At 65.2% G+C, this 111,445-nt stretch carries 107 protein-coding genes, 2 tRNA genes and 3 pseudogenes (2 of these 112 running past the window's edge); 78 read left to right on the forward strand and 34 right to left on the reverse strand.

What is annotated here, in order from left to right:
- Positions 1-866, reverse strand: partial view of a LysR family transcriptional regulator gene (locus ACZ5R1_RS07540; RefSeq protein WP_027598001.1) — the 5' portion only. The gene continues 55 nt to the left of window position 1, outside the view; the window shows 866 of its 921 coding nt (coding positions 1-866); its start codon is at positions 864-866; its stop codon lies beyond the left edge, outside the window.
- 62 nt (positions 867-928) lie between these two features.
- Positions 929-1,927 carry an acyltransferase family protein gene (locus ACZ5R1_RS07545; RefSeq protein ID WP_044340917.1) on the reverse strand — a complete coding sequence of 333 codons (999 nt, stop codon included), beginning with the start codon at positions 1,925-1,927 and terminating at the stop codon, positions 929-931.
- A 479-nt stretch (positions 1,928-2,406) separates the two neighbouring features.
- Here ACZ5R1_RS07545 and aptA point away from each other — a divergent pair, with 479 nt between their 5' ends.
- From aptA to ACZ5R1_RS07560, 3 genes are all read left to right on the forward strand, one after another.
- On the forward strand, positions 2,407-3,753 hold the full coding sequence (aptA, locus tag ACZ5R1_RS07550) for an omega-aminotransferase AptA (RefSeq protein WP_426944865.1): 1,347 nt from the start codon (positions 2,407-2,409) through the stop codon (positions 3,751-3,753).
- 57 nt (positions 3,754-3,810) lie between these two features.
- Positions 3,811-5,304 (forward strand): CoA-acylating methylmalonate-semialdehyde dehydrogenase, encoded by a 1,494-nt coding sequence (locus ACZ5R1_RS07555; protein ID WP_027601673.1) that lies wholly within the window; start codon positions 3,811-3,813, stop codon positions 5,302-5,304.
- 91 nt (positions 5,305-5,395) lie between these two features.
- On the forward strand, positions 5,396-6,133 hold the full coding sequence (locus ACZ5R1_RS07560) for a hypothetical protein (protein WP_464712986.1): 738 nt from the start codon (positions 5,396-5,398) through the stop codon (positions 6,131-6,133).
- A gap of 98 nt (positions 6,134-6,231) precedes the next feature.
- Here ACZ5R1_RS07560 and ACZ5R1_RS07565 read toward each other — a convergent pair whose 3' ends face one another.
- The 3 genes from ACZ5R1_RS07565 to ACZ5R1_RS07575 form a co-directional block, all read right to left on the reverse strand.
- A complete protein-coding gene (locus ACZ5R1_RS07565) occupies positions 6,232-6,774 on the reverse strand; it encodes an invasion associated locus B family protein (RefSeq protein ID WP_007160408.1) in 543 nt (180 codons plus the stop codon).
- Positions 6,775-6,849: 75 nt separating this feature from the next.
- Positions 6,850-7,188, reverse strand: a complete 339-nt coding sequence (locus ACZ5R1_RS07570) for a zinc ribbon domain-containing protein YjdM (protein WP_464712987.1) — start codon at positions 7,186-7,188, stop codon at positions 6,850-6,852.
- 78 nt (positions 7,189-7,266) lie between these two features.
- Positions 7,267-8,280 (reverse strand): sensor histidine kinase, encoded by a 1,014-nt coding sequence (locus tag ACZ5R1_RS07575; protein ID WP_027597995.1) that lies wholly within the window; start codon positions 8,278-8,280, stop codon positions 7,267-7,269.
- A 264-nt stretch (positions 8,281-8,544) separates the two neighbouring features.
- On the opposite strand from ACZ5R1_RS07575, the gene ACZ5R1_RS07580 reads away from it, so the two are divergent.
- Positions 8,545-8,919: a response regulator gene (locus tag ACZ5R1_RS07580; protein WP_027597994.1), complete on the forward strand. Its 375-nt coding sequence runs from the start codon at positions 8,545-8,547 to the stop codon at positions 8,917-8,919.
- 81 nt (positions 8,920-9,000) lie between these two features.
- On the opposite strand, the gene ACZ5R1_RS07585 is transcribed toward ACZ5R1_RS07580, so the two are convergent.
- Both ACZ5R1_RS07585 and ACZ5R1_RS07590 read right to left on the reverse strand, forming a co-directional pair.
- Positions 9,001-9,076, reverse strand: a tRNA-Asn gene (locus ACZ5R1_RS07585).
- An 82-nt stretch (positions 9,077-9,158) separates the two neighbouring features.
- Positions 9,159-10,361: an amino acid aminotransferase gene (locus ACZ5R1_RS07590; RefSeq protein WP_464712988.1), complete on the reverse strand. Its 1,203-nt coding sequence runs from the start codon at positions 10,359-10,361 to the stop codon at positions 9,159-9,161.
- A gap of 247 nt (positions 10,362-10,608) precedes the next feature.
- Here ACZ5R1_RS07590 and uvrB point away from each other — a divergent pair, with 247 nt between their 5' ends.
- The 33 genes and pseudogenes from uvrB to flhB all read left to right on the forward strand — a co-directional run bounded on the left by uvrB (position 10,609) and on the right by flhB (position 42,079).
- The gene (gene uvrB, locus ACZ5R1_RS07595; RefSeq protein WP_027597992.1) at positions 10,609-12,618 is read left to right on the forward strand and encodes an excinuclease ABC subunit UvrB; all 2,010 of its coding nucleotides are present in this window, start codon (positions 10,609-10,611) and stop codon (positions 12,616-12,618) included.
- A gap of 78 nt (positions 12,619-12,696) precedes the next feature.
- The gene (gene gltX / locus ACZ5R1_RS07600) at positions 12,697-14,178 is read left to right on the forward strand and encodes a glutamate--tRNA ligase (protein ID WP_464712989.1); all 1,482 of its coding nucleotides are present in this window, start codon (positions 12,697-12,699) and stop codon (positions 14,176-14,178) included.
- A gap of 60 nt (positions 14,179-14,238) precedes the next feature.
- Positions 14,239-14,850 (forward strand): YitT family protein, encoded by a 612-nt coding sequence (locus ACZ5R1_RS07605; RefSeq protein WP_007160401.1) that lies wholly within the window; start codon positions 14,239-14,241, stop codon positions 14,848-14,850.
- Positions 14,851-14,963: 113 nt separating this feature from the next.
- Entirely contained in the window at positions 14,964-16,076 is a 1,113-nt protein-coding gene (gene hisC / locus ACZ5R1_RS07610; RefSeq protein ID WP_077172420.1) for a histidinol-phosphate transaminase, read from the forward strand.
- Positions 16,069-16,992 (forward strand): annotated as a pseudogene (locus ACZ5R1_RS07615) (prephenate dehydrogenase/arogenate dehydrogenase family protein); the annotation flags it as partial. The gene hisC and the pseudogene ACZ5R1_RS07615, both read left to right, overlap by 8 nt.
- A gap of 20 nt (positions 16,993-17,012) precedes the next feature.
- Positions 17,013-17,699 carry a (d)CMP kinase gene (cmk, locus tag ACZ5R1_RS07620; protein WP_007160398.1) on the forward strand — a complete coding sequence of 229 codons (687 nt, stop codon included), beginning with the start codon at positions 17,013-17,015 and terminating at the stop codon, positions 17,697-17,699.
- A 140-nt stretch (positions 17,700-17,839) separates the two neighbouring features.
- Positions 17,840-19,519, forward strand: a complete 1,680-nt coding sequence (gene rpsA / locus ACZ5R1_RS07625) for a 30S ribosomal protein S1 (RefSeq protein WP_007160397.1) — start codon at positions 17,840-17,842, stop codon at positions 19,517-19,519.
- A 186-nt stretch (positions 19,520-19,705) separates the two neighbouring features.
- Positions 19,706-19,993 carry an integration host factor subunit beta gene (gene ihfB / locus ACZ5R1_RS07630; protein WP_007160396.1) on the forward strand — a complete coding sequence of 96 codons (288 nt, stop codon included), beginning with the start codon at positions 19,706-19,708 and terminating at the stop codon, positions 19,991-19,993.
- A gap of 244 nt (positions 19,994-20,237) precedes the next feature.
- Positions 20,238-20,459, forward strand: a complete 222-nt coding sequence (locus ACZ5R1_RS07635; RefSeq protein ID WP_007160395.1) for a hypothetical protein — start codon at positions 20,238-20,240, stop codon at positions 20,457-20,459.
- Between the two features lie 140 nt (positions 20,460-20,599).
- The gene (locus ACZ5R1_RS07640; protein WP_464712990.1) at positions 20,600-21,574 is read left to right on the forward strand and encodes an NAD-dependent epimerase/dehydratase family protein; all 975 of its coding nucleotides are present in this window, start codon (positions 20,600-20,602) and stop codon (positions 21,572-21,574) included.
- Entirely contained in the window at positions 21,574-22,620 is a 1,047-nt protein-coding gene (locus tag ACZ5R1_RS07645) for an MraY family glycosyltransferase (protein ID WP_284671336.1), read from the forward strand. Before ACZ5R1_RS07640 ends, ACZ5R1_RS07645 begins: the two co-directional genes overlap by 1 nt.
- Before the next feature lie 10 nt (positions 22,621-22,630).
- Positions 22,631-24,613 (forward strand): polysaccharide biosynthesis protein, encoded by a 1,983-nt coding sequence (locus tag ACZ5R1_RS07650; protein ID WP_037006952.1) that lies wholly within the window; start codon positions 22,631-22,633, stop codon positions 24,611-24,613.
- Between the two features lie 221 nt (positions 24,614-24,834).
- The gene (rfbB, locus tag ACZ5R1_RS07655) at positions 24,835-25,899 is read left to right on the forward strand and encodes a dTDP-glucose 4,6-dehydratase (protein ID WP_027597984.1); all 1,065 of its coding nucleotides are present in this window, start codon (positions 24,835-24,837) and stop codon (positions 25,897-25,899) included.
- 72 nt (positions 25,900-25,971) lie between these two features.
- Positions 25,972-26,853 carry a glucose-1-phosphate thymidylyltransferase RfbA gene (gene rfbA / locus ACZ5R1_RS07660; protein WP_007160390.1) on the forward strand — a complete coding sequence of 294 codons (882 nt, stop codon included), beginning with the start codon at positions 25,972-25,974 and terminating at the stop codon, positions 26,851-26,853.
- Complete coding sequence (gene rfbC, locus ACZ5R1_RS07665) at positions 26,853-27,389, forward strand: dTDP-4-dehydrorhamnose 3,5-epimerase (RefSeq protein WP_007160389.1); 537 nt, start codon at positions 26,853-26,855, stop codon at positions 27,387-27,389. The genes rfbA and rfbC overlap by 1 nt, the downstream gene beginning before the upstream one ends.
- Positions 27,386-28,300 carry a dTDP-4-dehydrorhamnose reductase gene (gene rfbD / locus ACZ5R1_RS07670; protein WP_464712991.1) on the forward strand — a complete coding sequence of 305 codons (915 nt, stop codon included), beginning with the start codon at positions 27,386-27,388 and terminating at the stop codon, positions 28,298-28,300. Before rfbC ends, rfbD begins: the two co-directional genes overlap by 4 nt.
- 59 nt (positions 28,301-28,359) lie before the next feature.
- Entirely contained in the window at positions 28,360-28,662 is a 303-nt protein-coding gene (locus ACZ5R1_RS07675) for a ComEA family DNA-binding protein (protein WP_042132997.1), read from the forward strand.
- A gap of 144 nt (positions 28,663-28,806) precedes the next feature.
- A complete protein-coding gene (gene fliE, locus ACZ5R1_RS07680; protein ID WP_007160386.1) occupies positions 28,807-29,148 on the forward strand; it encodes a flagellar hook-basal body complex protein FliE in 342 nt (113 codons plus the stop codon).
- Positions 29,149-29,162: 14 nt separating this feature from the next.
- The gene (gene fliF / locus ACZ5R1_RS07685; protein ID WP_027601686.1) at positions 29,163-30,971 is read left to right on the forward strand and encodes a flagellar basal-body MS-ring/collar protein FliF; all 1,809 of its coding nucleotides are present in this window, start codon (positions 29,163-29,165) and stop codon (positions 30,969-30,971) included.
- Positions 30,958-31,968, forward strand: a complete 1,011-nt coding sequence (gene fliG / locus ACZ5R1_RS07690) for a flagellar motor switch protein FliG (protein ID WP_007160384.1) — start codon at positions 30,958-30,960, stop codon at positions 31,966-31,968. The genes fliF and fliG overlap by 14 nt, the downstream gene beginning before the upstream one ends.
- A gap of 67 nt (positions 31,969-32,035) precedes the next feature.
- Positions 32,036-32,815, forward strand: a complete 780-nt coding sequence (fliH, locus tag ACZ5R1_RS07695; protein ID WP_115946550.1) for a flagellar assembly protein FliH — start codon at positions 32,036-32,038, stop codon at positions 32,813-32,815.
- Positions 32,805-34,151 (forward strand): flagellar protein export ATPase FliI, encoded by a 1,347-nt coding sequence (fliI, locus tag ACZ5R1_RS07700; protein WP_007160382.1) that lies wholly within the window; start codon positions 32,805-32,807, stop codon positions 34,149-34,151. The genes fliH and fliI overlap by 11 nt, the downstream gene beginning before the upstream one ends.
- Before the next feature lie 6 nt (positions 34,152-34,157).
- The gene (gene fliJ, locus ACZ5R1_RS07705; RefSeq protein WP_027597978.1) at positions 34,158-34,601 is read left to right on the forward strand and encodes a flagellar export protein FliJ; all 444 of its coding nucleotides are present in this window, start codon (positions 34,158-34,160) and stop codon (positions 34,599-34,601) included.
- A 46-nt stretch (positions 34,602-34,647) separates the two neighbouring features.
- Entirely contained in the window at positions 34,648-35,004 is a 357-nt protein-coding gene (locus tag ACZ5R1_RS07710; protein ID WP_007160380.1) for an Hpt domain-containing protein, read from the forward strand.
- 88 nt (positions 35,005-35,092) lie between these two features.
- Entirely contained in the window at positions 35,093-36,496 is a 1,404-nt protein-coding gene (locus ACZ5R1_RS07715; RefSeq protein ID WP_464712992.1) for a flagellar hook-length control protein FliK, read from the forward strand.
- Between the two features lie 119 nt (positions 36,497-36,615).
- Positions 36,616-37,137, forward strand: a complete 522-nt coding sequence (fliL, locus tag ACZ5R1_RS07720; RefSeq protein WP_027597975.1) for a flagellar basal body-associated protein FliL — start codon at positions 36,616-36,618, stop codon at positions 37,135-37,137.
- A gap of 8 nt (positions 37,138-37,145) precedes the next feature.
- Entirely contained in the window at positions 37,146-38,117 is a 972-nt protein-coding gene (gene fliM / locus ACZ5R1_RS07725; protein WP_007160377.1) for a flagellar motor switch protein FliM, read from the forward strand.
- Between the two features lie 56 nt (positions 38,118-38,173).
- On the forward strand, positions 38,174-38,629 hold the full coding sequence (gene fliN, locus ACZ5R1_RS07730; protein ID WP_007160376.1) for a flagellar motor switch protein FliN: 456 nt from the start codon (positions 38,174-38,176) through the stop codon (positions 38,627-38,629).
- A gap of 3 nt (positions 38,630-38,632) precedes the next feature.
- Positions 38,633-39,046 (forward strand): flagellar biosynthetic protein FliO, encoded by a 414-nt coding sequence (fliO, locus tag ACZ5R1_RS07735; RefSeq protein WP_027597974.1) that lies wholly within the window; start codon positions 38,633-38,635, stop codon positions 39,044-39,046.
- The gene (gene fliP, locus ACZ5R1_RS07740; RefSeq protein WP_464712993.1) at positions 39,043-39,840 is read left to right on the forward strand and encodes a flagellar type III secretion system pore protein FliP; all 798 of its coding nucleotides are present in this window, start codon (positions 39,043-39,045) and stop codon (positions 39,838-39,840) included. The genes fliO and fliP overlap by 4 nt, the downstream gene beginning before the upstream one ends.
- 28 nt (positions 39,841-39,868) lie before the next feature.
- A complete protein-coding gene (fliQ, locus tag ACZ5R1_RS07745; RefSeq protein WP_027597972.1) occupies positions 39,869-40,138 on the forward strand; it encodes a flagellar biosynthesis protein FliQ in 270 nt (89 codons plus the stop codon).
- Between the two features lie 3 nt (positions 40,139-40,141).
- Complete coding sequence (gene fliR, locus ACZ5R1_RS07750; RefSeq protein ID WP_027597971.1) at positions 40,142-40,918, forward strand: flagellar biosynthetic protein FliR; 777 nt, start codon at positions 40,142-40,144, stop codon at positions 40,916-40,918.
- A 12-nt stretch (positions 40,919-40,930) separates the two neighbouring features.
- The gene (flhB, locus tag ACZ5R1_RS07755; RefSeq protein ID WP_007160371.1) at positions 40,931-42,079 is read left to right on the forward strand and encodes a flagellar biosynthesis protein FlhB; all 1,149 of its coding nucleotides are present in this window, start codon (positions 40,931-40,933) and stop codon (positions 42,077-42,079) included.
- Here the strand turns inward: flhB and sodC are convergent.
- The gene (gene sodC, locus ACZ5R1_RS07760; RefSeq protein ID WP_007160370.1) at positions 42,072-42,599 is read right to left on the reverse strand and encodes a superoxide dismutase family protein; all 528 of its coding nucleotides are present in this window, start codon (positions 42,597-42,599) and stop codon (positions 42,072-42,074) included. The two genes, flhB and sodC, sit on opposite strands and share 8 nt — an antisense overlap.
- Before the next feature lie 225 nt (positions 42,600-42,824).
- Here sodC and flhA point away from each other — a divergent pair, with 225 nt between their 5' ends.
- The 14 genes from flhA to ACZ5R1_RS07830 all read left to right on the forward strand — a co-directional run bounded on the left by flhA (position 42,825) and on the right by ACZ5R1_RS07830 (position 57,112).
- Positions 42,825-44,951, forward strand: coding sequence for a flagellar biosynthesis protein FlhA (flhA, locus tag ACZ5R1_RS07765; protein WP_027601690.1), 2,127 nt, complete (start codon positions 42,825-42,827; stop codon positions 44,949-44,951).
- Between the two features lie 10 nt (positions 44,952-44,961).
- On the forward strand, positions 44,962-46,290 hold the full coding sequence (gene flhF, locus ACZ5R1_RS07770; protein ID WP_027597969.1) for a flagellar biosynthesis protein FlhF: 1,329 nt from the start codon (positions 44,962-44,964) through the stop codon (positions 46,288-46,290).
- 92 nt (positions 46,291-46,382) lie between these two features.
- Entirely contained in the window at positions 46,383-47,213 is an 831-nt protein-coding gene (gene fleN, locus ACZ5R1_RS07775) for a flagellar synthesis regulator FleN (protein WP_017642087.1), read from the forward strand.
- Positions 47,210-47,950 (forward strand): RNA polymerase sigma factor FliA, encoded by a 741-nt coding sequence (gene fliA, locus ACZ5R1_RS07780; RefSeq protein WP_027597968.1) that lies wholly within the window; start codon positions 47,210-47,212, stop codon positions 47,948-47,950. Before fleN ends, fliA begins: the two co-directional genes overlap by 4 nt.
- Positions 47,951-48,037: 87 nt before the next feature.
- Positions 48,038-48,412: a chemotaxis response regulator CheY gene (locus ACZ5R1_RS07785; RefSeq protein ID WP_169853335.1), complete on the forward strand. Its 375-nt coding sequence runs from the start codon at positions 48,038-48,040 to the stop codon at positions 48,410-48,412.
- A 19-nt stretch (positions 48,413-48,431) separates the two neighbouring features.
- Entirely contained in the window at positions 48,432-49,220 is a 789-nt protein-coding gene (locus ACZ5R1_RS07790; protein WP_007160364.1) for a protein phosphatase CheZ, read from the forward strand.
- Positions 49,221-49,246: 26 nt separating this feature from the next.
- On the forward strand, positions 49,247-51,490 hold the full coding sequence (locus ACZ5R1_RS07795) for a chemotaxis protein CheA (RefSeq protein WP_464712994.1): 2,244 nt from the start codon (positions 49,247-49,249) through the stop codon (positions 51,488-51,490).
- Positions 51,491-51,572: 82 nt separating this feature from the next.
- The gene (locus ACZ5R1_RS07800) at positions 51,573-52,691 is read left to right on the forward strand and encodes a protein-glutamate methylesterase/protein-glutamine glutaminase (RefSeq protein WP_027597966.1); all 1,119 of its coding nucleotides are present in this window, start codon (positions 51,573-51,575) and stop codon (positions 52,689-52,691) included.
- A 34-nt stretch (positions 52,692-52,725) separates the two neighbouring features.
- A complete protein-coding gene (locus ACZ5R1_RS07805) occupies positions 52,726-53,466 on the forward strand; it encodes a flagellar motor protein (RefSeq protein WP_044340993.1) in 741 nt (246 codons plus the stop codon).
- 11 nt (positions 53,467-53,477) lie between these two features.
- Complete coding sequence (motD, locus tag ACZ5R1_RS07810; protein WP_464712995.1) at positions 53,478-54,341, forward strand: flagellar motor protein MotD; 864 nt, start codon at positions 53,478-53,480, stop codon at positions 54,339-54,341.
- Between the two features lie 35 nt (positions 54,342-54,376).
- Positions 54,377-55,165 carry a ParA family protein gene (locus ACZ5R1_RS07815; RefSeq protein WP_027597964.1) on the forward strand — a complete coding sequence of 263 codons (789 nt, stop codon included), beginning with the start codon at positions 54,377-54,379 and terminating at the stop codon, positions 55,163-55,165.
- A 57-nt stretch (positions 55,166-55,222) separates the two neighbouring features.
- Positions 55,223-56,143, forward strand: a complete 921-nt coding sequence (locus tag ACZ5R1_RS07820) for a chemotaxis protein CheW (RefSeq protein WP_027597963.1) — start codon at positions 55,223-55,225, stop codon at positions 56,141-56,143.
- Between the two features lie 73 nt (positions 56,144-56,216).
- The gene (locus ACZ5R1_RS07825) at positions 56,217-56,696 is read left to right on the forward strand and encodes a chemotaxis protein CheW (protein WP_007160357.1); all 480 of its coding nucleotides are present in this window, start codon (positions 56,217-56,219) and stop codon (positions 56,694-56,696) included.
- Positions 56,696-57,112, forward strand: coding sequence for a DUF2802 domain-containing protein (locus ACZ5R1_RS07830; protein ID WP_007160356.1), 417 nt, complete (start codon positions 56,696-56,698; stop codon positions 57,110-57,112). Before ACZ5R1_RS07825 ends, ACZ5R1_RS07830 begins: the two co-directional genes overlap by 1 nt.
- 34 nt (positions 57,113-57,146) lie before the next feature.
- On the opposite strand, the gene ACZ5R1_RS07835 is transcribed toward ACZ5R1_RS07830, so the two are convergent.
- Positions 57,147-58,070, reverse strand: coding sequence for an aspartyl/asparaginyl beta-hydroxylase domain-containing protein (locus ACZ5R1_RS07835; RefSeq protein ID WP_464712996.1), 924 nt, complete (start codon positions 58,068-58,070; stop codon positions 57,147-57,149).
- A 170-nt stretch (positions 58,071-58,240) separates the two neighbouring features.
- Here ACZ5R1_RS07835 and ACZ5R1_RS07840 point away from each other — a divergent pair, with 170 nt between their 5' ends.
- A complete protein-coding gene (locus tag ACZ5R1_RS07840) occupies positions 58,241-58,780 on the forward strand; it encodes a DUF2058 domain-containing protein (RefSeq protein ID WP_464712997.1) in 540 nt (179 codons plus the stop codon).
- A 9-nt stretch (positions 58,781-58,789) separates the two neighbouring features.
- Here ACZ5R1_RS07840 and ACZ5R1_RS07845 read toward each other — a convergent pair whose 3' ends face one another.
- Positions 58,790-59,434, reverse strand: coding sequence for a YciC family protein (locus tag ACZ5R1_RS07845; protein ID WP_464712998.1), 645 nt, complete (start codon positions 59,432-59,434; stop codon positions 58,790-58,792).
- Between the two features lie 30 nt (positions 59,435-59,464).
- Positions 59,465-60,031, reverse strand: coding sequence for a cysteine hydrolase family protein (locus ACZ5R1_RS07850; protein WP_464712999.1), 567 nt, complete (start codon positions 60,029-60,031; stop codon positions 59,465-59,467).
- A 274-nt stretch (positions 60,032-60,305) separates the two neighbouring features.
- On the opposite strand from ACZ5R1_RS07850, the gene ACZ5R1_RS07855 reads away from it, so the two are divergent.
- Positions 60,306-61,091: a DUF2076 domain-containing protein gene (locus ACZ5R1_RS07855; protein ID WP_027597958.1), complete on the forward strand. Its 786-nt coding sequence runs from the start codon at positions 60,306-60,308 to the stop codon at positions 61,089-61,091.
- A gap of 60 nt (positions 61,092-61,151) precedes the next feature.
- Here ACZ5R1_RS07855 and ACZ5R1_RS07860 read toward each other — a convergent pair whose 3' ends face one another.
- A complete protein-coding gene (locus ACZ5R1_RS07860; RefSeq protein ID WP_027597957.1) occupies positions 61,152-61,589 on the reverse strand; it encodes an Lrp/AsnC family transcriptional regulator in 438 nt (145 codons plus the stop codon).
- 149 nt (positions 61,590-61,738) lie between these two features.
- On the opposite strand from ACZ5R1_RS07860, the gene yedA reads away from it, so the two are divergent.
- Both yedA and ACZ5R1_RS07870 read left to right on the forward strand, forming a co-directional pair.
- The gene (gene yedA, locus ACZ5R1_RS07865; RefSeq protein WP_464713000.1) at positions 61,739-62,644 is read left to right on the forward strand and encodes a drug/metabolite exporter YedA; all 906 of its coding nucleotides are present in this window, start codon (positions 61,739-61,741) and stop codon (positions 62,642-62,644) included.
- A gap of 199 nt (positions 62,645-62,843) precedes the next feature.
- Positions 62,844-63,509: a YceH family protein gene (locus ACZ5R1_RS07870; RefSeq protein ID WP_058791644.1), complete on the forward strand. Its 666-nt coding sequence runs from the start codon at positions 62,844-62,846 to the stop codon at positions 63,507-63,509.
- Here the strand turns inward: ACZ5R1_RS07870 and ACZ5R1_RS07875 are convergent.
- From ACZ5R1_RS07875 to ACZ5R1_RS07900, 6 genes are read right to left on the reverse strand one after another with little or no spacing between them, the layout of a single operon-like run.
- Positions 63,497-65,077: a BatD family protein gene (locus ACZ5R1_RS07875; protein WP_464713001.1), complete on the reverse strand. Its 1,581-nt coding sequence runs from the start codon at positions 65,075-65,077 to the stop codon at positions 63,497-63,499. The genes ACZ5R1_RS07870 and ACZ5R1_RS07875 overlap by 13 nt on opposite strands.
- Positions 65,074-66,747, reverse strand: coding sequence for a tetratricopeptide repeat protein (locus tag ACZ5R1_RS07880; protein WP_464713002.1), 1,674 nt, complete (start codon positions 66,745-66,747; stop codon positions 65,074-65,076). The genes ACZ5R1_RS07875 and ACZ5R1_RS07880 overlap by 4 nt, the downstream gene beginning before the upstream one ends.
- Positions 66,744-67,742, reverse strand: coding sequence for a VWA domain-containing protein (locus ACZ5R1_RS07885; RefSeq protein ID WP_144953005.1), 999 nt, complete (start codon positions 67,740-67,742; stop codon positions 66,744-66,746). The genes ACZ5R1_RS07880 and ACZ5R1_RS07885 overlap by 4 nt, the downstream gene beginning before the upstream one ends.
- A complete protein-coding gene (locus ACZ5R1_RS07890; RefSeq protein ID WP_007160344.1) occupies positions 67,735-68,229 on the reverse strand; it encodes a DUF4381 domain-containing protein in 495 nt (164 codons plus the stop codon). The genes ACZ5R1_RS07885 and ACZ5R1_RS07890 overlap by 8 nt, the downstream gene beginning before the upstream one ends.
- Complete coding sequence (locus ACZ5R1_RS07895; RefSeq protein ID WP_464713003.1) at positions 68,226-69,164, reverse strand: DUF58 domain-containing protein; 939 nt, start codon at positions 69,162-69,164, stop codon at positions 68,226-68,228. The genes ACZ5R1_RS07890 and ACZ5R1_RS07895 overlap by 4 nt, the downstream gene beginning before the upstream one ends.
- A 1-nt stretch (position 69,165) precedes the next feature.
- Positions 69,166-70,125 (reverse strand): AAA family ATPase, encoded by a 960-nt coding sequence (locus ACZ5R1_RS07900; RefSeq protein ID WP_007160342.1) that lies wholly within the window; start codon positions 70,123-70,125, stop codon positions 69,166-69,168.
- A gap of 317 nt (positions 70,126-70,442) precedes the next feature.
- Between ACZ5R1_RS07900 and ACZ5R1_RS07905 the strand changes: the two genes are divergently transcribed.
- Positions 70,443-72,533 carry an LTA synthase family protein gene (locus tag ACZ5R1_RS07905; protein WP_464713004.1) on the forward strand — a complete coding sequence of 697 codons (2,091 nt, stop codon included), beginning with the start codon at positions 70,443-70,445 and terminating at the stop codon, positions 72,531-72,533.
- Positions 72,534-72,591: 58 nt separating this feature from the next.
- Here the strand turns inward: ACZ5R1_RS07905 and ACZ5R1_RS07910 are convergent, their stop codons facing one another.
- From ACZ5R1_RS07910 to ACZ5R1_RS07920, 3 genes and pseudogenes are all read right to left on the reverse strand, one after another.
- Positions 72,592-72,807 carry a cold shock domain-containing protein gene (locus tag ACZ5R1_RS07910; RefSeq protein ID WP_160923550.1) on the reverse strand — a complete coding sequence of 72 codons (216 nt, stop codon included), beginning with the start codon at positions 72,805-72,807 and terminating at the stop codon, positions 72,592-72,594.
- Positions 72,808-72,975: 168 nt separating this feature from the next.
- Positions 72,976-73,209 (reverse strand): annotated as a pseudogene (locus tag ACZ5R1_RS07915) (cold shock domain-containing protein membrane protein); the annotation flags it as partial.
- A gap of 193 nt (positions 73,210-73,402) precedes the next feature.
- Complete coding sequence (locus tag ACZ5R1_RS07920; RefSeq protein WP_007160339.1) at positions 73,403-73,873, reverse strand: Dps family protein; 471 nt, start codon at positions 73,871-73,873, stop codon at positions 73,403-73,405.
- A 211-nt stretch (positions 73,874-74,084) separates the two neighbouring features.
- Here ACZ5R1_RS07920 and aspS point away from each other — a divergent pair, with 211 nt between their 5' ends.
- From aspS to ACZ5R1_RS07995, 15 genes are all read left to right on the forward strand, one after another.
- Complete coding sequence (gene aspS / locus ACZ5R1_RS07925; RefSeq protein ID WP_144948955.1) at positions 74,085-75,860, forward strand: aspartate--tRNA ligase; 1,776 nt, start codon at positions 74,085-74,087, stop codon at positions 75,858-75,860.
- 104 nt (positions 75,861-75,964) lie between these two features.
- Positions 75,965-76,711, forward strand: coding sequence for a YebC/PmpR family DNA-binding transcriptional regulator (locus ACZ5R1_RS07930; protein ID WP_464713005.1), 747 nt, complete (start codon positions 75,965-75,967; stop codon positions 76,709-76,711).
- The gene (gene ruvC / locus ACZ5R1_RS07935) at positions 76,711-77,271 is read left to right on the forward strand and encodes a crossover junction endodeoxyribonuclease RuvC (protein ID WP_007160336.1); all 561 of its coding nucleotides are present in this window, start codon (positions 76,711-76,713) and stop codon (positions 77,269-77,271) included. The genes ACZ5R1_RS07930 and ruvC overlap by 1 nt, the downstream gene beginning before the upstream one ends.
- A gap of 46 nt (positions 77,272-77,317) precedes the next feature.
- Positions 77,318-77,920 (forward strand): Holliday junction branch migration protein RuvA, encoded by a 603-nt coding sequence (gene ruvA, locus ACZ5R1_RS07940; RefSeq protein WP_007160335.1) that lies wholly within the window; start codon positions 77,318-77,320, stop codon positions 77,918-77,920.
- A gap of 4 nt (positions 77,921-77,924) precedes the next feature.
- Complete coding sequence (gene ruvB, locus ACZ5R1_RS07945) at positions 77,925-78,977, forward strand: Holliday junction branch migration DNA helicase RuvB (protein ID WP_007160334.1); 1,053 nt, start codon at positions 77,925-77,927, stop codon at positions 78,975-78,977.
- Between the two features lie 51 nt (positions 78,978-79,028).
- Positions 79,029-79,478 (forward strand): tol-pal system-associated acyl-CoA thioesterase, encoded by a 450-nt coding sequence (gene ybgC / locus ACZ5R1_RS07950; RefSeq protein ID WP_027601708.1) that lies wholly within the window; start codon positions 79,029-79,031, stop codon positions 79,476-79,478.
- Positions 79,479-79,480: 2 nt separating this feature from the next.
- Positions 79,481-80,173 carry a protein TolQ gene (tolQ, locus tag ACZ5R1_RS07955; RefSeq protein WP_007160332.1) on the forward strand — a complete coding sequence of 231 codons (693 nt, stop codon included), beginning with the start codon at positions 79,481-79,483 and terminating at the stop codon, positions 80,171-80,173.
- An 11-nt stretch (positions 80,174-80,184) separates the two neighbouring features.
- Positions 80,185-80,631: a protein TolR gene (gene tolR / locus ACZ5R1_RS07960; RefSeq protein ID WP_007160331.1), complete on the forward strand. Its 447-nt coding sequence runs from the start codon at positions 80,185-80,187 to the stop codon at positions 80,629-80,631.
- Positions 80,631-81,734, forward strand: coding sequence for a cell envelope integrity protein TolA (gene tolA / locus ACZ5R1_RS07965; protein ID WP_464713270.1), 1,104 nt, complete (start codon positions 80,631-80,633; stop codon positions 81,732-81,734). The genes tolR and tolA overlap by 1 nt, the downstream gene beginning before the upstream one ends.
- Positions 81,731-83,029, forward strand: coding sequence for a Tol-Pal system beta propeller repeat protein TolB (gene tolB, locus ACZ5R1_RS07970; RefSeq protein WP_027597944.1), 1,299 nt, complete (start codon positions 81,731-81,733; stop codon positions 83,027-83,029). The genes tolA and tolB overlap by 4 nt, the downstream gene beginning before the upstream one ends.
- Positions 83,030-83,088: 59 nt before the next feature.
- A complete protein-coding gene (gene pal / locus ACZ5R1_RS07975; protein WP_007160328.1) occupies positions 83,089-83,610 on the forward strand; it encodes a peptidoglycan-associated lipoprotein Pal in 522 nt (173 codons plus the stop codon).
- A gap of 6 nt (positions 83,611-83,616) precedes the next feature.
- Positions 83,617-84,444 carry a tol-pal system protein YbgF gene (gene ybgF, locus ACZ5R1_RS07980; protein WP_042133036.1) on the forward strand — a complete coding sequence of 276 codons (828 nt, stop codon included), beginning with the start codon at positions 83,617-83,619 and terminating at the stop codon, positions 84,442-84,444.
- Between the two features lie 71 nt (positions 84,445-84,515).
- Entirely contained in the window at positions 84,516-85,166 is a 651-nt protein-coding gene (queE, locus tag ACZ5R1_RS07985; protein WP_039975761.1) for a 7-carboxy-7-deazaguanine synthase QueE, read from the forward strand.
- 2 nt (positions 85,167-85,168) lie between these two features.
- Entirely contained in the window at positions 85,169-85,843 is a 675-nt protein-coding gene (queC, locus tag ACZ5R1_RS07990) for a 7-cyano-7-deazaguanine synthase QueC (RefSeq protein ID WP_042133038.1), read from the forward strand.
- A 59-nt stretch (positions 85,844-85,902) separates the two neighbouring features.
- Positions 85,903-85,978 (forward strand) — tRNA-Lys (locus ACZ5R1_RS07995).
- A gap of 565 nt (positions 85,979-86,543) precedes the next feature.
- On the opposite strand, the gene ACZ5R1_RS08000 is transcribed toward ACZ5R1_RS07995, so the two are convergent.
- The 4 genes from ACZ5R1_RS08000 to ACZ5R1_RS08015 all read right to left on the reverse strand — a co-directional run bounded on the left by ACZ5R1_RS08000 (position 86,544) and on the right by ACZ5R1_RS08015 (position 92,147).
- The gene (locus tag ACZ5R1_RS08000; RefSeq protein ID WP_051399114.1) at positions 86,544-87,857 is read right to left on the reverse strand and encodes a methyl-accepting chemotaxis protein; all 1,314 of its coding nucleotides are present in this window, start codon (positions 87,855-87,857) and stop codon (positions 86,544-86,546) included.
- A gap of 719 nt (positions 87,858-88,576) precedes the next feature.
- On the reverse strand, positions 88,577-89,245 hold the full coding sequence (gene leuD, locus ACZ5R1_RS08005; RefSeq protein WP_077172438.1) for a 3-isopropylmalate dehydratase small subunit: 669 nt from the start codon (positions 89,243-89,245) through the stop codon (positions 88,577-88,579).
- Positions 89,246-89,256: 11 nt separating this feature from the next.
- Positions 89,257-90,675, reverse strand: a complete 1,419-nt coding sequence (gene leuC, locus ACZ5R1_RS08010) for a 3-isopropylmalate dehydratase large subunit (RefSeq protein WP_464713006.1) — start codon at positions 90,673-90,675, stop codon at positions 89,257-89,259.
- A gap of 110 nt (positions 90,676-90,785) precedes the next feature.
- A complete protein-coding gene (locus ACZ5R1_RS08015) occupies positions 90,786-92,147 on the reverse strand; it encodes a dicarboxylate/amino acid:cation symporter (RefSeq protein ID WP_464713007.1) in 1,362 nt (453 codons plus the stop codon).
- 485 nt (positions 92,148-92,632) lie between these two features.
- On the opposite strand from ACZ5R1_RS08015, the gene ACZ5R1_RS08020 reads away from it, so the two are divergent.
- Positions 92,633-93,556 (forward strand): LysR family transcriptional regulator, encoded by a 924-nt coding sequence (locus tag ACZ5R1_RS08020; RefSeq protein ID WP_027599942.1) that lies wholly within the window; start codon positions 92,633-92,635, stop codon positions 93,554-93,556.
- 315 nt (positions 93,557-93,871) lie between these two features.
- Here ACZ5R1_RS08020 and mqo read toward each other — a convergent pair whose 3' ends face one another.
- From mqo to ACZ5R1_RS08040, 4 genes are all read right to left on the reverse strand, one after another.
- Complete coding sequence (gene mqo / locus ACZ5R1_RS08025; RefSeq protein ID WP_464713008.1) at positions 93,872-95,383, reverse strand: malate dehydrogenase (quinone); 1,512 nt, start codon at positions 95,381-95,383, stop codon at positions 93,872-93,874.
- 16 nt (positions 95,384-95,399) lie between these two features.
- Positions 95,400-95,795 (reverse strand): cupin domain-containing protein, encoded by a 396-nt coding sequence (locus ACZ5R1_RS08030; RefSeq protein ID WP_044340800.1) that lies wholly within the window; start codon positions 95,793-95,795, stop codon positions 95,400-95,402.
- A 96-nt stretch (positions 95,796-95,891) separates the two neighbouring features.
- Positions 95,892-96,800: an AEC family transporter gene (locus tag ACZ5R1_RS08035; RefSeq protein WP_027599939.1), complete on the reverse strand. Its 909-nt coding sequence runs from the start codon at positions 96,798-96,800 to the stop codon at positions 95,892-95,894.
- A gap of 620 nt (positions 96,801-97,420) precedes the next feature.
- On the reverse strand, positions 97,421-99,046 hold the full coding sequence (locus tag ACZ5R1_RS08040) for a methyl-accepting chemotaxis protein (RefSeq protein ID WP_464713009.1): 1,626 nt from the start codon (positions 99,044-99,046) through the stop codon (positions 97,421-97,423).
- Positions 99,047-99,359: 313 nt separating this feature from the next.
- On the opposite strand from ACZ5R1_RS08040, the gene ACZ5R1_RS08045 reads away from it, so the two are divergent.
- The 3 genes from ACZ5R1_RS08045 (at position 99,360) to ACZ5R1_RS08055 (ending at position 101,114) form a co-directional block, all read left to right on the forward strand.
- Complete coding sequence (locus tag ACZ5R1_RS08045; protein WP_042133280.1) at positions 99,360-99,752, forward strand: RidA family protein; 393 nt, start codon at positions 99,360-99,362, stop codon at positions 99,750-99,752.
- A 289-nt stretch (positions 99,753-100,041) separates the two neighbouring features.
- Positions 100,042-100,491 (forward strand): hypothetical protein, encoded by a 450-nt coding sequence (locus tag ACZ5R1_RS08050; protein WP_464713010.1) that lies wholly within the window; start codon positions 100,042-100,044, stop codon positions 100,489-100,491.
- 224 nt (positions 100,492-100,715) lie between these two features.
- Complete coding sequence (locus tag ACZ5R1_RS08055) at positions 100,716-101,114, forward strand: hypothetical protein (RefSeq protein WP_027599935.1); 399 nt, start codon at positions 100,716-100,718, stop codon at positions 101,112-101,114.
- 54 nt (positions 101,115-101,168) lie between these two features.
- Here the strand turns inward: ACZ5R1_RS08055 and ACZ5R1_RS08060 are convergent, their stop codons facing one another.
- From ACZ5R1_RS08060 to ACZ5R1_RS08070, 3 genes and pseudogenes are all read right to left on the reverse strand, one after another.
- A complete protein-coding gene (locus ACZ5R1_RS08060) occupies positions 101,169-103,160 on the reverse strand; it encodes a putative bifunctional diguanylate cyclase/phosphodiesterase (RefSeq protein ID WP_464713011.1) in 1,992 nt (663 codons plus the stop codon).
- Between the two features lie 183 nt (positions 103,161-103,343).
- Positions 103,344-104,216 carry a methyl-accepting chemotaxis protein gene (locus ACZ5R1_RS08065; RefSeq protein ID WP_414704449.1) on the reverse strand — a complete coding sequence of 291 codons (873 nt, stop codon included), beginning with the start codon at positions 104,214-104,216 and terminating at the stop codon, positions 103,344-103,346.
- Positions 104,217-104,249: 33 nt separating this feature from the next.
- A pseudogene (locus tag ACZ5R1_RS08070) lies at positions 104,250-105,308 on the reverse strand (methyl-accepting chemotaxis protein); the annotation flags it as partial.
- A 399-nt stretch (positions 105,309-105,707) separates the two neighbouring features.
- Between ACZ5R1_RS08070 and ACZ5R1_RS08075 the strand changes: the two are divergent.
- The 3 genes from ACZ5R1_RS08075 (at position 105,708) to ACZ5R1_RS08085 (ending at position 109,808) form a co-directional block, all read left to right on the forward strand.
- Positions 105,708-105,950: a DUF1654 domain-containing protein gene (locus tag ACZ5R1_RS08075; protein ID WP_100168972.1), complete on the forward strand. Its 243-nt coding sequence runs from the start codon at positions 105,708-105,710 to the stop codon at positions 105,948-105,950.
- Between the two features lie 76 nt (positions 105,951-106,026).
- Positions 106,027-106,551 carry a GNAT family N-acetyltransferase gene (locus tag ACZ5R1_RS08080; RefSeq protein ID WP_037007895.1) on the forward strand — a complete coding sequence of 175 codons (525 nt, stop codon included), beginning with the start codon at positions 106,027-106,029 and terminating at the stop codon, positions 106,549-106,551.
- 212 nt (positions 106,552-106,763) lie between these two features.
- Positions 106,764-109,808: an autotransporter domain-containing protein gene (locus ACZ5R1_RS08085; protein WP_464713271.1), complete on the forward strand. Its 3,045-nt coding sequence runs from the start codon at positions 106,764-106,766 to the stop codon at positions 109,806-109,808.
- A gap of 100 nt (positions 109,809-109,908) precedes the next feature.
- Here the strand turns inward: ACZ5R1_RS08085 and ACZ5R1_RS08090 are convergent, their stop codons facing one another.
- On the reverse strand, positions 109,909-110,829 hold the full coding sequence (locus ACZ5R1_RS08090; protein WP_115946605.1) for a substrate-binding domain-containing protein: 921 nt from the start codon (positions 110,827-110,829) through the stop codon (positions 109,909-109,911).
- A 14-nt stretch (positions 110,830-110,843) separates the two neighbouring features.
- On the reverse strand, positions 110,844-111,445 hold the 3' portion of the coding sequence (locus tag ACZ5R1_RS08095) for a methyl-accepting chemotaxis protein (RefSeq protein WP_464713272.1). 112 nt of this gene lie beyond the right edge of the window; 602 of the gene's 714 nt are visible here — the last part of the coding sequence; its start codon lies beyond the right edge, outside the window; the stop codon is at positions 110,844-110,846.

Below are 111,445 nucleotides of genomic sequence, written 5' to 3' on the forward strand. Positions count from 1 at the left end.
CGACCCTTGCGGGTGACGGCGGCCAGGGTGGTGTCGAAATGGAAGCGTTCGGGGTTGAGGGCGCGTAGCTGGCCTTGCACCACCCAGGGCTGGGCGACGTGGTCGGGCAGGTAGCCGATGTAGCAGCCGGTGAGGATAAGGAAGGCTACGCCTTCGCGATCCGAGGCCCGCGCCGTGCAATTCAGCGCGGCATGGCGCTCGTGGCCGTCCTGGTTGAGCAGATGGTTGGGGCCGACCGCGTCCTGGGCGGCCAGGACGCTCTCGTCCAGCGCCGCATCGGCCACCGCGAACAGTGGATGGGCCCGGCTGCAATAGAGCAGGGCGCGCTCTTCGTAGAGCGGCAGGTAGTCCAGCCCGGCCAGGGCGTTGATCAGCGGCAGCACGCCCAGGTGCAGATGGCCGTCGAGCACGCCGGTCTCGATCTCGCCGGGCAGGGTCATGCCGATGTTGACCACCACCCCCGGCGCGGCGCGCTTGAGCGCGGCCAGGGCATGGGTGATGCGCATGCGCGGCTGGGTCACCAGGTTGTTGATGATGCCCAGGTTCAGCTCGCCGCGCAGGTGCTGGTGCAGCTGGTTGACCTCGCTGCGAAAGCCTTCCAGGGCGGCGAACAGCGACTGGCTCGCCTTGAGCACCTCGCGGCCTTCGTCGGTCAGGGAGAAACCGGCGCGCCCGCGCTGGCAGAGGCGCATGCCCAGGCGTTTTTCCAGATCGTTCATGTGCAGGCTGATGGCCGAGCGGGTGATGCCCAGCCGGCCTTCGGCAGCGGTGAAGCTGCCGCATTCCACCACGGTCTTGAACAGTCGCAGCAGGCGGATCTCGAAATCGCCGACCTGGGCGAGCAGGGCCTTGCGCGTCGTCTTCATGGCTGCCACCGCAAATGCGGGACAGCATAAGGCGCCGTTGGGAGCGGCGCCAGCGACCGGCTTCAGGCGCCGATCAGCACCCGGCTGCGCTGCTGGGTGACCTGCTTGACCACCCAGACCGCGGCGATGCAGCAGAGCAGGGTGATCAGCGTCAGGCACAGGCGGGTCCCCAGGTACTGGGCGAAATTCTGCTCACCCAGCAGGCGCCCCAACACCCGGTAGGCGCCAGCCAGGTAGCCGTGCAGGAAGTAGATGGCGAAGCTGTAGGCGCCGAGCAGGGCCATGCCCTTGGCCAGGCGGCTGTCGGCACGTTCCGGCGTCTTGACCCGCTGGCTGAAGACGGCGAACAGCAGCAGGCACAGCGCCAGTTTCTGCAGGCCGTAGAAGGCGCTGTCGAGCACCGCCGCGCCACTCAGCAGTACCAGGGCCGCCAGCAGCCAGTAGCGCGCCTGGGGTCGTTGCAGGCGCTCGCGCTGTTCGCAGGCCAGCATGCCGCAGAGGTAGATCGGCAGGAAATGCAGCGCCGCCAGCAGCGGATCGGCATCGTTGGCCGGACGGTCGGACACCAGGAAATACAGCAGGCCGATCATGGTCGCGGCCGGCAGCAGGCCGCGCTTGACGATCCACTCCAGGACCGGCGCGAGCAGGAAGATCAGCGTCAGCGCGGGAATGAACCACAACGGACCGAGGTGGGCGCCGGTGGCCAGCAGCAGGGCGGTCTGGGCGAAGGGTGGCCAGTCATGGAAGGCGTTCATGTCGATCCATTCGTGTTCCTGCTTGAGTCCGGAGACATAGAGCAGCACGGCGGGGATCGAGATCAGCAGGTAGGGCAGGATGACGTTCTGCAGCTTCTTGCTCAGGTAGACCTGGTAGCTGTATTTGCCGAGGTTGTAGCGAAAGAAGAAGCCGGACAGGGTGACGAAGATGCAGGTGGTTTCCAGCGACAGCAGATTCAGGGCGATCTGCTGGTGTTCGGTGGTCTGGTAGCTGCCCACGGTCATGTGGTGGAAAACGATGAGAACGGCCGCCAGGCCGCGGATCCAGTTGAGCTGAATCAGCATGGAGAGGTTTCCTTGGGGAATAGGTAAACCACGCGCTCTGCCTCGGGAGAGGGGCACGGGTTGGCGAAAGCGGAAGATTGAATGCGCGGTAGAGACGGCGGACAGGCTACCGCGCCCGGCAGGACTACGCGCCGGGAAAAGAGGTGAGGCGAGGGGGCCTCTGCGCCACGGGACTACGGTGGCAGGCGGCCAGCTTAAAGTGTTTCAGGCAAGTCACTGATTACTAATCAATTTCCTTGGTTTCAAGATGTTTCGGCGGTGCAGAGTTGGCACGGATGATCGCCTCTGGAAAGGGGGTTTCATCCATTCCAGTATCCGACTAATGAGAGACGTTTTCCCCTGCAAGAAAGTCTCGATTGGTTGAGGACTCTCGCCAATAAGGTGAGTTTCAAGATATCCAAGCGCGAGAAAAAAACCCTTTAACTCACGCAAAACCGGGCGCACTCTGCAGACTCGACTTCACCGCCCGAGACCCTGTCATGAACCAGCCGCTGACCGTTTCCCCGCCCGTCGCTGCCTCGCTCAACCTGCGCGCCCACTGGATGCCCTTCACCGCCAATCGCGCCTTCCAGAAGGACCCGCGCATCGTGGTGGCCGCCGAAGGCAGCTGGCTGACGGATGACCAGGGACGACGCATCTATGACAGTCTCTCCGGCCTCTGGACCTGCGGCGCCGGTCACTCGCGCAAGGAGATCCAGGAGGCCGTGGCACGGCAGCTGGGCACCCTCGACTATTCGCCGGGCTTCCAGTACGGCCATCCGCTGTCCTTCCAACTGGCCGAGAAGATGGCCGAACTGACTCCGGCCGGTCTCGATCATGTCTTCTTCACCGGTTCGGGCTCCGAGAGCGCTGATACCTCGGTCAAGCTGGCCCGCGCCTACTGGCGCATCAAGGGCCAGCCGGCCAAGACCAAGCTGATCGGCCGGGCCCGCGGTTATCACGGCGTCAACATCGCCGGCACCAGCCTGGGTGGCATCGGCGGCAACCGGAAGCTGTACGGCTCCTTCATGGACGTCGACCACCTGCCGCACACCCTGCAACCGGGCCTGGCGTTTACCAGGGGCATGGCCGAGACCGGCGGCGTCGAGCTGGCCAACGAACTGCTCAAGCTGATCGAGCTGCACGATGCCTCCAACATCGCCGCCGTCATCGTCGAGCCCATGTCCGGTTCGGCCGGGGTGATCGTGCCGCCGGTGGGCTATCTGCAGCGCTTGCGCGAGATCTGCACCCAGCACGACATCCTGCTGATCTTCGACGAGGTCATCACCGCCTTTGGTCGCATGGGCCGCCACACCGGCGCCGAATTCTTCGGCGTGACGCCGGACCTCATGAACGTGGCCAAGCAGGTCACCAACGGCGCCGTGCCCCTGGGCGCGGTGATCGCCAGCAGCGCCATCTACGACACCTTCATGAACCAGGCCACGCCCGAACACATGGTGGAATTCCCCCATGGCTACACCTACTCGGCCCATCCGGTGGCCTGCGCCGCCGGCCTGGCCGCGCTGGAGCTCTTGGAGCGGGAGAACCTGGTGCAACAGGCGGCCGAGCTGGCGCCCAAGTTCGAAGCTTCGCTGCATGGCCTCAAGGGCGCCAAGCACGTGGTGGACATTCGCAACTGCGGCCTGGCCGGTGCCCTGCAACTCGCCCCGCGCGACGGCGATGCGGTGATCCGCCCCTTCGAGGCCGGCATCGCCCTGTGGAAGGCCGGCTTCTATGTCCGCTTCGGAGGCGACACCCTGCAATTCGGACCCACCTTCAACGCCAAGATCGAAGACCTGGATCGGGTCTTCGCCGCGGTCGGCGACGTCCTCAATCGCCTCGACTGATCCCCTTTCCGGCGCCTCCCACAGGAGGCGCCCATCCCTCGTACAAGGAGTCCCTTCATGAGCCTCAAGCATCTCATCGGCGGCCAGCTGGTCGACGGTGGCAGCCGTCGCGCCCCGGTCTACAACCCGTCCACCGGCGCGGTGATCCGCGAAGTGCCTCTGGCCGATGCCGCCACCCTGCAACAGGCCATCGATGCCGCCCAGGCCGCCTTTCCGGCCTGGCGCAACACCCCGCCGGCCAAGCGTGCCCAGGTGCTGTTCCGCTTCAAGCAACTGCTGGAAAGCAACGAAGCGCGCCTGGTGCAGCTGATCAGCGAAGAGCACGGCAAGACCCTGGAAGACGCCGCCGGCGAATTGCGCCGTGGCATCGAGAACGTCGAATACGCCACCGCCGCGCCCGAATTGCTCAAGGGCGAATACAACCGCAATGCCGGTCCGAGCATCGACACCTGGTCCGACTTCCAGCCCCTGGGCGTGGTGGCCGGCATCACCCCCTTCAACTTCCCGGCCATGGTGCCGCTGTGGATGTATCCGCTGGCCATCGCCTGCGGCAACACCTTCATCCTGAAGCCCAGCGAGCGCGATCCCAGCTCCACCCTGGCCATTGCCCAGCTGTTCGAGGAAGCCGGTCTGCCCAAGGGCGTGCTCAACGTGGTGCATGGCGACAAGGAAGCCGTGGACGGCCTGATCGACGCCCCCGAGGTCAAGGCGCTGAGCTTTGTCGGCTCCACCCCCATCGCCGAATACATCTATGCCCGCGGCACCGCCAAGGGCAAGCGCGTCCAGGCGCTGGGCGGCGCCAAGAACCATGCGGTGGTCATGCCGGACGCCGACCTCGGCAACACCGTCAATGCGCTGATGGGCGCCGCCTACGGCTCCTGCGGCGAACGCTGCATGGCCATCTCGGTGGCGGTCTGCGTCGGTGACCAGGTCGCCGATGCCCTGATCGCCCGGCTGGTGCCGGAGATCGAAAAGCTCAAGGTCGGCCCGGGCACCCAGTGCGGCCTGGACATGGGGCCGCTGGTCACCGGCGCGCACCTGGACAAGGTCACCGGCTATGTCGTCGACGGCGTCGCCGCGGGCGCCAAGCTGGTAGTGGACGGCCGCAGCCTCAAGGTCGCCGACCATGAAGACGGCTTCTTCCTCGGCGGCTGCCTGTTCGATCAGGTCACCCCGGAGATGCGCATCTACAAGGAAGAGATCTTTGGCCCGGTGCTCTGCGTGGTGCGGGTCAAGAGCCTTGCAGAGGGCATCGCCCTGATCAACGCCCACGAATACGGCAACGGCACCTGCATCTTCACCCGCGACGGCGAAGCGGCACGGCTGTTCGCCGATCAGATCGAAGTGGGCATGGTCGGCATCAACGTACCCCTGCCGGTACCGGTGGCCTATCACAGCTTCGGCGGCTGGAAACGCTCGCTGTTCGGCGACCTCCACGCCTACGGCCCCGACGGCGTGCGCTTCTACACCCGTCGCAAGACCATCACCCAGCGCTGGCCGCAGCGCGAGGCCCAGGAGGCTTCGCAATTCGCCTTTCCCAGCAACGGCTGACCGCTAGAAAAGCCCATTCCTTGGCCTGCCGCACAGCAGGCCGGCCAGGGAAGGCTTTACCCTTCGGCTGCCCCCAGCCGCCGAAGTCCCCATGTCTGCCACCCCCTTCACAGCCGTCGCCCGTCTCGGGTGTGTGATTGGCCTGCTGCTCGCGAGCCTGACCGGTTGCACCAGTCAGTCCGCCCAGGACATCGCCCGGCAATTCGGCAAGACCCGCCCCAGCGAATTCCTGCAGACCAGCTCCGACCGCATGGCCACTCTCGCCATGCAGGCCAATCTGCAGAGCCTCTATCTGCTGATGAACAAGCTCTATCTGCGCAATCCGGCCGAATGGAAAAAGACCGGGCTGCCCGATGCGGCCAGTGCCGAGCGCGAAATCCGTATGGCCATCGAACAGCGGCGCAGCCTGCCGGCGCTGGACGGACGCAAGGACGTGGCGGCCCTGAGCTACGTGCTGGGTGATGACTACTGCGGCGATCGCGTCGGCGCCTTCATCTATGCCATCGGCAGCATGATCATCGCCGCCCACGGCAATCGCACCGAGTTCTATATCACCGACGTGGTGGATGCGCGCTTCGTCAACAACGCCGCGCGCAACATCGAGAAGGCCACCTGGCTGCTCGGCCAGCGCAAGAACGCCGCGGGCGAACCCCTGCTGTTCGCCAACGAGATCTCGGAGGAGGGCAGCAACCTCAGCTTCGCCACCGAATTCGGCAAGATCGTCGCTCGCCTGGACCTGCTCGCCCAGTTGCTGGACGAGCGCTATCGGCGCATCGGCGTCAACTACGCCCAGAGTCTGCTGTTCATCAATTTCCTGCCGGTGCAGTAGCGCCTTCGACCAGGCGTCTCCTAGAGTCGAGAGTGGAGCGCGCCGCCGCCAGCGGCACGGCGCAGCAGCCGGCAGCGCCCTGAGCGGGCGAGCGGGCCTTACAGCGGCTTGGTCAGTTCCTTGGCGCGGTCGTAGGCCTTGGAGAAGCCCTTGAGCGACAGGCTTTCGCTGGCGGTCTCGCCATTGGCGACCGGGGTGGTCACGGTCAGGCGACCGCCGCGCTGCAGCTGCTTGAAGACGTCACCGACGAATTCCACCGGCACCACGCAGCCCTGGGGGATGCAGGTGTGGAAGGGCCGATTCTCCAGGCTGCGCTTGTCGATCTGCAGCGAGATCGGCTTGGTCACCGCCACGCCGAAGGGCAGCACGAGGATGCCGTCCACGCCTTCACGATTGGGACGCAGCTCGGTGACCAGCATGCGCTGACCCTTGGCGCTGTCCTTCTGCTGGGTGATGGCGCACAGCTGCACGGAACGGTCCGCGTTGCGGGCGATGCGGCAGATCACCTGCCAGTCGCCATACTTCTCCGTGACCGACGGCTGGGGTTCCTGGGCGTTGTTGGGCGCGGACTGGGCGAAGGCCTGGCCGGCGAGCAGCAGGGGCGCGAGGAACAGGGCCGGGCGGAGGAAGCGCTGAGACATGGAGAGTCCTTGGCAGGAAAAAAAGAGCCTCAAGGGTAGGGCATCGCTCCGCCAGGGAACACCCCGGCACGACGATCAGACCTTTTTGACGAACTCGGATTTGAGCTTCATCGCACCTATGCCATCGATCTTGCAGTCGATGTCGTGGTCGCCGTCGACCAGGCAGATGTTCTTGACCTTGGTGCCGACCTTGACCACCAGCGACGAGCCCTTGACCTTGAGGTCCTTGATCACGCTGACGGTATCGCCGTCCTGCAGGGTATTGCCGACCGCATCGCGGATCACCTTGGCCTCGTCCGCGGCGCCGGCGTTGCCGGGCGTCCATTCATGGGCGCATTCCGGGCAGATCAGCTGGTCGCCGTCGGCGTAGGTGTATTCGGAAGCGCAGCGGGGGCAGGGCGGCAAAGCGGTCATGACGGAAGCACCTGGCTGGAAAAGCCGCGCATTGTATAGGGTTTTAGGCGCGTCCGGGTGGACTCGATCCCCCTGGGCCTAGGCGGCCAGCTGTACCTCGACCACGGTGCCGTTGTCGTTGCGGTAGCGGGCCTCGCCGCCGAGTTGTTCGGCCAGGCTGTTGATGATCTTGAAGCCCAGGCGCTGGCTGGTGCGCGGATTGAACTGCTGCGGCATGCCGCGGCCGTTGTCGGCGATACGCAACAGCAGCTGCTGATCGTCGCCGCGCTGCAGGCTGATGCTGATGAGGCCGCGCTGGCTGGCGTCGAAGGCGTGCTTGAGGGAGTTGGTCACCACCTCGGCCACCAGCATCGACAGGGTGGTCAAGCGGGGCAGGTCGAAATTGAGCGGTTCGGCGGTGATGGCGCAGGAGACGTTGGCCTGTCCCGCGGCGGCCAGCAGATCGCTGGTCAGCAGCTGCAGGTGGTGGGCCACCGGCTGATCCGCATCGGCGGGATCGTGCAGGCGCCGGTGGATACGCGAAATGCTCTCCAGTCGCGAGCGGGCCTCTTCCAGGGCCTGGGACGCCTGGCTGTCGCCGGGCAACTTGAGTTGCTGCAGCATGAGCAGCGAGGCGATGAACTGGATGTTGTTGGCGACCCGGTGCTGCAACTCCTGGAACATCGTGGTCTGGACGTTGTAGAGGTCGCGGATTACCTGCTGCTCGGCGCGCAGCCGGGCGCTGGCCGTGTGCATGTAATGGATCAGCACGATGTCGACGCTGACGATGACCACATAGAAGGCCAGCGCCAGGGCGCCCTGGGGACCGACGACGAAGGTCCAGCCCGGCGGGATGAAGAAGTACCAGGCGGCCAGGCCGGACAGCACGGCGCACAGGGTACCGGCGCCGCTGCCGCAGAAGAAGGCGGTCAGGATGACGGCGGGAAAGAAGGTCAGGTAGGGAAAGCCCTGCAGCAGGACGTCCACCAGGGCGAAGCGTGCCGCCAGGGCCAGGCCGAACGCCAGCAGCGCGAGGCTGTAGGCCAATGCCGGGCGAGCGCGGATCCTGCTGCTGAGATCGCTGATCCAATGACGACGAGACGACGGATCCAAAGCTCTGACCTGCGGAGTAGACGGCGGCGGCGCCAGCTTAACGCAAAGCCGTCTCGCTTGGGGGTACGACAGGCCCAAAGGTGGCTCTGCCCAGCCCGACGGCGGCTTCCTGTACAAGACTTACACCGGCATGGCTGGAACTGCCGGCAACGCGCCTTTCGCGGCGTATTTTCTTGTACAGGCTTTCCCTTGGTCGTACAGGGCAGGACGGCAACGAAACGCTATGGTCGAACGATTGCGTCTCAACCATCACAGGATCCGCTCATGAACCGCCAGCGCGTATTGGTCGCCGAAGATGAGCCTGTCCTGCTCGATCTGCTGCAGGAATTGTTCGAGAGCTGGGGTTATCAGGTGCATGCCTTCGGCAGCGCCGACGCCGCCTGTGCCTTTCTGCAAGACGAGCAGCCGCAGCTGGATCTGCTCTTCACCGATGTGCGCATGCCGGGAATCCTGAGCGGCGTCGACTTGGCGCTGCAGGCGCGAGGACGGCAGGCCAATCTGCCCATCGTCATCACCTCGGGTTATTGCGACGACAATCCCGCCCGCGCGGCACGGGCGACCTTTTTGCCCAAGCCCTGGGATCTGGAGGCATTGCACCGCAGTTGCCCCACGCCCGGGGCCCAAGTGAATCTCGTCTAGGCGGTCGTCAGCGTTGTGGCGAGTGAATCGCAGCCATGAAAAAAGCCCGTAGCGGTTACCCGCTACGGGCTTTTCAGATTTTGGCTCCGCGACCTGGACTCGAACCAGGGACCCAATGATTAACAGTCATTTGCTCTACCGACTGAGCTATCGCGGAACAACGGAGCGTATCTTACTGATAGATAACGGGAAGTCAAGCCTCGGCGACACCGGAAAACGGCGCCGCCAAAGCGGCTGCCTTAGCCCTGCAGCACCGCGGCGATGGCCTGGATGGTCGGGGGCAGATTGCGCTCGTTCAGCGCTGCCACGCAGATGCGTCCGGTGCTGACCGCATAGATGCCGAATTCGCTCTTCAGCCGCTCGACCTGCTCGGCGGTGAGGCCGGAGTAGGAGAACATGCCGCGCTGGGCGTTCACGAAGGCAAAGTCGCGATTGGCGCCAGCGGCGGCCAGGCCTTCCACCAGGGCGTTGCGCATGCTGCGGATGCGCTGGCGCATCTCGCCCAGCTCGGCTTCCCACAGCGCGCGCAGCTCGGGATTGCTCAGCACCGTGGCGACGATGGTGGCGCCATGGGTCGGCGGGTTGGAATAGTTGGTGCGGATCACGCGCTTGACCTGGGACAGCACCCGGGCGCTTTCCTCGCGGCTCTCGCTGACCAGGGACAGGGCGCCTACCCGCTCGCCATACAGCGAGAAGGACTTGGAGAAGGAGCTGGAGACCAGGAAGGTCAGGCCGGAGTCGGCGAACAGGCGCACGGCCTGGGCGTCTTCCTCGATGCCGTCGCCAAAGCCCTGGTAGGCGATGTCGAGGAAGGGCACCAGGTTGCGCGCCTTGACCACGTCCAGCACCGCCTGCCAGTCGGCCGGCTGCAGATCGACGCCGGTGGGGTTGTGGCAGCAGGCGTGCAGCACCACCACCGAGCGCTCCGGCAAGGCCTGGAGATCGGCCAGGAAGCCTTCGCGATTCAGGCCGTTGCTGGCCGCGTCGTAGTAACGATAGTTCTGCACGGGGAAGCCGGCGCTTTCGAACAGCGCACGGTGGTTTTCCCAGCTCGGGTCGCTGATGGCGACCACGGCATCCGGCAGCAGCCGCTTGAGGAAGTCGGCGCCGATCTTCAACGCGCCGGTGCCACCGACGGCCTGGACCGTGATGGCGCGGCCGTCGCGGACCAGGCTCGACTCGGCACCGAACAGCAGGTGCTGCACGGCCTGGTCATAGGCGGCGATGCCCTCGATGGGTAGGTAGCCACGCGGCGCCTGGGCGGCCACGCGCTGCTTCTCGGCCTCGGCCACGGCGCGCAGCAGCGGGATGCGGCCCTGCTCGTCGTAGTAGACCCCCACGCCCAGATTGACCTTGTGCGGACGGGCATCGGCGTTATAGGCCTCGTTCAGGCCAAGGATGGGGTCACGGGGTGCCATTTCGACGGCGGAGAACAAACTCATGGGGCAGCGGCTCGAATGAGGGGTGAAGGGAAGGGCGGAACGCTCGGGAAGCGGAAGTATAGCCCCCTGCAGTCGCCATCGCGACCCGACCTCCGTCGGAGTTTTCCTGACGTGCGGCGACGCGGGCAGATTGCAAAAGGGTGCTGGCGACCTCATCTGGGTGGTTCCAGTCCTTTCCTCGTCCGCATCGCTCCGGCCTCCGGTCGGCGCGCTGTCGTCCGTGCATTTTCGCGCTATTGAGGCAGCCATGTCCGCATTCCAGCTCTCCACCCGCTACACCCCGGCCGGCGACCAGCCCGAAGCCATTCGCCAGATGGTGGAAGGCCTGGAGGCAGGTCTGTCGCACCAGACCCTGCTCGGCGTGACCGGCTCGGGCAAGACCTTCAGCATCGCCAACGTCATCGCCCAGGTGCAGCGCCCGACCATGGTGCTGGCGCCTAACAAGACCCTGGCCGCCCAGCTCTATGGCGAATTCAAGGCCTTCTTCCCGAACAACTCGGTGGAATACTTCGTCTCCTACTACGACTACTACCAGCCGGAAGCCTATGTGCCCTCGTCGGACACCTTCATCGAGAAGGATTCGTCCATCAACGACCACATCGAGCAGATGCGCCTGTCCGCCACCAAGGCGCTGCTGGAGCGCAAGGACGCCATCATCGTCGCCTCGGTGTCCTCCATCTATGGCCTGGGCAGTCCCGAGGCCTACCTGAAGATGGTGCTGCACCTGGATCGCGGTGATCGCATCGACCAGCGCACCATCCTGCGCCGGCTGGCCGAGCTGCAATACAGCCGCAACGACATGGAATTCGCCCGCGCCACCTTCCGGGTACGCGGCGACGTCATCGACATCTTCCCGGCGGAATCCGACCTGGAAGCCGTGCGCGTCGAGTTGTTCGACGACGAGGTGGAAAGCCTGTCGGCCTTCGATCCCCTGACCGGCGAGGTGATCCGCAAGCTGCCGCGCTTCACCTTCTATCCCAAGACCCACTACGCCACACCGCGCGAGACCCTGCTGGGCGCCATCGAGAACATCAAGCTGGAACTGGCCGATCGCCTGGAATGGCTGCGCGGCCAGAATCGTCTGCTCGAGGCCCAGCGCCTGGAACAGCGCACCCGCTTCGACCTGGAGATGATCCTCGAACTGGGCTACTGCAACGGCATCGAGAACTACAGTCGCTATCTGTCGGGCCGTGGTCCGGGCGAGCCGCCACCCACCCTCTACGACTATCTCCCGAGCAACGCCCTGCTGGTGATCGACGAATCCCACGTCACCGTTCCGCAGATCGGCGCCATGTTCAAGGGCGACCGCTCGCGCAAGGAAACCCTCGTGGAATACGGCTTCCGCCTACCCTCGGCGCTGGACAACCGGCCGCTGAAGTTCGAGGAGTGGGAAGCCGGTGCGCCCCAGACCATCTTTGTTTCGGCGACCCCGGGGCCCTATGAGGAAGAACACGCCGGGCGCGTGGTCGAGCAGGTGGTACGACCCACCGGCCTGGTCGATCCGGTGATCGAGATCCGCCCGGCCACCACCCAGGTGGACGACCTGCTCTCCGAGATCCGCCTGCGGGTGGCCCAGGAGGAGCGGGTACTCTGCACCACCCTGACCAAGCGCATGGCCGAGGACCTCACCGACTACCTGGCCGACCACGACGTGCGGGTGCGCTATCTGCACTCGGACATCGATACCGTGGAGCGGGTGGAGATCATCCGCGACCTGCGCCTGGGCACCTTCGACGTCCTGGTGGGCATCAACCTCCTGCGCGAAGGTCTGGACATGCCCGAGGTCTCCCTGGTGGCGGTGCTCGACGCCGACAAGGAGGGCTTCCTGCGTTCCGAGCGCTCGCTGATCCAGACCATCGGCCGGGCGGCGCGCAACCTCAACGGCAAGGCCATCCTCTACGCCGACAGCATCACCGGCTCCATGCAGCGTGCCATCGACGAGACCGAGCGCCGCCGTAACAAGCAGCTGGCCTTCAACGAAGAACACGGCATCGTGCCCCAGGGCATCAAGAAGGACATCCGCGACATCATGGAAGGCGCCGCGGCCCCGGGTGCCAAGGGCAAGCGGCGGGTGGCCAAGGCGGCCGAGGACAAGGGCGAATACGCCGCCGAACTGCGTTCGCCCAGCGAGATCGGCAAGCGTATCCGCCAGCTCGAAGAGAAGATGCTGCAACTGGCGCGCGACCTGCAGTTCGAGTCCGCCGCCCAGCTGCGCGACGAGATCCAGGCCCTGCGCGAGCGCCTGGTCCAGGTCTGAACCCGCTCCAACTGGCAGCGCCAGGGCTGGCGCTGCTACCATTCCGCCTTTGTCCCTTCGCGTTTCTCGAGAAAGCCGATGACCACCGTTCGCACGCGCATCGCGCCGTCGCCCACTGGCGACCCGCATGTCGGTACCGCCTATATCGCCCTGTTCAACCTCTGCTTCGCCCGTCAGCACGGCGGTCAGTTCATCCTGCGCATTGAGGATACCGACCAGGTCCGCTCGACCCGCGAATCCGAACAGCAGATCTACGACGCCCTGCGCTGGCTGGGCATCGAGTGGGACGAGGGCCCGGACGTCGGTGGCCCCCATGGTCCCTATCGGCAGAGCGAACGCGGCGAGATCTACTGGAAATACGCCCGGGAGCTGGTGGAGAAGGGCCATGCCTTCTACTGCTTCGCCACGCCCGAAGAGCTCGACCAGATGCGTGCCGAACAGCAGGCGCGCGGCGAGACCCCGCGCTATGACGGTCGCGGTCTGCGCCTGACCCAAGAGGAGGTGCAGCAGCGCCTGGACGCCGGTCAGCCCTATGTGATCCGCATGAAGGTGCCGGAGGAGGGTGTCTGCGTCGTCCCCGACCTGCTGCGCGGCGATGTCGAGATCCCTTGGGATCGCATGGACATGCAGGTGCTGATGAAGGCCGACGGCCTGCCCACCTACTTCCTCGCCAACGTGGTCGACGACCACCTGATGGGCATCACCCACGTCCTGCGTGGCGAAGAGTGGCTGCCCTCGGCGCCCAAGCTGATCAAGCTCTACGAATACTTCGGCTGGGAGCAGCCGCAGCTGTGCTACATGCCGTTGCTGCGCAACCCGGACAAGAGCAAGCTCTCCAAGCGCAAGAATCCCACCTCGGTGACCTTCTATCAGCGCATGGGCTACCTGCCCGAAGCCATGCTCAACTACCTCGGCCGCATGGGCTGGTCCATGCCGGACGAGCGCGAGAAATTCACCCTGGACGAGATGGTCGAGCACTTCGACCTCCAGCGCGTCTCCCTGGGCGGCCCCATCTTCGACGTCGAGAAGCTCTCCTGGCTCAACGGCCAGTGGCTGCGCGAGCTGAGCCCCGAGCGCTTCGCCGCCGAGGTGCAGCAGTGGGCGCTCAATCCCGAGTACCTGCTCAAGATCGCCCCGCTGGTGCAACAGCGGGTCGAGACCTTCAGCCAGATCGCCCCGCTGGCCGGCTTCTTCTTCAGCGGCGCCCTGAATCTGGATCCGGCGCTGTTCCAGCACAAGAGGCTGTCCGCCGACCAGGTCCGCCTGGTCATGCAGCTGCTGCTGTGGAAGCTCGAAGCCCTGCGCCAGTGGGACAAGGAGCGCATCACCGCGGTGATTCAGGCGGTCGCCGAGCACCAGCAGCTCAAGCTGCGGGACGTCATGCCGCTGCTGTTCGCCGCCATCACTGGCCAGGCCAGTTCGGTCTCGGTGCTCGACGCCATGGAGATCCTCGGGCCGGACCTCACCCGCTTCCGCCTGCGCCAGGCGGTCGAGTTGCTGGGCGCGCCCTCCAAGAAGGAAACCAAGGAGTGGGAGAAGCTGCTGGCCGAACTCGGCTGACAGTCGCCCGACCGACCCCGACGTCGGGGTCGGCTTCCTCCTCGCGCCAGGATGGCCCCGATGACTTCCGTGACTCCCCAGCGGCACAATCTGCTCGAAGACGTGCTGGCCTTGCTCAGCGCGACCCTGATGATCGCCCTGGCGGTCAATCTCTATCGCCACGCGGGCCTGCTCACCGGCGGTACCGCGGGCCTGGCCTTTCTCGCCCAGTACGGCACGCGCCTCTCCTTCGGGCAGGCGTTCTTTCTCATCAACCTGCCGTTCTACTGGCTGGCCGTGCGGCGCATGGGCTGGGCCTTTACCCTGCGGACCCTGGCGGCTGTGACCCTGGTGTCGCTGCTCACCGAGCTGACCCCGCACTTCGTCGCCTTCAGTGCCCTGCAACCCCTCTATGCCGCCGTGATGGGCGGCGTACTGATGGGCGTGGGGCTGCTGATCCTCTTCCGCCACCAGGCCAGCCTCGGCGGCATCAACATCGCCGTGCTCTATCTGCAACAGCGCTATGGCTGGCGGGCGGGCAAGGTGCAGATGGGCATCGATTGCCTGATCGTCCTGCTGGCGCTGTGGGTCGTCGAGCCAGGTGCCATCCTCGTCTCCATCCTGGGCGCCGTGATCCTCAATCTGACCCTGGCGATCAACCATCGGCCGGGGCGTTACAGCGCCATCAGCTAGGGGCTTTCCGTCGCGCAGGCGCAACTTCGATTGGTCCGCGACCCGCCTTGGCTTTAAGATGGCGCCCATTTTCGGCGGCCCAGCCGTCGTCATCGCAAGTTGAAGAGGTCTCCATGAGCTGCGATTTCCTGGCACTAGCCCTTCCCGGCGTACAGAAACTCTCGCCCTACGTGCCCGGCAAGCCCGTCGATGAACTGGCCCGCGAACTGGGCCTGGCGCCCGCCAGCATCGTCAAGCTCGCCAGCAACGAGAATCCCCTCGGCCCCAGTGCCAAGGCGCTCGAGGCCATCCGCGCCGAACTGGCCGAGCTGACCCGCTATCCCGATGGCGGCGGCTTCGACCTCAAGCAGGCCCTGAGCCAGAGGTTCGGTGTGGCCGCCAACGGCATCACCCTGGGCAACGGCTCCAACGACATCCTCGAACTGGTCGCCCGTGCTTACCTGGCGCCCGGCTACAACGCCGTGTTCAGCGAGCATGCCTTCGCCGTCTATCCACTGGTGACCCTGGCGATCGGTGCCGAAGGCCGTAGCGTCCCGGCCAAGGACTACGGGCATGACCTCGAGGCCATGCTCGCTGCCATCGATGCCGACACCCGGGTGGTCTTTGTCGCCAATCCCAACAACCCCACGGGTACCTGGTTCGACAGCGAGGCCCTGGCACGCTTCCTCGCCCGCGTCCCCGAGCATGTCCTGGTGGTGCTGGACGAGGCCTACATCGAATACGCCGAAGGCGACGAGTTGCCGGACGGCCTGGCGTTCCTGGCCCAGTACCCCAACCTCATCGTCTCGCGGACCTTTTCCAAGGCCTATGGCCTGGCCGCCCTGCGCGTCGGCTATGCCTTCTCCTCGCCGACCGTGGCCGATGTCCTCAACCGGGTGCGCCAGCCGTTCAATGTCAACAGCCTGGCCCAGGCCGCGGCCTGTGCGGCCCTGGCCGACAGCGACTACCTGGCCCGCAGCCGGGCGCTCAACGATGCCGGCATGGCCCAGCTGGAAGCCGGTTTCCGCGATCTCGACCTCAAGTGGATTCCCTCCCGTGGCAATTTCATCGCCGTGGACCTGGGGCGCGACGCTGCGCCGATCAATCAGGGGCTGCTGCAGGAGGGCGTCATCGTGCGGCCCGTCGCTGGCTATGGCATGCCCACCTTCCTGCGCGTCTCCATCGGCACCGAAGCGGAAAATGCCCGTTTCCTGGCGGCGCTGAGCAAGGTCCTGGGTCGTGGCTGAAGTGGCCACCCCCCTGATCGAACGTCTCGTCGTTGTCGGCCTGGGCCTGATCGGCGGCTCCTTCGCCAAGGGCGCCCGCGCCAGCGGCCTCTGCCGTGAGGTGGTCGGGATCGATCGCGATCCGGAGACCCGCCGGTTGGCGGTCGAGCTGGGCGTCGTCGACCGCTGCGTCGCCGAGCTGGCCGAGGCCTGCCCGGGTGCCGACGTCATCCAGCTCGCCGTTCCCATCCTGGCTATGGAGCGGGTGCTGGCCGAGCTTGCGGCCCTGCCGCTGCAGGGCGCCATCCTCACCGACGTCGGCAGCGCCAAGGGCAACGTGGTGCGCGCCGCGCGTCAGGCCTTCGCCGGCCAGTCGCTGCGCTTCGTGCCGGGTCATCCCATCGCCGGCTCCGAACGCAGCGGCGTGACGGCGGCCAACGCGGCGCTGTTCAATAGTCACAAGGTCATCCTCACACCGCTGGAAGAGACCCTGCCGGCCGATCTGGACAAGGTCGATCGGCTCTGGCGCGCCATAGGGGCCGATGTCGAGCACATGACCGTCGAGCACCACGACCAGGTCCTCGCCGCGACCAGCCATTTGCCGCATCTGCTGGCCTTCAATCTGGTGGACTCCCTGGCCAAGCGCAGCGAGAACCGCGAGATCTTCCACTATGCCGCCGGCGGCTTCCGCGACTTCACCCGCATCGCCGGCAGCGATCCGACCATGTGGCACGACATCTTCATCGCCAATCGCGAAGCCGTGCTGCAGGCCCTGGACACCTATCGCGCCGATCTCGACGAACTGCGTGGCGCCATCCAGGCCGGCGATGGTCAGTTCCTCATGGAGGTACTGACCCATGCGCGCGGCGCACGCGAATATTTCGGGCGCATCCTCGCCAGTCGTACCCAGGCCGGCGCCCAGGTCGCCGCCCATCATTCTCTTACGGAGGGGCACTCATGAGCAGTACCGCACCCGTCATCACCCTCGATGGTCCCGGCGGTTCGGGGAAGGGCACCCTTGCGGCGCTGGTCGCCCGTCAGTTGGGCTGGAATCTGCTGGATTCCGGCGCGCTCTATCGCCTGCTGGCCTTCGCTGCGCGCAACCATGGCGTGGACTACACCAACGAGGAGTCGCTCAAGCTGCTGGCGGCCCATCTGGACGTCCAGTTCCTTGCCGGGCATGAGCACGGCCAGCGCATCATTCTCGAAGGCGAGGACGTCACCGACGTCATCCGGACCGAGGAAGTCGGCGCCGGTGCCTCCCAGGTCGCCACCCTGCCGGCCGTGCGCGATGCCCTGCTGCAGCGCCAGCAGGCCTTCCGTGAGGCGCCCGGTCTGGTCGCCGACGGTCGCGACATGGGCACCGTGGTGTTCCCGGACGCCGAGCTGAAGATCTTTCTGACCGCCGGTGCCGAGGAACGGGCACAGAGGCGTTATCTTCAGTTGAAGCAGAAGGGCGAAAATGTTAGCTTGCCTGCCCTCCTGGAAGAGATCCGTGAGCGGGACGCCCGCGATAGTCAGCGTAGCGTTGCTCCGCTCAAGCCGGCCGACGATGCCGTCGAGCTGGATTCCACGCATCTCTCCATACAACAGGTATTGGAACGCATCCTGACCCTGGCCGCCGAGCGCGACCTGGCGGGATGAAGGCCGAGACTCATCCGAGTCGTCGGTGAAAGCTGCCGGGAACCAGTCGCATCCCGGCAGCCGGATGGTAACCACTCACCCCGCATGGGCTGGTCATGCGGTAGCCGGATACATCGGGTATCCATACAACAGGTATGAACATGAGCGAAAGCTTCGCAGAACTCTTTGAAGAAAGTCTGAAATCCCTCGACATGCAGCCGGGCGCCATCATCGTCGGCACCGTGGTGTCGATCGATGGCGACTGGGTTGTGGTCGATACCGGCCTGAAATCCGAAGGCCTGGTTCCGCTCGAGCAGTTCTACAACGAACAAGGCGAGCTGACCATCAACGTGGGTGACGAAGTCCACGTAGCCCTGGATGCCGTCGAAGACGGTTTCGGCGAAACCAAAGTGTCTCGCGAAAAGGCCAAGCGCGCCGAGTCCTGGCTGGTCCTGGAAGCCGCGTTCAGCGCCGACGAAGTGGTCAAGGGTGTCATCAACGGCAAGGTCAAGGGCGGTTTCACCGTCGACGTCAGCGGCATCCGCGCGTTCCTGCCGGGCTCCCTGGTCGATGTCCGTCCGGTGCGTGACACCACCCACCTGGAAGGCAAGGAACTCGAGTTCAAGGTCATCAAGCTGGACCAGAAGCGCAACAACGTTGTCGTTTCCCGTCGTAGCGTCCTGGAAGCCGAGAACAGCGCCGAGCGTGAAGCTCTGCTGGAATCCCTGCAGGAAGGCCAGCAAGTCAAGGGTATCGTCAAGAACCTCACCGACTACGGTGCGTTCGTCGACCTGGGCGGCGTAGACGGCCTGCTGCACATCACCGACATGGCTTGGAAGCGCATCAAGCATCCGTCGGAAATCGTCAACGTCGGCGACGAGATCGACGTCAAGGTGCTGAAGTTCGACCGCGAGCGCAACCGCGTCTCCCTGGGTCTGAAGCAGCTGGGCGAAGATCCGTGGGTCGCCATCAAGGCCCGTTACCCGGAAGGCACCCGCGTTCAGGCGCGCGTCACCAACCTCACCGACTACGGCTGCTTCGCCGAGCTGGAAGAGGGCGTGGAAGGCCTGGTGCACGTGTCCGAAATGGACTGGACCAACAAGAACATCCACCCGTCCAAGGTCGTTCAGGTCGGCGACGAAGTGGAAGTCATGGTCCTGGATATCGACGAAGAGCGTCGTCGTATCTCCCTGGGCATCAAGCAGTGCCGCGCTAACCCGTGGGAAGAGTTCTCGGGTCAGTTCAACAAGGGCGACCGCATCTCCGGCACCATCAAGTCGATCACCGATTTCGGTATCTTCATTGGTCTGGAAGGCGGTATCGACGGCCTGGTACACCTGTCCGACATCTCCTGGAACGAAACCGGCGAAGAAGCCGTGCGTCGCTTCAAGAAGGGTGACGAGCTGGACACCGTGATCCTGTCGGTCGACCCGGAGCGCGAGCGCATCTCCCTGGGCATCAAGCAGCTGGAAGACGATCCGTTCTCCAACTACGCCTCCCTGAACGAGAAAGGCACAATCGTGCGCGGTACCGTCAAGGAAGTCGATGCCAAGGGCGCTGTCATCACCCTGGCCAACGAGATCGAAGGCGTCCTGAAGGCGTCCGAAATCAGCCGTGACCGCGTCGAAGACGCCCGTAACGTGCTGAAGGAAGGCGACGAAGTCGAAGCCAAGATCATCAGCATCGATCGCAAGAGCCGCGTGATCAGCCTCTCCGTCAAGTCCAAGGACGTCGACGACGAGAAGGAAGCCATGAGCTCCCTGCGTAGCAAGCAAGAGCCTGCTGCTGGCCCCACCACCATCGGCGACCTGATCAAGGCGCAGATGGAAAGCCAGAACTAAGTTCGAGCTTGAATAAAAGGCGACCCTTCGGGGTCGCTTTTTTTTGTCCGGAAGAAAGCGGGCAGGGTGGTCACGGCCCGTAAAAAGTTGTGGAGGTGAAGCCGCCGGCTTGACTTTTCAAAAATCGGCCAGCGTGCTAAAAGTCCTTGAAGGTGATCTAGCCGCTTGATAACGAAGGAAAAATCCATGACCAAGTCGGAGTTGATCGAGCGCATCGTTTCCTATCAGGGGCAGCTGTCGTCCAGGGATGTCGAGCTGGCGATCAAGACCATGCTGGAGCAGATGGCCCAGGCGCTTTCCACCGGGGACCGTATCGAGATTCGGGGCTTTGGCAGCTTCTCGCTGCACTATCGGGCTCCCCGTACCGGACGCAATCCCAAGACCGGCGAGTCGGTGCTGCTGGACGGCAAGTTCGTCCCGCACTTCAAGCCTGGCAAGGAGTTGAGAGACAGGGTCAATGAGCTGGAGCCATAAAGCCGTCGCCCCTTTTTCCTTTGTCCGCTGCTTTCTGGCAAACCACTGATTTCTCTGTATTTTTAGTTTCTGTTGCGGTCGTCAAAAAAGCGTTATCGAGCAAGCCACTAGCGGATTTTTGACGTTTACAAAAAAAGTCAAGTCTTTTTGATTTTTTTGTAGACGAGTTCCGATTTTTGTATGAGACTTCCTTCACATAAGGTCTTGGGTGACCTCGTAGTCCACGCCGAGTGAGGAAGTTGTCATGCGCCACTATCTTTTCATCTGGATCGGTATCGCCGCCTGCTTCACCAGCATGCAACTCGGTCACCCTTTCCTGGCTGTAGCCGCTCTGGCCGGTAGCTGGATGGTTGCCCTGTTCCTGCAGCCCGCTCAGCGCGTCGAGAGCTTCTCGCGCCACTACGTCGCCCAGCCGGCCGCGCGCTTCCAGGCCGTTGAAGTCCAGACTTCCGCCAAGACCTTCTAAGGTTCTCACGTTTTTTCGGCCCGCCGCGCTCAGGTTCGGCGGGCTTTTTTATGCCTGCGTTTTGCGTCGCTAGGCCCCTGCGGGGCAATGTCTTACCATAAGCGCCCTTTCCTGGCTGACTGGCACGGCGCAACGCATTGATGGAACGCAAGATTCTGGTGACAGGGGCGGGGGGCTTCGTCGGCGCGGCCCTGGTTCGGCAGCTGCAGACCCGGGGTTATCCGGTGGTCGCCGCGCAACGCCGGCCGACAGCCGCCGCGGTTGATGGTGGGGTCATTCCGGTGCTCCGCGATCTCTCCGCCGCTACCGACTGGTCCGCGCCTCTGGCAGGGGTGGACACCGTCATCCACCTCGCGGCCCACGTCCACCAGCTGGGCGAGCAGCCAGGGGCCGCCAGCGAGGCGCGCTACGACGAGGTGAATCGGGCCGCGACCCTCAAGCTGGCCCGGGACGCCCAGGCTGCCGGCGTCCGTCGCCTCATCTTTGTCAGCAGCATCAAGGTCAATGGCGACTGGACCCTCCCCGGCAAGCCTTTTCGCGCCGACGACCAGCCTGCGCCCACCGATGCCTACGCACGTTCCAAGGCGGCGGCCGAGCGGCAACTGCTGGCGCTGATGGCCGAGACCGGACTGGAGGTGGTCATCGTGCGCCCCCCACTGATCTACGGACCCGGGGTAAAGGCCAATGTGGCGCGCCTGCTGGACACCCTGGCGCGGGGCGTGCCGCTGCCCCTGGGGGGCGTTCGGCACAACAGGCGTAGCCTGCTGGCGTTGGAGAACCTGCTCGATCTGTTGATCCTGTGCATCACCGCGCCGGAGGCCGCTGGCGCCATCCTGCTGGTCAGCGACGATGAAGATGTTTCCACCGCCGAGCTGCTCGAATTGCTCGGTGAAGGTTTGGGTCGCAAGCTCAGGCTGATCGCCGTTCCGCCCGCCTGGCTCGAATGGGGTGCCCGACTGCTGGGCCGAGGCGAGGTGGCGCAACGCCTCTGTGGTTCACTGCAGGTCGACATCCGACCCACCAAGACCCTGCTGGGCTGGCAGCCCCCCGTGTCGGCGCGAGCCGCCTTGCGTGCGCTGGGGGCGCAGTGGGCCGCTGCGGAGGGGCGCAGATGATGCTACTGCTCTTGCTCCTGACCGGTGGCTGCAGCTGGCTGGGCACGGCGGCGCTCCGTCGCTACGCCCTGTCCGGCGGCCTGCTCGACGAGCCCAACGCCCGCAGTTCGCACCAGGTGGCGACGCCCCGCGGCGGTGGTCTGGCGATCGTCGTAACGTTCGTGCTCGGTTGTGTCGTGCTGCGCCTGCTGGGACAGCTTGATCCGGTTTCCTGCGGCGTCCTGATAGGGGCGGGGCTGCTGGTGGCCGTGCTCGGGTTCATCGACGATCATCGGCACGTGGGCGCCGGCTGGCGTCTGCTCGGCCATTTCCTGGCCGCGATCGCTGCGCTGGTGTGGCTGGGCGGCTATGGCGCCTTGCCGGCGCAGCTCTCCGCGGTGCTGGGATTGCCCGACTGGCTGGTGATGACCCTGGGCGTCCTCTATCTGGTCTGGCTGCTGAATCTCTACAACTTCATGGATGGCATCGACGGCATCGCCGGCGGCGAAGCGCTCGTCGTCTGTCTGGGCATGGCGCTGATCTATGCCATGACCGGCCATGGGACCTTGCTGGGTGCGCCTCTGCTGCTGGCCGCGGCCGTAGGGGGGTTCCTGTGCTGGAACTTCCCGCCGGCGCGCATCTTCATGGGCGATGTGGGCAGTGGCTTTCTCGGCCTGATCCTCGGCATGCTGTCCTTGCAGGCGGCGCTGATCGAGCTGTCGCTGTTCTGGGCCTGGCTGATCCTGCTCGGCGTCTTCGTGGTCGATGCGACCTGGACCCTGTTGCGGCGTCTGAGCCGGGGCAAGAAACCCTACGAAGCCCATCGCACCCACGCCTACCAGTGGGCCTCGCGGCGGCATGGCGCCCACCGGCCAGTGACCCTGGCGGTGCTGGCCATCAACCTGTTCTGGTTGCTGCCTATCGCTTTGCTGGTGGGGCTGGGGCTTTTAAGTGCCATACTGGGGCTCTTGCTTGCCTATGGGCCCTTGCTTTGCCTGGCCCTCCGATACCATGCTGGGACCGATGAGGTAGCCATGGCTGCGCAGTCCACGGGATTCAGGGATTAGGGACACTGACATGTTGCGTGACCATCTGGTCAAGCTGAACCGGCGTACCAAGAGAGTTATCCAGGTCGCGGTCGACCTCCTGCTGATCTGGCTCTCGCTCTGGTTGGCCTTCTATCTGCGCCTGGGCTCCGTGCAGATGATCGAGCCCTTCAGCGGGCATGCCTGGCTGTTCATCACCGCGCCGGCCATCGCCATTCCCCTGTTCATTCGCTTCGGCATGTACCGCGCGGTCATGCGCTACCTGGGCAACGATGCCCTGATCGCCATCGCCAAGGCGGTAACGCTTTCGACGCTGCTGCTGTCGGTGGTCATCTACTGGTATCGCGATCTACCGGAGATCGTCCCGCGCTCGATGATCTTCAACTACTGGATCGTCAGCCTGATCCTGATCGGCGGCCTGCGTCTCGCGCTGCGCCAGTACTTTCTGGGCGACTGGTATCGCGCCATCACGGTGCCCTTCATCAAGCAGCCGGACGAGCTGCCGCGGGTTGCCATCTATGGCGCCGGCTCGGCGGGCAACCAGCTGGTCGCGGCGCTGCGCATGGGCCGCGCCATGCGTCCGGTGGCCTTCATCGACGACGACAAGAGCATCGCCAATCGCATCATCGCCGGGCTCAAGGTCTACACCCCCAAGCACATCCAGCAGATGATCGACGAGACGGGTGCCGAAGAGATCCTCCTGGCGATTCCCTCTGCCACCCGGGCACGGCGGCGCGAGGTGCTCGGCCTGCTGGAACCCTATCCGCTGCACGTTAGAACCGTGCCGCGGATCAGCGACCTGGCCTGCGGCAAGGTACAGGTGGACGACCTCCAAGAGGTCGATATCGCTGACCTGCTGGGGCGGGATCCGGTCACGCCCCGGCCCGAGTTGTTCGCGCGCTGTATCACCGGTCAGGTGGTGATGGTGACCGGGGCAGGGGGGTCCATCGGCTCCGAGCTGTGTCGGCAGATCATCGGCCAGAAACCGCGCACCCTGATCCTGCTCGACCACGCCGAATTCAATCTCTACAGCATCCATCGCGAGCTGGACGCCCATCTCCAGCGCGAAGCCCTGCCGGTTACCCTGGTGCCGGTGCTGGGCTCCATCCGCAACGCTCCGCTGCTCCTGCAGGTGATGCGGCACTGGAAGGTGGCCACCCTCTACCATGCGGCGGCCTACAAGCATGTGCCCATGGTCGAGCACAACATCGCCGAAGGGTTCGGCAACAACGTCCTGGGGACCCTGAATGCCGCCCAGGCGGCCATCCAGGCCGGCGTCACCAGCTTCGTGCTGATCTCCACCGACAAGGCGGTACGACCCACCAACATCATGGGCAGCACCAAGCGCCTGGCCGAGATGATCCTGCAGGCGCTCAGTCGCGAAGCGGCGCCCGTGCTGCACGGCCAGGCCGACGGTATCCATCAGGTCAATCGCACCCGCTTCACCATGGTGAGATTCGGCAACGTGCTGGGTTCCTCCGGTTCGGTCATCCCGCTGTTCCGCACGCAGATCCGCAAGGGCGGGCCGGTCACCGTCACCCATCCCAAGATCACCCGCTTCTTCATGACCATCACCGAGGCCGCTCAGCTGGTCATCCAGGCCGGCGCCATGGGCGAGGGCGGCGACGTCTTCGTGCTGGACATGGGCGAGCCGGTGCGCATCGTCGAGCTGGCCGAGCAGATGATCAAGCTGTCGGGTCTGAGCGTGCGTTCGCCGGCCAACCCTCATGGCGATGTCGCCATCGAGTTCACCGGCCTGCGCCCCGGCGAAAAGCTTTATGAAGAGTTGCTCATCGGTGACGACGTGAGTCCGACGTCCCATCCCAAGATCATGCGTGCGAGCGAAGACTTCCTCGCCTGGGAGGCCTTCCGCGCCGCCCTCGTCGAGCTCAGTCGCGCGATCGATGCGGGTGATTACCTCCGCGTCCGGCAACTGCTGCGGGACGTCGTCGCCGGCTATTCCCCCGAAGGCGATATCGTCGACTGGCTGCACGGCAAGCGATCCATCGAGTGATCCCGTCCACGCTTTCTTTCGGCCTGGATTTGAAGCCGAGCACAGAAGCGGCAGCCTCCCCCCGCTAGGCTGAACTTTCTTTTCCTGCCACTGTTTAACTCAGGTCTTTGGGTGCATAGCTGTAGCTGTGACCCGAGCCAGGGATGGCTGCGCCGTCCTCCGATGTCTCGCCCGCAGCGCCGGGCGCGATGATGTACAAATCGATATAGGCAGGATTCAGGATGAAGGTACTGGTAACAGGTGGCGCGGGTTTCATTGGTTCCGCCGTAGTACGTTTTCTTATCAACGAAACCCAATGCAAGGTTGCCAACGTCGACAAGCTGACGTACGCCGGTAACGTGGATTCCCTGGCCGAAGTCGCCGACTCCGACCGCTACGAATTCCACCAGGTGGACATCTGCGATTTCGCCGCGCTGCAGCAGGTCTTCACGTCCTTCCAGCCCGACGTGGTCATGCACCTGGCTGCCGAGTCCCACGTGGACCGCTCCATCGAGGGCCCTGCCGCCTTCATCCAGACCAACGTGGTCGGTACCGGCGTCATCCTGGAAGTGACCCGTGCCTACTGGAACGAGCTGGCGCCGGAAGCCAAGGCGGCCTTCCGGTTCCACCACATCTCCACCGACGAGGTATACGGCGACCTGCACGGCACCGACGACCTCTTCACCGAGACCACCCCCTATTCCCCGAGCTCGCCCTATTCGGCCAGCAAGGCCGGCAGCGACCATCTGGTGCGCGCCTGGGGCCGGACCTACGGCCTGCCGGTTCTGGTGACCAACTGCTCGAACAACTACGGCCCCTATCACTTCCCCGAGAAGCTGATCCCCCACGTCATTCTCAATGCCATCCATGGCAAGCCGCTGCCGATCTATGGCGACGGCTCCCAGGTGCGTGACTGGCTGTTCGTCGAAGACCATGCCCGCGCCCTCTACACCGTGGTGACCCAGGGCGAGGTCGGTGAGACCTACAACATCGGCGGCCACAACGAGAAGCGCAACCTGCAGGTCGTCGAGACCATCTGCGACCTGCTCGAAGAGCTGGCGCCGCAGAAGCCCGAGGGCGTCGAGCGCTATCGCGACCTGATCACCTTCGTCAAGGATCGTCCCGGTCACGACATGAGATACGCCATCGATGCCAGCAAGATCGGTCGCGAGCTGGGCTGGACGCCGGCAGAGACCTTCGAGACCGGCATGCGCAAGACCGTCACCTGGTACCTGAACAATCGTGAGTGGTGGCAGCGGGTGCTGTCCGGCGCCTACCGCCTCGAGCGTCTCGGCGAAGCCGTTTAACGATCCTATCGCGGACACGCCCGTGGGCGTGTCCGACCGACAGCAACAGTCAATTTTCAGAGGACGATTGCCATGAGCAAATACAAGGGAATTCTGCTGGCCGGTGGCTCCGGTACCCGTTTGCACCCCATTACCCTGGGCGTGTCCAAGCAGTCGCTGCCGATCTACGACAAACCCATGATCTACTATCCGTTGTCCGTGCTGATGCTGGCCGGTATCCAGGAAGTGCTGATCATCTCGACGCCTGCCGACCTGCCCGGCTTCCAGCGCATGCTCGGCGACGGCAGCCACTTCGGCATGCAGCTGAGCTATGCCGAGCAGCCCAGCCCGGACGGCCTGGCCCAGGCCTTCATCATCGGTCGCGAATTCGTCGGCGATGACAACGTCTGCCTGGTCCTCGGCGACAACATCTTCTATGGCCAGCGCTTCAGCGAGACGCTGCTCAAGGCGGCGAGCGTGGAGAAGGGCGCCACCGTGTTCGGCTACTACGTCGCCGACCCCGAGCGTTTCGGTGTGGTCGAGTTCGACGAGCAGGGCAAGGCCCTGAGCATCGAAGAGAAGCCCAAGAAGCCGAAGTCCAACTACGCCGTCACTGGTCTGTACTTCTACGACAACGACGTGCTGGATATCGCCGCCAACATCAAGCCGTCGCCCCGCGGCGAGCTGGAAATCACCGACGTCAACAACGAGTACCTGCGCCGTGGCTCGCTGAACGTCTCCCTGCTGGGCCGTGGTTTCGCCTGGCTGGATACCGGTACCCACGACGCCCTGCTGGAAGCCGGCCACTTCGTCCAGACCATCGAGAAGCGTCAGGGGCTGAAGGTCGCCTGCCTCGAAGAGATCGCCTTCCAGAAAGGCTGGATCACCTGCGAGCAGATGGCGCTGCAGGCCGAAGCCCTGAGCAAGACCGGTTATGGCCAGTACCTGGCGCGTCTGTGCAAGGAGCAGGACTGATGCAGGTCTTCGAAACCGCGATCCCGGACGTCAAGCTGATCGAACCCAAGGTCTTCGGTGACGACCGCGGCTTCTTCCTGGAATCCTTCCAGGCGGAGCGCTATGCCGAGCAGGCGGGGATCACCCTGGCGTTCGTGCAGGACAACCACTCGCGTTCCGCCCGCAACGTGCTGCGTGGCCTGCACTTCCAGCGCAGCAAGCCGCAAGGCAAGCTGGTGCGTGTCGTGCGTGGCGAGGTGCTGGACGTGGCCGTCGACATCCGTCGCGGTTCGCCCACCTTCGGCAACGTGGTCGCCGAGATCCTCTCGGAAGACAACAAGCGTCAGCTCTGGATACCGCCGGGTCTGGCCCACGGCTTCGTGGTGCTGTCGGAAACCGCTGATTTTGAATACAAGTGCACAGATTATTACGATCCCTCTGATGAAGGGTCTTTGATCTGGAATGATCCGGATCTGAATATCGATTGGCGGGTTACGGATCCCATCCTGTCCGCCAAAGATGCACAAGGCCTTCGATTGGCGGAGCTGTATAGATGAAGATACTGGTTACCGGAGCGAACGGTCAGGTCGGACGTTGTCTGACCGATCGTCTTCAGCGTTCAGAACTGGCATGGGAGGCCCATGGACGTGCCACTCTGGATATCGCTGACGAAGGCTCGGTAACCAGCCATCTCGAGCGATTCGCTCCCGACGTCGTGATCAACGCGGCCGCCTACACGGCGGTCGACAAGGCCGAGCAGGAGCCGGAGATCGCTGCCCGCGGCAATATCGAAGGCCCTGCGGTGCTTGCCCAGGCCTGCGCCGCCGCCGGCATCGCGCTGCTGCACCTGTCTACCGACTACGTGTTCGACGGCACCGCCACCGAACCCTACCAGGTCGAGGATCCGGTCAGCCCGTCCGGGGTCTACGGCATGACCAAGCTGGAAGGGGAGAATCGCGTGCTCTCCGCCTGCCCGCGCTCGGTGGTGCTGAGAACCGCCTGGGTGTTCAGCGAACACTGCAACAACTTCCTCAAGACCATGCTGCGGCTCGCTGCCGATCGCGACGAACTGCGGGTGGTGAGTGATCAGGTGGGTTGCCCGACCTACGCTGGCCATATTGCCGACGCCCTGCTGCAGATCGCCGCCCAGGCTCATGCTCAGCCTGAGCAGACCGCCTACGGCCTCTATCACTTCGGCGGTGACAGCGGCCTGAGCTGGTGCGACTTCGCGCGCTACATCATCGACGCCGGCCAGGAGCTGGGCATGCTGGAGCGGGCGCCGCTCATCACCGGCATCGCCACCTCCGAATTTCCGACCCTGGCCAAGCGTCCGGCCTATTCCATGCTGGATTCCAGCGCGCTGGAGCAGCGCTTCGGCATCCCGCCCAGCGACTGGCGCCAGGGCGTTCGCCAGACCCTGCTGGCGCTGCGGACCGAGCGTGCCCAGGCGGGCTCGCTGGTGAGTTGACCGCCTGACCCTTTGCGTTAAGCTCTGCGAATCAAACAGCGGAACACGGAGGTTCCTCTATGAGATTCGTCTGGATAGTCACCTTGCTCGCTCTGTTCGGCTCCTGGGCCAATGCCTGCGAGTCCGGCCCGGGGGCTGCAACCAAGCCAGCCTCGACGGCCAGCCTGGCGCCCCTGAACATCAATGTCGCCGACGCCACCGCGCTGCAAGGGCTGCGGGGGATAGGGGCCGTCAAGGCCCAGGCGATCGTCGACCATCGCCAAGCCCATGGCGCCTTTGCCTCGGTGGACGAGCTGCTCGAGGTCAAGGGGATCGGCAAGGCCCTGCTGCAGCGCAACCGCGACCGCCTCAGCGTCGACTGATTTTCGGCAAACTTTAGTCGGTTCTCGGCACCTTTTTACCAAGCCATTGTTTTCGCTGGATTTTTAGGATCTGGCACAGGCATTGCTCTATCTCTGACACGAGTGGGTACGGCGTCAATTTCCCGTGCCAGAGGAGCAGAGCAAATGGTTCAAGGTGTCGAGTTCAATCGGTTGATGCTGGAAATGCGTTCCATGCAGACCGAAGCCATGGCCCGGTCGAAAGCCGTCGTAGCTCCGGCTGCCGGCGCGGAACAGGTCCAGGGTCCGAGCTTCGCCGACATGCTCAGCAAGGCCGTGGGCTCCGTCAACGAAACCCAGCAGACCGCCGGCGAGCTGGCCAAGGCCTTCGAGCTGGGTCAGGGCGGCGTCGACCTCACTCAAGTCATGATCGCTTCGCAGAAGGCCAGCGTCTCCGTGCAGGCCTTGACCCAGGTACGCAACAAGTTCGTGCAGGCGTACCAAGACATCATGCAAATGTCGATTTGAGGACGGTCTAGAAAATGGCTGACGCTCTTACCAACGCACCCGTCCCGACGACCCAACCTGCGGCTGAAGACAAGCCCAAGAAGTCGCTGCTGGGTCTCAGCTTTCTCGACAACCTGTCCGACATGCCGCTGCTGCGGCAGATGGGGCTGCTGATCGGCCTGGCCGCCAGCGTCGCCCTGGGTTTCGCCGTGGTGCTCTGGACCCAGCAGCCGGACTATCGGCCGCTGTACACCAGCATGAACGGTCTCGACGCCAACCAGGTGCTGCAGGCCCTGGGCGCGGCCGACATCGGCTACAAGGTCGATCCGAATTCCGGTGCCCTGCTGGTCAAGTCCGATGACCTCGGCCGGGCGCGCATGAAGATGGCCGCGGCCGGCATCACCGCCTCCGATGGCAACGTCGGCTTCGAGCTGCTGGACAAGGAGCAGCCGCTGGGCACCAGCCAGTTCATGGAGGCGGCCAACTACCGTCGCAGCCTGGAAGGCGAACTGGCCCGGACCATTTCCAGCCTCAACAACATCAAGGGCGCCCGGGTGCACCTGGCGATCCCGAAGAGTTCGGTGTTCGTTCGTGACGAGCGCAAGCCGAGCGCCTCGGTACTGGTAGAGATGTACCCTGGCCGTACCCTGGATGCCGGTCAGGTCATGGCCATCATCAACCTGGTCGCCACCAGCGTGCCGGAACTGGACAAGTCCCAGGTCACCATCGTCGACCAGAAGGGCCAGCTGCTGTCCGACCAGCAGAATCTTTCCGAGCTGTCGATCGCCGGCAAGCAACTGGACTACACCCGCAAGATGGAAGGCTCCCTGACCCAGCGCGTGCAGAACATCATGCAGCCGGTGGTGGGCAATGGCCGCTTCAAGGCCGAGGTGGCCGCCGACGTGGACTTCAATGCTGTGGAGTCGACCTCCGAGCAGTTCAACCCGGATCAGCCGGCGTTGCGCAGCGAGCAACAGAACAGCGAACAGCGTCAGACTTCCGGCGGCGGCGCCCAGGGCGTGCCGGGGGCCCTGTCCAACCAGCCGCCCGGTCCGTCCTCGACCCCGGAAAAGGCCGGTGCCCAGGGTGGCGGTGCGAACTACATCGCTCCCGGCCAGCCGCTGCGCGACGCCAATGACCAGTTCATCTACGACAGCAAGACCAGCCTGCCGGCGACCCTGCCGTACCCGACCGACAAGCGTGAGCAGAACACCCGCAACTACGAACTGGACCGCAGCATCAGCTACACCCGTCAGCAGCAGGGTCGTCTGCGTCGGCTTTCCGTCGCCGTGGTACTGGACGACCAGGTCAAGGTCGATGCCGCCGGCAAGGTCAGCCACCAGCCCTGGACCACCGAAGACCTGGCTCGCTTCACCCGTCTGGTGCAGGATGCCGTGGGCTTCGACGCCAGCCGTGGCGACAGCGTGAGCGTGATCAATGCGCCCTTCGCCCCGGTGCAGCAGGAAGAGATCGAGAGCATTCCCTTCTACCAGCAGCCCTGGTTCTGGGGTGTGGTCAAGCAGGCCCTCGGCGTCCTCTTCATCCTGGTGCTAGTCTTTGGGGTGCTGCGTCCGGTGCTGAAGAACCTGTCCGGCGGCAACACCAAGGACGCCGCTGCCCTGGCCGCTGCCGGTGGTGCCGGTGCCCTGGGTGCCGGCGGTCTGGATGGGCTGTCGGACGATCTGGCCGACGACAAGGTGAGCCTGGCCGGTCCTGCGCCGCTGTTGCTGCCCAGCCCCAGCGAGGGTTATGACGCTCAACTGACCGCCATCAAGCAGCTGGTCAACGATGATCCGGGCCGTGTCGCCCAGGTAGTGAAGGATTGGATCAATGGCGACGAATGACGCGCAACTTTCCAAGGTCGAGAAGGCCGCGATCTTCCTCCTGTCGCTGGGTGAGGCCGATGCCGCGCAGATCCTGCGCCACATGGGACCCAAGGAGGTACAGAAGGTCGGTACCGCCATGGCGCAGATGCGCAACGTCAACCGCGAGCAGGTCGAGCGGGTACTGGGCGACTTCATCGAGGTAGTGGGCGACCAGACCAGCCTGGGCGTGGGCGCCGACGGCTACATCCGCAAGATGCTCACCCAGGCCCTGGGCGAGGACAAGGCCAGCGGCCTGATCGACCGCATCCTGCTGGGCGGCAACACCAGCGGCCTGGACAGCCTGAAGTGGATGGAGCCGCGGGCGGTGGCGGACGTGATCCGCTACGAACACCCGCAGATCCAGGCCATCGTGGTGGCCTATCTGGACCCGGACCAGGCGGCCGAGGTGCTCGGTCACTTCGATCACAAGGTGCGCCTGGACATCGTCCTGCGCGTTTCCTCGCTGAACACCGTGCAACCGGCGGCGCTCAAGGAGCTGAACCTGATCCTGGAGAAGCAGTTCTCCGGCAGCGCCAGCACCACCCGTACCGCCCTGGGCGGCGTGAAGCGCGCCGCCGACATCATGAACTACCTGGACAGCTCGGTCGAAGGCCCGCTGATGGATGCGATCCGCGACGCGGACCAGGATCTGTCGGGGCAGATCGAGGACCTGATGTTCGTCTTCGACAACCTGGCCGACGTCGACGACCGCGGCATCCAGGCGCTCCTGCGCGAGGTGTCGTCCGATGTGCTGGTGCTGGCGCTCAAGGGTGCCGACGACGGCATCAAGGAGAAGTTCTTCCGCAACATGTCCAAGCGCGCGGCCGAGCTGCTGCGCGACGACCTGGAAGCCAAGGGGCCGGTGCGACTGTCCGAGGTGGAGGGCGCGCAGAAGGAGGTCCTCGCCGTCGCTCGTCGCATGGCCGATGCCGGCGAGATCGTTCTGGGCGGCAAGGGTGGCGAGGAAATGGTCTGACGGCTTGCCGGGGTTGGCCTGTGCTTTGCTAATGTCTGCTCAGTAGCGGTTTTCTGACGGACAGGTAATGAGCAAAGAAGCGGCGAGCGAACTGATCAGGGCGCGGGATCTGGAAGCCTTCGATGTCTGGCGACTGCCGGCCTTCGACAGTTTCGACGAGCCCGAGGAGATTCCTGCGCCCGCGGCCGCCGAGCCCGAGCCTCAGCCGGAGCCGCAGATCGAAGAAGTGCCGGTCGAAGAGGTCCAGCCGATCACCCTCGAAGAGCTGGAGGCGATCCGCCAGGAGGCCTACAACGAAGGCTTCGTCACCGGCGAGCGCGACGGCTACCACGCCGGTCAGCTCAAGGCGCGCCAGGAAGCCGAGGCGGCGCTGGCCGCCCGGCTGGCCAGCCTGGAAACCCTGATGAGCCATCTGCTCGATCCCATCGGCGAACAGGACCAGGCCCTGGAAGCCGGGATGGTGCAGCTGGTCAGGCACATTACCCGCGAAGTCATCCAGCGCGAACTCACGCTAGACTCCAGTCAACTGGGTCAGGTGGTGCGCACGGCGCTGAAGCTGCTGCCCATGGGGGCCGAGAACATCCGCATCCAGGTCAGCCCCCAGGACTTCGAGCTGATGAAGGCCCTGCGTGACCGCCACGAGGAGAAATGGCGCATCCTCGAGGACGAGACCCTGATGCCTGGCGGCTGCCGGATCGAGACCGAGAGCAGCGTCATCGATGCCAGCATCGAGACCCGTCTGACCCAGGCACTGACGCAGCTGGCCGAACAGCAGCGTCACCAGGCGACCCAGCCCCAGGAAGCCGATCTGCACATCGACATCGAGGATGCCCCCCATGCGTCTTGAGCGTCTGAGTTTCGAACGCCGCCTCAGCGGTTACGATGAAGCCATCCGGGTCGAACAGCAGCCGGTGATCGAAGGCCGCCTGCTGCGCATGGTCGGCCTGACCCTGGAGGCCGAGGGCCTGCGTGCCGCCGTTGGCAGCCGCTGCCGGCTGATCAATGGCGGTGGCTACCAGCCGGTGGAAGTCGAGGCCGAGGTGATGGGCTTCAACGGCAACAAGACCTTTCTCATGCCGGTGGGCAGCCTCGCCGGTATCGCGCCCGGCGCCCGGGTGGTACCGGTGCCGGATACCGGCCGTCTGCCCATGGGCATGTCCATGCTCGGTCGCGTGCTGGATGGCCTGGGCAATGCCCTGGACGGCAAGGGCCGCATGCGTGCCGAAGACTGGGTGCCGATGGACGGCCCAACCATCAACCCGCTCAAGCGCGAGCCCATCAGCGAGCCCCTGGACGTCGGCATCCGCAGCATCAACGGTTTGTTGACGGTGGGTCGCGGCCAGCGTCTCGGTCTGTTCGCCGGTACCGGCGTGGGCAAGAGCGTGCTGCTCGGCATGATGACCCGGCTGACCAAGGCCGAGATCATCGTGGTCGGGCTGATCGGCGAACGGGGCCGCGAGGTGAAGGAATTCATCGAGCACATCCTGGGCGAGGAGGGCATCAAGCGGGCAGTGGTCGTGGCCTCGCCGGCGGACGATGCGCCCCTGCTGCGCCTGCGTGCAGCCATGTACTGCACCCGCATCGCCGAATACTTTCGCGACAAGGGCAAGAACGTGCTCCTGCTGATGGATTCCCTGACCCGCTATGCCCAGGCGCAGCGGGAGATCGCCCTGGCCATCGGCGAGCCGCCGGCGACCAAGGGCTATCCGCCGTCGGTGTTCGCCAAGCTGCCGCGGCTGGTGGAGCGGGCCGGCAATGCAGAAAAAGGTGGGGGTTCGATCACGGCGTTTTATACTGTGCTCTCGGAAGGCGACGATCAGCAGGATCCCATCGCCGACTCGGCGCGGGGCGTGCTGGATGGTCACTTCGTGCTGTCGCGGCGGCTGGCCGAGGAAGGCCACTATCCGGCGATCGACATCGAGGCGTCCATCAGCCGGGTCATGCCCCAGGTGGTCAGCCCGGAGCACCTGCGCAACGCCCAGCGCGTCAAGCAACTCTGGTCGCTCTATCAGCAGGCCAAGGACCTGCTCAGCGTCGGTGCCTATGTGCCCGGCGGAAATGCCGAAACCGATCTGGCGATCGCTCGCTACGCCCCCATGCAGCACTTCCTGCGCCAGGGGCTGCGCGAGAGCGAATCGCTGGAGCAGAGTGCCGCCAATCTCCAAGCTGTGTTGGGAGGCTGATAGATCATGAAAGGCAGAGCCGAACGTCTGGGCCCCGTGGTGGAGATGAGCGAGCGCGACGAGCGTGACGCGGCCCAGCGCCTGGGGCAGTGCCAGCAGCAACTGGCCCAGGCCGAGTTCAAGCTCGGCGAATTGCAGCGCTATCGCGAGGATTACCAGCAGCGCCTGGTGGCCAATGGCAGCCGCGGCGTCACCGGCCAGTGGCTGATCGGCTATCAGCGCTTTCTCAGCCAGCTGGAAGAGGCGATCGGCCAGCAGGAGCGCAACGCCCAGTGGCACCGCGACGTGGTGGCCAAGGCCCGCACCCAGTGGCAGGAGCACTATGCGCGCCTCGAAGGCCTGCGCAAGCTGGTCGAGCGCTATCGCCAGGAGCAGCGCCTGGTCGAGGACAAGCGCGAACAGAAACAGATGGACGAATACGCCCAGCGGGCGCGCTCGACCTATATCTAGGCCGGGCCTTGCCCCTCGTCCCTTGTCTTAGCCAGTGAGAATGCCGATGTTTTCCTCCCATCTCGATCCGGAAACGCTCGCCGCCCTGCGCGACTGCATGGAGGAGGAGTACGTCGACCTCATCGAAACCTTTCTGGTGGATTGCGAAGAACGTATCGCCGAACTCAAGCGCAGCGTGATCGGCGGCGATGCCGAACAGGTCCGCCAGCTGGCGCACAGCTTCAAGGGCAGTGCCGGCAACATGGGGGCCGCACCGCTGGCGGAGCTGTGCCGAGCCGTGGAGGAGGGCGCGCGGCGTCGGGCGACCACCGCCGAGCTGGCCATGGGGGTTTCCGCCATGGAGCGCGAATTCGCCATCGTCCGCATCCTGTTCAAGGTCGAGCGGCAACGCTACGCGGGCTGACCTCGTCAAAGCGCTGGCGTTTAGGGCTGGCGCGCAACTTGCTAGTGATCCGAAAACCCGTCCGAAAACCCGTCCTTCGGAGTCCTCCATGGCCGTCGTGCCCGATTTCCTTCTGAACACCGCCACCTCGCCAGCCAGCACCGGCCGGGCGGCGGCCAAGACCCCTTCCCAGGATCGCCCGGCCGCGCAGGAGCGCTTCGCCGATGTCTTTGCCCAGGAGCAGCCGCGTGAGCCGGTGCGCAGCGAAAAGCCGCGTGACACCAGCGACAGCAAGGCCCCCAGCCAGGCGCGCAAGAGCGAATCCGGGCGTGCCCGTGATGGGGATGACCGGGTGAAACGCGCGGGCGATGACGACCGCACGGCGGACGCCAAGCCCGAGGCCGACAGCACCGCCAAGAGCGACGCGCCGTCGGCAACCACCGCCGACGACAGCGGCAAGACCTTGCCGGTGGCCCAGGGCGAAGACGCCAAGGCGCCGGTGGACGCGGTTCTGGATCCGCTGTTCATGTTCGGCATGACCGGCCAGTTCCCGCAGCCGGTAGCCACGCCTGTGGCAACGCCTCAGCTGCCCACCGGGACGGCCGCGGACGCCGCAGCCACCGCCACTGCCCAGGCCCTGGATCCGGCGGCGCTGCTGGGCGCTGCCGTGGCAACCGTAGCCCAGACGACCACCCCGGGTATCGGCGCGGGCGCCACGGCCACCCCGGCCAAGCCCGGCGAGCAGCAGACGACCGACGATGGTCTGGCACAGCTGCTGGGCCAGGTGCCCCAGGCCCAGGGTGACGCCGCCAAGCTCACCAGCAACGCCAACAACCTGGCGGCCACCCAGCTGCAAGGGCTGTTGCCGGCGGATGGCACGCCCGCCCAGACGGCGGATCAGGCAGCCAGTGCGGCCCTGGCCGCGACCCTGGACAAGGGCGATGGTCAGGACGCGGCGGCCCCGAGCAAGACCGATGCCTTCGCCGACAAGCTCACCGCCCTGTCGCAGGCGCTCAGCAGTCCGGCGCAGACCGCTCGTCCGGTCACCGCTGCCGTACCGGGCCAGCCGCTCAATCCCCAGGCCGGCAACTTCAGCGAGGCGGTGGTCGACAAGGTCATGTGGATGTCCAGCCAGAACCTCAAGACCGCCGACATCCAGATGGAGCCGGCGCAACTGGGCAAACTGGAGGTGCGCATCGACATGACCCAGGACCAGACCCAGGTCACCTTCGCCAGTCCCCACGCCGACGTGCGCGAGGCGCTGGACAACGGCAGCCAGCGCCTGCGGGAGCTCTTCGCCCAGCAGGGCATGAACCTGGCCAACGTCAACGTCTCCGATCAGTCGTCCGGCCAGGCCTGGCAGCAGTCCCAGCAGGGCGCTCAGCACGAGAGCTCGCGCCGGGGCCGCGGGGGTGTCGCAGGGGATGGCGCGGACGAAGCGGTGGCGAACGTCGCCGAAACCCGCGGCTCGGCGACCCTCGCCGCGCGCAGTCTGGTCGACTACTACGCCTGACAGGCCAACGGCTCCCAGGTGACAGCCTGGGCCGCACCTGCTATATCCCCTTCGTATCAATAGGTTAGCTGCGTCACCCAACAGGGGTGACGAGCCGCACAGGATTCGGTCGAACACTTATGGCGAAGAAGCAGGCGCCCGCGGCAGAGGGCGCAGCCGCGGAAGGCAAGGGCAAGGGCAAGCTCAAACTCATCATCATCATCGTCGTGGCCCTGCTGCTGGTCATCGGCGCCTCGGTGGGTGCGACCTGGTTCCTGCTCGGCAAGAAGAGCGCGGAGCCCGAGCACGCTGCACCGGCCGCTCCGGCGGCACCGGTGCATCTGGCCGCGGTCTACCAGGCGCTGGTGCCGGCCTTCGTGGTCAACTACAACGCCGACGGTCGCCAGCGCTACATGCAGGTCACGGTGACCCTGATGGGGCGCGACCAGGCGCAGATGGATGCGCTCAAGGCGCAACTGCCGCAGGTCCGCAACCAGCTGGTGATGCTGTTTTCCGGGCAGGACTTCAATAGCCTGCTGACGCCGGTGGGCAAGGAGATGCTGCGCCAGCAGGCCACCAGCAAGGTTCAGGAACTGGCGAAGAAACTGACCGGCCAGACTGCCATCGAACAGGTATTGTTCACCAATCTCGTCCTGCAATAGGTAACGCCATGGCCGTGCAAGATCTGCTCTCTCAGGATGAAATCGATGCCCTGCTGCACGGGGTCGACGATGGCATCGTCGAGACCGAGACCGATGCCGAGCCGGGCACCATCAAGGGCTATGACCTCACCAGCCAGGATCGCATCGTCCGCGGACGCATGCCGACCCTGGAGATGATCAACGAACGCTTCGCCCGCTATACCCGGGTCAGCATGTTCAACCTGCTGCGCCGCTCGGCGGACGTCTCCGTGGGTGGGGTGCAGGTCACCAAGTTCGGCGAGTACATCCACTCGCTGTACGTGCCCACCAGCCTCAACATGGTCAAGATGAAGCCCCTGCGCGGTACCGCGCTGTTCATCCTCGACGCCCGCCTGGTGTTCAAGCTGGTGGACAACTTCTTTGGCGGCGACGGGCGTCACGCCAAGATCGAAGGTCGTGAATTCACCCCCACCGAGTTGCGCGTGGTGCGCATGGTGCTCGACCAGTGCTTCATCGATCTCAAGGAAGCCTGGGGCGCCATGCTCGACTGCCAGTTCGAGTACATGAACTCCGAGGTCAACCCGGCCCTGGCCAACATCGTCAGCCCCAGCGAAGTGGTGGTGGTGAGCACCTTCAACATCGAACTGGATGGCGGCGGCGGCGAATTGCACGTGACCATGCCCTATTCGATGATCGAGCCGATCCGCGAGATGCTCGACGCCGGCTTCCAGTCGGACGTGGACGACCAGGACGAACGCTGGGTCAAGGCCTTGCGCGAGGACCTGCTCGATGTGCGCGTGCCCCTGGAGGCGACGGTTGTCCGGCGCCAACTCAAACTCCGCGATATCCTCAACATGCAGCCCGGCGACGTGATTCCGGTGGAAATGCCCGAGGAGATGCTCATGCGCGCCAATGGCATGCCCACCTTCAAGGTCAAGATGGGCGCGCGCAAGGGCAACCTGGCCCTGCAGATTCTCGAACCGGTCAGCCGCGGCCGCTGAGCGACAACCGTTTTTTCCGTCCGGGCCCGGGCCCGGCGTAGCACGAGACCCAGACAATGGCAGACAACCCCGAAGAACAAGCCCTGGCGGACGAGTGGGCCGCGGCCCTGGCCGAAGCCGGTGACGCCAGTCAGGACGACATCGACGCCCTGATGGCCCAGGGTACCCAGGTCGAAGCCCCCAAGCCGCCCAAGGCGCCGGTGGAAGAATTTGGTCAGAGCAGTGGGGGGTTGGCAGTGAGCGGCATGGAAGGGCCCAACCTGGATGTGATCCTGGACATCCCGGTGACCATCTCCATGGAGGTCGGCCACACCGACATCTCCATCCGCAACCTGCTGCAACTCAACCAGGGCTCGGTCATCGAGCTCGACCGTCTGGCTGGCGAGCCGCTGGACGTGCTGGTGAATGGTACGCTGATCGCCCATGGTGAAGTGGTGGTGGTGAACGAGAAGTTCGGGATCCGCCTGACCGACGTCATCAGCCCCACGGAACGTATCAAGAAGCTGCGGTGATCCATGAAGAGTCTGCTCCTGCCGCTGGGTCTCCTGCCCCTGACCGCGCGTGCCGCCGAAGCCACCTCGCCGGGGCTGGATGTGGGGGCGCAGGTCGGCCAGTTGCTGCTCGGTCTGCTGCTGGTGATCGCACTGATTCTCGGCCTGGCCTGGCTGGTGCGCCGGGTGCAGCAGCAGGGTCCGCGCGGTCAGCAGGTGATCAAGGTCATCTCCACCCAGCACCTGGGCCCGCGCGAGCGGCTGGTGCTGGTTCAGGTCGGCCAGGAGCAGTTGCTGATCGGCGTCGCCGGCGGACGGATCACGCCGCTGCACAGCCTGCGCGAGCCGGTGCGACCGGGCGAGACCGAGGCGCCGGCGCCGGAATTCGCCCAGCGCCTGCTGGAACTCATCAGCCGCGATCCCAAGGCGAAACCATGATTTCTTCGCGTCTCCCGGCCAACCTCGGGCGCACCCTGGGCTGGCTGCTGAGCCTGGCCGTGCTGCTGTTCGCGCCCCTGGCGCTGGCGCAGCAGGCCGGACAGGCCAATCCGCTGTCGATCCCGGCCATCACCCTGAGTACCAACGGCCAGGGGCAGCAGGAATATTCGGTCAGCCTGCAGATCCTGCTGATCATGACGGCGCTGAGCTTCATCCCGGCGTTCGTCATGCTGATGACCAGCTTCACCCGCATCGTCATCGTCTTCGCCATCCTGCGCCAGGCGCTGGGCCTGCAGACCACGCCGTCCAACCAGGTGCTGGTGGGCATGGCGCTGTTTCTCTCGCTGTTCATCATGGCGCCGGTGTTCGATCGCATCAACACCACCGCCGTGCAGCCCTATCTGAACGAACAACTCAGCGCCCAGGACGCCATCGCCCGGGCGCAGGTGCCGATGAAGGACTTCATGCTGGGGCAGACCCGGCAATCGGACCTGGACCTGTTCATGCGGCTGTCCAAGCGCACCGACATCCCCAGCGCCGACCAGGCGCCCTTGTCGATCCTGGTGCCGGCCTTCGTCACCTCCGAGCTCAAGACCGCCTTCCAGATCGGCTTCATGATCTTCATTCCCTTCCTGGTCATCGACCTGGTGATCGCCAGCGTGCTGATGGCCATGGGCATGATGATGCTGTCGCCGATGATCATCTCCCTGCCGTTCAAGCTGATGCTGTTCGTGCTGGTGGATGGCTGGGCGCTGATCATGGGTACCCTGGCCAGCAGCTTCGGCACCGTCTAGCGGTGCCCCCTTTGCGTGGAGAAGCGAAATGACCCCTGAAGTCGCCGTCGATCTGTTCCGCCAGGGTCTCTGGCTTACCGCGCTGCTGGTGGCGGTGCTGGTGGTGCCGAGTCTGATCGTCGGTCTGATCGTGGCGGTCTTCCAGGCGGCGACCCAGATCAACGAACAGACCCTGAGCTTTCTGCCGCGGCTGATCGTCACCCTGTTGACGCTGATCGTGCTGGGGCCCTGGATGGTCCGGCAACTGATGGAATTCATCCAGACCTCGGTCGCCAACATCCCGCGGCTGATTGGCTAGCCCATGCTCGCCCTCAGCGACGCCCAGATCGGCGGCTGGGTCGGCAGCTTCCTGTTTCCGCTGTTCCGCATCGCCGCGCTGCTGATGACCATGCCGATCATCGGCACCACCCTGGTCCCGGTGCGGGTGCGGATGTATTTGGCCCTGGCCCTGAGCCTGGTGCTGGTGCCGACCCTGCCGCCGATGCCACAGGTGGATGCCATCAGTCCCCAGGCGCTGCCGCTGATCGTCGAGCAGATCCTCATCGGCGCGGTGATGGGGTTCAGCCTGCAGCTGTTCTTCCATGTCTTCGTGGTGGCGGGGCAGATCATCTCGACCCAGGCGGGCCTGAGCTTCGCGTCCATGATCGACCCGGTCAACGGCGCCTCGGCCCCGGTCATGGGCCAGTTCTTCACCATGCTGGTGACGCTGCTGTTCCTGGCCATGAACGGCCATCTGGTGGTGTTCGAGATCCTCGCCGAAAGCTTCGTTACCCTGCCGGTGGGCGATACCCTGAGCGTCGAGCACTTCTGGCAGGTCGCCGGGCGGCTGGGCTGGGTCATGGGCGCCGGCATCCTGCTGGTGCTGCCGGCCATCACCGCGCTGCTGGTGGTCAACATCGCCTTTGGCATCATGACCCGCGCCGCGCCGCAGCTGAACATCTTTTCCGTCGGCATGCCGCTGATCGTGGTGCTGGGCATGGTCATCGTCTGGCTCGGCACCGCCGACATCCTCTCCCACTATGAAAGTCTCGCCAGCGAGGCGCTGCAATGGCTGCGCGAACTCGCCCGAGCCCGCTAGGAGATATGCCGCATGGCTGAATCCGATGGCGAAGACCGTACAGAAGACCCCACAGAGAAACGCAAGCGTGACTCCCGGGAGGAGGGGCAGCTCCCGCGATCACGCGAACTCGGCACGGTGGCGGTCATGCTCTCGGGGGTCGGCGGCCTGCTGATGTACGGCGCCTTCCTGGGCGGCAAGCTGCTGGAGGTGATGCGCAGCAACTTCTCCCTGCGGCGCGAAGAGGTCATGGACGAACGCTTCATGGGCACCTTCCTGCTGGCCTCGGGCAAGGCGGCGATGATCGGGATGCTGCCGATGATCGCCTTGGTGGTGATCGCCGCCATCGTTGGCCACATCGCCCTGGGTGGCTTCCTCTTTTCCGGCAAGATGCTGGCGCCCAAGCCGAGCCGGATGAATCCCATGTCCGGCATCGCCCGGATGTTTTCCAAGAATTCCCTGGTGGAATTGCTCAAGGCCCTGGGCAAGTTCTTCATCATCCTCGGCGTGTCGGTGCTGGTGCTGATGAGCGAGCGCACGGCCCTGCTGCAGATCGCCAAGCTGCCGACCGAGCAGGCGCTCCTGCACAGCATGCAGGTGGTGGGACATGCCACCCTGCTGCTGGCCCTGGGGCTGCTCATCATCGCCGCGGTGGACGTGCCCTTCCAGATCTTCAGCAACCGCAAGAAGCTGATGATGACCAAGCAGGAGATCAAGGACGAATACAAGGACGCCGAGGGCAAGCCCGAGGTCAAGGGCAAGATCCGCCAGATGCAGCGGCAGATGGCCCAGCGTCGGATGATGGCCGAGGTGCCCAATGCCGATGTGGTTATCACCAACCCGACCCACTTCGCCGTGGCGCTCAAGTACGACGCGGCCAAGGGCGGGGCGCCGGTGCTGGTGGCCAAGGGCAGCGATTTCACCGCGCTGAAGATCCGCGAGATCGCCCAGGAACACCAGGTCTCGCTGCTGGAGTCGCCAGGGCTGGCGCGCGCGGTGTATTTCTCCACCGAGGTGGATCAGGAGATTCCGGCCGGACTCTATGTGGCCGTGGCTCAGGTCCTGGCCTATGTCTATCAGCTCAGGCAATTCCGGGCTGGACGCGGGCGCAAGCCCAAGCTGTCCGATCTGCCCATCCCGCCGGATCTGCGGCGGGATGAGGAGGGGAAGGCGCCTACTTGATGACGCCGCAGGCGACGCGTGCGCCGCCACCACCCAGCGGCTTGGGCTGGTCGGCGTAGTTGTCGCCACCGGCATGCACCATCAACGCATGGCCCTTGAGCTCTTCCAGGCGCTTCAGGCGGGGCGCCAGCACCGGCTGGGTGGCCTGGCCGTCGGCGGTCACATAGAGCGCCGGCAATTCGCCCAGGTGGCCGTCGTCCGACCAGGGCGCGCTGTGCTTGCCGGTGTTGCGCGGATCCAGATGGCCGCCCGCCGCGCCCCCTGCGGTCAGGGTGCCATTCACCTCGGCCGCGCCGCAGTTGGGCTTGGTGTGGACGTGGAAGCCATGGATACCGGGCTCCAGGCCCTTGAGATCCGGCGTGAAGACCAGACCGTACTTGGAGCGGGTCACCTGCACGCTGCCGACACTTTCGCCCACACCGTCGGTCGTGACCTTGTTCAGCGGGATCGTCAGGGATTCGGCTGCCTGGGCGGTGCCGACCAGGCAGGTGGCCAACAGGGTCGCGGTCCAGATTTTCATGGTGATGTTCCTCGGATAGGCGCGCTAGCGCGGGTCCCTAGACAGACTCATGGCCTCCGCCCACGGTTCAGCCGACGAGTCCGGCGATCCGTAACCAGTCCTGTATCACCTCCGGGAAAACCCCGCTGATTCAAGGTCTTGAGCAGTTGGCCCGGAGCTTGCTCAAGCCCCTGCGAACAGTGCGCTGCGTCAACTTTCCGTGACGACGGCACCGGCAAGCGAGGAATGGGTGTGAAAGTCGACAAATCCATGATGATGGGCAACATGCGCGGTCTGGCTCGCGGCAACCTAGGCGTGCCGCTGGCCGTCCTGGCGATGCTCGCCATGATGACCCTGCCGATGCCGCCGTTCCTGCTGGACGTGCTGTTCACCTTCAACATCGCCCTGTCGATCGTGGTCCTGCTGGTCAGCGTCTATGCGCTGCGGCCGCTGGATTTCGCGGTCTTCCCGACCATCCTGCTGGTGTCGACCCTGCTGCGCCTGGCGCTGAACGTGGCCTCGAGCCGCGTGGTGCTGTTGCACGGCCAGGACGGTCACGACGCCGCGGGCAAGGTCATCCAGGCCTTCGGCGAGGTGGTGGTCGGCGGCAACTACGTGGTCGGTGCGGTGGTGTTCGCCATCCTCATGATCATCAACTTCGTGGTGGTGACCAAGGGTGCCGGCCGCATCTCCGAGGTGTCGGCGCGTTTCACCCTGGACGCCATGCCCGGCAAGCAGATGGCCATCGACGCCGACCTGAACGCCGGCATCATCGACCAGGCCGAAGCCAAGAAGCGCCGGACCGAAGTGGGCCAGGAAGCCGACTTCTACGGTTCCATGGACGGTGCCAGCAAGTTCGTCCGCGGTGACGCCGTCGCCGGTCTGCTGATCCTCTTCATCAACCTCATCGGCGGCATGGCCATTGGTATGGCCCAGCACGGTCTGCCGTTCGGCGAAGCGGCGCGCATCTACGCCCTGCTGACCATCGGTGACGGCCTGGTCGCCCAGGTTCCCTCGCTGCTGCTGTCAGTCGCCGCGGCCATCATGGTCACCCGGGTGTCCTCCGCCGAAGACATGGGTCAGCAGGTCAATCGTCAGATGTTCGCCTCGCCCAAGGCGCTGGCGGTCTCGGCTTTCATCATCATCGCCATGGGCCTGGTGCCGGGCATGCCGCACCTGCCGTTCCTCGGCCTGGGTGGCGCCGCCGCAGCCGGTGCCTGGCTGATCTACAAGCGTCAGCGCCAGGCCAAGCAGACCGCCGAGGTCGAAGCCAAGAAGCAGCAGGACCTGGCTCCCGTGCAGCGTCCGGCCGAGGCCAAGGAGCTGGGCTGGGACGACGTCACCCCGGTGGACATGGTCGGTCTGGAAGTCGGGTACCGGCTGATCCCCATGGTCGATCGCAACCAGGGTGGCCAGTTGCTGGCGCGGATCAAGGGCGTGCGCAAGAAGTTGTCCCAGGACCTCGGTTTCCTCATGCCGTCGGTACACATCCGCGACAACCTGGACCTGCTGCCCAACGCCTATCGTCTGACTCTTATGGGCGTCAGCGTGGCCGAAGCCGAGATCTATCCCGACCGCGAACTGGCCATCAACCCCGGTCAGGTCTATGGCTCCCTCAACGGCGTCGCCGCCAAGGATCCGGCATTCGGTCTGGAGGCGGTCTGGATCGACGTCACCCAGCGCGACCAGGCCCAGTCCCTCGGCTACACCGTGGTCGATGCCAGCACCGTGGTCGCCACCCACCTCAACCAGGTGCTCTTCAAGCACGCCCACGAGCTGATCGGCCACGAGGAGGTCCAGCAACTGCTGCAGGTACTGGCCAAGAGTTCGCCCAAGCTGGCCGAGGAGCTGGTGCCCGGCATCGTTTCCCTGTCGACCCTGCTCAAGATCCTCCAGCAACTGCTGCAGGAGCAGGTCCCGGTCCGCGACATCCGTACCATCGCCGAAGCCATCGCCAACGTCGGTCCGCGGAGTCAAGATCCCGCCGCCATCGCCGGTGCCGTACGGGTCGCCTTGTCCCGCGCAATCGTCCAGAACATCGTTGGAATGGAGCCTGAGCTGCCTGTTATCACCCTTGAGCCAAGGTTGGAACAGATGTTGCTAAGTAGTATGCAGAAGGCCGGTCAAGGCGCCGAGGACGGCATGTTCCTCGAGCCTGGCATGGCTGAAAAACTGCAGCGTTCCCTCATCGAGGCAGCGCAGCGTCAGGAAATGATGGGTAAGCCAGTGGTGCTGCTGGTAGCCGGTGCGATCCGCGGGATGATGTCCCGCTTCGCGCGGATGGCGGCGCCGAACATGAGTGTACTGGCCTACCAGGAAATTCCGGACAACAAGCAGGTCACCATCGTCGCTACCGTTGGCCAGAATGGCTGAGGTCTAGATCATGCAAGTCAAACGTTTCTTCGCCGCCGATATGCGTCAAGCCATGAAGCTGGTACGCGACGAGCTGGGCCCGGATGCCGCCATCCTCAGCAACCGCCGGGTCGCCGGTGGTGTCGAGCTGACCGCGGCGCTGGACTACCAGGCTCCGGCACCGGCCGCGCCCAACGCGGAGCTGCAGGCGGAGTTGCGCAAGACCCATGCGAAGATCGCCCAGGCCCATGCCGACCTCAGCATCCGCGCGCCGGGCGTGCCCTCGGCCGCACCCAAGGACAAGCAGCTGCTCGGCGCCATCAGCGCCGCCGACAGCCGCCGCGAGCCGGTGATCGCCCCGCCGCGTGCGCCCCAGCCGGCCGCTGCCGCCCCTGCCGCCAGCGCCGCGCCGGAAGACCGTCGCGCCCTGGAAGCCATGCGCAGCGAACTCAGCGGTCTGCGTGAACTGCTGGAAGTCCAGCTCGGCTCCATGGCCTGGACCCAGGTGCAGTCCACCCGTCCGCAGCAGGCCGGCCTCTGGCGTCGTCTGCAGCGCATGGGTCTGCCGGCCGATCTGGCCCGCCACCTGCTCGACAGCGTCGCCAAGATCCAGGACCCGCGCCATGCCTGGCGCATGCTGCTGGCCAACTTCGCCCAGCTGGCCAAGACCACCGACGCCAAGATTCTGGAGGAGGGCGGTGTCGTCGCCTTCGTCGGTCCGGCCGGCATGGGCAAGACCACCACCCTGGCCAAGCTCGCCGCCAGCTACGTGCTCAAGTACGGTCCCCAGAGTCTGGCGCTGGTCAGCATGGACAGCTTCCGCATCGGTGCCCAGGAGCAGATCAAGACCCTCGGCCGTATCCTCGACGTGCCGGTGACCCTGGTCGACCCGGGCCAGTCCCTGGCCCAGGCGCTGGCACCCCTGGCACGCAAGCGCCTGGTGCTGATCGACACCGCGGGCATGCCCGCCAATGATCCGGCGCTCAAGGTGCAGCTCGAAGCCCTGGCCAACCGCCAGCTGAAAATTCGCAACTATCTGGTATTGGGTGTCACCAGCCAGAGCCAGGTGCTCAAGGCGGCCTACCACAGCTATCGGCGCTGCGGCCTGAGCGGCTGCGTGCTGACCAAGCTGGACGAAGCCGCCAGTCTCGGCGAAGCCCTGGGTCTGGCCATCAGCCAGCGCCTGCCGGTGGCCTACATCGCCGACGGCCCGCGCATCCCGGACGACCTGCATCCGGCCCGCAGCCACCAGCTGGTGAGCCGCGCGGTGAGCCTGCAGGCCCCCGAGGAACCGAGCGAAGAAACCATGGCGGGCATGCTTGCCGGCCTGTATCAGAGCAATGCCCGCCGCGCCGGTTAGCGCAGACGAACGGTAGTGGTGCATCGCATGCCTGGGCACGCCAAATGCACTTGGTCTAAAGTGTGACGGATTTCAATCAAAGGTATCAGGCAATGGGTAGCATGCATCCCGTCCAAGTCATAGCGGTCACGGGCGGTAAAGGCGGTGTCGGCAAGACCAACGTGTCGGTCAACCTGGCCTTGGCCCTGGCCGATATCGGGCGGCGCGTCATGCTGCTCGACGCCGACCTGGGCCTTGCCAACATCGACGTTCTGCTCGGCCTGTCGCCCAAGCGCACCCTGGCCGACGTCATCTCCGGCGAGTGCGAGCTGCGCGACGTGCTGCTGCACGGCCCGGGCGGCATCCGCATCGTCCCGGCGGCCTCGGGCACCCAGGCGATGGTCAATCTGACGCCGGCCCAGCACGCCGGTCTGATCCAGGCCTTCAGCGACATCAGCGAAAACCTCGACGTGCTCATCGTCGATACCGCGGCCGGCATCGGCGACCAGGTGGTCAGCTTCGTTCGCGCCGCCCAGGAAGTCCTGGTGGTGGTGTGCGACGAGCCCACCTCCATCACCGATGCCTACGCCCTGATCAAGCTGCTCAATCGCGACCATGGCGTCACCCGTTTCCGGGTCCTGGCGAACATGGCGCTGACGCCCCAGGAAGGTCGCAATCTCTTTGCTAAGCTGACCAAGGTGACCGACAGATTCCTGGATGTCGCCCTCCAGTATGTGGGCGCCATTCCGTTCGACGAGGCGGTGCGCAAAGCCGTGCAGAAACAGCGCCCCGTGTTCGAAGCCTTTCCGCGTGCCAAGGCCTCGCTGGCCTTTCGTGCGGTAGCTCAGAAAGTCGATGGCTGGCCGTTGCCCGCCAATCCGCGCGGCCATCTCGAGTTCTTTGTCGAGCGCCTTGTGCAACCAGCCATCGGTACCCACGCATGACAGCATCCAGCGGGCTTCGCATGTACAGCAAAACCTCGGAACGTACCCAGCAGGAGCAACTCATCAACCGCTATGCGCCGTTGGTGAAACGCATCGCCTACCATCTCCTGGCGCGACTGCCGGCCAGCGTGCAGGTCGAGGACCTGATGCAGGCCGGCATGATCGGCCTGCTGGAGGCCTCGCGCAAATATGACGCCGGCAAGGGCGCCAGCTTCGAGACCTACGCCGGCATCCGCATCCGCGGCGCCATGCTCGACGAGGTCCGCAAGGGCGACTGGGCGCCACGCTCGGTGCATCGCAACACGCGCATGGTCACCGACGCCATTCGCGCGGTGGAAGCGCGCACCGGTCGCGACGCTAAAGATTCCGAAGTCGCGGCCGAACTTAAATTGAGTCTGGATGAGTACTACGGCATCCTTGGCGACACCATGGGGAGTCGCCTGTTCAGTTTCGACGACCTCATGGAGGGTGGTGAGCATGGGCTCGAGGAGAGCGGTTCGCATGAACTCGAACCCGGTCGCGGTCTGGAGGACGAGCGCTTCCGCAAGGCCCTGGCCGACGCCATCGCCAATCTTCCGGAGCGTGAACGTCTGGTGCTCTCGCTGTATTACGACGAGGAACTCAACCTCAAGGAAATCGGCGAGGTGCTGGGCGTGAGCGAGTCACGCGTCTGCCAACTTCACAGTCAATGCGCGGCACGCCTGCGGGCGCGGCTGGCGGAATGGCGTTCGCGTTAACCGGCTGGTACTCAGGCTACTACGATTGCTTAGACGCGCCTTGCGGCGTGTGTGCGGATTAGGACGGAGGTCGACTTGGACAAGAACATGAAAATCCTCATCGTGGACGATTTTTCCACGATGAGACGCATCATCAAGAATTTGCTGCGCGATCTGGGATTCACCAATACCGCCGAAGCGGACGACGGCAACACCGCGCTGCCGATGTTGCAGAGCGGCAACTTCGATTTTCTCGTCACCGACTGGAACATGCCCGGCATGACCGGCATCGACCTGCTGCGCCAGGTGCGCGCCGATGCGCGCCTGAAGACCCTGCCAGTGCTGATGGTGACCGCCGAAGCCAAGCGCGAGCAGATCATCGAAGCCGCTCAGGCCGGCGTGAACGGCTATGTGGTCAAGCCTTTCACCGCCCAGGTGCTGAAAGAAAAGATCGACAAGATCTTCGAGCGGGTGAACGGCTGAAGAAAGCCGCGGGGACGTTATGGATCAGCTTGGCTCCAACAGCTTCAGCGACTTCGAGTCGAATCTCAAACAGCACGCCCAAGAGCTGGTGAAATGCCTGGAAAGCGGCGATTTCACCCAGGCCGTGCACGTCATCAATGAACTCAACCAGTTGCGCGATCGGGGTCTCTACCAGGAAGTCGGCAAGCTGACCCGCGAGTTGCACAACGCCATCGTCAACTTCGAGATCGATCCGCGCGGCATGGCCGGCGAAGAGGTCTCCCAGATCAGCGATGCCACCGATCGTCTCTCCTACGTGGTGAAGATGACCGAGAACGCCGCCAACCGGACCATGGATCTGGTGGAGGAGAGCGCCCCGCTGGTAGGCAACTTCGGCGACGAAGCCCGCGCCGTGCATGCCGACTGGAAGAAGTTCATGCGCCGGGAAATGGGCGCGGACGAATTCCGCGAGCTGGCCAAGCGCGTCGACGCCTTCCTCAGTCACAGCGAGAGCAGCGCCGAGCAACTGTCGGCCAAGCTCAACGACATCCTTCTGGCGCAGGACTACCAGGACCTTACCGGTCAGGTGATCAAGCGCGTGGTCAATCTCGTCGGGCAGATCGAGAAAGACCTCGTCAAGCTGGTGATGATGGCCAGCCAGGTCGATCGCTATACCGGCTTCAGTCACGATCACACCGCGCTGATCGAACAGAATCGAAAAGAAAAGACGATGAAGGGTGAAGGTCCGCAGATTCATGCCGATAAGCGTGAAGACGTCGTGGCCGCTCAGGTCGACGTCGACGATCTTCTATCCAGTCTGGGCTTTTGACCCAGACCCTCTTGGGGAGTGCAGGAATGAGCTTCGACGCCGATGAAGAGATCCTCCAGGATTTCCTGGTAGAGGCCGGCGAGATTCTCGAACAGTTGTCCGAACAATTGGTCGAGCTGGAAAGCCGCCCGGATGACATGGATCTGCTGAACGCCATTTTCCGTGGCTTCCATACCGTAAAGGGCGGTGCCGGTTTCCTGCAGCTCCATACCCTGGTCGAGTGCTGCCATATCGCGGAAAACGTTTTCGACATCCTGCGCAAGGGCGAACGCCGCGTGGATGCCGAGCTGATGGATGTGGTGCTGCAAGCACTGGATTCCGTCAACGAGATGTTCGGTCAGGTCCGTGAACGCGAAGAGCCGACCCCGGCTTCGCCCGAATTGCTGGCGGCCCTGGCCCGCCTGGCCGAGCCCGCCGGCAGTGCGCCGGCGCCGGCTCCGGTTGCGCCCGTGGCTGCCGCTCCGGCAGTGGTCGCGGAACCGACTCCGGTCGCCGCTGCGGCGGCCGAGCCGGAATTGAGCGATGCCGATTTCCAGAATCTGCTCGATGCCCTGGGCAGCGAGCCGAGCGCGGCAGCGGAAACGCCGGCAGCCGCCGGTGGCGACGACATCACCGATGACGAATTCGAAGCCCTGCTCGACCAGCTGCATGGCAAGGGCAAGTTCCAGGAGGCGCCGGCCGCTGCGCCGGTTGCCGCTGCGGCCCCTGCCGCTGCCGCGCCCGGTGGCGAAGACATCACCGACGATGAATTCGAGGCCCTGCTCGACGAATTGCACGGCAAGGGCAAGTTCGTCGCCAGCGAAGCCGCGGCACCCGTCGCTGCAGCCCCGGCCGCAGCGGCTCCGGCAACCGCGGCGAGCGGTGACGAGATCACCGACGACGAATTCGAATCCCTGCTCGACGAGTTGCATGGCAAGGGCAAGTTCAGTGGTCCCGCGGCAGCCGCGGAAGCGGTAGCCGCTCCGGTGGCCGCTGCGCCGGCACCGGTGGCCGCACCTCAGCCGGCGGCTCCCGCACCGGCGCCGAAGCCGGCGCCGGTGGCCGAGGCCGCGGTGCCCAAGCCGGCAGCCGCCGCGCCTGCCGAGCGTCCCACCAGCGAGGCGGAGACCACCGTGCGGGTCGACACCGCGCGGCTGGACGAGATCATGAACATGGTCGGCGAACTGGTGCTGGTGCGTAACCGTCTGGTACGCCTGGGCCTGAACAGCGGCGACGAAGCCATGGCCAAGGCCGTGTCCAACCTCGACGTGGTCACCGCCGATCTGCAGACCTCGGTCATGAAGACCCGGATGCAGCCGATCAAGAAGGTCTTTGGTCGCTTCCCGCGCCTGGTCCGCGATCTGGCGCGCAGCCTGAAGAAAGAGATCAATCTGGAACTGGTCGGCGAAGAAACCGACCTGGACAAGAACCTGGTCGAGGCCCTGGCCGATCCGCTGGTGCACCTGGTGCGCAACGCGGTCGACCACGGCATCGAAGGACCGGCCGAGCGTGAAGAGAACGGCAAGTCCCGTGCGGGTCGCGTAGTGCTCTCCGCCGAGCAGGAAGGCGACCATATCCTTCTGTCGATCTCCGATGACGGCAAGGGCATGGACGCGGATCTGCTGCGCAACAAGGCCGTGGAAAAAGGTCTGCTCGACCGCGACGCGGCCGATCGCCTGACCGAGACCGAGTGCTTCAACCTGATCTTCGCCCCGGGTTTCTCCACCAAGGCCGAGATCTCCGACATCTCCGGTCGCGGTGTGGGCATGGACGTGGTCAAGACCAAGATCAGCCAGCTCAACGGCACGCTGAACGTCTTCTCGACCAAGGGCCAGGGCTCCAAGATCGTCATCAAGGTCCCCCTGACCCTGGCGATCATGCCGACACTGATGGTGATGCTGGGCAACCAGGCCTTCGCCTTCCCGCTGGTCAACGTCAACGAGATCTTCCACCTCGACCTGTCCCGCACCAACGTGGTGGATGGCCAGGAAGTGGTGGTGGTGCGCGACAAGGCGCTGCCGCTGTTCTACCTCAAGCGCTGGCTGGTGCCCAATGCGGCCCATGTGGAGCAGGGGGAGGGGCATGTGGTGATCCTCTCGGTGGGCACCCAGCGCATCGGCTTCGTGGTCGATCAGCTGGTGGGCCAGGAAGAGGTGGTCATCAAGCCCCTGGGCAAGATGCTGCAGGGAACGCCCGGCATGTCCGGGGCGACCATCACCGGCGACGGCCGCATCGCGCTCATCCTCGATGTGCCCAGCATGCTCAAGCGCTACGCCCGTCGCGGGCTCTGAGTCGGTCGGGTACGAGCGGCGTCGGGCCCGTGCCCGGCGCCATCGGGTGGCCTGCGCCGCCCAAGGTTAGGAGTTTCAACGTATGCCGGTAAAAGTACTGGTGGTGGACGATTCCGGCTTCTTCCGGCGTCGGCTCAAGGAGATCCTGGCGGCCGATCCCAACATCTCGGTGGTGGGCACGGCCAGCAACGGGCGCGAAGGGGTCGACCAGGCCCTGGCGCTGCGACCCGATGTCATCACCATGGACTACGAGATGCCGATGATGGACGGCATCACCGCGGTCCGCCACATCATGCAGAAGTGCCCGACCCCGGTGCTGATGTTCTCCTCGCTCACCCATGAAGGCGCCCGGGTCACCCTGGACGCCCTGGATGCCGGCGCGGTCGACTACCTGCCCAAGAATTTCGAGGACATCTCGCGCAATCCGGCCAGCGTGCAGAAGCTGCTGTGCGAGAAGATCCATCATATCGCCCGGTCCAATCGGCGCTTCGCCGTAGCGCCCAGCGTCGCGCCGGCAGCGCCCGCAAGCGCCGCCGCGGCGCCGGCCACGGCTCGCCCGGCAGCGCGTCCGGCTGCGCCTAGCGGCGCTGCAGCGGGTCATGCACCCGCCGCCCCGGCTTCGCCGCCGCCCAAGCGCAAGCACTATCGCCTGGTAGCCATCGGCACTTCCACTGGCGGGCCAGTGGCTCTGCAGCGGGTGCTCACCCAGCTGCCAGCCAACTTCCCGGCGCCTCTGGTGCTGATCCAGCACATGCCTGCCGCCTTCACCAAGGCCTTCGCCGAGCGCCTGGACAAACTCTGCCGCATCAGCGTCAAGGAAGCCGAGGACGGTGACCAGTTGCGTCCGGGCCTGGCCCTGCTGGCACCGGGTGGCAAGCAGATGATGGTGGATGGCCGCGGCATGGTGAAGATCCTGCCCGGTGACGAACGCCTCAACTACAAGCCCTGCGTCGACGTGACCTTTGGCTCCGCGGCCAAGGCCTATGCCGACAAGGTGCTGGCGGTGGTCCTGACCGGCATGGGCGCCGACGGCCGCGAAGGCGCCCGGATGCTCAAGCAGGTCGGCAGCCAGGTGTGGGCCCAGGACGAAGCCAGTTGCGTCATCTACGGCATGCCCATGGCCATCGCCAAGGCCAATCTGGCCGACGCCATCTATGGCCTGGACGACATCGGCAGACACCTGACCGAGGCCTGTTCGTGACGGCAGGCGTTCTCCGGCCAGAAGGGCATTGAGCGTGGACGTGCTCAGTCTCATCGGCATCCTGCTGGCCTTTACCGCCATCATGGGCGGCAACCTGCTGGAGGGCGGCTCCTTTACCGCCCTGGCCAATGGCCCGGCGGCATTGATCGTGGTGGGCGGTACCCTGGGTGCCGTCCTGCTGCAGACTCGCCTGCCGGTGCTGCGGCGCGCCCTGACCATGCTGGCCTGGGTATTCATGCCGCCGCGGCTGGACCTCACCGGCGGTATCCGCAAGGTGGTCAACTGGAGCAACGTGGCGCGCAAGGAAGGGCTGTTGGGGCTCGAGCCTCTGGTCACACGTGAAGCCGATCCCTATGCCGCCAAGGGCCTGCAGTTGCTGGTGGATGGCACCGAGCCCGAAGCCCTGCGCAGCATCCTCGAGGTGGACCTCTACGGCCAGGAAGACCGCGACATCGCCGCCGCCAAGGTCTATGAGGCCATGGGCGGCTATGCGCCCACGGTGGGCATCATCGGCGCGGTGATGGGCCTGATCCACGTCATGCAGAATCTCGCCGATCCCTCGCAACTGGGCAGCGGCATCGCCGTGGCCTTTGTCGCCACCATCTATGGCGTCGGCTTCGCCAACCTGCTGTTGCTGCCCGTCGGCAACAAGCTCAAGGCGCTGGCGCAGCAACAGTCCCGCTACCGGGAAATGCTGCTGGAAGGGCTAATGTCCATCGGCGAGGGCGAAAATCCCCGCTCCATCGAAATGAAGCTGCAAGGTTTTCTGGACTAGGAGGGCGCCGCATGCCTCGTCGCCGCCGCCGTCCCGAAGAGCACGAGAACCACGAACGCTGGTTGGTCTCCTACGCGGACTTCATCACCCTGCTGTTCGCCTTCTTCGTGGTCATGTATTCCATCTCCTCGCTGAACGAGAGCAAGTACAAGGTGCTCTCGGACAGCCTGTCCGGCATCTTCAGCCAGCCGGAGCGTTCGCTCAAACCCATCCCCCTCGGCGATCAGCGTCCCGCCGGCGTGACGCCGACGGTGATGGATGCCAGCGCCGCCCAGCCGGCCAAGGGCACCCCCAGCGATCCGCTGCAGCAGATCGCCGACAGTGTGCGGGCCACCTTCGGCGATCTCATCGCGGGTGATCAGCTGAACATCAAGGCCAGTGAGATGTGGCTGGAAATCGAGCTCAGCACCAACCTGCTGTTTGCCAGCGGCGATTCCCTGCCGAGCAATCCCGCCTTCGGCCTCATGGAGAAGGTGGCCAAGATTCTGGCACCCTTCAAGAATCCGATTCAGGTCCAGGGTTACACGGACGACCGGCCGATCAGCACGGCGTTGTATCCCACCAACTGGGAGCTGTCGGCAGCCCGGGCCGCCAGTATCGTGCGCCTGCTGATCGGCAATGGTATCGCGCCGCAGCGCCTGGCCGTGGTGGGCTATGGCGCCTATCAGCCGGTGGTCGACAACACCAGTGACGTCAACCGCGCCCGCAATCGGCGGGTGGTGCTGCTGATCTCGCGCAATCTCGATCTGTTCCGGCCGCAGAGCACCTTGCAAAATCCGTCGACTGGCACACAATCTGCAGCATCGCCTGGAGAACCGGCGCCCGGAGTGGCGCCTGTCAAATCTTCGTCGCCGGCCCCAACGCCGGCACCTTGACCCGGCTGGTCGTGTCGTCGGGAGGAAGTCTGCACATGAGAGTCTGGGCTGTCGCCAATCAGAAGGGTGGGGTGGGCAAGACCACCACCACCGTTGCCCTCGCCGGGTTGCTCGGCGATGAGGGCAAGCGCGTCCTGCTGGTGGATCTCGATCCCCACGGTTCCCTGACCAGCTATTTCGGTCAGGATCCGGACAGCCTCGAACACAGCGTGTTCGACCTGTTCCAGCACGGGGGTCAGGTTCCGGAAGGCCTGCCGCAGCGTCTGCTGCTGCCCACCAGCCATCCGCAGCTGTCCATGCTGCCATCCAGCACGGCCCTGGCCACCCTGGAGCGGCAGTCGCCTGGCCAGAGCGGCCTGGGGCTGGTGATCTCCAAGAGCCTGGCGCAGCTGTGGAACGACTTCGATCACGTGTTGATCGACAGTCCGCCGCTGCTCGGCGTACTCATGGTCAATGCCCTGGCAGCCAGCCAGCATCTGGTGATTCCCACCCAGACCGAATTCCTCGCGCTCAAGGGGCTCGAACGCATGGTCAACACCCTGACCATGATCAACCGTTCGCGCAAGCAGGCGCTGCCCTACACCATAGTGCCGACCCTGTTCGACCGCCGCACCCAGGCCTCCATCGGCACGCTCAAGGTCCTGCGCAACACCTATCCGGCCCAGCTGTGGCAGGCCTTCATCCCCATCGATACCCGGCTGCGCGATGCCAGTCGCTCCGGCCAGGTGCCGTCGCGCTACGAGCTGAACAGCCGCGGCGTCATCGCCTACCGGGCGTTGCTGCGGCATCTGCTCGACGGTGCGCCCAGCAGCCAGGTCGCCTGATTCAAGTTTTCCACTCCGCCGGCCGATAGGCTGGACAACTCACTCACGTAGATCGCCATGAGCCAACCGACGTCCCTCGACAATCGTCCTCAGCGTGTCCTCCAGGGCTATCTCGATGCCCTGCTGCTGGACGCGTTCCTGGAACTGCCGACTGCCGAAGCCACGCCTGTCGTGGCGCCGGTGGTGGTGCCGGCCGCGCCGATCGCCAGCGTGAGCGAAGACGAATTCGCCGCCGCGGTACGCGAAGAACTCGAGCGGGATGCCGCACGGCAGCCGCGGGTCGTGCCGCTGGCCGCCCGGCGTCCCGCGGTCGCCCTGGCCGAGCGCGTCCTGCCCGAGGTCCTGCTGCCTGCACCCCAGCCGCTGCTCGCGCCCGAAACCGATATCGAACTGGACTGGCGCGTCCCCGAACTGGCACCGGTCGCCGAGCCGGCCCGTCCGGCGGTGGAAGGCATCGCTGTGGGCACCCCGGCTACGCAGCCCGTGGCAGCGGCTGGCGTACCGCCCAGCGCCGTGCATCTGGACGGTCGCCCGGAGTGGGGTGAAGAGCCCTTCGAATGCCTGCTGTTCGACGTCGCCGGCCTGACCCTGGCCGCACCCCTGGTGTGCCTGGGTTCCATCTATCCGCTGGCCGACGAAGAGTTGACGCCGCTGTTCGGTCAGCCAGACTGGTTCCTGGGCCTGCTACCCTGCCAGGCAGGTAATCTGCGTGTGCTCGACGCGGCGCGCTGGGTGATGCCCGAGCGTTACCGTGACGACTATCGCGAGGGGCTGAAATTCGTGATATCGCTGCAAGGCCTGGATTGGGGCCTGGCCGTGCACGGCGTCAGCCATTCGGTACGTCTGGATCCCGCCGAGGTCAAATGGCGGAACCAGCGCGCTACCCGGCCGTGGCTGGCCGGTACGGTGATCGATCAGATGTGTGCGCTGCTGGATGTGGCGGCGCTCGCTGAACAGGTGGTGGGTGGCCGCCGCTAGGGCTGCCCGCTGCAACTAACCGGCGGGTTCGCCCGCTTCGCCGCACGTGCGGTATTTGACGAGGCTAGGGAACATGAAAAAAACGTCCGCACAGGGTTCCGAAGATCCGGTCCTGCAATGGGTCACCTTCCGCCTGGATAACGAGACCTACGGCATCAACGTGATGCAGGTCCAGGAAGTCCTGCGCTACACCGAAATCGCTCCGGTCCCGGGTGCGCCGAGCTATGTGCTGGGCATCATCAACTTGCGTGGCAACGTGGTGACGGTGATCGACACCCGTCAGCGCTTCGGTCTGCTGCCCACCGAGGTCACCGACAACACCCGTATCGTCATCATCGAGGCCGACAAGCAGGTCGTTGGCATCCTGGTCGACAGCGTGGCCGAGGTGGTCTACCTGCGGCAGTCGGAGATCGAGACCGCACCGAACGTCGGCAATGACGAATCCGCCAAGTTCATTCAGGGTGTCTGCAACAAGAACGGCGAGCTGCTGATCCTGGTCGAGCTCGACAAGCTGATGACCGAAGAAGAGTGGTCGGAGCTGGAAAGCATCTGATGCTCGTCGGGCTGATCCTGCTCAGCGTCGCCCTGGGGCTGGCCTGTGCCGGCCTCGGCGGTTGCTGCTGGCTGCTCTGGCAACGCCAGCAGCAGCAGGCGGCCAAGCTGGCCGAGCGGGAGGCCCTGGTCGACAAGCGCATGCAGATCCTGCTCAAGCGCCTGGAAACCTACCAGGCCGGGCAGGTACGCATGGGTGAACAGGTGCAGGGACTGGCCAAGGTGGTGGCGCCCTTGCCCGATCGGTTGACCCAGATCGAGCAGAGCGACCCTACCAGTCTGTCGTTTTCCCAGGCTGCGCGCCTGGTGGGACTGGGCGCCAGTGCCGACGATCTCACCCAGGCCTGTGGTCTGTCCCAGGCCGAAGCCGAGCTGGTGGCCCGGCTGCACCGACAGCGCCAGCAGCGTTCCGGCTAGGAGCCGCTGACGCCGCCTGCGCGGGATCGCCGCCTCAGCTGACGATCCAGTGGTAGAGCGCGATCACCACCAGCACCGCCAGCACTGGCTTGGCGATGCGATAGGCCTTGGGATGGCGCCGCTTGAATTTCTTCACGCCGCCACCGATACGATCCCCGAATCTCTTGCTGAAGGCATAGGCCTGGTTGATGCCGCCGACGCGTTCGCCTTCGACGTTCTGCGGCGCCGTGGCGCTGCCCAGGAAGCGGCTGACCGCCTGGTTGACGCGGGTCAGCAGGCGATTGCGCAGCGGCCGCTCGACGTCGCAGAAGAGGATGACCCGGGTCTGGTCGGTCTCGTTCTTCACCCAATGCACATAGGTCTCGTCGAACATCACGTCCTCGCCGTCGCGCCAGGCATAGGGCTGGCCGTCGACATAGATGCGGCAGGCATCCGAGTTGGGCGTGGCCAGACCCAGGTGGTAGCGCAGCGAGCCGCCGAAGGGATCGCGATGGGGATTCAGGTGGCTGCCGCCCGGCAGCAGGGCGAACATGGCGCCCTTGACGTTGGGGATCTGCCGCACCAGCTCCACGGTGCGCGGGCAGAGGGTCTGGGCGGAGGGCAGCGGCTCGCCGTACCAGGTCAGGTAGAAGCGCTTCCAGCCCTTCTTGAAGAAGGAACCGAAGCCGGCATCATTGTCCTTTTCCGCCGCGCGGATGTAGCCCTCGTCGAACAGCCGCAGGGCCTCGACGCGGATCTCCTGCCAGTTGTCCTTGAGCACATCCAGCTCGGGAAAGCGGCTGCGATCCAGATAGGGCTTGGACGGCACGCCGGAGAACAGGTACATCAGGGCGTTGTACGGCGCGAACACCGCCGAGTGGTTGACCAGCTGACGCAGGAAGGGCAGGCGCGCTTGTCCGCGAAGGTGAACGAAGAGCACGCTGGCGACGAAGAGCAGGACGATCGCTAAGGTAATCATGGGCGAATTGTGATCGGCAGCGCCCGAACCAGGGGCGGATAGGTCATGACTGCATTATTTCACCCCAGAGAAAGGCTTGCACTCGGTTCGTCGGCTGCGCAGGATGGACACCCTGGCGCGCGGCCGCTTCCGAGCTGCGCCCCCTTGGATGATCTAGACGAGTCGTATCGATGAGCATGTCCCTACGCGACCAGCTGCTGAAAGCCGGATTGGTCAATGAAAAGCAGGCCAAGCAGGCCGTCAAGCAGAAGCAGAAGCAGAACCGCATGGAGCATCGCGGGCAGGCGGAAAAGGATCGCTCCCAGGAGCTGGCCGTCCAGCAGGCCCAGGCGGAAAAACTGGCCAAGGACCAGGAGCTCAATCGCGCTCAGGAAGACAAGAAGAGGCGCAAGGCCGAGCAGGCGCAGATCAAGCAGCTGATCGAAACCAGCCGCCTGCCCAAGCTGACCACCGAGGACTACTACAACTTCGTCGACGACAAGAAGGTCAAGCGCCTGTCGGTCAACGTCATGATGAGAGACAAGCTCAGCAAGGGCAGTCTGGCCATCGTGCGCTACGAAGGCCGCTACGAGGTGGTGCCCCGGGCTACCGCCGAACGCATCCAGGAGCGCGATCCCAAGCGGGTGGTGCTGCTCAACGTGCAGAGCGGCGAGCCTGATCCGGACGATCCCTACGCCGCCTACCAGGTGCCGGACGACCTGATGTGGTGAGTGGCCTGGTCAGGCCTTCTGCTTGACCAGCATGTAGATGCGGTAGACGGCGATGCTGGGGATCAGCTGCAGGAAGCCCGACAGGGTCTGCAGCACGATCTCCGGCACCGCGGCCTCGGCGAAATGCCGGGTGATCCAGGCGTCGAGCAGCCAGGCCGGCAGGACCGTGGCCAGGATGCACGCCAGCAGGGTGAAGAAATGCCCGCGGCTCAGCCGGAAGCTGCCGCGCAGGGCGTCCAGCGGCGCCCGTCCCTCCAGGACCAGCAGGTTCTCGGCAAAGGCCAGCTTGGCCATGATCAGAAAGCCCGGCACGATCAACAGCGAAAATCCCAGCATCACCAGCCCCGAGGTCACGGCGGCGAGGACGGCGAAGCGCGGCCAGAGCAGCAGGGCGGCGCCCCATACGCCGCTCAGGCGCGGGGTGTTGCCCTGGGTGCGCGCCTCCAGAAAGATCAGCAGTGCGGCGGTGGAGAGCGGATAGCAGAGCAGACTGACCAGCATGTCCCACAGGCCGCCGTTGGCGCCGAAGCGCTCCAGCACCTGATAGCGCAGCAGGGCTTCGAGCAGCAGCCAGGGCAGGGTGAGGACGGCCAGAGGGCGCAGATTGCGGGCAAAGAAGGACAGCGAGTCGCGCAGGATATCGACAGGGTTCATGCAACGCTTCCAGACGGGCAGGGGGGCAGTCTAGCAGGGTGACCCGCTCGCTCGCAGGCGTTCGAGCATGGCCGCGGTGGAGGTGACGGTGGCGTACTCGCCGTGCAGGTTGGCCATGGCCATCGCATGGACCTCCTCGGCGCTGCGGGGCTGCCCGGCGAAGTCGGTCTTGGCGAAGGTGTAGCAGGCGTCTTCGGCGACCCAGGTGGTGAAGTCAAGATTGCCGGCGCTGCGGGCCGTGGCCTCCACCGAATTCTCGCTGGCCACGCCGCAGATCAGCAGCGACGCGATGCCGCGCTGATGCAGCCAGCGCTCCAGCCCGCTGTTGGCGAAGGCGTCGGGGACCTGCTTGTCGAATACCGGCTCGCCGGGCAGGGGCGCAAGGGCCGGCTGGAATTCCACGCCGGGCTGCCCTGGCCAGAACACCGAATGCGGATTGCGCGACAGGTGCCGGACATGCAGCAGGGGCGCCCGGACCTGGCGCCAGGCCGCCAGTAGCTCGGCCAGGCGCTGCTCGGCTTCGGGGTGGTTGCGTGGGCCCAGGTGCGGGGCGCGGATGCCCTGTTGCTGGTCGATCAGGATGAGCAGGGGCGGCATGCGCAGGCCTCGCGGGCAAAGACTCAGACTCCCGCAGCGCCGGCCGGTTGTCCAGTCCTGGACGCCACCCGGAACTCCCTGGCAGGGCGGCTCTTCAGATGGGAGGGGCGCCAGTGGACCTCTGGCTGAACCTGTGCTGAATGCCGTGCGAACGCAACTTGAAAAGCAACCGCTGCGCCTTTATCTGGCATAACAGTGCGCAGCCTTGCGCCTTTCGACATCCAGGCCGTTCCCCGGGAAAGGCCGCCAGTAGACCGTCTGCGGGAGGGTCATCATGCAACGCGAAGAAAGCCAGCTGATCGAAGGTCTGTTCGACCGTCTCAAGACCACGGAAGCCCAGACCGCGCCCCGTGACCGGGAAGCCGAGGCGCTGATCCAGCAGCGCCTGCGCGAGCAGCCCGCGGCGCCCTATTACATGGCCCAGGCGATGCTGATCCAGGAAGCCGCCATCAAGCGGCTGGATCAGCGCGTCCGGGAACTGGAAAGCCAGATGGCCCAGGTCCAGCAGAATCGCCCAAGCAGCGGTGGCTTCCTGTCCAGTCTCTTCGGTGGCGGTAGCAGCCAGCCAGCGGGCGGTCAGGCAGCGGCCAACGCGGCGCCGTCGCGTGGCTGGAATGATCCGGGTCCGGCGGCGTCGCGGCCTGCCAATCCGGGGTATGCCCAGCCCAATCCCGGCTATGCCCAGCCCGCGCCCGGCTATGGCGCACCCCAGGCAGCGCCCTCGCGCATGGGCGGTTTCATGGGCGGTGCGCTGCAGACGGCGGCCGGGGTAGCCGGTGGCGTGCTGGCGGCTCAGGCGATTTCGGGTCTGTTCCACCATTCGCAACCCGAGGAGATCGTCAACGTCATCAATGAGACCCCGGCTGCCGACCAGGGCCTGGCCGATGCCGGCTCCCAGGGAGGCTGGGCGGACAACGCCAGCTACGACAATGGCGGCGGATTCCAGGACGCCGGTGGCTATCAGGATAACGGGGGCTTCCAGGACGCCGCCGACTATGGCGATACCGGCGGCGGTGGCGGCTTCTTCGACGACAGTGGCGACGACGACTCCTTCATCTGACGGGGCGTCGCTCCGCCAGCCCTGGTGCCGCGAGGCGCCGGGGCTTTTTTCTGCGCGCCGTCAGCCCGGCAGGAGCGGCAGGGGGCGCTCGAAGGGCGTCGACAGCACCACCACGGTCCGGCTCATGCCGAACCGGTTCAGCTGATCGATGAGGCTTTCCAGTTCGCCCATGTCGCGTACGGCGACGCGCAGCATCAGGCAGTCTTCACCCGTGACCCGGTGGCAGGCGAGCAGCTGGGGCAGGGCCTCCAGCTTCTTCAATACCGGACCCTGACTGGTGCTGTGCAGACGCAGGGAGATCAGGCATTCGGTGCCGTAGCCCAGGGCGCGGCGATCGATACGGGCGCCATAGCCGGTGATGATCCCGGCGTCTTCCAGCTTGGCGATGCGCTCGGCGATGGCTGGCGCGGAGAGTCCCAGCCGGCGACCCAGGTCCGCGTAGCTGGCGCGGCCCTCCACCAGCAGCAGGTCGATGAGACGGCGATCGATATGGTCCATGTCCGTTCCCCTGCCTTCGAATCGAAGGTCTTTGCTCCTAAAGTCTGCTGAATCAAAGCCCGATCGGCCCTTTATCCCCTGACTGTATCTTAGCCGTCCCGTCGTGCGCTCCTACAATGGCTGCCTGACCCCTCAGGAATCCCTCGCGCATGGACACCTCCACCTCGCCCTGCCTCGCGCCGCGCCTACCCAGCTGGCTGCCCCTGCTGGCGGCCTTTTTTGCGCTCTATGTGGTCTGGGGTTCCACCTATCTGGTGATCCGCATCGGCGTGGCCCATTGGCCACCGCTGCTGATGGCGGGGCTGAGGTTCCTGATCGCCGGAAGCCTGCTGCTGGGCTGGCTGCGCCTGCGCGGGACCCCCTGGCCGACGGCGCGCGAGACCGCCGCGGCCGCGGTGATCGGCATCCTGCTGCTGGGTATCGGCAACGGCGGCGTGACCCTCGCCGAGCACTGGGGCGTGACCTCCGGCATCGCGGCCTTGTCGATCGCCACGGTGCCGCTGTTCACCCTGCTGTTCGGCCTGCTCTGGGGACAGCGCAATACCCTGCTGGAATGGGCCGGCATCGCCCTGGGTCTGGTGGGGATAGCCCTGCTCAACCTGGGCGATACCATGAGCGCCACGCCCCTGGGTGCGGCGGTGATCCTGCTCGCCGCGGCGGCCTGGGCCTTCGGCTCGATCTGGAGTCGCTACCTGCCGTTGCCGCGCGGAGCCATGGCCAGCGCCGTGGAGATGCTGGTGGCCGGTGCGGCGCTGCTCGGCGCCAGCTACCTCAGCGGTGAGCGCCTGCAGCACTGGCCGGCCCTGGGCGGCTGGCTGGCCTTGGGCTATCTGGTGGTGTTCGGCTCCCTGATCGCCTTCAGCGCCTATCTCTATCTGCTGGGGCGGGTACGACCGGCGGCCGCCACCAGCTATGCCTACGTCAATCCGGTGGTGGCGGTGCTGCTGGGCACCCTGTTCGTCGGTGAACGGATCGGGCCGGCGGAGATGCTGGCCATGCTGGTCATCGTCGGCGCCGTGGTGCTGATTGGGCTGCCGCAGTGGCGACGGCGCTGAGAGCCTGATCAAAGTCTGCTGCGCGTCGGCCAAACTGCGTTGAAAATGGCCTGGAAGGCCAGCCCCGTCGGAATGCTCATTTATCGCTCGTAAACTCCGCTTCCTCAGCCATTTTCGCCTTGCTTGGCTCTAGCTCGCGAGACGTTGAACAGGCTCGGAGGGCAGGCTAGGCTGGCGCGTCATCCAAGCGGAGTCCGCCATGAGCCAAGCAGTCACCCCCGCCTTTGCCGAAGAGCCGCTGGAGGCCAACGAGATCCGCGTTCTCGGCAGCCTCATCGAAAAGCAGCTGACCACGCCGGAAAGCTATCCCCTGACCCTCAATGCGCTGGTGCTGGCCTGCAACCAGAAGACCAGTCGCGAGCCGGTGCTCAATCTGACCCCGGGCGAGGTGGGACAGGGGCTGCGGCGCTTGGAAGAACGCGGTCTGGCGCGCCTGGTGATGGGTAGTCGGGCGGATCGCTGGGAACAGCGGCTGGACAAGGCCCTGGAGCTTCCGCCACCCCAGTCGGTGCTCTGCGCGCTGCTGTTCCTGCGCGGACCCCAGACCCTGGGGGAATTGCTGGCCCGCAGCGGCCGGATGCATGCCTTCGACGACACCGAGCAGGTGCGTCACCACCTGGAGCGGCTGATCGCCCGTGGCCTGGCCACCGGTCTGGGGCGGCAACCCGGCCAGCGCGAAGAGCGCTATCTGCATCTGTTCGGCAACGCCGCGGAACGCGATGCCCAAGTCGCGCAACTGGGTAGCGCCGCCGAAGCCAGTGCGTCCGCGGGTGGGCGAGAAGGACGGCTGGAGGCGCTGGAAGCCCGGCTCGCCGCGCTCGAAGAGCGGCTGGCGCGCCTGGAGGAAGGCGCTCAGCGCGGATAGAGCGGCGGCAGGGTGTCGTGCACGGCTGCGGGCGTCAGCGGCGGCAGGGCATTGATCGCCTGCCACAGCGTCTCGCCCTGCCAGCGCTGACCGGCTTCGCTGTAGAGCGCGCCGTTGAGGTCATCGAGGGCCGCGGCCAGGGGTTCGAAGCGCGCGCCCATGGCCGCCAGGGTCTCCGGCTGCTGTCGCGCCCAGGCGTCCAGGGCGTGGCGGGTCGCGTGGGGATCATTGCTCTGGCAGGCGCGGCGCAGCTCTTCGCGCTGCAGGCGGCTGTCGAGATCGGGCACCGTCGGCAGGACCGCCGGCTGCCGGCGGGCGCGCCACCAGAGGCCGAAGCCGAGCAGGGTGGTCAGGGCGAAAAAGGCCGTCGCCAACTGCCAGTGCCAGAGGCCGCGGTCACCGCCACTGATCTTGGCCGCGGCGGTCGCCACCGGCTGCAGCGTCGGATCCTCGGCGACCACCAGGGTCTGGGCGGGCAGGGTGGCGCGTTCGAGGGTGTCGGTCTCGGTGTTCCACCAGACCACCTCCACCGGCGGCAGGACCTTGTCCCCCGTGGAGGTGGGAATCAGGGCGACACGCTCTTCGCGTTGCCCGACCAGCCCACGCGCCTGGGTCTGCATGGACAGCCGCGGCTGTTCGGCATAGCGCTTCACCCCCTCGGTCTCGGGCAGCACCAGTGGGGGCAGCTGGCCAGGCGCCAGGCCTTCGGCACGCACCTGCAGGGTGCGGGTCAGGGCACTGCCTTCGCGAGCCTCTGCCGGGGCGGGATTCCATTGCTGCGTCAGGGTCAGGTTGCGCGCCGGCAACCAGGGCGTCTGTGGCGGATAGCTGGCGGGCTGTGGCAGGACGTCCAGGGTCAGGGCCGGCGTGCGCAGCTGGATCGGCTGGCCGGCCCTGGAGCTGTCGTCGAGACCGCCGGCCAGGGTGGCGCTGAAGGTCTGGGGCGGCAATACCAGGGTGCCGCTCTGCAACGGATGGATGGCGTAGCGCCACTCGATCACGCCATGGCGTACGCCCTCGACGTCACGCTCGTAGACCTGCGGCGTACCGAGCAGATCCACCCGGGCCTCGCTGGGATTGGGCGGGGTGAGCACATGATCGTCATAGAGCGCCACGGCGTGGTAGAGGCGAATGGTCAGGATGGTTTCCGCCTGCACATAGAGCCGGGTGCGCTCCACCGAGGCTTCCAGATAGACCGGCTCACGGGCCTGGCGTTTGGCGGCGCTGGCCTCCACGGTGACGGTCAGCGGCTGGCTGCGGGCGCCGTCGAGGGTCAGGGCGGGAATGGTCAGGGCACCGCTGGCCTTGGGTTGCAGGGTGACGTTCCAGCGGGTGGTCACCCGCTCGCCGGGCGGCAGGCTGTTCTGGCGGACCCCGAGCACCCGGAAGTCCTGCTCCAGCGGGCCGAGATCGGGCTTGCCGAACTGCGCGGGATCGGTGGTCTCGAGAATGAGTTCGAGCGTCTCGTTCTGGCTGAGCTGAGTGCGCTCCAGGCGGGCGCTGAGGTCCGCCGCCTGCACCAGGGGCGCGAGCAGCGCGAGGGGCAGCAGCAAGGGATAGGCCTTCATTGCAGCGCGTTCTCCTCGCGTTGTTGTTGCTGGTACCAGAACTTGCGGCGCAGCAGCTCGGCCGGGTTGTCGGGAATCTCGCGCAGCCACTGTTCGGCCGCCTGACGCTGTTCCTCCGCCAGGGGATCTTCGGCGTAGGACGGACTGACGAGCCAGTCCGCGCCGGCCTGGGCCTGCTGCTGCGGGCTGGCCGCAGCGGCAGCGGTGGACGGCGGGGTACTGCTGCTGGCCGGCTCGTCCGCCTGGGCGCTGCTCTGACTGGCGCTCTGGGCCTGGCGACTGCGGGCGGCGGCCTCGGCCTGGGCCGCGGCGCGCTGGGCGAGCAGGCGTTCGAGGCGGTTGCGATTGCGCAGGGCGGGGGTCAGATCCGGACGCAGCACCAGCGCCGCCCGGTAGGCGCGCAGGGCCTCGTCCAGGCGTCCGGCCATGGCCAGGGCATTGCCGCGATTGTAGTGGCCGTCCGCCGAGGGATCCCGGGCGAAGGCCGCGGCGGCGCCGCTGAAGTCGCCGGCGCGATAGAGCGCCACGCCGCGCCAGCGCTCGTCGGTAAAGAGGTCGGCGGCCGCGCCAGCCTGGTCGTCGGCCAGCAGCTGAAGGGCCTGCTGGTCGCGACGCAGCCAGAGATCGTCCCAGCTGCCGGCCTGCGCCGGAGGCGGCGTCAGCAAGAGGCAGAAGGGCAGACATAGCAGCCAGCCGCGGCGTGCGCCACAGGCGACCAGGACCAGCAGGGGCAGGAGCAGCAGGTAACCCTGGTCGCGCCAGTCGGAAGGTCCCTGACCCTCGCTGGCCCGCACATCGTCGGGTCGCTCCAGCAGACCGAGGCGACGCAGGTCGCTGTCATCGCGTTGCAGGCGCTGATAGCGGCCACCCAGCTCGCGGGCGACATCCTGCAGGCGGCCTTCGACCAGGCGGGCGATGCGGATGCCGCCGGCGGCGTCGCTCAGGTAGTTGCCAGTCTCGGCGGCCACCGGGGCGCCCTGGGGCGTACCCGGGCCGAGGATCGCCAGCTGGCGCAGCCGACCCTGCAGCTGGCGCTCGAGGCCCAGCCGCTCGCGGTCGTCCAGGTCGCTGGCGATGAGCAGCAGCCGGGCGCTGGCGCTGGGCGCCGGGCCGAGCAGCTCCAGGGCCTGGGCGATACCCAGGTCGGCGCGCTGGCCGGGCACCGGCATGATCGACGGCCGCAACGCCTTGAGCAGGTTGTCCATGGTCGGCAGGTCGTCGGTCAGGGGCACCAGGGTATGGGCGCTGCCGGCATAGACGACGATGGCGGTCTCGCCGTCCTGGCGCGCCTTGAGCAGGTCCTGCAGCTTGCGCTGCACGGCCAGCAGGCGATTGGGGATGACATCGGTGGCGAGCAGATCGGGCGTCAGCGCCAAGACCACCACCAGCGGATCGTTGCGCCGAAAGTTCTGCGCTTCGCCCTGCTGCCAGCTGGGACCGGCCAGGGCCAGACAGGCCAGCACCCCGGCCAGACCCAGCAGCACCAGCCCGAGGGGCGAGCGCTGGCGATCGCTGTCGCTGAGCAGCCAGGGTTGCAGCGCCGGGGGCAGCAGCGCCTGCCAGCGCCCGTGGCGATGCCGGCGCCGACGCAGCGAGCCGATCACCAGGGCGACCGGCACCAGGGCCAGCAGCCACCAGGGACGCAGGAGCAGCGGCAGCCAGTCGCTCATCGGGCCTTGCCTCCACGCTGCCAGCGTGTCGGCCACGGCAGGCGGCTGAGCGCCAAGGCCAAGCCGAGCAGCAGTGCCCCGGCCAGCGGCCAGGCATAGAGTTCGCGGGTGGGGCGGGCCTGGTCCGGTTGCTGGCGGATGGGTTCGAGACGATCGAGCTGGCGTGACACGGCGGCCAGCTCGGTACTGGATCTCACCCGGAAATAGGCGCCGTTGGTGACCTCGGCGAGGTGGCGCAGCATGGGTTCGTCGAGATCGCTGGGCGTCGCGCCGGCGCCCAGGGTGTCCGGATCGGCGCCGATGCCCAGGGTATAGACGCGGACCCGCTCGCTGGCCGCCAGGCTGGCCGCCACCTCGGGCGTCACCACGCCGCCGTTGCTGGCGCCGTCGGTGACCAGGATCAGGGTGCGACTGTTGTCCGGGCGCTTGCGCAGGTGCTTGACCGCCAGGCCCACGGCGTCGCCCACCGCGGTGTTGCGCCCGGCCAGGCCGATCTGGGCTTCTTCCAGGAGCGCATGCACGGTGCGCCGGTCGGCGGTCAGCGGTGCCTGCAGATAGGCCTGGGAACCGAACAGGATCAGGCCGACGCGATCGCCCTGGCGACTGTCGATGAAGCGGCCGAGCAGTTGCTTGACCAGACTCAGGCGGCTGACGTTCTCGTCGCCCAGTTGCATGTCCGGGGTGTCCATCGAGCCGGAGACATCCACCGCCAGCAACAGATCGCGCCCGCTCACATCCAGCGGCTGGGGTGGCCCCACCCACTGCGGACGCGCCGCGGCGGCCAGGATCAGCAGCCAGCCCAGCAGAAAGGGCAGCAGACGGCGGGCGCCGCTCAGGCCGCCGGTGTGGCGGGTGCGCCCACCCAGGTGTTCGAGTTCAGCGAGGAATTCCACCCGTAGGGCCGCCTGGCCGCTGTCGGCCGCCGGCAGGAGCACGCGCAGCGCCCAGGGCAGCGGCAGCAGCAGCCACAACCAGGGCCAGGCGAATTCAAACATGCTTGCGGATCCAGGTGGCGACGGCGTCCTGCAGGCCGTCGATGGCGCGGTCATCCAGCCGGCAATCCGGGCGATAGCCGCCGTCGACCAGGATCATGTAGCGCGTCAGGCCGGCCGCCGGACAGCGCGAATCGAGAAAGGCCAGCCAGTCGCGGCCGCTCAGGGTCTGGCTGAGCTGATCCGGATAGCTGGCGCGGCAGAGGCGCTTGAGCAGGGCGTTGAGCGCCTGCAACCAGGGTCCGGCCGGCGCGCCATAGGGGCGCGGCAGGCGGGCCAGTTCGGCCAGGGCGGTGGTGCGCAGATCCTCTTCGGTGGTCGCCTCGGCGAGGGGCGCGCTGACCAGCGGCCGCCGGCCATGGCGATGGCGCAGAAAGAAGCCCAGCGCCACCACTACCAGCAGCAGCAGCCACCAGCCCGGCGCCGGTGGCCAGAGGGTCGGCTCCGGCGGCAACCGCAGCGGCTCCAGATTCGGCAGGCCGGGGGTCACGAGGTGTACCCCGGACGGTGCTGGCGCAGGAGGTGCCGCAACTGCTCGACCAGGTCGTCCGCCGTGGACAGCGGCAGCAGCGGAATGCCCAGGCGCAGGCTGAGTTCGGTCCAGCGTTCGCGACGCTGCGCGGCCTGCTCGGCGTAGCCCTGGCGCACGTCGGCGCGGTCGGTGTCCAGTTCCACTTCCGCCAGACCGCTGGTGAAGCGCAGCAGGCCGGCCTGGGGCAATTCGTGATCCACCGGATCGGAAAGCGGCAGCAGGACCAGGTCGCTGTGCCGCGAAAGCAGCGTGAGGTGCTGCTCGGTGGCCACGTCCAGGCTGCGCTCGTCGCAGATCACCAGGGCCAGGCTGCCGGGACGCAGCACCTCGCGGGCGCGGCGCAGGACCTGGTTGAAGGTGATGCGCGGCACCTGGGCCAGGGCCGGATCCTGCAGCGCCCGATTGGCGTTGATCAAGTGATCGAAGAAACGCAGCAGATTCTGCTTGCTGCGCCTTGGCCGTACCTCGTGCAGGCGTTCGCCGCCAAAGATCATGCCGCCGATGCGGTCGTTGTGCTCCAGCACCGCCCAGCCGATCAGCGCGGCCAGGCGCCCGGCCAGCACCGACTTGAATTGCTGGCGGGTGCCGAAGAAGGTGCGCGGACTCTGCTCCAGCAGTAGATAGACCGGCCGCTCGCGTTCTTCGTGGAACAGCTTGGTATGGGGCTCGCGGGTGCGGGCGGTGACGCGCCAGTCGATGGCGCGCACGTCATCGCCGGGCTGGTAGGCGCGCACCTGGTCGAAGTCCACGCCGCGCCCGCGCAGGCGCGAGTGGTGCAGGCCGATCAGCGGACTGCGCCGTCCGGCGGCGGAAAACAGCTGCACCTCGACCACCCGGTGGCGCATCTCGATGAGCTCGGCCAGGCCCAGGGTCACGCCGTTGCGCTCGGCCATCTCAGGCCACGGCCACCAGATCGAGGATGCGCTGCACCACCCGGTCGTGGTCGATGCCGGCAGCTTCCGCCTCGAAGGACAGGATGATGCGATGGCGCAGGACGTCGAAGACCACCGCCTGGATGTCCTCCGGGCTGACGAAGTCCCGCCCGGCCAGCCAGGCGTGGGCGCGGGCGCAGCGATCCAGGGCGATGGAACCGCGCGGACTGGCGCCGTAGGTGATCCAGTGCGCCAGGTCCTGATCGAAGCGCCCCGGGGTGCGGGTCGCCATGATCAGCTGGACCAGGTATTCCTCCACGGCGTCGGCCATGTACAGCCCGAGCACCTCGCGCCGGGCCGCATTGATCGCCGCCTGGGTGACCCGCTCGGTCGGCAGGGTCTCGCCGTCCAGGGCTTCGCCACGGGCCTGGGCGAGGATGCGGCGTTCCACCGAGGCGTCGGGGTAGCCGATCTTGACGTGCATCAGGAAGCGGTCGAGCTGGGCCTCGGGCAGGGGATAGGTGCCTTCCTGCTCGATGGGATTCTGGGTGGCCATCACCAGGAAGAGGTCGGGCAGGGCATAGGAGGTGCGACCGATGCTCACCTGGCGTTCGGCCATGGCTTCCAGCAGCGCGGATTGCACCTTGGCCGGCGCCCGGTTGATCTCGTCGGCCAGCACCAGGTTGTGGAAGATCGGCCCCTGCTGGAAGGAGAAGGTCGCCGTGTCGGGGCGATAGATTTCGGTGCCGGTGATGTCGGCCGGCAGCAGGTCGGGGGTGAACTGGATGCGGTGGAAATCCGCTTCCAGGCCTTCCGCCAGGTCCTTGATGGCCTTGGTCTTGGCCAGCCCGGGGGCGCCTTCCACCAGCAGATGACCGTCCGCCAGCACCGCGATGAGCAGACGCTCCACCAGGGTTTCCTGGCCAAGGATCTGGCTGGTGAGGTAGGTGCGAAGCACCTGCAGAGCGTCACGGTGAGCCATGGGGCATCCTGAATACGGCGCTGGAGCGGTCGAGGGTGCTGGATTTTACTGCAAGCGGCGGCTGCCGCCCATGCCTGCGCTGACGTCGCATCCAGAGCAGTCCTTGACGAAATTTTGACGAGCTCCTGCTCAGGCTGGGCGCTGGTCGGCGCGGCGGAGGTCTCGCTTCGCCCACGTCGCGCAGCCCAGGACTGGCGTGATCGCGCCGGATGGTTAAACTCCCACGCCTGCCGACCGCGCCCGAGGCCTCTGCGTGGCCGATCCCGAGCCGCTGGCCACGCGCCGCGAATCCCTGCTGCTTTTGACAAGGTGTTTTCATGTCGCAAACGGAAGTCCCCCACACCCCGCGCACCGCTGGCATCCGCCCGCTGCCGACGCTGGGCAGCCACCTCAGCTTCGTGGTGGGTTGCGCCCTGGCGCTGATGGTCATGTTCACCCTGCTGCGCTTGGCGCTGCTGGGCTACAACACCGATCTGATCGGCGACTCGCCCTTCGCTACCTTTGCCGAGGCCTTCTTCAACGGCGCCCGCTTCGACCTGCGCCTGGTGGTCTATATCTGCGTGCCCTCGCTGCTCTGCCTGCTCAGCGCCAGAGCCATGGCCGCCCGCCGCCTGCAGGCCGGCTGGTTCACCCTGGCCGCCAGCCTCTGCCTGCTGCTGGGCGTCGGCGAGCTGAACTTCTACCGTGAATTCCACCAGCGCCTGAACAGCCTGGTGTTCCAGTACATGCAGGAAGACCTGCACACCGTCACCAGCATGATCTGGAACGGCTTCCCGGTGCTGCGCCTGCTCCTGGCCTGGGCCGTGGCGACCCTGCTGCTGGGCCTGGTGTTCTTTGGCGTGGAGCGAGCCACCCGCCGGTATGCCGCGGCGCGACCGGCCGCCTGGTATCGCCGGGGCGCGGTGTTTCTGCTCTGCCTGGTGGTGGCCGTCATCGCTGCCCGCGGCACCCTGAGATCCGGGCCGCCGCTGCGCTGGGGCGACGCCTACACCACCGATTCCATGTTCGCCAACCACCTCGGTCTGAACGGCACCCTGACCCTGATCAATGCCGCCGAGAACAGCTTCTCCGACCATCGCGACAACAGCTGGAAGGCCACCATGCCGGCCGCCGACGCCCTGGCGGTGACCCGGCAACTGCTGCTGACCCCGCGTGACGAGCTGATCGACGCCGACAAGGCCGCCATCCGCCGGATCTACACCCCGCCCACCGACGGCCAGTTGCCCAAGGTGCGCAACGTCGTGGTGATCCTCATGGAAAGCATGGCCGGTCGCTACATCGGCGCCCTCGGCAACGAAGACGGCATCACCCCGAACTTCGACGCCCTGGCCAAGCAGGGCACCCTGTTCACCCGCTTCTTCTCCAACGGCACCCATACCCACCAGGGCATGTTCGCCACCATGGCCTGCTTCCCCAACCTGCCGGCCTTCGAGTACCTGATGCGCATGCCCGAGGGCGCGCACCAGTTCTCCGGTCTGCCGCAACTGCTCAGCACCCGCGGCTTCGACGACGTCTACGTCTACAACGGCAACTTCCAGTGGGACAACCAGTCCGGCTTCTTCAGCAACCAGGGCATGACCCGCTTCGTCGGCCGCGAGGACTTCGTGAATCCGGTGTTCATGGATCCGACCTGGGGCGTTTCCGACCAGGACATGTTCGACCGCTCGGTGCAGGAGCTGGACAAGCTGGCCAAGGCGCCGGACGGCAAGCCCTTCTATGCGCTGCTGCAGACCCTGTCCAACCACACCCCCTATGCGCTGCCCAAGGACCTGCCGGTCACCCCGGTCACCGGTCACGGCTCGCTCGACGAACACCTCACCGCCATGCGCTACGCTGACTGGTCGCTGGGTCAGTTCTTCGCCAAGGTCAAGAACGAGCCCTGGTACCAGGACACCCTGTTCGTCATCGTCGGTGACCACGGCTTCGGCAACAACGAGCAGATCACCGAGATGGACCTGTCGCGCTTCAACGTACCGCTCCTGCTGATCGGTCCGGGCGTGCAGGAAACCTTTGGCGCCCGTCGTGACACCGTGGGTAGCCAGATCGACGTGGTGCCCACGGTGCTGGCCCGCTTCGGCAAGCCGACCCAGCACCAGTGCTGGGGCCGTGATCTGCTGGGTCTGCCCCAGGGCGATCCGGGCGTGGCGGTGATCAAGCCGTCGGGCAGCGACCAGACCGTGGCCCTGGTCACCGGCGATCGCATCCTGGTCAAGCCGCGCGACCGCGACGCCGTGCTCTATCGCTATCACCTGGGCACCCAGGCCGGTGGCGAGGTGCTCAAGGGCGACGCCAGCGCGCCCGAGCTGCAGAAGCGCCTGGAGGCCTTCATCCAGACCGCGACCGCCAGCCTGCTCGGCAACACCACCGGCATGACCGACAGCAAGGCCGCGGCCGCCCAGCGGCAGTAGTCTCGTCGCCCATGAAAAAGGCCGCCCGAGGGCGGCCTTTCTTTTTTGCCGGCAGCGATCAGGCCGCGATGACCACGTCTTCGGCCTGCAGGCCCTTGTCGCGCTGGATCACCGAGAATTCCACGCGCTGGCCTTCCATCAGCACCCGATGACCTTCGCCACGGATCGCGCGGAAGTGCACGAAGATGTCGTCGCCGGTGTCGCGGGAGATGAAGCCGAAGCCCTTGGAGGTGTTGAACCACTTCACCGTGCCGCGCTCGCGGTCATCGGCCAGCGGACGGGCCGGAGCGGCGGCGGCAGGGGCGGGACGCGCCGCCTGACGCGGACGAACCTCGCTGTCGGCCACCGCGGCGTTGCCCGCCGGGGCACGAAACTTTTCCGGCAGGCTGGCCAGGGCGGCGACCAGGGTCAGCCCCAGCGGCAGCAATTCGGCCGGCAGGCCGCCGATCTGCTCGAGGGGCGCCAGCAGGATAAAGGTCTGGGCCACCACGGCGATCACCAGCAGGGCGCTGGCGAGTTTCTGGGCACCGCTGCTGCGGCTGCGGGAGAAAGGCGTGAAGAGGAGGGTGGCAAGACCCAGCAGGGCCAGATGGATGGACTCGGGTTGATCGAAGGACGAGGTGTCGGACTGCAGTCCGGGAATTGCCGATAACAGAAGCGCAGCAGCGCCCACCACGACATGGACAGTAGATAACGTGTTCAATGTGAAATCACCTTGGGATAGAGAACACGGGTCTGCCGAAACTGCCGGAGCGGTGCCCGACAGCGGAGTGACCCGGCGCGAAAAGCGCGTCCTTATTTAACCCAAAAGGTGAGGGCCGCTCAATCGTGGCACCGTCGCGGGCCGCGGCCCGCGACGGCAGCCGGAGCTAGGCGGCGAGCAGGCTGCGCAGCATCCAGGCGGTCTTCTCGTGGGTCTGCATGCGCTGGGTCAGCAGATCGGCGGTGGGCTCGTCGCTGACCTTGTCCAGCAACGGGAAGATGCCCCGCGCAGTCCGCACCACGGCTTCCTGACCCTGCACCAGCAGGCGGATCATGTCCTGGGCGTCCGGCACCCCTTCCTCTTCCTTGATGCTCGACAGGCGGGCATAGGCGGCGTAGGTACCCGGCGCCGGGAAACCCAGGGCGCGGATGCGCTCGGCGATGTCGTCCACCGCCACGGCCAGCTCGGTGTACTGGGTCTCGAACATCAGGTGCAGGGTGTTGAACATCGGCCCGGTCACGTTCCAGTGGAAGTTGTGGGTCTTCAGATACAGGGTGTAGGTGTCGGCCAGGAGGCGCGACAGGCCCTCGGCGATCTGGGCACGATCCTGTTCGGCGATTCCGATGTTGATTTCCATGCTGACGGCTCCTGTGCGTCGGTTGCGAAGGGCTCCGAGGCTATCACAGAACCGCTGGCCGTTTAGCCAGTGTTCGCACGTCGAGCTGCGTGCCCGGCTACGGTAAAATCGTGACGGATGATATAGAATCTCCCGTTCAGTCGAGCGCCCGGTCTTGCCGGCCCGGCGCCTCCACGCATTCAGCCTGTTCTAGAGAAGCGAAACCACGACCATGATGCGCAGCCACTATTGCGGCCAGTTGAACGAGAGCCTGGACGGCCAGGAAATCACCCTCTGCGGTTGGGTCCACCGCCGCCGTGACCACGGCGGGGTCATCTTCCTCGACATCCGCGATCGCGAAGGCCTGGCCCAGGTGGTGTTCGATCCGGATCGCGCCGAAACCTTCGCCAAGGCCGACCGCGTGCGCAGCGAGTACGTCGTCAAGCTCACCGGCAAGGTGCGCCTGCGTCCCGAAGGCGCGCGCAACGCCAACATGGCCTCCGGCGCCATCGAGGTGCTGGGCTACGAGCTGGAAGTGCTCAACGAGGCGGAAACCCCGCCGTTCCCGCTCAACGAATACACCGATGTCGGCGAAGAGACCCGCCTGCGCTATCGCTTCATCGATCTGCGCCGTCCGGAGATGGCCGAGAAGCTGAAGCTGCGTTCGCGCATCACCTCCAGCATCCGCCGCTACCTGGACGAGAACGGTTTCCTCGACGTGGAAACCCCGATCCTGACCCGGGCCACTCCCGAGGGTGCCCGCGACTACCTGGTGCCCAGCCGCACCCACCCCGGCAGCTTCTTCGCCCTGCCGCAGTCGCCCCAGCTGTTCAAGCAGTTGCTGATGGTCGCCGGCTTCGATCGCTACTACCAGATCGCCAAGTGCTTCCGCGACGAAGACCTGCGGGCCGACCGCCAGCCGGAATTCACCCAGATCGACATCGAGACCAGCTTCCTCGATGAAAAAGACATCATGGACATCACCGAGACCATGGTGCGCAACCTGTTCAAGGAAGTCCTGGACGTCGAGTTCGGCGACCTGCCGCACATGACCCTGGCCGAGGCCATGCGTCGCTTCGGTTCCGACAAGCCGGACCTGCGCATCCCGCTGGAACTGGTGGACGTGGAAGACCAGCTCAAGGACGTCGACTTCAAGGTCTTCGCCGGTCCGGCCAACGATCCCAAGTGCCGCGTCGCCGCCCTGCGCGTACCGGGCGGGGCGAGCATGCCGCGCAAGCAGATCGACGACTACACCAAGTTCGTCGGCATCTACGGTGCCAAGGGCCTGGCCTACATCAAGGTCAACGAGCGCGCCGCCGGCGTCGAGGGCCTGCAGTCGCCCATCGTCAAGAACATCCCCCTGGACAACATCAACGTCATCCTCGACCGCGTCGGCGCGGTGGATGGCGACATCGTGTTCTTTGGCGCGGACAAGACCAAGATCGTTTCCGAGGCCCTGGGCGCGCTGCGCATCAAGCTCGGTCACGACCTCAATCTGCTGACCTGCCAGTGGGCGCCGCTGTGGGTGGTCGACTTCCCGATGTTCGAGGAAAACGACGATGGCAGCCTGACCGCCATGCACCACCCCTTCACCTCGCCCAAGTGCGGCCCGGACGAGCTCAAGGCCAACCCGGGTGCGGCGCTGTCGCGCGCCTACGACATGGTGCTCAACGGCACCGAGCTGGGCGGCGGTTCCATCCGCATCCACGACAAGAAGATGCAGCAGGCGGTGTTCGAGGTGCTGGGGATCAGCGCTGAGGAACAGGAAGAGAAGTTCGGCTTCCTGCTGGACGCCCTGAAGTTCGGCGCGCCACCCCATGGCGGCCTGGCCTTCGGCCTGGATCGCCTGGTGATGCTGATGACCGGCGCCTCGTCCATTCGTGAAGTCATCGCCTTCCCGAAGACCCAGAGCGCCGCCGACGTCATGACCCAGGCGCCCGGCGCCGTCGACGCCAAGGCGCTGCGCGAGCTGCACATCCGCCTGCGCGAGCAGCCCAAGGCGGAATAAGCCTTATCGGAGGAGGGCGCCCGGACGGGTGCCCGCCGTTTCCCTTTTCAGTGCGCCGCGGTCATCGCCGCGGCGCCGTCTTCGTCAAGACATTGGAGTAGCTTATGGCCGGTCATTCCAAATGGGCCAACATCAAGCATCGCAAAGAGCGTCAGGATGCCAAGAAGGGCAAGATCTTCACCAAGATCATCCGTGAGCTGACCGTGGCCGCGCGCCAGGGTGGCGGCGTTCCGGCCGACAACCCCCGCCTGCGCCTGGCGGTGGACAAGGCGCTGACCGCCAACATGACCCGCGACACCATCGACCGGGCCATCGCCCGGGGCGTGGGCGCCGGCGAAGGCGAGAACGTCGAGGAACTGACCTATGAAGGCTACGCCCCGAGCGGTGTCGCCATCATCGTCGAGGCCATGACCGACAACCGCAACCGCACCGCGGCCGAAGTCCGCCATGCCTTCAACAAGTGCGGTGGCAACCTGGGCACCGACGGTTCGGTGGCCTATCTGTTCGAGCGCAAGGGCCAGATCAGCTACGCCCCCGGCCTGGACGAGGACGCCCTGATGGAAGCCGCCCTGGAAGCGGGTGCCGACGACGTGGTCGCCAACGACGATGGCTCCATCGACGTCTTCACCAGCTTTTCCGACTTCATCGCCGTCAACGAAGCCCTGACCGCCGCCGGCTACAAGGCCGACGAAGCCGAGGTGACCATGATCCCCTCGACCTCCGCGACCCTGGATCTGGAAACCGCGCAGAAGGTGCTCAAGCTGATCGACATGCTCGAAGACCTGGACGACGTACAGAACGTCTACTCCAACGCCGACATCCCCGAGGATGTCATGGCGCAGCTCGGCTGATGTCCCTCTACGAGCGCCTGCCGCCCGATGCGCCCGGCACCCTGGTGCTGGGCATCGACCCGGGTTCGCGGCTGACCGGCTTTGGCGTGGTGCGCGACACCGGACGCGGCTGCGAGTACGTCGCCTCCGGCTGCATCCGGACCGGTAACGGTCCGTTGCCGGAGCGGCTGCAGATCGTCTACCGCGGCGTGCGCGACGTCATCGCCCAGTACGGACCGGTCACCATGGGCATCGAGCAGGTGTTCATGGCGCGCAACGCCGATTCGGCGCTCAAGCTGGGTCAGGCCCGGGGAGCGGCCATCGTCGCCGGCGCCGAAGGTGGTCTGGAGATTTCCGAATACACCGCGAGCCAGGTCAAGCAGGCCGTGGTCGGCAACGGTGGGGCGGACAAGCAGCAGGTGATGCTGATGGTCATGCACCTGCTGCGCCTGACCGAGAAACCCCAGATCGACGCCTCCGACGCCCTGGCCATCGCCCTGTGCCATGCCCACACCCGGCAGAGCCTGGTTCCCCATGGCCTGCTGGCGACCCGCCGCCGTGGCGGTCGCCTGCGTCTCTAGCGCCATCCGCTCTCTCATCTCGCTCCAACGTTAGGAAGGTATCCCAGTGATCGGTCGTCTACGTGGCACCCTGGCGGAAAAGCAGCCGCCCCATCTCCTGCTCGACGTGGGCGGAGTCGGCTACGAGGTCGAAGTGCCCATGACGACCCTTTATCGGCTGCCGGCCCAGGGCGAAGTCGTCACATTGCATACCCACCTCGTGGTACGGGAAGATGCGCACCTGCTCTATGGGTTCGGGGAAAAACGCGAGCGAGAGCTGTTTCGCGAGTTGATCCGACTCAATGGTGTCGGCCCCAAGCTGGCCCTGGCGTTGATGTCCAGTCTCGAGGTGGATGAATTGGTTCGCTGTGTGCAAGCCCAGGACACGGCCGCCCTGGTCAAGGTGCCCGGGGTGGGCAAGAAGACCGCCGAGCGTCTGCTGGTCGAGCTCAAGGACAGATTCAAGGCCTGGGAAAATCTGCCCGCCATCGCCCCCCTGGTCCTGCCGAACCAGGCCGCCGTCGCGGCCAGCGCCGAGGCCGACGCGGTCAGCGCCCTGGTCGCCCTGGGCTTCAAGCCCCAGGAAGCCAGCCGCGCCGTCGCCGCCGTGGAAGGGGAAGACCTTTCCAGCGAGGAACTCATCCGTCGCGCCCTGAAGGGCATGGTCTGATCCCATGATAGAAACCGATCGTCTCATCTCGGCCGGTGGCCGCGACCGCGAGGAAGTCCAGGATCGCGCCATTCGCCCGGTGCGGCTGGCGGACTACATCGGTCAGCCGGTGGTGCGCGACCAGATGGGCCTGTTCATCCAGGCGGCCAAGGGCAGGGGCGAGGCCCTCGACCACACCCTGATCTTTGGCCCGCCCGGTCTGGGCAAGACCACCCTGGCCAACATCATCGCCCAGGAAATGCGGGTGTCCCTGAAGAGCACCTCCGGTCCGGTACTGGAACGCCCGGGCGATCTCGCCGCGCTGCTGACCAACCTGGAAGCCGGCGATGTGCTCTTCATCGACGAGATCCATCGCCTCTCGCCCATCGTCGAGGAGGTCCTCTATCCGGCGATGGAGGACTACCAGCTCGACATCATGATCGGCGAAGGGCCGGCGGCGCGCTCCATCAAGCTGGATCTGCCGCCCTTCACCCTGGTCGGCGCGACCACCCGTGCCGGCATGCTGACCAATCCGCTGCGCGACCGCTTCGGGATCGTCCAGCGCCTGGAGTTCTACGGCACCGCGGACCTGGCCACCATCGTCACCCGCTCCGCCGGCATCCTCGGCCTCGCCATCGAAGCCGAGGGCGCGATGGAAATCGCCCGCCGCGCACGGGGCACGCCGCGAATCGCCAATCGCCTGCTGCGGCGGGTGCGCGACTTCGCCGAGGTGCGTGGGCAGGGCCATATCAGCCACGACATCGCCAGTCGCGCCCTCGACCTGCTGGACGTGGATGCCCAGGGCTTCGATCACCAGGATCGCCGGCTGCTGCTGACCATGATCGACAAGTTCGACGGCGGTCCGGTGGGCGTGGATAGCCTGGCGGCGGCCATCAGCGAAGAGCGTCACACCATCGAAGACGTGCTGGAACCCTATTTGATCCAGCAAGGCTATATCATGCGCACGCCGCGCGGGCGGGTGGTGACCCGGCATGCCTATCTGCACTTCGGACTTAACCTGCCGACGCGTCTGGCCCAGGGCGGTACGCCCGATCTGTTCGAGGTCAATGGTAACTAAATGCAGTTGCGAACATTTCTGATTGGCAACGGCGAGGCTAGGTTCTAGAGTATGCACGCGCAATCGCGGAGCCCGTCGCCGTCCGTCCTCAGGTGTCGTGTCTACTACGAAGATACCGATGCCGGCGGCATCGTCTATTACGTCAACTACCTCAAGTTCATGGAACGCGCCCGCACCGAGCGACTGCGCGCGCTGGGCTATGCCCAGTCCGAACTCGCCCGGGACGGTCTGCTCTTCGTCGTCCACAGCAGCGAAGCGCGCTACCATGCGCCCGCGCGGCTGGATGACGAGTTGCTGATCGGTGCCGAGGTGGTCGAAGCGAAGCGCGCCAGCCTCAGGTTTCACCAGGAGGTCCGGCGTGCTAAGGACGATGTCCTGCTCTGCGAAGGGTGGGTAACGGTCGCCTGCGTGCGTGCTGACAGCTTCAGGCCGAGGGCCATGCCCGAAGCCATGCGAACGGTTCTTGCCGGAAGTCCGGCGTCAATTCAATCAGGAGATTAAGCGTGCAACCCAACGTCGACCATACGTCCATGTGGAGCCTCATCGCCAACGCCAGTCTGGTGGTGCAACTGGTGATGCTCATCCTGGTCGCAGCCTCTGTCACGTCCTGGATCATGATCATCCAGCGTGGCAACGCCATGCGCGCCGCCAAGCGTTCCCTGGATGCCTTCGAAGAGAAATTCTGGTCGGGCATCGATCTGTCCAAGCTGTACCGCCAGGCTGGCAGCAACCCCGATCCGGATTCCGGCGTCGAGCAGATCTTCCGCGCCGGTTTCAAGGAATTCTCCCGTCTGCGTCAGCAGCCCGGCGTGGATCCCGATGCGGTCATGGAAGGTGTCTCCCGCGCCATGCGCGTGGCCATCTCCCGCGAGGAAGAAAAGCTCGAACAGGCCCTGCCGTTCCTGGCCACCGTCGGCTCCACCAGCCCCTACGTGGGTCTGTTCGGTACCGTCTGGGGCATCATGAACTCCTTCCGCGGCCTGTCCACCGCCCAGCAGGCGACCCTGGCCACCGTGGCACCCGGCATCGCCGAAGCCCTGATCGCTACCGCCATCGGTCTGTTCGCCGCCATTCCTGCCGTCGTGGCCTACAACCGTTTCGCCGCCCGCTCGGAAATGCTGATCAACCGCTACTACACCTTTGCGGATGAATTCCAGGCCATCCTGCACCGCAAAGTCCACACCAGCGACGAATAAAGAGGTATCCCATGGTCCCTCGCCGCCAGAAACGCAAGCCCGTCGCCGAGATGAACGTGGTGCCCTACATCGACGTGATGTTGGTGCTCCTCGTCATCTTCATGGTGACGGCGCCCATGCTCAACCAGGGCGTCAAGGTCGACCTGCCCAAGGTCGACAGCCAGGCCCTGCCGCAGGACAACGACAAGCAGATCCTCACCGTCTCGGTGAAAGCCGACGGTACCTACTACTGGAACGTCGGTTCCGAGGTGGATACCGATCAGAAGGCCAAGTCCTCCACCGCGGTGTCCCTGCCGCAACTGAGTCAGCAGGTCGGTGCCATCATGCGTCAGCGTGCGGACACCCAGGTGTTCATCCGCGGTGACAAGGCCGCCAACTATGGCGTCGTCGCCGGCGCCATGGGTGCCTTGCAACAGGCCGGCGTCCCCAACGTCGGGTTGATTACCGAGGCGCCTTGATGCGACACCGCGAGCGTTCGTCGTCCGAAAGTTATTTCTGGCCGGTCATCTGGGCAGTCGCCCTGCATGTGCTGATCTTCGGCCTGCTGTTTGTCAGCTTCGCCTTCACCCCTGAATTGCCCCAGTCGCGTCCGGTCGTCCAGGCGACCCTGGTCCAGCTCAAATCCAAGAGTTCGGCGCAGGTGCAGACCGAGCAGAAACTGGCGGGGGAGGCGAAGAAGACCGCGGCCAAGCAGTACGAGCAGGAACAACTGGAGCAGCGTCGTCAGCAACAGGAAGCCCAGCGTGAAGCGGCGGCGGCCAAGGCGGCTCAGCAACAGAAGGAAGCCCAGCAACAGGCCGTGGAACAAAAGAAAGCCGACGATGCTCGAAAGGCGCAGCAAGCGGAAGCGGCGGCCAAGGCCGCCGAAGCCAAGGCTGAGGCCGAGAAACAGTCCGAGGCCGCCAAGGCGGCTGCGGAAGCCAAGCAGGCCGCCGAGCAGAAGAAGCAGGCGGACATCGCCAAGAAGAAGGCTGACGAAGCCGCCAAGCAGAAAGCGGCTGAGGAAGCCGCGAAGAAGGCTGCGGCAGAGGCAGCCAAGCAGAAGTCGGCCGAAGAAGCCAAGCAGAAGGCTGCAGCCGAGGCGGCCAAGAAAGAGGCTGCTGCGGAGGCCGCCAAGAAGAAAGCGGCGGACGACGCCAAGAAGAAGGCTGCCCAGGCGGCTGCGCGCAAGGCAGCGGAAGACAAGAAGGCGCAGGCCCTCGCCGAGTTGTTGTCCGATGATACCCAGCGGCAGCAGGCCCTGGCCGAAGAGCAGGGCGACGAGGTGGCATCGAGTTTCGATGACCTGATCGTTCGGCTGGTCAGCGAGCAGTGGACGCGTCCGCAGTCGGCGCGCAACGGCATGAGCGTCGAGGTGCAGATCAACATGCTGCCGGACGGCACCATCACCAGCGCGACGGTGACCCGCTCCAGTGGCAACAAGGAATTCGATAATTCAGCGGTATCGGCCGTGCGTAACGTCGGTCGTATCCGTGAGCTGCAGCAGCTGGATCGCAAGACCTTCGATCAGCTGTACCGTCAGCGCCGCATGATCTTCAAACCGGAGGACTTGAGTCTGTGAACACCCTGATCCGTTACATCCTGCTGGGCCTGGTCCTGGTGGTGGGCTCCGCCCAGGCGGCCGATCCGCTGGTGATTTCCAGCGGTAGTGATCGCGCCATCCCGATCGCCGTCGTGCCCTTCGGGTGGCAGGGTGGTCAGCCACTGCCGGAAGACCTGGCCAACATCGTCAGCGACGACCTGCGCAATTCCGGGGTGTTCTCGCCGATTCCGCGCCAGAACATGCTGAGCCAGCCGAGCCAGGCCAGCGAAGTCATCTTCCGTGACTGGAAGGCCCTGGGTGCCAACTACGTGCTGGTGGGCAACATCGTGCCCAATGGCGGTCGGCTGCAGATCAACTACGCCCTGTTCAACGTTTCCACCGAACAGCAGGTCCTGACCGGCAACGTCGGCGGCGGCACCGATCAGCTGCGCGACATGGCCCACTTCATCTCCGACCAGGCCTATGAAAAGCTGACTGGTGTGAAGGGTGCCTTCTCGACGCGCATCCTCTATGTGACCGCCGAGCGCTTCTCCGCCACCAACACCCGTTACACCCTGCAGCGCGCCGACTATGACGGTGCCCGTGCCGTTACCCTGCTGCAGTCACGCGAGCCGATCCTGTCGCCGCGTTTCGCGCCGGATGGCAAGCGCATCGCCTATGTCTCCTTCGAACAGCAGCGCCCGCGCATCTTCATGCAGTACATCGACACCGGTCGCCGCGAGCAGCTGACCAACTTCGAAGGCCTGAATGGCGCGCCGGCGTTTTCGCCCGACGGCAATCGCCTGGCCTTCGTACTGTCCAAGGACGGCAACCCCGAGATCTATGTGATGGACCTCGGCTCGCGTGCCATTCGTCGTGTGACGAATGACTCGGCCATCGATACCGAGCCCTTCTGGGGCAAGGATGGCCAGACCATCTATTTCACCTCCGACCGTTCCGGCAAGCCGCAGATCTACAAGACCAACGCCAATGGCGGGGGTGCTGAGCGCGTGACTTTCGTCGGTAACTACAACGCCAACCCGAAACTTTCGGCGGATGAAAAGACGCTGGTCATGGTGCATCGCCAGGAAGGTTTCACCAACTTCCAGATCGCTGCGCAAGACCTCCAACGCGGCTCTGTGCGGGTACTTTCCAACACCAGCCTCAACGACTCGCCCACTGTTGCGCCCAATGGCACCATGCTAATCTACGCCACCCGCCAGCAGGACCGAGGCGTCCTGATGCTTGTCTCCATCAATGGTCGCGTCCGGATTCCTATTCCCACCGCCCAGGGTGACGTGCGCGAGCCTTCCTGGTCTCCTTACCTGAACTGACGGCTAATTAGAAAAGTCCTTAGTTACACCAACATTGCGGTTCTTTTAGGAGTTACATGATGGAAATGCTGAAATTCGGCAAGTTCGCTGCACTGGCTCTGGCCATGGCCGTGGCCGTGGGCTGTTCCTCCAAGGGCGGCGACGCCTCCGGTGAAGGCGCTGGTGCTGGCGCTGGCGCCGGTGCTGTCGACCCGAACGCTGGCTACGGCGCCAACTCGGGTGCCGTTGACGGCAGCATGGGCGACGAAGCCGCTCTGCGCGCCATCACCACCTTCTACTTCGAGTACGACAGCTCCGATCTGAAGCCGGAAGCCATGCGCGCTCTGGACGTTCACGCTCGTGACCTGAAGGCCAGCGGCCAGCGCGTCGTTCTGGAAGGCAACACCGACGAACGCGGTACCCGCGAGTACAACCTGGCTCTGGGCGAGCGTCGTGCCAAGGCCGTTCAGCGCTACCTGGTGCTGCAGGGCGTGTCCCCGGCTCAGCTGGAGCTGGTTTCCTACGGTAAAGAGCGTCCGGTTGCCGTCGGTCACGACGAAGCTTCCTGGGCTCAGAACCGTCGCGTCGAGCTGAAGAAGTAATAAACGATGTCCAAGCGCCTGCAGTTCTTGATCGCCCTGACCCTTGGTGTACCGGTTGTCGCCGGGGCTCAGGTTCCCGTACAGGATGGTAGTTATGGCGTTGCCCAGTCCGCTGGGCAAGGTTATGGCAACGCAGGCGCGGCCAGTGCCGGAAACGGGGCTCCCGTTTCCGGCATGGGTCAACTGTTCATGCAGTTGCAACAGATGCAGGACGATATTGCGCGCCTGCGTGGCCAGGTCGAGGTTCAGGAAAACGAGATCCGCCAGCTCAAGCAGGAAGGATTGGATCGTTACCAGGATCTGGATGGCCGTATTTCCCAGCTTTCTTCCGCGCCTGCCAATGCGGGCGCCGGAGCCGCTGCCGGTGCTGCCCAGGGTGGTGCCATCGCGGCCAACAATGCGCCGACGCCGCCTGCTTCCGCAGGGGCACCGGCCGCCAGCAGTGAACCGGGCGATCCGGCGAAGGAAAAGCTGTACTACGACGCTGCCTTCGATCTGATCAAGGCCAAGGATTTCGACAAGGCCAGCCAGGCATTCAATGCCTTCCTGCGCAAGTATCCCAATAGCCAGTATGCGGGCAACGCCCAGTACTGGCTGGGTGAAGTGAATCTGGCCAAGGGCGATCTGCAGGCTGCTGGCCAGGCCTTCGCCAAGGTCAGTCAGGCCTATCCCACCAGCAACAAGGTGCCGGATTCGTTGTACAAACTGGGTGGCGTCGAGCAGAAGCTCGGCCGCACCGATCGGGCCAAGGGCATGTACCAGCAGGTCATCAGCCAATATCCCGGAACCTCCGCTGCGCAACTGGCGCAGCGGGATCTGAAAAGCCTGCCCTAGCGCAGGCTTTTTTCTTCTATCTATCGCAACGGAGGCGGATGGCCTGTGTAGCCGTCACGCCCGTGGCTTCCATGCAAAAAGATACCCTACGTCTTACCGAGATTTTCTATTCGCTCCAGGGTGAAGCCCGCACCGCCGGTCTTCCTACCGTCTTCGTCCGGCTCACCGGCTGCCCGCTGCGCTGTCACTATTGCGACACGGCCTATGCCTTCACCGGCGGCGAGATCCATCACCTCGATGCCATCCTGGAGCAGGTCGCGAGCTACCGCCCGCGGCACATCTGCGTGACCGGCGGCGAGCCGCTGGCCCAGCCCAACTGCCTCAAGCTGCTCGAGCAGCTGTGCGACGCCGGCTACGAGGTGTCGCTGGAAACCAGTGGCGCCCTGGATGTCAGTGGCGTGGACGGGCGTGTCAGCAAGGTCGTCGACCTCAAGACGCCGGGCTCGGGGGAGGTGGGGCGCAACCTGTACGCCAACCTCGACCACCTGACGCCCAACGATCAGGTCAAGTTCGTCATCTGCTCCCGCGAGGACTATGACTGGGCCGTCTCCAAGCTGATCGAGTATCGCCTGGAGCAACGGGCGGGCGAGGTGCTGTTCTCGCCCAGCCATGGCCAGGTGGTGCCGCGTGAGCTGGCGGAGTGGATCGTGGCGGACAACCTGCCGGTGCGCTTCCAGCTGCAGCTGCACAAGATTCTCTGGAACGACGAACCGGGACACTGAGCATGAGTCAGCCTAAAGCGGTCATCCTTCTTTCCGGCGGCCTGGATTCCGCCACCATCGTCGCCATGGCCAAGGCCCAGGGCTTCGCCTGCTACACCATGAGCTTCGACTACGGCCAGCGCCATCGCGCCGAGTTGCAAGCCGCCGAACGCGTGGCGCGCCAGCTGGGCGTCGTCGAGCACAAGGTGATCGGCCTGGATCTCAATGGCATCGGTGGCTCGGCGCTCACCGACCCGGACATCGCCGTCCCGGAGACCCCGGGCGAGGGCATCCCGGTCACCTACGTGCCGGCACGCAATACCGTGTTCCTGTCCCTGGCCCTGGGCTGGGCCGAGGTGCTCGGTGCCCGTCATCTCTTCATCGGGGTGAATGCGGTGGACTACTCCGGCTATCCGGATTGCCGGCCGGAGTTCGTCGAAGCCTTCGAGCGCCTGGCCAATCTCGCCACCAAGGCCGGTGTGGAAGGGGATACCTTCAAGATCGAGGCCCCGCTGCAGTTCCTTTCCAAGGCGCAGATCGTCCAGGCTGGCAGCCAGCTGGGCGTCGACTATGCCCTGACCGTCTCCTGCTACCAGGCCGACGATGAAGGCCAGGCCTGCGGTCGCTGCGACAGCTGCCGCCTGCGCGCCGAAGGCTTCAAGGCGGCGGGAATTTCCGACCCTACGCGCTACCAGTAAAAAATTTCATCTAGGGTGTTGATTCTCCTGAGAAAATCGCTAGAATGGCGCCCACTAACGGGTCGTTAGCTCAGTCGGTAGAGCAGTTGGCTTTTAACCAATTGGTCGTAGGTTCGAATCCCACACGACCCACCATCTTCACCAGAAACCCTCCGCAAGGAGGGTTTTTGCGTTTCAGGCCTATGGCCAGGAAAACTAAAAGGCTCTCTCAGACTGCGAGTAGTTCTTGCCCTGAGGTGTAATCGCCAAGTCAGGCGTGTGGCCGGCCTGGGTTGTACGCTTGAAGGCTGGGCCTGCTGCCAACGCTAGACGCTCAGACAGTGCCGCTCTCGTCTGGGATGGAACGGCTACCGGCACGGTAGTCGCCGAAAAGGTGCCCGGCGCCTGAGGCACGGTTGGAGATTGCCGGACAGGCAGCGTCACCTCGGGCGTCTGAACCGGCGCGGATGTCAGCGCCACGCCGGTGGGCACGGATTCGACTGCGACAGGAGAGAGGTGTTCGGTAGGGGAGGCGTCATGCGCCCTGGCGTGGCGAACGGTTGGCTTCATATCGGCAAAAAAAAGCCCCCGCGCATGGCGGGGGCAGATTCAGTGTGAAGCCTTCAGATAAGCCAACCTGAAAGATGAGCTGGAGCACTCTCTCTAGCTGACTGCACCGCCAGTTGGCGGTTCAGGCCAGGCAGCCAAGGCGTGCGCACCGTCACTGTTGAATCATGGTGGCCGCCCGCTGCGTCGCTTCGGACGTGCGCGTCGCCAGCTTGCGAACTTCGTCGGCCACCACCGCAAAGCCTCGTCCGGCCTCGCCGGCTCGTGCCGCTTCGATCGCGGCATTGAGCGCCAGCAGATTGGTCTGGGCGGCGATGCCCTGGATCGAACTGACGATATCGGTGACGTTCTTCAGGTTTTCTTCCATCTCGCGATGCTGGGCCTGCTGAGAATCGCGAAGGGCATTCTGCTCATGGGTGGCATGGATATCGGTCAGGGCGCCCACCACCCGCATTGGCGTGCCGTCATGGGCGCGTCGGGTCTGACCCCGTGCCCTGAACCAGCGGTAGCTGCCATCCTTCAATTTCAGGCGGTAGGTGATATCGAAGCCCGTCTTGCCACTGCGGTCGTTGAGGTGGGCACCAAAGGCCTCGATGCTGCGTTGTTTGTCCTCGGGATGCAGGCGGGACGCCCAGCTGTCGAGAACATCGGGAAATTCTTCGACTGTCTCGAATCCCAGCAGGCGGCGGAACTGGGGCGACCACCAGAAGGGATTCTGCGGATTGACCGGATCGCCCGCTATCACCTCCATGTCCCAGAGACCATCGTTGAGCATTTCGCGGGCAAGCTCGAAACGCGTCAGGGTCACCTCGAGTTCAGCATCGCGCTGGCGCTGATCATGGATGTCCCTGAGGGAGCCCGCCACACGCAGCGGCGTACCCTTGGCGTCGCGGAGGGTCTCGCCGCTCGCACGAAACCAGCGATATTCGCCGCTCTTGGTCGCTACCCGGTACTCGATGTCATAGGGGGTGTTGCCGCTGCGATCATTCAGGTGCCGGGCGAATGCGTCCAGAGTCGGTTTGCTGTCCTCCGGGTGTAGCCGATTGGCCCAGCTTCCGAGCTCGTTCGGGAAGTCCTGCTCGTTGCGAAAGCCCAGCAGGGCGCGAAACTGATCCGACCACCAGAACGCATTACGCGGGTTGACCGGATCTCCGGCGACCACTTCCATATCCCACAGGCCTTCACTGGTAGCACGATTGACCAGGTCGAAGCGGGTTGCCAAACGGTCAGCCGCGGCTTCGCGCTCGGCGAGGCGAGCGGTCAGCTGTTCGATCTCGCTTTGCATCTCGTGCAACTGGGCGTCGAGTGTCCCCTGGCGAGCCAGCAGTACCTTCAGGCCTTCAGCTACCCTGCGCACCGGGGCTGGCCCGGTGAGCGAATCGAGCCTGGCTGCGGCCTCGGGTTGCTCGACAGCGGAAGCGATTACGTCGAGACCACGCATGATGGACAGATGCTGAAGGATGGACATAGGGCGGTTCCAGGTAGGTGATATGGCCGGACATGTGATGTCTGTTTGATATCAAATGTCGGCACGAGCGCAATTATCTTTAACGCGATATTCAAGCTGGGTTGCAGATCGAACGTGCGGTCAATGTGTGGCGACGGCGCAGAGACTCGCGGAGGCCCATCGGTAAAACACAGACGATAGGGCGGTTTCAAACGGCCCAGCGAGTCCATTACTGAATGGGCCAGTTGCACCCGGCCCTGAACCATCCGCTGCTTGTACTACAGCATTCGCCACAGCTGCGGATCGATGCTGAGCTTCATGAGCGGGATCTTGACCGCCGGCGGTGCTGCGTAACGTGGTCGGGCGGCCCACAGCCGTTAGCGGGAAGACGCGAAAGGCCGCGTTGAGGTGAGGGCAGCGCGCGGCCTCCATCTGCCTGACGATGGCCAGCAGATGGATATGGAGGAGGGCGAACGGGTGCTGCTCGAGATGCCATCGATCTGTCGACGCGGCGGCATCGCTTATGCATTCTTCACGCCGGTGTAGTTGGACACAGGGAGGATCTAAACAACGCAACCACGGCCCCACTGGGGCCCCTCTCTCTCCGAAAGCCGACCTGAACGGAGCGATGAGTGGTCGTCCGCCAGGTTGTCTTTACCACCAGAGCGAGAGGGGATATCGGCTTATTTCAAGGTGAAGCTGATGTCACTGAAACAAGGGTGATCAGAGGTTCATGGCCGTTACCCAAGCGCTGGTGCCAGCTCTTCAGCATTTCTGAACAACCAGGGCTGACGGGCACGGTGCTTGACCTCGAACGCTCGGATCGCATCGGCTTCCAGCAAGGTCAGGCCGATATCATCCAGTCCTTCGACCAGGCAGTGTTTGCGGAAGCCGTCGATCTCGAAGCTCAGAACCTTGCCATCGGGGCGGGTCACGGTCTGGGCCTGCAGGTCGATGTGCAGCCGATAGCCCGGATTGGCTTCAACCTGCTTGAAAAGCTCGTCCACTTCGCTATCGCTCAAAACGATCGGCAGCAGGCCGTTCTTGAAGCTGTTGTTGAAGAAGATATCGGCGAAACTCGGCGCGATGATGCTGCGGAAACCGTATTCCTCCAAGGCCCAGGGCGCATGCTCGCGACTGGAGCCACAGCCGAAGTTCTCCCGGGCGAGCAAGACGCTGCTACCCTGATAACGCTCGGCGTTAAGGACGAAATCCCGGTTCAGTGGCCGCTTGGAATTGTCCTGGTACGGCTGTCCCTCATCCAGGTAGCGCCATTCATCAAACAGATTGGGGCCGAAACCCGTCCGGTAAATCGACTTCAGGAATTGCTTGGGAATGATCTGGTCGGTGTCGACGTTGGCGCGGTCCAGAGGGGCGACCAGTCCTGTGTGCTGGGTAAAGGCTTTCATGCTTGTCTCCTTCAGATCAGATCGCGGACGTCGACGAAACGACCATTCACCGCCGCGGCGGCGGCCATGGCCGGGCTGACCAGGTGGGTACGACCACCGGCTCCCTGACGCCCGGCGAAATTGCGGTTGGAGGTGGAGGCGCAATGCTCGCCGGACTCCAGGCGGTCCGGGTTCATTGCCAGGCACATCGAGCAACCTGGCTCGCGCCACTCGAAACCGGCTTCGAGGAAAATCTTGTCCAGGCCCTCCGCTTCGGCCTGGGCTTTCACCAGACCCGAGCCCGGCACGACCAGGGCCTGCTTGATGGTCGAAGCCACTTTGCGGCCCTTGGCGATCACGGCCGCAGCACGCAGGTCTTCGATCCGCGAATTGGTGCAAGAGCCAATGAACACGCGATCGAGCTGGATGTTGGTGATGGCCTGGTTAGGGGTCAGGCCCATGTACTTCAAGGCACGGACGATGGAATCGCGCTTGATCGGGTCCAGCTCCTGGGCAGGATCGGGAACGCTCTGGTCCGCGGCCAGGACCATTTCCGGCGAAGTGCCCCAGCTGACTTGTGGCTTGATCTGCGCGGCGTCGAGCTCGACGACCTTGTCGAAATGGGCGCCGGCGTCAGACACCATATCTTTCCAGGCTTCGACGGCCATCTCCCACTCCACGCCTTTCGGGGCGAACGGGCGACCCTTGACATAGGCGATGGTTTTTTCGTCCGTCGCTACCAGGCCGACGCGGGCGCCGGCCTCGATGGCCATGTTGCAGATGGTCATGCGGCCTTCCATGGACAGGGCGCGGATGGCGCTGCCCGCGAACTCGATGGCGTGGCCGTTACCCCCGGCGGTACCGATCTTGCCGATTACCGCGAGGATGATGTCCTTGGCGGTGACCCCGAACGGCAATTGGCCATCGACGGAAACCAGCATGTTCTTCATCTTCTTGGCGACCAGGCACTGGGTCGCCAGCACATGCTCGACCTCGGAGGTGCCGATACCGTGTGCCAGCGCAGCAAAGGCGCCGTGGGTGGCGGTGTGGGAATCGCCGCAGACCACGGTCATGCCCGGCAGGGTGGCGCCCTGTTCCGGCGCGATGACATGGACGATACCGTGGCGAACGTCGTTCATCTTGAATTCGGTGATGCCGTACTGATCGCAGTTGTCGTCGAGGGTCTGCACTTGCAGACGCGAAACCGGATCGGTAATGGCGGCGATGCCGCCCTTGCGCTCCGGCGTAGTCGGCACGTTGTGGTCCGGGGTCGCAATGTTGGTATCGACTCGCCATGGCGTGCGGCCACTCAGACGCAGGCCTTCGAAGGCTTGCGGGGAAGTCACTTCGTGAATGATGTGACGGTCGATATAGAGCAGCGCCGAGCCATCGTCGCGCTGTTTAACCAGGTGCGAATCCCAGAGTTTGTCGTAAAGCGTTTTGCTAACCATCGCAATATCCTGCTTTGAGTTTTTGTCTGCCAGGAAACTGGCTCTTAGATCGAATCGAGCAATGAGTGCGTGTTTTTCATCTACAGGTACTGAACAAAACTGAACCTTTATCAGTGTTTGAGCGCCCGACTTGTAACATCGGGCAGTTGCACGAGAGTCTCGCTCGGTGACGTGGCCGATTTGGCGGTCTCGGATCGTGCAGCATTGGGCGCCTCTTCCGATTCTTCGCCATTGAGCGCTCTATTCATCTTGTTGGCGTCCAAGGCGCCGACCCACTTGGCAATGGCCATCGTCCCCACACCATTGCCAATCGTGTTGGTGATCCCCCGCGCCTCGGACATGAAACGATCCACGCCCAGCAGCAGCACCATGCCGGCCACCGGGATGGTGTCGAGCGAGGCCAGGGTCGCGGTGAGGATGATGAAGCCTGCGCCGGCCACGCCCGCGGAGCCCTTGGAGGTAAACATCAGAACGGTCAGCACGATCAGCTGATCGGTCAGTGTCAGAGGCGTGTTGGTCGCCTGAGCGATAAAGATGGCGGCAATGGTGTAATAGATGGCCTGTCCATCGGGATTGAAGGTCAAGCCCGATGGGATGACGAGCCCTGCCACCGGCTTGGATACACCCGCTCTTTCCATCTTCGAGATCATTTGTGGCAACACCGATTCGGAAGAGCAGGTCCCCAGCACGGTGAACAGTTCTTCCTTGATGTACTTCAGGAACTTCCAGAGGCTGAAGCCGCTGTAGCGGCAGATCGGCCCCAGCACGAAGATCACGAAGAGGGCGCAGGTGAGATAGACGCAGGCCACCAGCTTGCCCAGCGAAAACAGCGAGCCGAATCCGTATTTGCCGATGGTGAAGGCGATCGCTCCGAAGGCACCGATAGGCGCCAGGCGCATCACCATGCTGACGATCCGAAACATGCCTTGCGTCAGGCTGTCGAGCGTGTCCACGAAGAGCTTCGCCCGAGGCCCGGCATTGGCCAGGGCTACCCCCAGCAAGACGGAAAAGAGGAGGATCTGCAGCACGTTTCCTTTCGCGAAGGCATCGACGATCGTGTGGGGAATGATGCCCATCAAGAAGTCCATGGCCGACGTATGCTTGGCCGCCGTGGCATAGCCGCTGAGACTTGAGGTATCCAGGGTCGAGACGTCGACATTCATTCCACTGCCGGGGCTCAATACATTGGCCACCACCAGACCGACGACAAGCGCCAGGGTGGAAACCACTTCGAAATAGATCAGGGCGCGAAAACCGACCCGCCCCAGTTCTTTCATGTTTTCCATGCCCGCGATGCCCGTCACTACGGTCAGGAAGATGACCGGCGCCAAGAGCATCTTGATGAGCTTGATGAAGGCGTCACCCAGAGGTTTCAGCGCGGCGCCCGTTTCGGGAAACAGTACACCGACAAGGGAGCCGACTATTACGGCGAGCAATACCTGTACATATAGCTTTCCGAGCGCTTTTTTCATTATGGAATCCTGCATTGTTATTTTTGTCAGGAGACATCGCGAGAACAGTTTTCTGTTCGGCCGCGGGATGTCTGAATCATCACTTCAGGCAATCAAGCCGATCAGCGATCAATCTTCTTCAGTAATGCGTTCGTCTAATGCGTGTTGGGCTTTCAGGCTTCTTACGGACGAGCGGAATGGCTGCAGCTATCTCCTCGGTTAACATCAAGGGTTTGGATATAACCTGGTTATAACAGGCATGCTTCGACGCTGACTTTCTTCGCCGGAATAGGCGGGCCTATGATCCGGTGGCCTGGTTCTTAGTTCGCTACGCACGCCTGAAAGCTGCTTCGGTCGTAATTGTCCCGATAACAGGGTCTGGCTCGCCAGCAGGCTCGTGACCTGGCTGGCCGCAGGCTGTTCAGCAGAAGGTGATAGGAGTATATATAGTGATCGCTACAGTGTGAGTGCTTAGAAATTACTACTTAATTAACTCTGGGTTAACAATGAGTCAGACCCTCGATCTCGCCTTCTTCCATCTGCTCGCGGAGAAGGGCAGCCTGGCGGCGACAGCCCGTGATCTGGGCGTGACGCCGCCGGCGGTGAGCAAACGTCTGAGCGCGCTGGAGGCACGCCTGGGCATTCGCCTGGTCAATCGCACCACCCGCTCCATGAGCCTGACCGCTGAAGGTGAGATGTATTTCAGCCACGCCGAACGCATCCTCACTCAGATCAACGAGGTGGAGCAGCTGGTCAGCAGTTGTCGCGCCACACCCAAGGGCCTGATACGCGTCAATGCGACCCTGGGTTTTGGCCGGCGCTATATCGGCCCGGCCCTAGCGGCCTTTCATACCCGTTATCCGGAAGTGAAGGTGCAACTCGAGCTCAGCGATCACCCTCTGGATCTTGCGACCCATGGTTTCGATCTGGCCATCCGCATCGGCAACCTCCCGGATGCGGCTTTCCACGCACGCAAGATCGCCGCCAATCGCCGACTGCTATGCGCCTCTTCCCTGTATCTGGAAAAGCATGGCACCCCGACCCGACTCGCGGACCTGCAGAACCATAGCTGTATCTTTCTGCGGCAGAATGAGGCGACCTACGGCGTCTGGAACTTCAATCATGGCGGGCGAACCCAGAATGTTAAGGTCCATGGCGTACTGAGCTGTAACGACGGCGAGGTGGCCCTGAATTGGGCGCTGGAAGGGTATGGGATTCTGCAGCGTTCCGAATGGGATCTGGCCCGCTATGTACGCAGCGGTCGCCTTAAAGTCGTGTTGGAAGACTACACCGAGCAGGCGGATATCTATGCGGTGTATCCGCAACAACTGCATCTGTCGGCTCGAGTGCGCAGCCTGATTGATTTCCTGGTCGAGCGTTTCTCCAACATCAACGCCATGGGTGAAGATTCAGGCCATCCCGAAGACTGACTACATCCTGCTGAACTCCGGCCAGGTGGCGAAGGATGGCCGTCTTCGCCGAAGCAGGGATCTCTAAGCGGTCACCGCCAGGGTGCCGAATCTCAACCTGGCTGCCGTAGATCTGCCGCAAGATATCGTCACGCCTGCTCCAGGCCCAATGGTGAACAAAAAGGATGGCATTGCCGCGGGTATTGCCCAGGTCATTACTCGATGCCCGAGAAGGTAGCGGTAGCGGAGACACTGACTACTGCGCTGCGCTACCGCCACGCTGGCAACGCCCAGCCGCCTTGCTGCTGGGCAGGGATGGGCTGAGGCTGGCCTGTCTCAGACGTCAACGATCCCCAGGACCTTGGCGGTCTCGGCGCGACTCTGCCGGCAGGCCGCCGCATCGGTCTTCAGATCGAGGCCGTAGGTGGGCAGGATGAGTCGCAGCGCCGGCAGCCAGGCGTCTTCGGTGAGGCGCTCCGGGAAGCAGGTTTCCAGCACCTCCAGGGCGATGGCCGCCGCCGTCGAGGCACCGGGCGAGGCGCCCAGCAGCGCGGCGATGGACCGATCCGCAGCGCTCACCAGTTCGGTGCCGAATTCCAGTTCACCCTTCTTGCTCAGCAGGCCGTGCTGACCGGTGGGCTTGATGGTCTGCACCCGCTGCCCGGCCACGGCTTCCTGCCAGTCGCGCTTCAGCGCCAGGGGGAAGAATTGCTGCAGCATGGCGAACTGCTGGTTGGCGCTCTGGAAGATCTGCCCGATCAGGTACTCGGTCAGGTCCAAATTGTCCTTGGCCACGTTCAGCAGCGGCAGGATGTTGTCGTGGCGCAGCGAGGTGAAGAGATCGGTCAGGGCGCCGTGCTTGAGAAAGCGCGTGGAAAAGCCCGCATAGGGTCCGAACAGCAACGAGCGCTGACCACCGACGATGCGGGTATCCAGGTGCGGTACCGACATCGGCGGCGAGCCCGAGGGCGCCTTGCCATAGACCTTGGCCTGGTGCCGTTCGGCCAGCGCCGGGACATCGCAGCGCAGCCAGATGCCGGAGATGGGAAAGCCGCCAAAGCCATGGCCTTCCGGGATGCCGGACTTCTGCAGCAGCGGCAGCGAGCCACCGCCCGCGCCGATGAAAACGAACCGAGCGGTGACCTCCGTCCGCCCGCCGTGCTCGACGTCCTCCACCGTCACCCGCCAGCGACCGCTGTCGGTACGCGCCAGATCTACCACCCGCTGGTGATAGTGCACGGCGAAGCCCGACTGCTGGCTGAGCTGGCGCACCAGCAGGTGGGTGAGGGCACCGTAATCGACGTCGGTCCCGGTCACCATGCGGGTCGCGGCCACCGGCTCGTCGGCGCTGCGGCCTTCCATGATCAGTGGTGCCCACTGGGCGATCTGCGCGCGGTCTTCGCTGTATTCCATGCCGTGATAGCAGTGATGGGCGCTCATGGTGCGGTAGCGCTCACGCAGGAAGGCGACGTTGTCCGCGCCCCAGACGAAACTCAGGTGCGGGCAGGCGTGGATGAAGGCCTGCGGATCGGGGATGGCGCCCTTGCGGACCAGATGGGCCCACAGCTGGCGCGAGACGTCGAACTGGGTGTTCACCTTGAGCGCCTTGGCGATGTCGACGCTGCCGTCGTCCCGTTGCGGGGTGTAGTTCAGCTCGCAATTGGCGGCATGGCCGGTGCCGGCGTTGTTCCAGCCCTGGGAGCTCTCCTGGGCGCAATCGTGCAGGCTCTCGAACAGGGTGACGCTGAGGGTGGGGTCCAGCTCCTTGAGCAGGGTGCCCAGGGTGGCGCTCATGATGCCGGCGCCAATCAGCACGACGTCGGGTGAATCCGTGGAAGACAGGGACATGATCGGTTGCTCCAGGTCAGGCGGCGGTATGGGGGACGAAGCGCAGGTCGGCGCCGGGTTCGTAGATGACATAGGCACGACGCCAGGGCTCGTCGCCGAGCAGCTTCCAGCGGTGCCCGGAGCCGGTGTCGTCCTGGGCCAGCAACACGTCGCCGGGCCGCAGCACGAAGGTCTGGCCTGACTTCACCTCGAATTCCAGGGTGCCGGTGAGGGTGATGACGAATTGGGGCTGCGGGTCCTGGTGCCAGGCGAAGGAGCCCCCCGCGGTGGTTTCCTGAAAGGACAGTTCGGTGACCGCGATCGGCAGGCCCGACGCCTTGCCGTGCAGGCCTTCGCCCAATTCCAGATGGCCTTCCTCGAACAGCGAATCACCCTCGCTGCCGGTCCAGAGCCGTACACATCGAATAGCCATTTCCGTCTCCTAAAGCCTGGGTGAGTGATCGGAGTGGGCGGATTTGCCGGATGGCACAGGGCATCCGCCAGGCCCTGAATGCGGGTGCGCCGCCTGCTACAGGTGGGCGGCCAGCACGATACCCAACGCTATGCCCGGGATGGCCAGCAGGGTGCTGAACAACACGCTGCGCGCCGCGTCCTCGCTGTAGACGCCATGGGCCATGGCCAGGGTGGGCGCTGCCGTGGCGGCAGGCAGCACGCCGAGCAGGAACACCTGCTGGAGCAGCTCGCCCTGCAGGCCGACGGCTAGGCCCACAGCGAGCATCACCAGCGGTTGCAGCAGATTCTTCAGCCCCAGGTTGAGGACGATGTCGCGATCGAGGCTCGGCCGGATGCCGGACAGGATCAGGCCGAGGGTGAACAGGGCAACGCCGCCGGCTGCCCGGCCGATCTCGTCCGTCGCCGACACCAGCAGCTGCGGCAGCCGGATACCCAGCAGCGCGCAGGCGAGGCCCAGCAGGGGCAGCAGTACCAGGGGCTGACGCAGGGCCTTGCCGAGCGCCTGGCGCGCGCCGCCGCCGCTCAACAGCACCAGCGACAGCGGGAGCACCAGCAGGGTGTAGATCAGGTTGCCGACGATCACCGCCAGCACGGCGGAGGGACCGACGGCAGCGATCAGGACGGGCGGCCCGCAGTAGGCCATGTTGGGAAAGGACACCGTGATGGCGCGCATGGTCGCTTCGCGCCAGGTGTGCCCGCCCCGGTAACGACCGAGCAGCAGACCCAGCAGCCAGATCCCGATCAGGCCGGACGCAAGAGTTGCCACATAGGGCAGGTTGAGAATCTGCTCGGGACGGGTTTTGGCGGCGGCGAGCAGCAGCGCAATAGGCAGGGCGAAGGTGACCACGAAGGTGGCGAGAGGCTTGCTCGCCGTTTGTTGCAGGATGCCCCAGCGGCCGGCGCACCAGCCCAGGGCCGTGACGAAGATGATGGGGGCGAGTGCCTGGGAAATGGTTTCGATCATGGCCGCTGCCTCGCCGTCACGGAGACAGGAAGCGCATTGCCAAAGTGCCTTGGATCAGCGAATGAACGGCTTGACATCCGAAACTCCCAATTCCGCGTAAGGCTGTCGGCAGTGGAGGAGGGCAAGGCGGTGTAGGCACGCAGGCAAGCGATACAACGGGCTCCGCTGCGTTTGAAAGGCTCTACAAAGGCCCTCTGCCTTTTTTAGGATGGCAAAGGGACACATTCGTTTACAGAGATGAATGACCGTTCGTCTGAATTAGACCTTGGTCTAATTTCAATACTAGGCAGATAGATGTTTCACCGTACGACGGCCAGGCCGGGACGACTTAGGACGTTACGCAGGCCGTCTAGATGGCTCCGAGGTCCTTGACGCTGCATTCCGCAGAGCTAGAGGTCCAGAAGTCAGGATGGCGCGCTCTGCCGATTACGGCGACGCCGTCCTCTCACTCGAACGACGTCATCGTTACTCCGTCCTAGCGCTCGCTCGGTACAGCCCGGAGCCCGTCGAGTATCACCCGTATCGGGTGGTACTCGACGTGTCGTAACCCTGCGTCAGCCTGCTGGCCGTTTGCCGACAGGACCCGGGACAGGGGGCGGTACCTGGAGGCGCGGCGACGTCTACACGCGGAACCGGCGAATCTGTCCGTTCAGCTCGACTGCCAGTTCAGACAGCTGCTGGCTGGCGGCGCGGGTCTGTTCTGCGCCGGTCGCCGTCTGGACCGACAGATCGCGGATCCGTACCAGATTGCGGTCGACCTCACGGGCCACCTGCGCCTGTTCCTCCGCGGCACTGGCGATCACCAGATTTCGCTCATCGATACCCGACACCGACTGGGCGATGGTCTCCAGGGCGCCACTGGCGGCCTGCGCCTGTTCGCGGGTCTGGCGCGCCTGGTCGGCACTAGTCAGCAAGGCATTCACGGTCTGGCCGGTACCGTGCTGGATGCTGCCGATCATCTTCTCGATTTCGCGCGTGCTGTCCCCAGTACGCTGGGCCAGGCCCCGGACCTCGTCCGCCACCACCGCGAAGCCGCGACCGGCATCGCCTGCCCGCGCGGCTTCGATGGCCGCATTGAGCGCCAGCAGGTTGGTCTGCTCGGCCACCGAGCGGATGACGTCGAGGACCTGGCTGATATTGCGGGTCTGTTCGGCCAGCTCGCGAGCGCGATCGCTGGCGCTCATCACGTTGTTGGTCAGGGTCTCGATCGCAACCAGGGTATTGCCCAGCTGCTGCTGGCCGTCACGCGCGCTGGCCGCGGCCTGGCGCGAATCGGTGGAGGTGGAGGTGGCGTTGCCGGCCACTTCCTCGACCGCCTGGCTCATCTCGGTCACCGCGGTGGCGGCCATCTCGATCTCGCTGTTCTGCTGCTGCAGGCGGTTGGCGCTCTCCTGCATGACGGCGGTCATTTCCTCGGCGGCGGAGGCCAGCTGGGTGGCCGACTGGCCCAGATGGCCCAGGGTGTCGCGTAGATTGGTCTGCATCTGCTGCATGGCCTGCAGCAGTTGGGCAGCCTCATCGTGACCACGGGCGTCCAGGGTCTGGGTCAGGTCGCCGCTGGCAATGACCCTGGCCGCGGCCACCGCGGTGGCTATGGGGTAGGTCAGGCTGACCGTCATGCGCCAGGCCAGCAGGAGGGGCAGGCCCAGCGCGAGGCCGATGGACAGCCAGGTGATCGTCTTGGAGTGGCTATAGGTGATGCCCGCGTCCTCGGTGGCTGCCTTGACGTCCTCCTGGTTCACCTTGCGCAGGGCCTCGGTGCTCTCGTTCATCTTGGTGCCCAGTTGGGCCATGGCCGCCTGCACCAGGGCCCGGCCTTCTTCCACCTTGCCGGCGGCGACCAGATCGGCCAATTTGTTGACATTGTTGAGGTAGTCCCGGTGGACCTGGCGCAGGGTCTCGAAGGCCTGGCGCTCACGGTCGGAGCTGACCATGCCGGCATAGCGGCCGAAGGCGTCGGCGACCTCGCCACTGATGCTCTCGATCTTCTTGCGCGTGTTGGCGACGGTAGCGGCATCAGGTATGGCCAGCAGGCGCAGCACCTCGATGCGGGTCCGGGCCAGTTGCAGGGCCAGGTTATCGGCTTCCACGATCCCCGGGATGCTGCTCGTTTCGATCACCAGACTCTGGTCCCTGATCTGCGACATCTGGGTGATGCCGAAAATACCCAGCCCGGCTACCAGCAAGGCGAGGAGGCCGAAGCACAGCAGGCTGCGGGTGGCGATGTTGAACGCGCGAAGGGTCATATCCATGTACCGGTTGAGGAGTGTGAGAAACGTAACGGCAAGGGTTGCGGTAACTTGAGAAAAAAGCTGTCTAGAACGCGTGTTTCAGCCGATTTTCGCTGTGAGGGCTTGAATCCGGGCAGTCGGTACGGGCTTCCGCCGAAAGCGACAGTCGTCTGCGGGATGAGTGACCCTGACCGTCACTCCAGGGGGTTGGGACGGCGCCCGAAAGGACAGACGCTCGAGGCAGCCCAGGAAAGGCCGGGGCTAGGCCGCGGACCGCGGCTGTTGTTAGCCTGTGCTTTCTGTGGCTATGGCCGTGAGCGCGAAGACGATGACAGACCGCCAGTTGATCATCCCTGACAGCATGAGCCTGCTCGTGGAGCGTGCGGGTTATGTCCCCGCCGTGAAGGTCGGCAAGACGCTCTATTGCGCAGGGCAGGTGGGCCGCACGCCGGACCTGGAGGTGATCGAGGACCCCGAGCAGCAATTCCGGGCAGCCTGGGAAAATCTTCGCACTGTCCTGGCCGCGGGTGGCTGCACCTTCCAGGACGTGGTCGAGCTGACGACGTTCCACGTCGACCTGCCCAGGCACATGCCAGTGTTCAGGCGCGTGAAGGATGCGCTTTTTCCCAGGGGGACGTGCGCCTGGACCTGCATCGGCGTCGCCGAACTGGCCCATGCCGGACTCCTCGCGGAGATCAAGTGCATCGCCGTGCAGCGATAGACCTGGCCGGCTGCGGCAGATGGGGCTGGCATTCGGGGTGATCTGTGCCTTACCGCCTCCACTTCACACGTCACGGCAGGTGCGGTTTCCACAAGCGAATTTGCTGCGTTCAACTGCCTCGAGAGCACCGGTCTGCTCGCGCGAGCGATCTTTCCTGCCTAGCGATCGACAGCGCCGGCAGAATATCGGCCGTAGCATTCACCGCGCGGCCCACGAGCGCGATTCTTCAACCGATTCAGGAAGCACTGAGATGCGGGCAGATGGCAGTGAAACGTCAACGAATTACCTCTTGCTGGGCTATGTCGATGCCGAGCTGTTGGCCCTGTACCAGGCCGGGATAGTGCCCACCCTCGAACTGGCGCGCACCCAGGCGGCGTTGACTGCTAAGGGTCAGGGCGAGGGGACAGCGGTAGCTCTATACGTCCAGCAGGACGCTGCGCCCGAGCCCGGGGACAAGCCGGGCCCGAGCGAGTCCGCTCGGCCGAATGAAGCGGGAGAACCTCAGCCCAATCCCTCGCTGGAAACCCTGGCCCACCATTTCGCTGCAGGCCGCGCTGACGCCTGCGAATGGCCGACCCCTGGCGGCCCCGAGCCACAGCTGGAGCTGCCAGACCACGGGGAAGACTACTCGGCACAGGAGCGACTCGAAGCCATTCACCTGGCGCTGGCCGCGCTCGAGGCCGAAGAAGAAATCAGCGTTCCGCTGCTCAAGCAGGTACCGGCGAAGTCAGCACCCTGAGGTCCTCCTGAGGCGGGTTGTCGGTCTGTCGAAAGGCGCTCAGGCAGATTCCTACCCAGGCCGCCTCTGACTTGCCGGAACCAGGGTCGTTGGGCACTCATTGCGCACCCAGGCCTTGCTGCAGGAAAAGAGGTGGTGGCAATTGGCCATGCATGCGATTAAGGTTAATAACCCTAACCTCAGTCTGTGTCATTCTAAGCGCCTTCTCCGCCGTTTCTTGCACTATGACCGCCTCACGAAGACCTCCTCGCGGTGCAGGCCGCACGGCCAAGCCCGATTCCCTCCGCGCTGCTCATGAGCAGATCACCCGCAACAGCGGCACCCTCGCCGATATCGCCAACCTGATCGAGATGGAAGGCAAGGCCAGGCCCGGGCGTGAGCAGCCTGCGCCCGCCACGCGCTCCCGTTCCGACGCCGGCAACCCGGCAGCGGCGTCCAAGGCCAAGGCGGCCGGGCAGACCGACCCTGACCACTTTCTGGTGCAGCCCGTGTTCGGGATACCGTTGGTGGCGCTGCTGGTCTGCGCCCTGATCCTGGGCGCCGCCGTGGGGGTGCCGCTCGGCGTGGTCACCTACGGGACCGCGCTCTACACGGCGGTCCTGGATAGCCTGGCGATCTTCTAAACGGGCCGGTGGCCGCTCTGCAGGCTGCCGTCATGGGCGGCCAGCGGCCGGGCCTCAGGCTTCCAGGGACGCCATCAGCTGCAATTGCTGACCGCTCGGCGCGGCCGCCGGCCTGCCCAGCAGATAGCCCTGGGCGAGCCGGACCCCCAGCTGCTGCAGCAGCGCCAGTTGTTCCGGGGTTTCCACGCCTTCGCAGAGCACCTCCAGCTTCATGGCCTTGCCCAGCAGCAACAGGGAGCTCAGCACCTCGCCGCGCTGTTCCTCATCCTGGATCGCCAGGATCCGCCGATCGATCTTGATCAACTGGAAGGGCAGTTCGAGGATGGGGCCCAGGCCGGCGAAGCCGCTGCCGAAGTCGTCCAGGGCCATGCGGATGCCCAGCAGCTGGAGGAGGGCGAAGGACTGGCGGGTCCGGGTATCTATGACCAGTTCCACCCCTTCGGTGACTTCCAGCACCAGGCGATTCGGCGCCAGGCGCGAGAGTCTGAGGGCCGCGGACACCCGCTCGTGCAGCATGGGATCGGCGAATTGCAGCGGCGAGAGATTGATGGAGACGCTCAGGTGCGGGGGCCACTGACTGGCCGCGAGACAGGCCTCCTTCACCACCCATTCGCCCAGGGCGATGATGAAGTTGCCCTGTTCGGCCAACGGGATGAACACCTCGGGCGAGACCAGGCCCAGGGTCGGGTGCTGCCAGCGCAGCAACGCCTCGTAACCCGTCACCTGCCTGGGCTCGACGCGGTAGATGGGCTGGTAGTGCAGCAGGAATTCGTTGCCCACCAGCCCCTTGCGGACATCTTCCGGCGTGAGCAGCTCGGCATGGTCCAGGGGCGCGCCGAGGATGGCATCGATGCCGCCCTCGAAGACCCGGTCACGGCCATCGCGCTTGGCGCGGTAGAGGGCGCGATCCGCACAGTCGAGCAGGTCCTCCGCGGTGCTCAGGCCGGCAAGACCGCTGCGGGCGATGCCGATGCTGACGGTGACCTGGGTCTTGTCATCCTGGCGGCCCTGGTGCGGGATCCGCAGGTCGCGAACGCGTTGCAGGATGGTCTTGGCGACGTCCAGCGCGGCGGCCGGACCGATCCGCTCCAGCAGCACGACGAACTCCTCGCCGCCATAGCGACCGACCCTGTCACCCGGGCCCAACCCGACCGCCAGGGCCTTGGCCACGGTGCGCAGGCAATCATCCCCGGCAAGGTGGCCGTAGTAGTCGTTGTAGCGCTTGAAGTGATCCACGTCGATCAGCAGTACGGCCCCCTGTTCGCCGGCCAGGCGCCGCTGCCAGAAGGCCTCCAGCAGCAGATGGAGCTGACGCCGATTGGCGAGGCCGGTGAGGGAATCCGTTTCCGAGAGGATCTGCAGATCCTGGTTGGCCGAATTGAGTGACGCCAGGCGGACTTCTTCACGCAGCTTGTAGAGATAGGAGCGGCGCCCTTCGACGTTCAGCCAGTAGCTGGCCAACAGGGAAAAGAAGGCCATGACGATGGCGTTGGTCATCATCAGCCCACCCACGATCGGTGACACCGGCGCTTCATGGACGGCAAGGGCGATCACCGACAGGGCGAAGCCATTGAACAGCAGGGCCGGCAGCAGCGGACTCTTCATGCAGGTGTTGACGAAGGCCAGCATCAGCGGCCAGGTAAAGATGAACAGCGTCTGATTCATCTCCCTGCCCGACGGGCCATTGATCACCAGGTTGTAGACCACCAGCAGGCCGACATAGAACGGCAGCGAGGCCAGGGTTTCGCGCCAGCGCGTCGGTACCCCGCGCAGCAGCACCACGACCAACAGCGCGAAGGGTGTGGCGATCCCCAGCATCTGGGCGGCCGCCCAGGGCAGGGCGTCTTGCAGCAGGAGCCACCACCAGATCAGAAAGCTGTTGTAGCTCAGGGTGCCGATGAGCAGGCAGCGCGTGAGGTGACGCGTGCGCTGCTTGTGGATGTCCAGCTGAAACAGGCGCTCCAGCACCGGGGTGAAGGCAAAGGGCCCGACCGGTTGGGCAAGCGTTTGATCGACGAGCCGACCCAGCTCTGGGGAGGTTTTCATGGCAAGCCCGGGCTGACAGGGTGGATAGCGACGTCCGAAGATAGACGTGTGATGTCAATATGATGGCATTCTGTGACCGCCTTCTCGTTTGGAGATTCGTCCCAGATGACCAGTGGTTGAGTTGGAGAACCTGACGGTCCGAGCCCCTGCCACAGGCCGCTGTGGCAGGGGGCTGGGCGTTTTTCAGACCTTGAAGCGGGTGGTCATCTCCTGCAGGCGTACGCCGATGCGGGCCAGCTCCATGCTCGAGGACGCCGTCTCTTCGCTGGCGGCAGCGGTCTGGTCGGAAATGTCGCGGACATTGGTGACGTTGCGACTGATCTCTTCGCCCGCCGCACCCTGCTGCTGTGCGGCGCAGGCGATCTGATCGTTCATCGATTCGATGTCCTTGACCGAGCGGGTGATGCGCTTGAGCATTTCGCCCGCCTCGCGCGACAGGCCGACGCTGCTGTCGGTCAACTGCACGTTGTGGTCGAGCACGGCCGCCATGCGATCGGTGCTCTGATGCAGGCCGGTGATGAGCTGGGCGATCTCGTCGGTCGAGGAGCGGGTGCGCTGGGCCAAGCCGCGGACCTCGTCGGCGACCACCGCGAAGCCGCGGCCCGCCTCGCCGGCCCGAGCGGCTTCGATGGCCGCATTGAGCGCCAGCAGATTGGTCTGCTCGGAAACGGCCTTGATCACGTCGAGCACGCCGCCGATGCTGTCGGCATGGCCACGCAGGGTGGCCATGGCCGCCTTGGTGGATGCCATTTCCTGCGCCAGCAGTTCGATCTGGGCGACGGCCTTGTCGACCGCCTGGTCGCCCTGCTGGGCCTGCTGACTGGCCTCCTGTGCCGAGCGGGCGGCTGCCCCGGCATTGCGCGCCACCTCGTGGGTGGTCGCCGTCATCTCCTGCATCGCGGTGGCGATCTGATCGGTCTCGATCTTTTGCGCCTGCACGCCAGCGCTGGTCTGCTCGGTCACCGCCGACAGCTGCTCGGCGGCACTGGCGACCTGGACGACGCCGTCCTTCATCTCGCCAATGAGTCCACGCAGGTTCGTGGTCATCTGCAGCATGCTGAGCTGCAGCGCGCCCAGTTCATCCTTGCGGGTCACCTCCAGCTGATGGGTGAAGTCGCCGTTGGCGACCGTCTGGGCCAGCAGAACGGTGTCCTTCAGGGGGCGGACGATGGAGCGGGTGATCAGCCAGGCGCCCAGCAGGCCCAGGGCGATCGCGATGGCCAGCCATACCAGCAACAGCTGACGTGCACCGCTCACATCCGCCAGCTGGAATTCCTTCTGGATCGCGGTCAGCTTGTCGGCCACCGACAGCAGCGTGGTGATGGTGGTGGTGATTCCGGCCTGGCCCTGATCCACCTGGACCTGGGCAGTGATCAGCTGTTGCAGGCGCTGCTGGTAGCCGGCGAGTTCCTTGCCAAGCGTCTGCAGCGTCTCGGTCGGCAAGGCGCTGGTCGTGGCGAGTCGTTTGACCTTTGCCTGGATACCGTCCAGGGCACCCTGGGCCGCGGCCTCGCTTTCCTTGGTAGGCGTGGTGGCATAGCTGCGCAGGGCAATGCGCATCTGCTGCAGGTCGATGAAGAGGGCCGCCACCTGCTGGCGGTCTTCGACTCGCCCATCCGGGGCGTTGGCCGCCGTGGCCAAGGCCAGCACATAGGTGTTGGCCGCTTCCGCCGTGGCGGTCGCCGCCTGCTGGATCGCCGCACGCTCCCGCGTGGCGGTCACGACCTGGGTGTAGAAGTCCCGATAGCGCTTGAGTGCGCCCTGGGCTTCGCTCAGCAGGGCTTCGTTGGCCTTCGAGTTGAAGTTGGGAACGATGCTCTGCAATTGAGCTTCGATCTTGTCCAGTGCGGCCAGCCATTTTGCCGCCTGGGCATCGTCGGCCTTGACGATATAGACGAGGCGCTCGATGCGCATGTCGCGCGCCAGGGTGCTGTAGCCGGAGATGTCGCCGATTCGTTCGCTGCGATCGCGCAGGGCGTCCGTGGCTTGCCAGCCGGTGTAGGCCACCAGCAGGATCATGCCGATGAGCAGGGAGAAGCCAAGCGCCAGCTTGGCCCGGACGCTGATGTTGCTGAGGAAATTCCAGCCATTGTGCTGCATTAGGACTACCTGGATAGAGGCCGGCGAGGACGAGTCTCCGGCGGACATGCGGTAATTGTTATCGCGATAGTTTTTCGCCCGCGGACGGACGTTGAATACCTGCCACCCTGGACGTAGCCTCCAGGGCCGTCGGTTAATCGCCGAGGCGAAGGCAGGTGCGAGTGCCCGCCAGGGGCGACCTGGACATAGCGGGTAAGTCTGACCATAACGGCGAAAAAGTGATCCATGTCACATCTTTCCCGGGGATGGTTGGTGCCAATTTATGGATGGACGGCGCCTGGTCTGCCGAGGGGAGCTCGGGTATCCGCCTGGTCAGCCGGATACAAGCCGGGTAGGGTCCGAGACAAGGGCGTGGACTGTTCGCTGGTGGACCGGAGCGGACAGCAACTTGCCAATTACCCGAATCGGGAAATACTGTATAAAAAAACAGGTATGGAGGCTGCGCCCATGGCATACAGCCAGTCGTCTCAGCTGACTTCCTATGACCGTCTGACGATGAGGGTCTCGCGGCTGGTCAACAACGCCCGCGGGGTCCTCGACAGGCACGTCCATGTGGAGCGCCTGGAGGCCAGCAGCGAAGACTGGGCGCTGTTGCTCGAGGCCTTCGAGGAGACCGAGGGGCTGATCGTGGCCCACCGTGACGACGGCAGCATCGACCTGTTCTGGAAGGTCTGCTACGACGATTTCTGAGCGGACGCGACAGGCTCGTCCAGTGCATCCGCCCTGGCTTCGGTAAGCGGATTGTCGATTGAAAGGGAGGTTGGCAATGAACATCCAGCGTCTGGGCCCGACCTGGGCTCCCGCCTATCGCCAGTTGATGCTGGACGCCTATGCCAGGCATCCGGAAGCCTTCACCTCCAGTCCTGCAGAGCGGGCCGGGCTGCCGCTCGGGTGGTGGGAGCGTCGTCTGCAGGAGGGTGACGGAGCAGGGGAACGGGTCTGGGGCGCGACCCAGGGCGCGGAGCTGCTGGGCGTGGTGGGGCTGAGCCGCGAGACGCGGGAAAAGGCTCGGCACAAGGCGACCCTGTTCGGCCTGTACGTGCCCGATCGGCACCGGCGGCTGGGCCTGGCGAAAGGTCTGCTCGGCGAATTGCTGGCCCAGGCAGCGACCTGGCCTGACCTGAGGGTCGTCCAGCTCACGGTCACCGAGGGCAATCAGGCCGCTCTGGCGCTGTACGAGCAGGCAGGCTTCAGCGTCTTCGGCAGAGAGCCGCTGGCGGTCGCCGTGGGAGATACCTGGTTCACCAAGCTGCACCTCTGGTGCGATCTGGACAGGTTGCGCCTCGGTTAGGACCCGCTCACCACATACGAAGCACCGTTGCCGCTGCGGCCTGCGAGTCGTGGTGCTGGGCTTCATAAGATGTCGTAAAACTGCCTTCGAACCGCCGCCACACCGTCACATCACCGCTCTAGGCTCGCCGCCCCAAGACAGCTTGTAACAAGTTGTATCCACAGGCCCAAGGGGAAGCGCTGGTGAAACGTTCAGGTAACAAACCCGCGGTGTTGACGATCGCATTCGCGGCGTCGCTGTTGGCACTTTCGGTGCAGGCAGCCAGCCGTTCGGGCAACAACGCCATCAATGGCGTCGATCTGCTATCCGGCTACAACAAGCTCTGGACGCCCGGCGCCAGCTGGAACACCGGCACGCCCACCGCCTTCGGGGCGCCCATCCTGCAGCGCAATATCCAGTACGTGGTCGACCTCGCGAAGACCCGCACCCAGGCCCAGGAGATAGCGGCCTACTACGATGACCGCCGCGACCAGAGCTACAGCCTGATCAGCGGCCTGGGTTCCCTGGCCAATGGCTACCTGGCCGGCTCCGGCGCCTTCACCACCATCCCGGTGTTCGATGCCTCCACCCAGACCACCAAGTACAGCGACAACGGCAACGGTGCCGGCGACGCCAATTCGCAGCTGGGCAAGGTGGTGCAACTGGTCCAGGCGATCCGCAACGATGCCTCCACCACCCCGGCCAAGAATGCCTACCAGTATCCGCGGCCCTGGCGCCAGGCGGGCGTGGACATCGTGCCGCTGTCGTTGCGCCCGGCCCTCAGCACCACACCGCAGAGCGACGGCGGCTTTCCTAGCGGCCACACCAACGCCGCCTATCTCGCCGGGATCGGCTTCGGCTATGCCGTGCCCCAGCGCCTGGGCGAGGAACTGTTCCGCGCCTCGGAGCTGGGCAACAACCGCATCGTCGCCGGCATGCACTCGCCGCTGGACGTGATTGGCGGGCGCATCACCGCCACCTATTTCGCCATCGACAACCTGGTCAACAACGCCCAGCTGCGCAGCGATGCCTTCGCCCAGGCCCAGGTCTACTTCGCCCAGCAATGTGGCGGCGACATCAACAACTGCGTGGACCGGATCGATCCAGCCACCGATCGGCAATCCCAGCATGCCCAGGACAAGGCGCTGTACACCGCACGCCTGACCTACGGCTTCGCCCCCGTCGGCCCGACCAACCTGGCGCCGGTGGTGCCGGTCAACGCCGAGGTCTTGCTGGAAACGCGCTTTCCCTATCTCACCGCCAGTCAGCGCCGCGACATCCTGGCCAGCACCGAGCTGTCTTCGGGCTATGCGGTCATCGACGAATCCAACGGCTACGGCCGGCTCAATCTGATGGCCGCGGCCGACGGCTACGGCGCCTTCAATGGCAATGTCAGCGTCAACCTGGACGCCAGCCAGGGTGGCTTCAACGCCCGCGACGCCTGGCGCAACGACATCGGCGGCAGCGGCAGCCTGACCAAGAACGGCAGCGGCGAACTCACCCTCAGCGGCTTCAACACCTACAGCGGCGGCACGCTGATCAATGGCGGTACCCTGCGCGGTCATGCCCGGGCCTTTGGCAGCGGCGACATCACCGACAACGCCACCCTGGTGCTGGATCAGTCGGTCAACGACAGCCTGGCCAACAACCTGCACGGCAACGGCAGCCTGGTAAAGACCGGGGTCGGCTCCCTGAGCCTGACCGGCAACAGCGACTTCGCCGGCACCACCCGCGTCGACCAGGGTCGCCTGGCCATCAACGGCAACCTCGGCAGTTCGGCGGTCACCGTCAACTCGGGCGCCACCCTCGGTGGCAATGGCAGTTTCGGCAGCCTGCGCGTGGCCCAGGGCGGCATTCTCGCCCCCGGCAACTCGGTGGGCCAGCTCAACGTCAACGGCAACGTCACCCTCGACCAGGGCTCCGTCTACCAGGTCGAGACCGATGCCAGCGGCCGCGCCGATCGCCTGGTGGCCACGGGCGGTATCACCGTCAATGGCGCCACGCTGGCGCTGGTTTCCAGCCCCTACTGGCAGCCGCTGGGCAGCTATCAGCTGCTGAGCGCGGGCAACGAGCTGAGCGGCCGCTTCGGTCCCATCCAGTCCGACTTCGCCTTCCTGACCCCGACCCTGAGCTATGGCGCCAACCAGGCGACCCTGAGTCTGGCGCGCAATGGCGTGGCCTTCGCCGACCTGGCCGAGGGCCGTAACGCCCGGGCCGCCGCTGCGGGCCTGGATCGCGCCGGCGCCGGCAATGCACTCTGGAATCAGGTCGCCGCGACCAATGCCGCGGGTGCAGGCTCGACGTTCCAGAGCCTGGGCAACGAACTGCACGCCTCGACCAAGACCGTGCTGGTGGAAAACAGCCGGCTGGTGCGCACTGCCATGAGCGATCGCCTGAGCGATGCCCAGAGCGAGCTCCCGTCCAGCTCCGGCATCCAGGGGCTGGCCGGCAGTCGCGAGCGCGGACTGGTCTGGACCCAGGCCCTCGGCGCCTGGGGCCACAACGACGGCAGTCACGACGCCAGCAGCCTGGAAAGCCACAGCCGCGGCCTGCTGATCGGCAGCGACGTACCCCTGGACGGCGGCTGGCGCGTCGGCGGGCTGGTGGGCTTCGGCCACACCGATCTCGACCTGCGCGGCAAATCCGGCTCGGCGGACAGCACCGACTACCACCTGGGCCTCTATGCAGGCCAACAGTGGGATGCCCTCAGCCTCAAGCTGGGCCTGGCCCATAGCTGGCACCAGGTGGAGGCACGGCGCAACCTGGCGATCCTCGGCACCGACCAGCGCCTGGCGCCGGACTACGACGCCGGCACCACCCAGGCCTTCGGCGAGCTGGCCTATCGGATCGAGGCGGGGAGCCTGAATCTTTCGCCCTTCGCCAGTCTGGCCCATGTGCACCTGCAGACCGACGGCTTCCACGAGCGTAGCGGGGCGCTGGACCTGGACAATCCGCGGCAGAATACCGATGTGACCTTCAGCACCCTCGGCCTGCACCTGGCGAGCAAGCCGCTGGGTGACTGGAAGCTGGTGCCGAGTGCCATCCTGGGCTGGCGCCACGCCTTTGGCGACACCACCCCCGAGCATGAGGCGGCCTTCGCCGGCGGCCCGGACTTCAAGCTGGTGGGGGCGCCCATCGCGCGTGACGCGGCGGTGGTGCGCGGGGCGCTGGACCTGGCGTTGAGCGAGACGGTCTCGCTGGGCCTGGGTTATGACGGACAACTGAGCGGTCGGACCAGGGACCAGGACCTCGACGCGCGACTCAGCTGGCGCTTCTGAAAATAGGCGTCCCGAGTGCCCGAGCGAATCGGGCATCTGGTACTGGGTACTGAAGACGGGCGAGGCCACCGGAGACGGATGGCCTCGCCTGCTTTCCGGGCTAGAAGGACGCCAGGTTGTCCGGCGTGATCAGCTGGAAGGGGACCCGGGTGAGATTGCTGCTGGTGGAGCCATTGGCCAGGCGCAAGGCCATGTCCACCGCGCCCTGACCCTGGCCCTTGGCATCCTGCAGCACGCTGACCGCCAACTTGCCCTCGCGCATCTCTTGCAAGCCGTCGGGCGTACCGTCGATGCCGCCCACCAGAAACTTCGTCAGCGGCTTGCCAGCCTTTTCCAGGCCACGGATGGCACCGATGGCCATCTCATCGTTGTTGGCGGCGACGATGTCGAAGGCCACGCCCTTGTCGACCCACTGCAGGACGCGTTCGGTCGCCTCGCTGCGCTGCCAGTTGGCCGAGGCCTTCACCACGACCTGCATGTCGGGATACTTGGCCACTACCTTCTCGACGCTCTCGGTGCGCAGCTTGGTCGCCGGGTGGCCCGGTTCGCCCATGAGGATCGCCACCTTGCCCTTGTAACCGGCGCGGCGGGCCAGCTCCTCCATCTGCATCGTCGCGGCCTCCACCTCGTCGGAGCCGACGAAGCCGGCATAGGCGGGCAGGGGAGAGACGCTGGGGCGGTAGTTGATGAACACCAGCGGCACCTTGCTGCTCATCGCCAGCGCCAGCATCTCCTGGGTGTTGCTGTCGTCGATCAGATTGACGATGACCGCATCGACGTGGGCGGCGATCAGGTTGCGGTACTGGCGCAGCTGCAGGGCGCTGTCACTGTTGGCGTTTTCCAGGAAGAGGTCCGCGTCCAGGGTATGGGCGCGCTCCTCGACGTTGTTGATCAGCAGGGTGCGGAAGTTGTCGCGCTTGGAGGTCAGGACACCGATGAGCGGCGCGTTGGCCTGGGCCAGGTTGACCCAGGTGGCGGCCAGGACGAGACCGGCGAGAAGACGAAGCTTGGGCTTGAACATGAGTCGGTCCCCGATCAGACACTGAAGCGTTGCAGCAGCTCGCGCTGCCGGCTGGCCATGAGCGAAAGGTCCTCGCTGCTGCGGGCGGCGCTGTCGGCGCCTTCCGCGGCGCGGAGCGCGGCGTCGTTGATCTGCACCATCATGCGACTGGTCTCCTGGACGGTGGCGCTCTGTTCTTCGGTGGCGGCGGCGATCTGGGTGTTCATCTCGCGGATGGTGCCGACCGCCTGGCTCATGCTCTGCAGGGCTTCCCGGGCGGAAGAGGCCAGTTGCACGCACTCGCCGGACTGGGCACGACTCACCCCCATGATTTCCACCACCGAATGGATCTTCTGCTGCATCTGTTCGATCTGCTGCTGGATTTCGGTGGTGGAGGCCTGGGTACGACTGGCGAGGGAACGCACCTCGTCGGCGACCACGGCGAAACCGCGCCCCTTCTCACCGGCACGAGCCGCCTCGATGGCGGCGTTGAGGGCGAGCAGGTTGGTCTGCTCGGCGATGTTGCGGATGGCATCGACGATGCCGTCGATGCTCTGGCCATAGCCCTGCAGCTCATCGGTGGCCTGGGCGGCGACCTGGATCTGCCGCGCCTGGCGCTGGATGCTGTCGATGGTCT

The organism is Pseudomonas sp. Pso3, assembly GCF_055393275.1.

Coding starts and splice junctions, on each gene's coding strand:
- ACZ5R1_RS07905 (WP_464713004.1), top strand. CDS start 70,443: ATGTCGCAAACGGAAGTCCCCCACACCCCGCGCACCGCTGGCATCCGC.
- ACZ5R1_RS08040 (WP_464713009.1), bottom strand. CDS start 99,046: ATGACCCTTCGCGCGTTCAACATCGCCACCCGCAGCCTGCTGTGCTTC.
- aptA (WP_426944865.1), top strand. CDS start 2,407: ATGAACCAGCCGCTGACCGTTTCCCCGCCCGTCGCTGCCTCGCTCAAC.
- ACZ5R1_RS07635 (WP_007160395.1), top strand. CDS start 20,238: ATGCGCCACTATCTTTTCATCTGGATCGGTATCGCCGCCTGCTTCACC.
- ACZ5R1_RS08060 (WP_464713011.1), bottom strand. CDS start 103,160: ATGAAAACCTCCCCAGAGCTGGGTCGGCTCGTCGATCAAACGCTTGCC.
- ACZ5R1_RS07875 (WP_464713001.1), bottom strand. CDS start 65,077: ATGAAGGCCTATCCCTTGCTGCTGCCCCTCGCGCTGCTCGCGCCCCTG.
- fliN (WP_007160376.1), top strand. CDS start 38,174: ATGGCAGACAACCCCGAAGAACAAGCCCTGGCGGACGAGTGGGCCGCG.
- fliO (WP_027597974.1), top strand. CDS start 38,633: ATGAAGAGTCTGCTCCTGCCGCTGGGTCTCCTGCCCCTGACCGCGCGT.
- ACZ5R1_RS08015 (WP_464713007.1), bottom strand. CDS start 92,147: ATGAAAAAAGCGCTCGGAAAGCTATATGTACAGGTATTGCTCGCCGTA.
- ACZ5R1_RS07650 (WP_037006952.1), top strand. CDS start 22,631: ATGTTGCGTGACCATCTGGTCAAGCTGAACCGGCGTACCAAGAGAGTT.
- pal (WP_007160328.1), top strand. CDS start 83,089: ATGGAAATGCTGAAATTCGGCAAGTTCGCTGCACTGGCTCTGGCCATG.
- queE (WP_039975761.1), top strand. CDS start 84,516: ATGCAAAAAGATACCCTACGTCTTACCGAGATTTTCTATTCGCTCCAG.
- ybgF (WP_042133036.1), top strand. CDS start 83,617: ATGTCCAAGCGCCTGCAGTTCTTGATCGCCCTGACCCTTGGTGTACCG.
- ACZ5R1_RS07840 (WP_464712997.1), top strand. CDS start 58,241: ATGAGCATGTCCCTACGCGACCAGCTGCTGAAAGCCGGATTGGTCAAT.
- ACZ5R1_RS07895 (WP_464713003.1), bottom strand. CDS start 69,164: ATGGCCGAGCGCAACGGCGTGACCCTGGGCCTGGCCGAGCTCATCGAG.
- ihfB (WP_007160396.1), top strand. CDS start 19,706: ATGACCAAGTCGGAGTTGATCGAGCGCATCGTTTCCTATCAGGGGCAG.
- rfbB (WP_027597984.1), top strand. CDS start 24,835: ATGAAGGTACTGGTAACAGGTGGCGCGGGTTTCATTGGTTCCGCCGTA.
- ACZ5R1_RS08000 (WP_051399114.1), bottom strand. CDS start 87,857: ATGTCCATCCTTCAGCATCTGTCCATCATGCGTGGTCTCGACGTAATC.
- ACZ5R1_RS08055 (WP_027599935.1), top strand. CDS start 100,716: ATGACCGCCTCACGAAGACCTCCTCGCGGTGCAGGCCGCACGGCCAAG.
- ACZ5R1_RS07645 (WP_284671336.1), top strand. CDS start 21,574: ATGCTACTGCTCTTGCTCCTGACCGGTGGCTGCAGCTGGCTGGGCACG.
- ruvB (WP_007160334.1), top strand. CDS start 77,925: ATGATAGAAACCGATCGTCTCATCTCGGCCGGTGGCCGCGACCGCGAG.
- flhB (WP_007160371.1), top strand. CDS start 40,931: ATGGCTGAATCCGATGGCGAAGACCGTACAGAAGACCCCACAGAGAAA.
- leuC (WP_464713006.1), bottom strand. CDS start 90,675: ATGGTTAGCAAAACGCTTTACGACAAACTCTGGGATTCGCACCTGGTT.
- tolR (WP_007160331.1), top strand. CDS start 80,185: ATGGTCCCTCGCCGCCAGAAACGCAAGCCCGTCGCCGAGATGAACGTG.
- yedA (WP_464713000.1), top strand. CDS start 61,739: ATGGACACCTCCACCTCGCCCTGCCTCGCGCCGCGCCTACCCAGCTGG.
- ACZ5R1_RS07785 (WP_169853335.1), top strand. CDS start 48,038: ATGAAAATCCTCATCGTGGACGATTTTTCCACGATGAGACGCATCATC.
- gltX (WP_464712989.1), top strand. CDS start 12,697: ATGACCACCGTTCGCACGCGCATCGCGCCGTCGCCCACTGGCGACCCG.
- flhA (WP_027601690.1), top strand. CDS start 42,825: ATGGGTGTGAAAGTCGACAAATCCATGATGATGGGCAACATGCGCGGT.
- fliQ (WP_027597972.1), top strand. CDS start 39,869: ATGACCCCTGAAGTCGCCGTCGATCTGTTCCGCCAGGGTCTCTGGCTT.
- cmk (WP_007160398.1), top strand. CDS start 17,013: ATGAGCAGTACCGCACCCGTCATCACCCTCGATGGTCCCGGCGGTTCG.
- hisC (WP_077172420.1), top strand. CDS start 14,964: ATGAGCTGCGATTTCCTGGCACTAGCCCTTCCCGGCGTACAGAAACTC.
- fliE (WP_007160386.1), top strand. CDS start 28,807: ATGGTTCAAGGTGTCGAGTTCAATCGGTTGATGCTGGAAATGCGTTCC.
- sodC (WP_007160370.1), bottom strand. CDS start 42,599: ATGAAAATCTGGACCGCGACCCTGTTGGCCACCTGCCTGGTCGGCACC.
- ACZ5R1_RS07675 (WP_042132997.1), top strand. CDS start 28,360: ATGAGATTCGTCTGGATAGTCACCTTGCTCGCTCTGTTCGGCTCCTGG.
- ACZ5R1_RS07710 (WP_007160380.1), top strand. CDS start 34,648: ATGTTTTCCTCCCATCTCGATCCGGAAACGCTCGCCGCCCTGCGCGAC.
- fliF (WP_027601686.1), top strand. CDS start 29,163: ATGGCTGACGCTCTTACCAACGCACCCGTCCCGACGACCCAACCTGCG.
- ACZ5R1_RS08090 (WP_115946605.1), bottom strand. CDS start 110,829: ATGTTCAAGCCCAAGCTTCGTCTTCTCGCCGGTCTCGTCCTGGCCGCC.
- ruvC (WP_007160336.1), top strand. CDS start 76,711: ATGTCCCTCTACGAGCGCCTGCCGCCCGATGCGCCCGGCACCCTGGTG.
- ACZ5R1_RS07605 (WP_007160401.1), top strand. CDS start 14,239: ATGACTTCCGTGACTCCCCAGCGGCACAATCTGCTCGAAGACGTGCTG.
- ACZ5R1_RS08035 (WP_027599939.1), bottom strand. CDS start 96,800: ATGATCGAAACCATTTCCCAGGCACTCGCCCCCATCATCTTCGTCACG.
- ACZ5R1_RS07920 (WP_007160339.1), bottom strand. CDS start 73,873: ATGGAAATCAACATCGGAATCGCCGAACAGGATCGTGCCCAGATCGCC.
- uvrB (WP_027597992.1), top strand. CDS start 10,609: ATGTCCGCATTCCAGCTCTCCACCCGCTACACCCCGGCCGGCGACCAG.
- ACZ5R1_RS08065 (WP_414704449.1), bottom strand. CDS start 104,216: ATGCTGCAGATGACCACGAACCTGCGTGGACTCATTGGCGAGATGAAG.
- motD (WP_464712995.1), top strand. CDS start 53,478: ATGCCTCGTCGCCGCCGCCGTCCCGAAGAGCACGAGAACCACGAACGC.
- rpsA (WP_007160397.1), top strand. CDS start 17,840: ATGAGCGAAAGCTTCGCAGAACTCTTTGAAGAAAGTCTGAAATCCCTC.
- tolA (WP_464713270.1), top strand. CDS start 80,631: ATGCGACACCGCGAGCGTTCGTCGTCCGAAAGTTATTTCTGGCCGGTC.
- fleN (WP_017642087.1), top strand. CDS start 46,383: ATGGGTAGCATGCATCCCGTCCAAGTCATAGCGGTCACGGGCGGTAAA.
- ACZ5R1_RS07845 (WP_464712998.1), bottom strand. CDS start 59,434: ATGAACCCTGTCGATATCCTGCGCGACTCGCTGTCCTTCTTTGCCCGC.
- aspS (WP_144948955.1), top strand. CDS start 74,085: ATGATGCGCAGCCACTATTGCGGCCAGTTGAACGAGAGCCTGGACGGC.
- ACZ5R1_RS07560 (WP_464712986.1), top strand. CDS start 5,396: ATGTCTGCCACCCCCTTCACAGCCGTCGCCCGTCTCGGGTGTGTGATT.
- ACZ5R1_RS07870 (WP_058791644.1), top strand. CDS start 62,844: ATGAGCCAAGCAGTCACCCCCGCCTTTGCCGAAGAGCCGCTGGAGGCC.
- ACZ5R1_RS07880 (WP_464713002.1), bottom strand. CDS start 66,747: ATGAGCGACTGGCTGCCGCTGCTCCTGCGTCCCTGGTGGCTGCTGGCC.
- ACZ5R1_RS07565 (WP_007160408.1), bottom strand. CDS start 6,774: ATGTCTCAGCGCTTCCTCCGCCCGGCCCTGTTCCTCGCGCCCCTGCTG.
- ACZ5R1_RS07555 (WP_027601673.1), top strand. CDS start 3,811: ATGAGCCTCAAGCATCTCATCGGCGGCCAGCTGGTCGACGGTGGCAGC.
- ACZ5R1_RS07850 (WP_464712999.1), bottom strand. CDS start 60,031: ATGCCGCCCCTGCTCATCCTGATCGACCAGCAACAGGGCATCCGCGCC.
- ACZ5R1_RS08075 (WP_100168972.1), top strand. CDS start 105,708: ATGGCATACAGCCAGTCGTCTCAGCTGACTTCCTATGACCGTCTGACG.
- fliJ (WP_027597978.1), top strand. CDS start 34,158: ATGAAAGGCAGAGCCGAACGTCTGGGCCCCGTGGTGGAGATGAGCGAG.
- fliP (WP_464712993.1), top strand. CDS start 39,043: ATGATTTCTTCGCGTCTCCCGGCCAACCTCGGGCGCACCCTGGGCTGG.
- ACZ5R1_RS07790 (WP_007160364.1), top strand. CDS start 48,432: ATGGATCAGCTTGGCTCCAACAGCTTCAGCGACTTCGAGTCGAATCTC.
- ACZ5R1_RS08080 (WP_037007895.1), top strand. CDS start 106,027: ATGAACATCCAGCGTCTGGGCCCGACCTGGGCTCCCGCCTATCGCCAG.
- ybgC (WP_027601708.1), top strand. CDS start 79,029: ATGCACGCGCAATCGCGGAGCCCGTCGCCGTCCGTCCTCAGGTGTCGT.
- ACZ5R1_RS07855 (WP_027597958.1), top strand. CDS start 60,306: ATGCAACGCGAAGAAAGCCAGCTGATCGAAGGTCTGTTCGACCGTCTC.
- ACZ5R1_RS08030 (WP_044340800.1), bottom strand. CDS start 95,795: ATGGCTATTCGATGTGTACGGCTCTGGACCGGCAGCGAGGGTGATTCG.
- leuD (WP_077172438.1), bottom strand. CDS start 89,245: ATGAAAGCCTTTACCCAGCACACAGGACTGGTCGCCCCTCTGGACCGC.
- rfbA (WP_007160390.1), top strand. CDS start 25,972: ATGAGCAAATACAAGGGAATTCTGCTGGCCGGTGGCTCCGGTACCCGT.
- ACZ5R1_RS07860 (WP_027597957.1), bottom strand. CDS start 61,589: ATGGACCATATCGATCGCCGTCTCATCGACCTGCTGCTGGTGGAGGGC.
- flhF (WP_027597969.1), top strand. CDS start 44,962: ATGCAAGTCAAACGTTTCTTCGCCGCCGATATGCGTCAAGCCATGAAG.
- fliA (WP_027597968.1), top strand. CDS start 47,210: ATGACAGCATCCAGCGGGCTTCGCATGTACAGCAAAACCTCGGAACGT.
- ACZ5R1_RS07900 (WP_007160342.1), bottom strand. CDS start 70,125: ATGGCTCACCGTGACGCTCTGCAGGTGCTTCGCACCTACCTCACCAGC.
- ACZ5R1_RS08020 (WP_027599942.1), top strand. CDS start 92,633: ATGAGTCAGACCCTCGATCTCGCCTTCTTCCATCTGCTCGCGGAGAAG.
- ACZ5R1_RS07795 (WP_464712994.1), top strand. CDS start 49,247: ATGAGCTTCGACGCCGATGAAGAGATCCTCCAGGATTTCCTGGTAGAG.
- fliH (WP_115946550.1), top strand. CDS start 32,036: ATGAGCAAAGAAGCGGCGAGCGAACTGATCAGGGCGCGGGATCTGGAA.
- mqo (WP_464713008.1), bottom strand. CDS start 95,383: ATGTCCCTGTCTTCCACGGATTCACCCGACGTCGTGCTGATTGGCGCC.
- ACZ5R1_RS08045 (WP_042133280.1), top strand. CDS start 99,360: ATGACAGACCGCCAGTTGATCATCCCTGACAGCATGAGCCTGCTCGTG.
- ACZ5R1_RS07885 (WP_144953005.1), bottom strand. CDS start 67,742: ATGTTTGAATTCGCCTGGCCCTGGTTGTGGCTGCTGCTGCCGCTGCCC.
- ACZ5R1_RS07930 (WP_464713005.1), top strand. CDS start 75,965: ATGGCCGGTCATTCCAAATGGGCCAACATCAAGCATCGCAAAGAGCGT.
- rfbC (WP_007160389.1), top strand. CDS start 26,853: ATGCAGGTCTTCGAAACCGCGATCCCGGACGTCAAGCTGATCGAACCC.
- ACZ5R1_RS07545 (WP_044340917.1), bottom strand. CDS start 1,927: ATGCTGATTCAGCTCAACTGGATCCGCGGCCTGGCGGCCGTTCTCATC.
- ACZ5R1_RS07825 (WP_007160357.1), top strand. CDS start 56,217: ATGAAAAAAACGTCCGCACAGGGTTCCGAAGATCCGGTCCTGCAATGG.
- ACZ5R1_RS07835 (WP_464712996.1), bottom strand. CDS start 58,070: ATGATTACCTTAGCGATCGTCCTGCTCTTCGTCGCCAGCGTGCTCTTC.
- ACZ5R1_RS07640 (WP_464712990.1), top strand. CDS start 20,600: ATGGAACGCAAGATTCTGGTGACAGGGGCGGGGGGCTTCGTCGGCGCG.
- ACZ5R1_RS07715 (WP_464712992.1), top strand. CDS start 35,093: ATGGCCGTCGTGCCCGATTTCCTTCTGAACACCGCCACCTCGCCAGCC.
- ACZ5R1_RS07800 (WP_027597966.1), top strand. CDS start 51,573: ATGCCGGTAAAAGTACTGGTGGTGGACGATTCCGGCTTCTTCCGGCGT.
- queC (WP_042133038.1), top strand. CDS start 85,169: ATGAGTCAGCCTAAAGCGGTCATCCTTCTTTCCGGCGGCCTGGATTCC.
- rfbD (WP_464712991.1), top strand. CDS start 27,386: ATGAAGATACTGGTTACCGGAGCGAACGGTCAGGTCGGACGTTGTCTG.
- fliR (WP_027597971.1), top strand. CDS start 40,142: ATGCTCGCCCTCAGCGACGCCCAGATCGGCGGCTGGGTCGGCAGCTTC.
- ACZ5R1_RS07570 (WP_464712987.1), bottom strand. CDS start 7,188: ATGACCGCTTTGCCGCCCTGCCCCCGCTGCGCTTCCGAATACACCTAC.
- fliG (WP_007160384.1), top strand. CDS start 30,958: ATGGCGACGAATGACGCGCAACTTTCCAAGGTCGAGAAGGCCGCGATC.
- fliM (WP_007160377.1), top strand. CDS start 37,146: ATGGCCGTGCAAGATCTGCTCTCTCAGGATGAAATCGATGCCCTGCTG.
- ACZ5R1_RS07590 (WP_464712988.1), bottom strand. CDS start 10,361: ATGAGTTTGTTCTCCGCCGTCGAAATGGCACCCCGTGACCCCATCCTT.
- fliL (WP_027597975.1), top strand. CDS start 36,616: ATGGCGAAGAAGCAGGCGCCCGCGGCAGAGGGCGCAGCCGCGGAAGGC.
- ACZ5R1_RS07815 (WP_027597964.1), top strand. CDS start 54,377: ATGAGAGTCTGGGCTGTCGCCAATCAGAAGGGTGGGGTGGGCAAGACC.
- fliI (WP_007160382.1), top strand. CDS start 32,805: ATGCGTCTTGAGCGTCTGAGTTTCGAACGCCGCCTCAGCGGTTACGAT.
- ACZ5R1_RS07580 (WP_027597994.1), top strand. CDS start 8,545: ATGAACCGCCAGCGCGTATTGGTCGCCGAAGATGAGCCTGTCCTGCTC.
- ACZ5R1_RS07830 (WP_007160356.1), top strand. CDS start 56,696: ATGCTCGTCGGGCTGATCCTGCTCAGCGTCGCCCTGGGGCTGGCCTGT.
- ACZ5R1_RS07820 (WP_027597963.1), top strand. CDS start 55,223: ATGAGCCAACCGACGTCCCTCGACAATCGTCCTCAGCGTGTCCTCCAG.